The following is a 99,866-nucleotide window of genomic DNA, read 5'->3' on the forward strand; positions in this document are numbered from 1 at the left end:
CGGGGCGCGCAGGCTCCGCGACAGCTCGATGAGTTCAGGCGGCGTGGCGGCAAGCCCGGTGGCGGTGGAGACCACCATCGGGAAGAAGCAGATCAGCGTGGTGATGACGATGCGCGGCGCATCCCCGGCCCCCAGAACCACGATGATGATCGGCGCGATGGCGACGACCGGCGTGGATTGCACGATAACCAACAGCGGGTAGAGCGTGCGGTTCAGCGCCGGCGAGCGCACCAGCGCGATAGCCAGAGGAATGGCGATGGCGATGGCCAGCGCGAAGCCCAGCAGCGCGACCCGCAGCGTTGCCCAGACGTGGCCGGCCCAGCGTTCCGCGCCGATGCTGGGGAAGGTCGAGAAGATCGAGCTCGGAGCCGGCAGCAGGTAGCTGGGGATATTCAGCGAGCGCGCGGCAAGCTCCCAGAGCGCGACTGTGCCGAGGATGGTGAGGATCGCGGCGACGCCCGGCGCGGCGAGGATGCGCCGTAGATCGGGGCGTTTGCTTTCGGGCTTGGAAAAATCTGGCATCGAAAGGCTCATCAGGCGGCATCCCTTTGCAGCAGCAGGTCGCGCAGGTGGGCGGCAATCTCGGTGACCGCCGGATCCTTGATCGTCTCGCGGCCACGCGGGCGGGCAACCGGCACCGGCAGCTCGGTCAGCACCGAACCGGGGCGACCGGTCATGACCAACACGCGGTCGGCGAGGAGCGCCGCCTCGCTGACGGAATGGGTGATGAAGACCACGGTCTTCGGGCGCTCGCCGAAGATGCGCAGCAGGTCGAAGCCCATTTCCTCGCGGGTCAGCGCATCGAGCGCCGAGAAGGGCTCGTCCATCAGCAGGATATCGGGGTCCATGTGCAGCGCGCGGGCGATCCCGACGCGCTGCTGCATGCCGCCGGACAGCTCGTCTGGCAGGCGCTTGCCAAATCCCTCGAGCCCGACCATGCGCAGCAGGTCCTGCGCCCGGTCGCGGTCGTGGCGGCCCACCCGTCCACGCTTGTGGCGGACGGGGAACAGCACGTTGTCTTCAATCGTGGCCCAGGGCAGCAGCGTCGGCTTCTGGAAGACGATGCCGATGTCCTCGCGCGGGCCGGTGACCCGCCGCCCGAACACCTCGACCGTGCCCGAAGTCGGTTCGAGCAACCCGGCGATCATGCGCAGCAAGGTGGACTTGCCGCAGCCCGAGGGGCCAAGCACGGCGAGAAACTCATGCCGGGCGACCTCGAAGCTGACGTTGCGCAGGGCCTCCACCCGGCCGGAGCCGGTCTCGAAGACCTGGCCCAGCCGGTCGAAACGAATGGCGGCGGGGGTTTCCATCAGCCTTCCCCGCCGGGCAGGAAATCGCGGGTCACGAAGACCTCGGGGTTCTGTGCCGCCCCGTCCAGTCCCTGCGCCTGCGACACGCGGTTCCATGTGGCGGCAAGCCGTCCCGGCTCGAAGACGCCGAGCCCGTCGGCCTCGGTCACCTCGTTGTACACCAGCGCCAGCATGTCGTTGAGCGAGCCGAGCACGTCGCCATGCTCCAGCTCCGGCACCATGTTGACCACGGATTGCGCGGCGTCTTCCGGGTTGGTCCTGCAGAACTCGATCGACTTCTTGAAGGCGGCGACGAAGCGCGCGGCGACGTCGGGACGTTCGGCGAGGAAGGCATCGTTGGCATTCAGCGACGCGGAGTAGAGTTCCAGGCCAGCAGCCGACCAGGGCAGCGCGATGATCTCCTTGCCCGCGTCCTTGCCCTGGCCCTGATAGCGCGAGAGGTCGGTCATCCAGGCGACGATGCCGTCGACCTGCCCGGTCATCAGCATCGGCCCGAGCGCGCCGGCGTCGGCTTTGGTCAGCTCGAAGTCGGCCTCGCTCAGGCCCACGTCCTTCAGCACCAGCGGGAGGTAGACGTTGGAAGAGGTGAAGGGCGACGTGGCGATCTTCTTACCTTTTGCGTCGGCGACGCTGTCGAAGCCGCTGTCCTTGACCGTGTAGAAGGCATGCGGTCCCTTGTTGAACACCGACATCACCGAGGTCACCCCGACGCCTTCCTGTGCCTTGGCGGCCATCAGCGCGCCGATGTCGGCCATGCCGATGTCGGACGAACCCGCCGCAAGGCGCGAGATCGCATCCGACGAGCCTCGGCCCGAGGCGATGGTGACGTCGAGGCCCGCATCCGCGCAGAAGCCCTGGTCGACGCAGACGTATATGGGCGCCTTGTCGCCCCCCGGAAGCCAGTCGAGCTGGTACGTGACCGGGTCCCCGGCAAGCGCGGTGGTCGCGCTGAGCGCGAGCCCGAGGGCCGTGAGCGTGGTGGACTTGGACAACATGTGGAGGTCTCTCCCTAGTGTGCTGATTTGTTGGACAGTTGCAGGTGGTCGATCTCGGCCTTGCCGATGCCCTCGGCGCGCATCCGGTCGCGGGCACAGCGCCGCCGTTCCGGATCCGCGCACATCAGGCAGGCCCGGCATTGGTGCGTCGCGAGATCCTTTGTTTCTATTTTATCTTTTTTAGCCCGGTAGTTGCTGGTCATATCTGGCCTCGTCAGAGTCGGAACTTCTGGCGAGCAATGTCCAGGATTTGGTCCAGACCGCTTCTACTCGTGGCCTCATTTATGGAACGCGCAAACCGGGCCGATCAACGGAAATTTCGCAGTTCTCAGGCCGCATGTTTTTTGAACAATTCCTGAGGGCGCGATGCGCCACTTCCGGTGGGTCGCCGAATCTCGGAGAAAACAAGTGATTTTCCGGCAATCTCTGCATGGCGCCCGGTTCTGCCGTCTCGGAGTAAGTGCACAAATTTAGAGCGTACGCATTTTCAGAACGCTTTTGGCGACAAATTCTCCCGCCGCGGGCCAGGCGCGGCGGCCTCCCTGCGTGGGCTTGAACCTATGCACGCGGCCCGCAGGCCCGCCCTAGCCCAGGCCCAGCACCAGCAACACGAGGGGAATCGTCAGCACGCCGAGCAGGGTCTGCGCCGTCACCAGCCCGGCCATGAGCGTGCCGTCCCCGCCCATCTGCCGGGTCAGCACGTAGGCCGTCGGCGCGGTCGGGATTGCCGAGAAGACCACCAGCACCAAGGCTTCCACCGGGCCGAGGCCGACGGCCGCCGCCACCAGCGCCGCGATGCCCGGAACAAGCACCAGACGCAGCGCCGCGTTGCCCGCGAGCGCCGGCAGATCCCCGCGCAGCGATCCCGGCCGGAGGGCCGCGCCGACGCACAAGAGGCCAAGCGGCAGACTGCCGCGCGCGAGCAACTCGAGGAAGCGGTCTGCGCCGAAGGGCAGCCCCGCGCCGACAAGCGCAAGCGCGATCCCGGCAAGGCAGGCAAGGATCAGCGGATTGCGCAGCATGGTCTTCAGCAGCACCCCGCGACGGCGCAGCACCTCAGCCTCGCTCAGCGCCACGATCGACAGCACGTTGACCAGGGGAACGGCGATGGCGAGATAAACCGCCGCGCGCGAGACGCCTTCGGGGCCGGCAAGGCTCGCGGTGATCGCCAGCCCCAGGTAGGTGTTGAAGCGCACCGCCCCCTGCAGCGCGGGGCCGAAGCGCGCCGCGGGTGTCGGCCAGAGGCGGCGTGCCAGCGCCATGCCAAGCGCCACGAGGCAGATCGTGGCGACGGTCGCCCCGCCGAGCTTCAGCAATTGCGGATCATCCAGCGGCGCGCGAAGCAGGCTCGACACGAGCAGGGCCGGGAACAGGAGGAAGTAGTTCAGGCGCTCCGCGGCGGGCCAGAAGCCCGGGTCGGGAAACCCCTTGCGGGACAGGAAAAACCCCAGGCAGATGAGCCCGAACAAGGGCCAAATGGTGATGAACAGCACGCCGCGACTCCAAGTATGCCGCCGTGGCACCCGGGCCGGACGGCGCCTCTCCCCTATAGCGCGGCCGTGGTGCGAGGTCAGCGGCCTTCTGCCCCTGGTCGCCTCAGCCTTCGCGGACCTACCATTGCCCGACTTCTTAGGATAGATTTCCCCAACTTCAGCCTTGGGAAGAAATCAATGCTCGACACCTACGATCGGAAGATCCTCGCACTGCTCCAGCGCAACGCCGAGATGCCGGTCACCGAGATCGCCGCCGAGATCGGCCTCACCACCACGCCCTGCTGGCGCCGCATTCGCAAGCTCGAGGAGCGCGGCTATTTCAAGCGCCGCGTGGCGCTGCTCGACGAGGAGAAGCTCAACGTCGGGGTTTCGGTTTTCATGGCGATCCGCACCAACCAGCACAGCCGCGATTGGGCGCGCGCCTTCGTCAAGGCGGCCGAGGAGATCCCCGAGATCGTCGACATTTTCCGTCTGGCGGGCGAGGTCGACTACATGCTGCGCGTCGTGGTTCCGGATATCGCGACCTTCGACAAGGTCTACCAGCGACTGATCCAGAAGGTCGAGATCCACGACGTCTCGTCGATGTTCGCGATGGAGACCATCAAGTCGAGCACCGAGCTGCCGCTCGACTACGTCTGAAGCCCGGCTTCAGGCCGCGCTGGCCGAGAAGATCGCCCGGGCGCCGTCCACCTCGTAGCTGCCCACGTGGGCCACCGCGTCGCGCGAGAGCGTGGCGACGCTCTGCAATATGAAATCCACCTCTGCCTCGCTCATCAGCACCGACAGGTTGAGCCGTACGAAGCCGGGTTTCTCCAGTTCCTGGCCCGACAGGATCGCCGCGCGGATCCGCGCCGCGGCCTCGGTGTCAAAGCCCAGCAGGCGCAGCACGTAGGGGCCGGCGCAGGCGCAGCCGCCGCGGGCCTGGATGCCGAACCGGTCGCTCAGCATCTTCGTGGCCAGCTGCTGGTGGATGTACCCGCCACGCGGGTCGCGCAGGCGAAAAGAGAGGACGGGGAGGCGCGCGGCCCCGGTGTTGCCGAGCAGCTCGATGCCGGGCTCGGCCTGCCATGCGACGATGGCGCGCGCGGCCAGTTCGGCGTTGCGCTGCGCCATGTGATCCGCACCGATTTCTTCCTTAACGATCACCGCCAGGGCCGCGCGGATGTCGCCGACGACATTGGGCGTACCCGCCTCCTCGCGCGCCTCCAGCGCGCCGGAATAGTCATGCCCGTCGGAGGACACGAAGCGCACGGTGCCGCCGCCGACCCATGTCGGATGCTCGGCGACCACAGCATCGCGGCGCAGCACCATCACGCCCGAGGCGCCCGGCCCGCCGATGAACTTGTGCGGCGAGAAGACCAGCGCGTCGATGCCTGCGCCCTGCTGGTCCATGGCCATCGGCAGGTAGGGCCCTCCCCCGGCATAATCCCAGACCATCAGCGCACCCGCTTCCTTTGCCCGGCGGGTGAGGCCCGCGACGTCGGCGATGATCCCCGAGACGTTCGAGGCCGCCGAGAAGGCGCAGATCACCCGGTCGTAGTCCGCCTTGTCGGCGAGCGCCGCATCGAGCGCGGCAAGCTCCGGCCCGCCGCCGCCCGCCTCGGGCAATTCGACCACCTCGGCACCGCTCTCGCGCCACGGCAGAATGTTGGAGTGATGCTCGTAGGGGCCGAGGATGACTTTCACCTTGCCATGGTCCGCGCCCAGCAGATGCACCAGCCGGTTGATCCCCGCCGTCGCCCCGCTCCCCGCGAAGATCACCGCGTGTTCGGGACCGGCGCCGCAATGGTCGGCAATGGTGGCGCGCGCGGCGGCCCGCAGCCGGGTCATGAATCCGCCGCAGAAGGACGCCTCGGTGTGGCTGTTGGCATAATAGGGCAACACGCTCTCGAGCAGGAACATCTCGAGCGTCTTCAGCGCCCGGCCCGAGGCGACGTAATCGGCGTAGACCAGCGGCTTGGGCCCGAAAGGTCCATCCACCATCGCGCCCTTGCCCACGAGGTCTTCGCCCATCCGTGCCACAGGCGGCAGGGCCTGACGGAAGGAGGTCAGCAGGGCGGTGGGATCTGTGCAGGACATGGGATGCTCTTCTGGCTCGATGGGGCAGCTTTGCGCGTTCAGCGCGGTTGAAAGCAGCCTAGCATCGGCAGAGGCGCAAGAGTTTCCAAATGCGCTCTCCTGGACCGCCGAACACAGCAATCTCATTCCAAGATTATGTCCGATATGAGCATAATATATCCCTCATGCGCCTCGCCGCGCCACCTCTGCCCTCATTGTCCGCGCTCCAGCCCACCTTGGCGGCGCGTTGCCCCTTCCCCGAGGAACAGGCTTGCGCGGTGCGCGCAAAGCGCCCTTCAATGCGCCTGACACCCGGGGGAGCGCGCCATGTCCTTTACCTTGAAACAACTCCGCTATTTCGTCGCCGTGGCCGAGAAGGGCTCGGTCATCGGCGCGGCGCAGATACTGTCGATCTCCCAATCGGCGGTGACGGAGGCACTGAAGAACCTCGAGGCCGATCTTGGCGTCACCCTTTTCGAGCGCCACGCGCGCGGCCTCGACATCACCCACAGCGGCCACCAGTTCCTGCGCCACGCGACGAAGATCCTGTCGGACGTGTCGGGCGCGCGGCGGGCCTTTCAGCGCGCACCGGGCACCACGCAGGGGCGGCTCAACATCGGGGTGACCTCACTGATGGCGGGCTACGTCATGTCCGACCTGCTGTCGCGTTACCGGCGGATGAACCCTGCGGTGGAGGTCTCGGCTCTGGAGGATCAGGGCGAATACCTCGAGCACCTGCTGATCGGGGGCGAGCTCGACGTGGCGGTCATGGTGATCTCCAACCTGCGCGACCGCATGGCGCTGCAATCCGAGATCCTCGACGTGTCCTCCTTCCGGCTCTGGCTGCCGCTGGGCCACAAGCTGACGGCCCGAGAGAGCATCGGCCTCGACGACGTGGCGCGCGAACAGCTCATCATGCTCAACGTCGACGAGATGGAGGAGGAGGCGGTGAAGTTGCTCTCGGCCTTCGGACGCAAGCCGCAGATTGCCTTTCGCACGCGGTCGGTGGAGGCGGTGCGCAGCCTCGTCGCCACCGGCGCGGGCGTGGCGCTGCTGCCGGACCTCGTCTATCGGCCGTGGTCGCTCGACGGCGACCGGATCGAGAGCCGCGACGTCTCGGGCAGCCTGCCGATCGTGCAGGTGGGCATGGTCTGGCGCAAGGGGTTGCCACTCTCGGAAGCGGTGCAGGATTTCCTGTCGCTGGCGCGGATGGGACAGGCGGAAAGACCGGGGCGTTTCTGAAGGGGCGAGCTATCGGTTTTTCCGAATGCTCATTTCTGATTTATGAATTTGCGAACGCAGCGACGGCGTCACATGATTTTCGTGCGGGAGAATGGCGCGTGGCCGAACGGCCGAAAGACGCCCCCGTGCCGCGGCGCAGGTCGCCACCGGCTCTGACACCAACAGCGAATTTCGGGCCGTCGCCCGAGCCGGGGACGTGTCTCGCACGGCCACCCGTCTCCTGCGGCCTGCCCACAGGGAGAGTGCAATGACCAACCGTTTCATCACCGCCGCAGTGAGCGCGATCACCGCCGCTTCGCTGGCGACGAGCGCCGTCGCGCAGATGACCGAGATCGGCGAGGGCGAAGGTGAGCTGTCGATCGTCGCCTGGGCCGGCTACATCGAGCGCGGCGAGACCGATGCCGCCTTTGACTGGGTGACCAAGTTCGAGGAAGAAACCTCCTGCAAGGTCTCCGTGAAAACCGCCAACACCTCGGACGAGATGGTGGCGCTGATGAACGAGGGCGGGTTTGACCTCGTCACCGCCTCGGGCGACGCCTCGCTGCGGATGATCGCCGGCAAGCGGGTGCAGCCGATCAACGTGGACCTCATCCCCTCGTGGAGCAAGGTGGACGACCGCCTGAAGGACGCGCCTTGGCATACGGTAGACGGCGAGCATTACGGCACCCCCTACATGTGGGGCCCGAACGTGCTGATGTACAACACCGAGGCCTTCCCCGAGGCGCCGACCTCGTGGAACGTCGTGTTCGAGGAAACAACCCTCGCCGACGGATCGAGCAACAAGGGACGGGTGCAGGCCTATGACGGGCCGATCCACATCGCAGACGCAGCCAATTACCTGATGGCGCACCAGCCCGAACTCGGGATCACCGACCCCTATGAGTTGAACGCCGACCAATATGCCGCCGCGCTCGATCTGCTGCGCGGCCAGCGCGAGCTGGTGAGCCGCTACTGGCACGACGCCTTCATCCAGATCGACGACTTCAAGAACGAAGGCATGGTCGCCTCGGGCTCCTGGCCGTTCCAGGTCAACCTGCTGCAGGCCGACGGCGTGCCCGTCGCCTCGGTGATCCCCGAGGAAGGCGCGACCGGTTGGGCCGACACCACCATGCTGCATGCCGAGGCCGAGCATCCAAACTGCGCCTACATGTGGATGGAGCACACGCTCTCGTCCAACCTGCAGTCCGATCTCTCGGTCTGGTTCGGCGCCGTGCCTTCGGTGCCCTCCGCCTGTTCGGACGGGTCGGGCATGCAGACCCAGGAAGGCTGCGACGCCAACGGCCTCGCGCAGTTCGACAAGATCAAGTTCTGGAAGACCCCGGTGGCCAAGTGCGAAAGCCAGGACGAATGCGTGCCCTACTACCGCTGGGTGTCCGACTACATCGGCGTGATCGGCGGCCGCTGATCGCCTTCCCTGACCTTCCCCGCGCCGCCACCCTGCGGCGCGGGCACAAGAACCGGAACACTCCCATGCCAGCCGTGAGCTTCGACCACGTCTCCCGCCACTTCGGGGCGGTGAAGGCGGTGGATGACGTCATCCTCGACATTGCCGAAGGCGAGTTCTTCGCCATGCTGGGGCCCTCGGGCTCGGGCAAGACCACCTGCCTGCGCCTGATCGCCGGCTTCGAGCGCCCGACGGCGGGCGACATCCGCATCTTCGGCGCCCCCGTTGCCGATCTGCCGCCCTACAAGCGGCAGGTGAACACGGTGTTCCAGGATTACGCGCTGTTCCCGCATCTCAACGTTCGCGACAACGTCGCCTACGGGCTGATGATCGCCGGGCGTGGCAAACGCGAACGCCACGCCGAGGCCGAGGCGGCGCTCGAGATGGTGCGGCTCGGCGGCTACGGCAGCCGCAAACCGTCCGAGCTGTCGGGCGGCCAGCGCCAGCGCGTCGCTCTGGCTCGCGCGCTGGTCAACAAGCCGCGCGTGCTGCTGCTCGACGAGCCGCTCGGCGCGCTCGATCTGAAGCTGCGCGAGCAGATGCAGGAAGAGCTGAAGACCCTGCAGCGCCAGCTTGGCATCACCTTTGTCTTCGTCACCCACGACCAGGGCGAGGCGCTGTCGATGGCCGACCGCGTGGCGGTGTTCAACGACGGCAAGATCATCCAGGTCGGCAGCCCCGAGGACATCTACTTCCGACCCGAGGTGCCCTTTGTCGCTGATTTCGTCGGCTCGTCGAACGTGCTGCCCGAGGCGCTGGTCGCCCGGCTGACCGGCGAGACCTGCCCGGCCGCGATCCGCCCCGAGCGTCTGCGGCTGACCTCCGAGGGGCCGCTGAAGGCGCGTGTCACCGGGCTCAGCTTCCTCGGCCTCAGCACGCGGGTCAGCTTCGACGCGGACGGCACCCGGCTCACCGCGCTCTTGCCGCAGGACGCGCTGCGCCCCCGCGAGGGCGACGAGGTGGCGTTGAGCTGGGCACCCGAGGATCTGCACCTGATGCGGGCCAGCCAGCGGGCCGGGGCATGAGCATGGTGGATACGAGCCCAACCGCGCAGGCTGGCCCTTCCGAAGGGCTTCTGACCCGGGTCTCCGACACGCTTTGGCGGCGTCCGACGCTGCTCTTGCTGATCCTGCTGACGCCGCCGGCGCTGTGGCTCGGCATCATTTACCTCGGCTCGCTCTTCGCGCTGCTGCTGCAGAGCTTCTTCTCGATCGACCACTTCACCGGGCTGATCAACCACGAGTTCACGCTGGCGACCTACGCCGAGCTCTTCACCCCGGCCAACTTCGACATCATCCGCCGCACGGTGGGCATGGCGGCGCTGGTCACGGTGGCCTCCGCCGCGGTCGCCTTTCCCATCGCCTACTATGCCGCGCGCTACGCCAGGGGCGCGTGGCGGGCGCTCTTCTACCTCGGCATCATGATGCCGCTGTGGTCGAGCTATCTGGTGAAGGTCTACGCCTGGAAGCTGATCCTCGCCAAGGAAGGCATCCTGACCTGGATCTTCGACGGGCTCCACCTGACATGGCTGCTCGACGCCTATCTCGCGCTGCCGGTCATCGGGGGCAACTCGCTCTCGGTCAGCCCCACCGGCACCTTCCTTGTCTTCGTCTACGTCTGGCTGCCCTACATGGTGCTGCCGATCCAGGCCGCGCTGGAGCGGGTGCCGACCTCGATGCTCGAGGCCAGCGGCGATCTCGGCGCGACACCCTCGCAGACCTTCCGCCACGTGCTGCTGCCGCTGGCGCTGCCGGGGGTGGTCGCGGGCTCGATCTTCACCTTCTCGCTGACGCTCGGAGATTACATCATCCCGCAGATCATCGGCACCTCGCGGCTCTTCATCGGCCAGGCGGTCTACCAGCATCAGGGCATCGCCGGGAACATCCCGCTGGCCGCCGCCTTCGCCGTGGTGCCGATCGTGATCATGGGCGTCTACCTCTGGATCGCCAAGCGCATGGGGGCCTTCGATGCACTCTGAGCGCGCCTCTCTGAAGCTCAAGATCGCCGCTGCCGCGGGCCTGCTGTTCCTACATCTGCCGATCCTGCTCATCTTCGTCTACGCCTTCACCACGGAAGAGAAATCCTTCCAGTGGCCGCCGCCCGGCTACACGCTGAAGTGGTTCGCGGCCACCTGGGACCGGCCCGACGTCTGGGAGGCGATGGCGCTCAGCCTCAAGGTCGCGGCGATTTCGACGCTGCTCGCGATGATCCTCGGCACGCTCTGCGCCGCCGCGGTGAGCCGCACGAAGTTCTTCGGTCGCGAGAGCATCTCGCTCTTGGTGATCCTGCCCATCGCCCTGCCGGGCGTTGTGACGGGCATCGCCCTGCGCTCGGCCTTTTCCATCGCCGAGGTGCCGTTCAGCACCTGGACCATCGTGCTCGGCCACGCGACCTTCTGCGTGGTGATCGTCTACAACAACGCCGTCGCCCGATTCCGCCGCACCAGCGGCAGCCTCATCGAGGCCTCGATGGATCTGGGCGCCAACCTCTTTCAGACGCTGCGGTACGTCATCCTGCCCAATATCGCCACCGCGCTGGTGGTCGGCGGCATGCTGGCCTTCGCGCTCAGCTTCGACGAGGTCATCGTCACCACCTTCACCGCCGGGCAGCAGCAGACGCTGCCGATCTGGATGCTCGAGGAACTGGTGCGCCCGCGCGAACGCCCGGTGACCAACGTGGTCGCCATGGTGGTGGTGCTGGTCACCCTGCTGCCCATCCTGGGCGCCTATTATCTCACCCGCGGGACCGAAGCGGTCGCCGGTCAGGGCAAATAAAGAACGGAAAGTAACGGAGGACATCATGCAGACCAAGATGCTGATCGGCGGCGCTCAGGAAGCCGGGAAAGAGACCGAAGAAGCGGTGCTCAACCCGCGCACCGGCGAGCTGATCGTGAAGATGCCCGAGGCGGACATGGATCAGGTGAACCGCGCCGTGGGCGCTGCCCGCGCCGCCTTCCCCGGTTGGGCGCGCACCACCGCGGCGCACCGCTCCGGCCTCTTGCTGGCGCTGGCCGACGCCATCGAGGCGCGGGCCGAGGAGTTCGTGGCGCTGGAATCGCTCAACTGCGGCAAACCGATCGACTGCGTGCGCGGCGACGAGGTGCCTGCGGTGGCCGACTGCTTCCGTTTCTTCGCCGGCGCCGTGCGCAACATGCACGGGCCCTTGGCGGGTGAATACATGGAGGGCCACACCTCGATGATCCGCCGCGATCCCATCGGCGTCGTCGCCTCGATCGCGCCTTGGAACTACCCGATGATGATGATGGCCTGGAAGCTGGCCCCGGCGCTCGCGGGCGGCAACACGGTGGTGATGAAGCCCTCGGAGCAGACGCCGCTGACCGCGCTTCTGATGGCCGAGATCATCGCCGGGATCTTCCCCGCAGGCGTGGTCAACGTGATCGTCGGCCAAGGCGCCACGGTCGGTAACGCGCTGATCAACCACCCGCAGGTCGACATGGTCTCGATCACCGGCGATGTGGCGACCGGGCGCAAAGTCCTGCAGGCGGCCTCGAAGTCGGTCAAGCGGACGCATCTGGAGCTGGGCGGCAAGGCCCCGGTCATCGTCATGGACGACGCCGATCTCGGTCGCGTCGTCGAGGGGCTGCGCGCCTTCGGCTATTACAACGCCGGGCAGGATTGCACCGCCGCCTGCCGCATCTACGCAGGCGCGAAGGTCTATGACAATCTGGTGGCGGATCTCTCCTCGGCCGTGTCCTCGATCACCTTCGACGATGCCGACGACACCAAGAACGAGATCCCGCCGCTCATCTCCCTGCGCCAGCGCGACCGGGTGGCAAGCTTCGTGCAGCGCGCCTCGGAGCTCAAACACATCGAGGTGACCACCGGCGGCGCCCTGCACGAGGGCTCGGGCTTCTACTACCGCCCCACGGTCATCGCGGGCGCCCTGCAGGAGGACGAGATCGTCCAGCGCGAGGTCTTCGGCCCCGTCGTCTCGATCACCCGCTTCGACGATGCCGACACCGCCGTGGCCTGGGCCAACGACAGCCAGTACGGGCTTGCCTCGTCGGTCTGGACCGAGAACATCGGCCGGGCGCTCGATATGTCGGCACGGCTGCAATACGGCTGCACCTGGGTGAACACCCACTTCATGCTGGTCAACGAAATGCCGCACGGCGGGCTCAAGCAGTCGGGCTACGGCAAGGACATGTCGATGTATGCGCTCGAGGATTACACCGTGGCGCGGCACGTGATGATTGCCCACTAGACATGCGCTGGGGCGGCCCCGCCGCCCCACGCCTCAGAGCGGGACGAAGCGGTATCCATCCTCCGCCCGCTCCACGTGGCCCATGCCGCCTTGCGACAGGTGGAAGCCGATGACCGGCATCTGTTCCTGCACCAGCCGGTCCATCAGCGCCACGCGGGTCTTCGCGCCCAGCTCCGGGTCCTGGTCAGAGTTCGCCTCCCATCCCGGTCGGGCAAACGCCACGTGGTCGTTGCCGATGGCATCACCAACGATCAGCGCCGCCGCCTGTCCTTGCCGCAGTTCGAACGCCATATGGCCGGGCGTGTGCCCCGGCGTGAGGATCGCCGCGAGGCCGGGCAGGATTTCATCGCCATCCTCGAAGCGCTCGATCCGATCCTCGATCACCTCCATCCTCCGCCGCGCGCCGATAGCGAAGATTTGGCGTTCGGCGCCGATGGACTCCACGGTCGCCGGATCCCACCAGTAGTCCCATTCCGCGCGGCCCATGAGGTAGCGGGCCTCTGGAAACGCGGGCTCGTCGAATTCGTCGAGAAGCCCCCAGATGTGGTCGGGATGCGCATGGGTGAACACCACTGCCGTCACCTGCTCGGGGGTGATCCCGGTGGCCTCGAGGTTGCCTTGCAGCGCCCCGGCGCTCTGCATGAAATCAGGCCCCGCGCCGACGTCGAAGAGCACGGTCTGCTCGCCATCCTGCCAGAGGGTCACGTTGCATTCGGGTGTCAGTCGCTGGCGGTCGATGTGCCGCGCGGCAAGGATCGACGCCAGCTCGGGCTCGGGCATGCCGTCGAAGACGAAGTCGCCGGGCAGCACGAGGTTGCCGTCGCTTACGGTGAGCAGCCGGCCCGTGCCGAGCTGGGTCTCGGCGATCAGCCTACGGGGCAGCAGCGGCGCGAGGCCGGCGGCCGCGGCGGTTTGCAGCAGGTGTCTGCGGGTAAGTGGCATGGTCTCTCCTCCCATTCACACATTCGCATTCTATGATGCAAATCGTGGGACGGGAAGAGCTGAATGCGTCGCTACTCTGCGGGCGCGAAACCGACGATAAGCTGGCGTAGCCCGATCGCCGCCCCCGCGAAGATCGACAGCAGCGCGACGGGGGCGCTGAACGACAGCAGGGAGAAAGCGCTCAGCCCCTGCCCGACGCTGCAGCCCGCGGCCAGAACCGCCCCCGGGCCCATCAGCGCCGCGCCGAGGATCTGCCGTTTCAACTCGCGCGGGTCCTCGCAGGCCTCCCACCGGAAGTGCCCCTTGCGCAGCGAGCCGAGGAAGGCGCCGATCAGAACGCCACCCACTGAGCCCACGGCAAAGCCGGGCGCCGCCGCCGAGGCCGTCATCAGCCACAGAAGGGTCTCGCCAAGCGGGCGCGCGAAGGAATGGCTCTCGACCGAGGTTGCGCCGAAGCTCTGCGTCGCGGCCATCTGCGTGCCGACCCAGCCCGAGGTTACCGCGAGTCCAACCACCACGCCCCAGAAGATGTGCCGCCCGGCGCGCGCCATGCCGCCGCCCGACAGCGAGAGTGCGACCAGCGCCCCGCCCACCACCAGCCCGGTCAGCAGCGGTGCGCCGGTGACCTGCGACAACGCTTGCGGCGACGTGGCCGGTGCGTCGGGAAAGACGGTGATCCGCAGCAGCGCCAGCGGGCCGGAGAGGGTGACATAGGCGGTCAGCCCCATAACGACGACGATCACCAGCGAGCGCAGGTCTCCGCCGCCAAGACGCGCCAAAGCGCCGTAGCCGCAGTTGCCCGAGAGCGCCATGCCGTAGCCGAAGAGCAGCCCGCCGAGCGCGGTGCCGGGCAGCGACCATTGCCGCGAGAGATAGAAAGTCTCGCCGGCGTCGAGCCATCCCGCGGAAATCGCGGCCTGCGTGGCGATCACCGCCGTGCCGATCGCAAGCCCCCACATCCTCAGACGCCGGGTGTCCGAGGAATAGAGCGCGTCCTCGATCGCGCCGAGCGTGCAGAAACGCCCGAGCCGGGCGGCAAGGCCAAGTGCGATGCCTCCAAGAAATCCCACGAGCGCCGCCAGCGCGGCGCCGTCACCAAAATCGAACATTCCGACTGTCGCTCCCTTCCGACCGCCAGCATGCGCCGCCGGTCACTCCTCCCGACAGAACAGGTCGTAGATGACTTCCATGATCTTCTTCGGACGGTCATCCGTCAACGAGTAGTAGATCGTCTTGCCGTCCCGCCGCGGGGTGACCAGCCCCTCGAGCCGCAGCCGAGAGAGCTGCTGCGAGACCGCCGACTGCCGCGCCGAGAGCAGATCCTCGAGTTCGGTGACCGATTTTTCGCCCGAGGCAAGGTGGCACAGGATCATCATCCGCCCGCCGTGGCTCATCGCCTTGAGCAGGTTCGACGCCTCTTCGGCTTTTTCCATGAACCGGTCCATTTCCGGCTCGCTCATACCCTCGTCAAAGACGGGGAGGTGGGCTGCGTTCGACATCGGCGTCATCCGTTTATCTGCGCGGGAGGTGGCGCGGGCGAGGCGGAAACCTCTTCGATCAGGCGGGCAAGCAGTGCCCAGAAAAAGTCTTGTCCAGGATAGCCTTCGATTCGTCCGGTTTCCATCCCGTCCGTCACCAGAATGAACGTTGGCGTAAAGGCAACGGGCCGCGCGAGGTCAATATCTTGCGGCAAGTCACGAATGTCGGCCCGGCGCAGCGGCGCGGCCTGCCCCTCTGCGGTCTTGGGATAGATCGGCGCGATTTCTTTGTCCCAGGCCTCGCAATAGCGGCAACCAGCCTGCTCGGCCATGAGCAGCAGGGTCTCGGCCCGCAGAGGCAGGGGCAGGATCAGAAGGAAGAGGAGAAGAAGTCGCATCTAGGGTGTTCCACAGTGGATTGACCAAGAGCCTATCACATACGTAACGTTATATGCGAATATGTATTGAAGTAGGAGCGTCGCAAGCATGTTTGATGTCACTTTCTTAGGCGCTTTCCTTGCCGGACTGCTGTCTTTCCTGTCACCCTGCATTCTGCCGATCGTGCCCTTCTACCTGTCCTATCTTGCCGGACAGGGGGTGCATGTGGTCGCCGAGACCGGCGTCGTGCCGCCCGGGCTGCGCCGCCGCGCGGTGACCGGAGCGGTGCTTTTCGCGCTCGGGGTGATCACCGTCTTCATCGGACTGGGCGCCACGGCCACCGTTTTCGGCCAGATGGTCCGCGAATGGTTCGGTGTGCTTCGTTGGTTTGCTGCTGCAATCATCATTTTGATGGGGCTGCATTTTCTCGGCGTGCTGCGCATTCCCCTGCTCTACCGGCAAGTCCGATCCGAGGCCCGGGGCGCAACCGGTTTCGTAGGCGCCTACGTCATCGGGCTGGCCTTTGCCTTCGGCTGGACCCCCTGCGTAGGTCCGGTGCTGGCGGCAATTCTCTTCACCGCCGCCGGGCAGGACACCGCGCAGCACGGCGCGCTGCTGCTGCTCACCTATGGCATCGGGATGACCCTGCCCTTCGTGCTGGCTGCCGCCTTCATCGGCCCTTTCCTGCGCTTCATGGCCCGCTTCCGCCGCCACCTCGGGCGGGTGGAAAAGGCGATGGGAGTGCTGCTCATCCTGTTCGGCGCTCTGATCGCGACCAACAGCGTCAACCTGATCGCCGCCTGGCTCATCGACACCATCCCATGGTTCAGCCGCATCGGCTGACCTTGCCCACTCCAAAGGAGGAGAGTGATGACACGACTGTTCCCCGCGCTGGCCTCGGCGGCGTTGATCGCGCTGGCCACCGCCCTGCCCGCGCCCGCCGCCCAACTCGGCGACGACGGGCTGCACAAGGCGCCCTGGATGCACGACACCTTCAAGGATCTTCGCGAGGACCTGGCCGAGGCCAATGCTGCCGGTCAGCGCCTGCTGATTCTCATCGAGCAGCGCGGCTGCATCTACTGCACCAAGATGCACGAGGAGGTGTACCCGCAGCCGGACATCGAGAGGATGCTCTCCGAAGATTTCTTCGTCATCCAGATCAACATGTTCGGCGATGTGGAGGTCACCGACCTCGATGGCACGGTGCTGCCCGAGAAGGACATGGTGCGGCGCTGGGGAATGCTTTTCACCCCCACGATGATCTTCCTGCCAGAGGAGCTGAAGGAGGTGCCCGCGCCGCAGGCTGCGGTGGCCGTCATGCCCGGCGCCTTCGAGAAGAGCACCACCCGCCACATGCTGCAATGGGTGCTGGAGAAGGGCTACGATGGCGACGAGCCGTTCCAGAAGTACCACGCTCGGAAACTTGAAGAGGGCCGCGCAAAGAACTGACAACGCTCGACAGTTACAGGCCAAAGCACAGGCGGCGCCTTGGTTGAGAGGTCCCGAAGGACGGCGCTGTCGGATGGCGTACATATCTTTAAATTCACGGCTATGAATTTGTTGTTGCAAAAACCTTGATGTGTGCCGTAGCATTCAAGTCATGGAAGGGGAGGAGACATGAAAACAACGGTCGCACTTGCGTCCGTCATCGGGATCGTTGCGTCTGCCGTGCTGGCAGACACGACAGCTCCAGATGACGTCAGCTTCACCGAATACGGCGAGGTAGAGGCCTCGCTGTCCGGCACCGCGGGCGATCCCGCGAAGGGTGCCGAAATCATGACCACCAGGTCGAAGGGCAACTGCGTGGCCTGCCATGCGGTCACCGCGCTGGCCGACGCGCCGTTCCACGGCGAGGTAGGCCCAACGCTCGACGGCGTCGGCGGATATCGCTCCGAGGCCGAGCTGCGCGGCATCGTCGCCAACGCCAAGAAGATGTTCGACGGCACGGTGATGCCCGCCTTCTACAAGACCAGCGGCTTCATCCGGCCCGGCGACGGCTACACCGGAAAAGCCGCGCCCGATGACCTGCCGCCGATCCTCTCCGCCCAAGAGGTGGAGGACGTGGTGGCCTTCCTGATGACCCTTCAGGACAGCTGAGAGAGGAGACGGCATGAGCCTGACCAGACGAGATACCTTTGGGCTTGCCCTTGGCGCCATGGCGCTGACGGTCCTGCCCTTCCGCGCCAACGCCTCGGTCGACGACCTGATCTCCGAGTTCACCGGCGGTGCCGACATCGGCGACAGCGGCGTCGAGCTGACCGCGCCGGAGATCGCCGAGAATGGCAACACCGTGCCGATCAGCGTGGATGCGCCCGGCGCGTCCGAGATCCTGGTGCTTGCCGCTGGCAACCCAACCCCCGCCGTCGCCACTTTTTCCTTCGGCCCGCTGGCCGGCTCGCGCATGGCCTCGACCCGCATCAGGCTTGCCGGCACGCAGGACGTGATCGCGGTGGCGAAGCTCGAGGACGGCAGTTTCGCGCGCACCGCCAAGACCGTGAAGGTCACCATCGGCGGCTGCGGCGGCTAAGAGGAGACAAGACAGATGGCATCCGGAGTGAAACCCCGCGTCAAGGTTCCCAAGTCCGCGTCCGCGGGCGAGGTGATCACCCTCAAGACACTGATCAGCCACCCGATGGAAAGCGGCCAGCGCAAGGACAAGGAGGGAAACCTTATCCCGCGCTCGATCATCAACCGCTTCACCTGCGACTTCAACGGCCAGAACGTCATCGACGTGAAGATGGAGCCGGCGATTTCGACCAATCCCTACTTCGAGTTCGAGGCGCTGGTGCCCGAGGCCGGGGAATTCACCTTCACTTGGTACGACGACGACGGCTCGACCTACACGGACACCAAGCCGATCGAGATCGCCTGATACACGGCGGGACGCCCGGAGAGGAGCCGGGCGCCCGATACCGTCTTGCCCGTCCCCATGCCGGCCGGGCCAACTTGAGGGAGGAGACACATGACACGCAAGGCGATTGCGCTCACCGCGCTCGCCCTGCTGGCCGCACCGCTGGTGGTGCAGGCTGGCGGGCCGGATGACGACGAGCTCGTCATCAACGGCGAGATCGAGATCACCACAAAGGCCCCCGCCCCGGCGTTCCTGTCGGAGGTGATGGACGAGGTCATCTCGGGCTGGCACTTCCGCTCGGACGAGACCCAGGAACTGGAGCTCGACGACTTCGACAACCCCGGAATGATCTTCGTCGATCAGGCCCGCGAGCAATGGGATATGGTCGACGGTACCGAGGGCGAGAGCTGCGCCTCCTGCCACGGCGCACCCGAGGAGATGGCCGGGGTCAAGGCCAGCTATCCCAAGTGGAACGACGCGGCCGAGGAAGTCCGAACCCTGCAGATGCAGGTCAACGGCTGCCGCACCGAGCGCATGGGGGCCGAGCCCTGGAAATACGACAGCGCCGACGCGATCAACATGGAGGCGCTCTTGGCCTCGGTGTCGCGCGGGATGCCGGTCGACGTGGCCATCGACGGCCCGGTCGAGGCGGTCTGGGAGCAGGGCAAGGAACTCTACTACACCCGCACCGGCCAGCTCGAGCTTTCCTGCGCCAACTGCCACGAGCAGAACTACGGAAACTACATCCGCGCAGACCATCTCAGCCAGGGCCAGATCAATGGATTCCCGACCTACCGGCTGAAGAACGCGGCCCTCAACGGGGTGCAGTCGCGCTTCAAGGGCTGCGTGCGCGACACCCGCGCCGAGACCTATTCGCCGGGCAGCCCCGAGTTCATCGCGCTCGAACTCTACGTCGCCTCTCGCGGCAACGGCCTGTCGGTCGAAGGCCCCTCCGTCCGCAACTGAAGCCAGCCCCGCGCGAGCTGCTCGCGCGGGGTTTCTCTTCCCAAACGAATTCACGCATTTGAATGCGTACGAGGATACCCCGATGATCTCCCGACGTGATTTCCTCCAGGTCTCCATGGCTGCCGCGGCGGCCTATGGCGGCTCCGGCTTCGGCAACTGGGCACGGCTCGCGGCGCAACAGCGCCTGACGCAGGACGACCTGCTGGCCATGCCAGCCTTCGGGAATGTCTCGCTGATCCACATCACCGACATCCACGCGCAGCTGAAGCCGATCTATTTCCGCGAGCCTTCCGTCAACATCGGCGTCGGCGGCAACCACGGCGAGGTCCCCCACCTCACCGGTGCCGAGTTCCGCAAGATGTACGGCATCGAGGACGGTTCCCCCTCCCACTACGCCCTCTCCTCGGGAGATTTTACCGCCCTCGCCCGCGGCTATGGCCGTGTCGGCGGCATGGACCGGGTGGCGACCGTGGTGAAACAGATCCGCTCCGAGCGCCCGGACGCGCTGCTGCTCGATGGCGGCGACACCTGGCACGGCAGCTATACCTGCTACCAGACCGCCGGGCAGGACTGCGTCAACGTGATGAACCTGCTGAAGCCCGACGCGATGACCTTCCACTGGGAGTTCACCCTCGGCTCGGACCGCGTGCGCGAGATCGTCGAGGGGCTGCCCTTCGCCGCGCTCGGCCAGAACATCTTTGATGCCGAGTGGGACGAGCCCGCCGAGCTGTTCCAGCCCTACAAGTTTTTCGACCGTGGCGGCGTGAAGATCGCCGTCATCGGCCAGGCGTTCCCCTACCTGCCGATCGCCAACCCATCTTGGATGTTCCCCGAGTATTCCTTCGGCATCCGCGACGCGCGCATGCAGGAGATGGTCGACGAGGTCCGCGCGGCCGGCGCCGAGCTGGTCGTGGTGCTCAGCCACAACGGCTTCGACGTCGACAAGAAGATGGCCGAGAGGGTCACCGGCATAGACGTGCTGCTCTCGGGCCATACGCACGACGCGTTGCCCGAGCCGGTGCTCGTGGGCGAGACGATCCTGATCGCCTCGGGCTCCAACGGCAAGTTCGTCTCCCGCGTCGATCTCGACGTGCGCGATGGCCGGATGATGGGGTTCCGCCACAAGCTGATCCCGATTTTCTCGGATGTGATTGCCGCCGACCCCGAGATGACTGCGCTCATCGACGCGCAGCGCGCGCCCTATGCCGAGCAGCTGTCCGAGGTCATCGGCCATACCGACACCACGCTCTACCGCCGGGGCAATTTCAACGGCACCTGGGACGACCTGATCTGTGACGCGTTGCTGACCCAGCGCGACGCGCAGATCGCCCTTTCTCCCGGCGTGCGCTGGGGACCATCGCTGCTCGAGGGCGACCCGATCACCCGCGAGGACCTGTGGAACGTCACCTCGATGAGCTACCCCGAGGCCTACCGCTCTGAGATGACCGGCGCGTTCCTGAAGACCGTGCTGGAAGACGTCGCCGACAACATTTTCAACCCCGATCCCTACTACCAGCAGGGCGGCGACATGGTCCGCGTCGGCGGGCTCGGCTACCGCATCGACGTGAGCGCCCCGGTAGGACAGCGCATCTCGGACATGACGCTGCTGGGGACCGGCGAGGCGATCGACCCCGCGAAGAGCTACACCGTCGCCGGCTGGGCCAGCGTCAACGAGGGCACCGAGGGCCCGCCGATCTGGGACGTCGTGGAAAGCCACATCCGCAGTTTGGGCCGCGTGCAGCTGGACGAGAACACCTCGGTCGAGGTGGTTGGCGCATGACGCAGGACCCCAAAAGAACAAAGGAGGACAGAATGAGCGAGCCGAAGACATCGCGCCGTGCCTTCCTGCAGGGGGCCGCCACCGTGGCCGTGACCGCAGGGGCCGCGCGGGCCGCAGAACCCGATCCGCTGATCACCGAGGTGCAGCCCTGGGCGCAGGGCCTCGGCGACGGCGTCGATGCCACCCCCTACGGGCTGCCGATCCGCTTCGAGGACGACGTGGTGCGCCGCAACGTCCCCTGGCTGACTGCCGACCCGATCAGCTCGATCAACTTCACCCCGATCCACGCGCTCGATGGCACGATCACACCGCAGGGCTGCGCCTTCGAGCGGCACCACTCGGGCGCGATCGAGCTCAGCAAGAGCGATTACCGCCTGATGATCAACGGGCTGGTCGATAGACCGCTCATCTTCACCTACGAAGATCTCGAGCGCTTCCCGCGCGAGAACCACGTCTACTTCTGCGAGTGCGCCGCGAACACCGGCATGGAATGGGCGGGCGCGCAGCTCAACGGCGCGCAGTTCACACACGGCATGATCCACAACATGGAATACACCGGTGTGCCGCTGCGCACCCTGCTGCGCGAGGCAGGCCTGCCCGCGACCACCGACAAATGGGTCTATGTCGAGGGCGCAGATGCGTCCTCCAACGGCCGCTCGATCCCGATGGACAAGGCGCTCGACGACGTGCTCGTCGCCTTCAAGGCCAACGGCGAGGCCCTGCGCAAGGAACACGGCTACCCGGTGCGCCTCGTGGTGCCCGGCTGGGAAGGCAACATGTGGGTGAAATGGCTGCGCCGCATCGAGGTACTGGACGGCCCCGTCGAGAGCCGCGAGGAGACCTCCAAGTACACGGACACGCTGGCTGACGGCACCTCGCGCAAGTGGACCTGGGTGATGGACGCGAAATCCGTGGTCACTTCGCCCAGTCCGCAGGCGCCCATCAAGCACGGCCACGGCCCGCTGGTGATCACCGGCCTCGCCTGGTCCGGCCACGGCAGGATCACCCGCGTCGACGTCTCGATCGATGGCGGCAAGAGCTGGCAGACCGCGCGGCTCGCCCGCGAGGGTGAGACCAAGGCGCTCACCCGCTTCTATCTCGACACCGAGTGGAATGGCGAAGAGATGTTCCTGCAGTCCCGCGCCATGGACGAGACCGGCTACGTGCAGCCCACCAAGACGCAGCTGCGCGAGGTGCGCGGCGAGAACTCGGTCTATCACAACAACTGCATACAGACCTGGTGGGTCAAACCAAACGGGGAGGCCGAAAATGTCGAAGTCTCTTAAACTCTACGCCAGCGTCTTCGGCGGCATCGCGGTCACCCTGACCCTCGCGGTCAACTTGGCCGACCGTTTCGTGGCTCAGGCGCCAGCAGACCTGCGGAGCCTGACCCCGCTTGAGTTCGCCGCGCCCGCTGTCCCAGCGGGCGGCCTCGTCGCCGCCGCCGAGGCAGGCGAAGCGCCCAAAGACGGCCCGCTCGGCATCGGCCGCGAAGCCCTGCCCGAAGAGATCGCCGCCTGGAACCTCGACGTCTCGCCCGACGGCACCGGCCTGCCGCCCGGCAGCGGCTCGGTCGAGGATGGCGAGATGCTCTTTTCCGAGAACTGCGCCTCCTGCCACGGCGAGTTCGCCGAAGGGTCCGGCAACTGGCCGAAGTTGGCAGGTGGCGAGGACACGCTGGCCAACAAGGACCCGGTGAAGACCGTGGGCAGCTACTGGCCACACCTGTCGACCGCCTGGGACTACGTGCACCGCTCGATGCCCTTCGGCAACGCGCAGTCGCTGGAGCCGGACGAGGTCTATGCCATCGTCGCCTACATCCTCTATTCGAACTTCATCGTCGACGAGGATTTCACCCTCTCGAACGAGACCTTCTCCGAGGTGGTCATGCCCAACGCGGGCGGCTTCATCATCGATGACCGGCCCGAGACCGAATACCCGCAATGGACCGGCGAGCCCTGCATGACGGATTGCAAGGACAGCGTCGAGATCACCATGCGCGCCACGGTGCTCGACGTGACCCCGGACCATGGCAACGACGAGGCCGCGGCTGAACCTTCTGCAGAGGCCCCCGGCGAAGAAGTTGAACTGGCCTCTGCCGACATTGGCACCGAGGCCACGGGGATCGCAACGGATGCCGCAGCCGAGCCCGCGCCCCCCCCTGCTGCCGCCGACCCCGAGTTGATCGCCGCCGGAGAGAAGGTGTTCAAGAAGTGCATGTCCTGCCACGCTGTGGGCGACGGGGCGAGGAACAAGTCTGGCCCCGAGCTCAACGGCATCGTCGGGCGCGGCATCGGCTCGATCGAGGGCTTCCGCTACTCCAAGCCCTTTGAGGAGGCGCACGGCGCCGGCGAGACCTGGACCCTCGAGCGGCTGCACGCCTTCCTCGAAAAGCCAAAGGAAGCGATGAAGGGCACCAAGATGTCTTTCCCCGGACTGCGCAAGCCCGAGGATATCGACGCGGTCATCGCCTATCTCTCGACCTTCGCCGAATGACAGACAGCCCGGCCGCGGAACTCCGCGGCCGGGTCTTTCACCACGGAGACCCGCCATGCTCAGAACGCTTGCCCTGCTGATCACCCTGCCGGCCGCCGCCACGGCGCAGGAGGTCATCACCCACGCCTATGACGGCAGCTTCGAGGAAGCGACTTTCGCGCTCGAGAATGCGATCATCGGCGAGGGGCTGGTGGTCGATCACATCAGCCATGTCGGCGAGATGCTGGCCCGGACCGGCGCCGACATCGGCGCCGAGACCCATCTTTTCGATGCCGCCGACGTGTATCTCTTTTGCTCCGCCACCACCTCGCGCGAGGTGATGCAGGCGGATCCGGAAAACCTTGCGTTCTGCCCCTATGCGATGTTCGTCGAGAGCCGGGGCGCCGAGACCAAGATCGGCTACCGCAGCTTTGCACGCGAAAGCATGGCGCCGGTCAACGCGCTGCTCGCCCGCATTGCCGCCGCCGCCACGGAGTTCTGAGCATGTATGATGCATTGTTCCGCACCCAGCTCGACAGGCTCAAGGCCGACGGCAACTACCGCCATTTTGCCGAACTGCAACGTCTACGGGGGGCCTTTCCCGCTGCCACCCACCACGGCGCGCACCGCGAGGTGACCATCTGGTGCTCGAACGACTATCTCGGCATGGGCCAGCACCCGGCGGTGCTTGAGGCGATGCACACCGCGCTCGACACTTGCGGCGCTGGCGCGGGCGGCACCCGAAACATCTCTGGCACCACCCACGAGCACGTGCTGCTCGAGGCGGACCTGGCCGAGCTGCACGGCAAGCAGGCGGCGCTGCTCTTCACTTCCGGCTATGTGTCGAACTGGGCCAGCCTCGGTACGCTCGGCGCGCGCATTCCGGGTCTGGTTATCCTGTCTGACGCGCTCAACCATGCCTCGATGATCGAGGGCATCCGGCAGTCCAAGGCAGAGCGGATCATATGGAGGCACAACGATCTGGCCGATCTGGAACGCCACCTCGCCACCCTGCCTCTCGACCGGCCCAAGCTGATCGCCTTCGAAAGCGTGTACTCGATGGATGGCGACATCGCTCCGATCGCTGGGATCTGCGCGCTGGCCGAGCGCTACAACGCGATGACCTATCTCGACGAGGTCCATGCCGTCGGCCTTTACGGACCGCGCGGCGGCGGCATCGCCGAGCGCGAAGGCCTGATGGACCGCATCGACGTGATCCAGGGCACGCTGGGCAAGGCCTATGGTGTGGCCGGTGGTTATATCGCCGCGTCGGCGACGCTCTGCGACTTCATCCGCAGCTTCGCCTCTGGCTTCATCTTCACCACCGCGCTGCCGCCCGCCGTCGCCGCAGGAGCCCGCGCCGCCGTGGCGCACCTGAAGCGCTCGCAGCGCGAGCGCGCCGCGCAGCGCCGGGCGGTGGCCAGCGTGCGCGAGGGGCTCGACCGGATCGGCGTGCCGCATCTGCCGAACCCCAGCCACATCATCCCGGTGATGGTCGGCTGCCCGCAGAAATGTCGCTACATCTCGGACCGGCTGCTCGACGAGCACGGCATCTACATCCAGCCGATCAACCATCCCACGGTGCCGCGCGGCACCGAGCGGCTGCGCATCACCCCCGCGCCGGTCCATTCCGCCGAAGACATCCGGCGGCTTCTTTTGGCGCTGGAGTCGCTTTGGGCCGAATGCCAGCTGGCGCGGAGACCTATTGCGGCGCAGTAAGGCCGAACGGTTTCCGACAAGAGCGCCGCGTGCCGCGCAGCGCTCTATTTTGACATGAATGCTTCACTTTAAATGCACTTTAGAATTGCGGGAATTCGTTGACGAATCGCACATTGGGCCCGCAGCTTTCCTGAGGTCCACCCGGAGGAACTCCGTCAGCAGGCGGAGTGTGGAGGGCTGATTTAGGGAGAAAACTATGAAAGCCAATCATTTCGTTTCAAGTCTTCTATTTTCCACCATCCTGACGACGCCGGTCCTTGCGCAGGACAATATGGACAAGCTGTCCAACATGCAGCGGACCGATGCCGCCTTCACCTTCATCGACCAGGAGGGCGAACGCGCCGACGCGCTGAAGGAAATCCTGCCGCATATCAACGTCCCCGACGGCTTCGAGGTCAGCCTCTATGCCGTGGTGCCGGATGCCCGCTCGATGGCTGTCGCGCCGCAGGGCACCGTCGTTTTTGCAGGGACCCGCAAGGACAAGGTCTGGTCGATCGTCGACCGCGACCGCAACCGCGTGGCGGATGAGGTGAAGGACTTCGCGCCCTCGGTCACCTTCGACGTGCCGAACGGGCCGTGTTTCTCGCCCGACGGTTTCCTCTATATCGCCGAGCGCAACCGGGTGCTGACCTTCCCGGCGGCGGAGTTCTTCTTCGAGGGGCCGGACCCCGCGGTGGGCGAAGTGATCGCCAAGGGCGAGCTGATCCCCGCCGAGGAAGAGAGCTTCAACCACACCGCCCGCGTTTGCCGCGTCGGACCGGATGGCAAGCTCTACATCTCGCTCGGCCAGCCGCACAACATCCAGCCCAAGGACAAGCTGGAGATGTACGACAAGATGGGCATCGGCGGCATCATCCGGGTCAACACGGACGGTACCGGGCGCGAGGTCTATACCCGCGGGATCCGCAACTCGGTCGGCCATGACTTCAACCCTGCCGACGGCTCGCTGTGGTTCACCGACAACCAGGTGGATGGCATGGGCGACGATATCCCGCCGGGCGAGCTGAACCGCCAGACCGAAGCCGGGCAACACTTCGGCTTCCCCTGGACCAACGGCGGCACCGAGATCCCCGACTACAAGGACGTGGAGCGTCCCGAGGGCGTCGAATTCGTCGAGCCGCAGGTCAACATGCAAGCGCATGCGGCCGATCTGGGAATGCGCTTCTACACCGGTGGCTCGTTCCCCGACAAATACAAGGGCGGGATCTTCTCGGCACAGCACGGCTCGTGGAACCGCACCGAGCCGGTCGGCGCGCGGGTGATGTTCACTTCGCTCGACGAGGAGGGCAACGCCGCCAACACCGAGGTCTTCGCCGACGGCTGGCTCGACGAAGAGACCGGTGAATATCGCGGACGCCCGATGGACATCGCCTTCCTGCGCGATGGCTCGATGCTGGTGTCGGACGATTTCGCCGGGGCCATCTGGCGCATCGCCTTCGCTCCCAAGGCGGCCGAATGAGGGCTGTCGCCTCGATGATCCTCGGCGGGCTGATGCTCGCCGGGGGCACCCCGCTCTCTGCCGGTGATCCGGCGGCGGGCCGGAAGGTCGCCAACATGTGCCGCACCTGCCACGGCATTGATGGCATGGCACAAATCCCCATCGCGCCGAACATCGGCGGCGAGCCCGAGACCTATCTCGAGAGCCAGCTCATGGCGTTCAAGAGCGGCGCGCGCGAGCACGAGATGATGTCGGTCGTCGCGGCGGGCCTCACGGCGCAGCAGATCGCCGATGTGGCCGCTTGGTACGGATCGCATAGCGCCAGCGCCAGCCTGCCCGAGGGGGTGAGCGAGGCAGATGCACCCGAGGCCTGCATCTCGTGTCATGGGGCAGACGGCATCGCCCTGCTGCCCGAGGCGCCGAACCTCGCGGGCGAGGTCAACATCTACATCGACACCCAGCTCAAGGCGTTCAGGACCGGCAAGCGCAAGCATGACATCATGTCCTCCATCGCCGCCGAGATGACCGACGAGGACATCCGCGCAGTGGCCGACTGGTACGCGGCGGTGAAGCTGGAGATCGACGGGCCGGAGTGATCCGCTGCAAGACCCGGTCGCTCGGGAGGGCCGCGGCCGGTGCCTGCGCGGCACCGACGCGGCCCCGGAAAGCCCCTTGCCTCAAGGCGCCGCCAATACGCCTTGAGGCACCGCAATCGCATGCCTCTCGCTATCCCCTCTGGACATTCGGCGCCCGATCCGTTTCCTGAAGGGCGCAGATCGGCTCCGCGCGCCCTGACCCAAGCGCAGGACGTGCCCCGCCTCCGCGCCCCGAGCCTCCGGGCTCTCCCCGGCCTCGACCGCTCCGGCGGGCGCGCCCATCCTTGTTCCGAGCGGAGGCCGCATGGCCCGTCCCACCCACTCCCGCCTGCTGGCGTGGCTCGCAGTCTTCCTGCTCTCGGCGGTCCTGGGCGCCGGGCTCGAGCTGCTGCATGTCCCCGCGGCGCTGCTTCTTGGACCAATGATCGCCGCCATCGCGCTGGCCGCGAGCGGGCTGGCGTCGGGCCCGCGCGCGATCGCAACGCCGCGCCCGCTCTTCGAACTGGCTCAGGCAGCCGTGGGCACGATGATCGCCGGGCAAATCCCCGCCTCAGTGCTGCCGGAGATTGCGCAGGACTGGCCGATCTTCGCGCTCGGGGTGGTTTTCGTGATCGCGGCAGCGGCGCTTCTTGGCTACGTGCTGGCGCTCAAGCAGGTGCTGCCGGGCAACACCGCGGTCTGGGGCGCGTCGCCCGGCGCGGCACAGGCGATGGTCTTCCTCGCCGAGGCGCATGGCGCCGACATTCGGCTTGTCGCCGTGATGCAATACCTGCGGGTGGTCATGGTCGCCGCGGGCGCATCGCTGGTGGCGCGTGTCTTCGTCGGCGCGCCGGAGATGGCCAGCGACCCGGCCCCCTTGTTCGCGGTCCCGGACCGCGGCCTGCGCGACGCGCTGATCGTCATGGCGCTTGGCATCGTGCTGACCCGGATCACCCGCATGCCGGCAGGCACCTTCCTGATCCCGCTGCTTCTGGGCGCGGCGGCGAACGGGCTCGGGTGGCTCGCGCCGGTGACGCCGGGCTGGATGATGGCGCTGGCCTACGCGGTTGTCGGCTGGACGATCGGGCTGCGCTTCAGCCGTGACATCCTCCGCCATACCGCGCGCGCCCTGCCGAGGCTGGTGATCTCGGTGCTGTTGCTGATGGCACTCTGCGGGCTGATGGCGGCGGCACTGGTGGTCTTCGCCGGGGTGGACCCGTTGACCGCCTACCTCGCGACCAGCCCCGGCGGCGCCGATTCCGTTGCCGTGATCGCCGCCGCCAGCAACGTCGACATGGCCTTTGTCATGGCCATGCAGACGCTGCGCTTCATCATCGTGCTCGCCACCGGGCCGATGATCGCGCGCTTCGTCGCCGCGCGGGTCGAAGCCAGGCTCCCTGCCCTGAGGCGAGACGCCTAGGCGCTCAATGCGAAAGTCGCCTCCGCGACGTCGCGGCCGTTGACCTGCACGATCACCGCATGGGGACCGGGATGCAGCCGAAAGGTGGTGGCATCGCCCTTCATCCGGTGGTGCTTGTCCAGCCGCAGCGGTGTGCCGGGCACGAGCCTGGCCGACTTCAGCTTGAACACTTTCTCGGCGCTGCCGCCCGGACGGTGGAAGCGCAGGCGGTAGTCCACCAGCACAGGCCCGCCCTCGGGCGAAACCAACTCGACCGCAAAGCCCAGCCTGTCGCCAATCTTCACATCCGTGGAGGAAAGCGTCACCCGCGCCGCCACCGGCAGATCCGGGCGATAGCCGAGCAATGCCAGCGCCTCGGGCTCGCCACGCTTCACCGCGGTGCGCAGGGCGTGGCGGGTGATCCAGTCCATCTCCCTGGGTGCCTGCCGCGCCTCCTCCTGCCAACGCCCGAGGCGGGTGAGCACCTCGCCTGGTGCAATCTTCGACAGATCGTTGAGGTGGTTGGCCACCGAGCGCGTGACAAAGCGCGTCTTGTCCGCATGCAGCGCGTCGAGGTAGCGCAGCGGCACCAGCGGATCGAGGCTGATCCCCATGCCCCAGGGCAGCTTGGGCCGGGTGCCCTCGGAGACCAGCCTCCGCACGTGGTAATTCGGATCCGCGACCCAGTTGTCGAGCCGCGCCAGCACGTCGGCCGGCCAGCGGTTGAGGAAGGGTCGCAGCGCAAATTCCATCGAAAAGCGCTGCGTGGCCGCATGGATCAGGTCCAGCGCCCGCTCGGGATGCGCCATGCCATGCTTGACCGCCAGAACGCCCGGCACCGCATGGATGAACCGCCCGAAATCATCGTCGCCGAGCGTGGGATCGAGCGGCTCCGGCAGGGCTGCCTCGACCTGCTCCGCCATTTCGGGAAATCCCGAAGGAAGCTGCGCGGCCAGCGCCTCGGCCAGCACCTCGAGCCGTGCGTGCACCCCGAGGCCGGCGAGCCGGGACAAGGCGGTCTCGACGAAACGTTCCGCGTCGAAGCCGGGCAGCACCGAGAAATCGCGCCCCAGATCGGTCAGAGACTGGCGGTTAAACAACTGGTCGGCGAGCGAGAATCCCGCTCCGCCGCCCTGCCCGTCGGGTCCTCGTGCCATGGCTCTTCGCTCAGATCGTCGCCAGGGTCTCGCCGCCGTCGAGCACGATGTTCTGCCCGACGATGAACCGTGCATGGACCGAGCAGAGATAGGCGCACATACGCCCGAAATCCGCGGCCTGCCCGTATTCCCGCGTGGGGATGCCCGCCGCCCGCTCGGCGCTGATCTCGGCGATGGGGCGGCCGGTTTTCTCGGCGTCGTGCTTGTCCATCTGCACGATGCGCGCGGTCTCATGCACGCCCGGCAGCAGATTGTTGATCGTCACGCCCTTTTCGGCCACCTGGCGCGAGGTGCCGGCCACAAAGCCCGTGAGCCCCGCCCGCGCCGAGTTCGACAGGCCGAGCTGCAGGATCGGCGCCTTGACCGAGCGCGAGGTGATGTTGACGACCCGGCCCCAGCCGCGCTCCATCATCCCCGGCAGCAGCGACTGCATCAGGGCGATCGGGGTGAGCATGTTGCCGTCAAGCGCCTTGAGAAAATCGGTGCGGTCCCAGTCGCTCCATATGCCCGGAGGCGGACCGCCCGCGTTGGTCACCAGGATGTCGGCGCCGCGCGCCACCTCGAGCACCTGCGCCCGTCCATCCTCCGAGACGATGTCGGCCGCTACGGTGGCCACCTCGACCCCATAGGTGGCGCGGATCTCGGCGGCAGTGGCCTCGAGCGTCTCGGCGCCACGCGCGTTCATGACAAGGTTGCAGCCAGCTTCGGCCAGCGCCTCGGCACAGCCACGCCCCAGCCCCTTCGACGAGGCGCAGACCAGCGCCGTTTTCCCCGCGATCCCGAGATCCATCTTCTTCTCCCTGTGCACTCCGCCGGCAAAACGCCGGGTCCGGGGCCATATGATGACACATTCCCCTGAGAGACAATGGCGTGTAGGCTGAGAGCGCCTCGGGGGACCGCATCGCCCGGGGCAATGTAGGAGTGGGCGGAGGCATTTCGGGAAACCCCGAAAGACCCGCGCGCAGGTAGAGACGAGTGATGGCAGAGGCCCTTTCCAGTGTGATGCCCGGCGCCGCCCGCCCGGCGCACAGCGTGACGGTATACCGCGGCAGAGATCTGCGCGTGGTCAGCGGCGCCAACCTCGGCGATGCGCTGAGCTTTGCCGAAGAGCTGCAACCCGACGATGTCTACGCGCTCTCGCCCCTTGCCCGCCCGGCGCGGCTGACCCTCTTGCCCGCCGCCGCCTCACCCTTCGAGATCGCCCTCGGCAGCGAACTGGGTCGGCGCGGCGCCGATCTGCACCTCGACGCCTGCCTAACCTTCATGAGCCGCGACGGCGCCATCACCGAGGCGCTGGCACTGGTCGAAACCTGCGCCGACGGGCTGGTGACCGAAGTCTACCTGATGCCCCTCGCGGGGATGCAGCCGCGCAAGGATTACGCGCTGATCGGGGTCAACCGCGACACGGCGCTGGCCCGCTTCGCCCAGCTTGCCTGCGTGTCTTTCACCGCCGGCACGTTGATCACCCTCGCGTCCGGCGCGCAGTGCGCCGTGGAGGACCTCCGGGTCGGCGACCGGGTGCTGACCCGCGACGACGGCGCGCAGGAGATCCGCTGGATCGGCCAGCAGACGCTGCGTGCGGTCGGTGCCTTCGCGCCAATCCTGATCCGCGCCGGCACGCTCAACGCCGCCCGAGACCTATTGGTCAGCCCCGACCACCGGCTTTTTGTCTACCAGCGCCGCGACCGGCTCGGCGCCGGCCGTTCCGAGCTGCTGCTGCGCGCCCGCCACCTGATCAACGGCGAGACAATCCTGCGCCGGGAAGGCGGCTTCGTGGACTACTACCAGATGCTCTTCGACCATCACCAGATCATCTACGCCGAGGGCATCGCGGCGGAATCCATGCTGGTCGACACCCGCACGCGCGCCGTGCTGCCAGCCGAGCTGTCGGAGCAGGTGAGCGCGCTGCTGCCGCGGCACAGCGCCTCGGATCAGCCGGAGCTGGAGGTGCAGGAAACGCTCCTGCAGCGGCCCGACGCGGCGGAGATCCTGCGGCAATCGTCGGCGGGGTGAGCTGACCCATCTGCCCCGTCGCGCGGCGGGGGGCTCCCCGGAGCTATCTTTGCCCAGAAGGCTGCGCGCCGGGCCGCCGTCGGACTTTTGCTCTTAGCAAATGCACCCGCCTAAGCGGCCTACATGCTCAGATCCTAGTGGGAACGCAGGGCGTCGATCAGTTCGGCCTTTGTCATCTTCGAGCGCCCGTCTATGCCGATCTCCTGAGCGCGCTCGTAAAGCTCCGCCTTGGTCCAGTCCTCGTAGGGGGGCGCCTTGCCGCCCTTTTCGGACGGGTGCATGTCGGGATTGGCCTTGGCGTTGGAAATGCGCGCCGCTTTCTCCTCCGAGTAGCCCTTGTCGCGCAGCGTCTCATAGAGGTCGGGGTCCTTGATCGACGGGGCGTGGTCCTTGGTCATCCGGGGTCTCCTTTTGAAGCCTCAACCGCCATCGGCGCGACGCGGTTCCCCATAGACAAAACCCCCGCCCACACCTATACGCGCGCTCATGCTGGACACCGCTTCGAACCGCCCCACCCTGCCGCCCGAGATAGCGCGGCGCCGCACCTTCGCGATCATCTCGCACCCGGATGCGGGCAAGACCACGCTGACCGAAAAGTTCCTGCTTTTCGGCGGGGCGATTCAGATGGCCGGACAGGTCCGCGCCAAGGGCGAAGCGCGGCGCACGCGCTCGGACTTCATGAAGATGGAGCAGGAGCGCGGCATCTCGGTTTCCGCCTCGGCAATGTCCTTCGAGTATGGCAACTTCCGCTACAACCTCGTCGACACGCCCGGCCACTCGGACTTCTCGGAAGACACCTACCGCACGCTGACGGCGGTGGATGCGGCGATCATGGTCATCGACGGCGCCAAGGGCGTGGAAAGTCAGACCCGCAAGCTCTTCGAGGTCTGCCGCCTGCGCGACCTGCCGATCCTGACCTTCTGCAACAAGATGGACCGCGAGGCGCGGGATACCTTCGAGATCATCGACGAGATCCAGGAAAACCTTGCCATCGACGTGACGCCCGCCAGCTGGCCGATCGGCATGGGCCGCGATTTCGTCGGCTGCTACGACATGATCCACGACCGTCTTGAACTGATGGATCCCGCCGACCGCAACCGGGTGGCGGAATCGATCAAGATCAGCGGCCTCGACGACCCGAAGCTCGCCGAACATGTGCCTGCCGACCTGCTCGAGCAGCTGCGCGAAGAGGTCGAAATGGCGCGCGAACTGCTGCCCGCGCTCGACCCGCAATCGGTGCTCGAGGGGCATATGACCCCGATCTGGTTCGGCTCGGCGATCAACTCCTTCGGCGTCAAGGAATTGATGGACGGCATCGGCGAGCTCGCCCCCGAGCCGCAGCCGACCTCGGCCGATCCGCGGCAGATTGCCCCCGACGAGAAGAAGGTCGCCGGTTTCGTCTTCAAGGTGCAGGCCAACATGGACCCCAAGCACCGCGACCGCGTCGCCTTCGTGCGCCTGTCGTCGGGCCATTTCGAGCGCGGCATGAAGCTGACCCATGTGCGCACCAAGAAGCCGATGGCGATCTCCAACCCGGTGCTCTTCCTCGCCGCCGACCGCGAGTTGGCGGACGAAGCTTGGGCGGGCGACATCATCGGCATTCCCAACCATGGACAGCTGCGCATCGGTGACACGTTGACCGAGGGCGAGACGCTGAAAGTCACCGGCATTCCGTCGTTTGCTCCGGAACTGCTGCAAAGCGTGCGCGCGGGCGATCCGATGAAGGCCAAGCATCTGGAAAAGGCGCTCTACCAGTTCGCCGAGGAAGGCGCCGCCAAGGTCTTCAAGCCGTCGATCGGTTCGGGCTACATCGTCGGCGTCGTCGGCGCGCTGCAATTCGAGGTGCTGGGCGCGCGGATCGAGCAGGAATACTCGCTTCCGGTGCGCTTCGAGCCCTCGCAGTTCACCTCGGCGCGCTGGGTGCACGGCGAGAAGGCGTCGGTCGAGAAGTTCGTCAACGCCAACAAGCAGCACATCGCCCACGACAACGACGGCGATATCGTCTACCTCACGCGCATGCAGTGGGACATCGACCGGGTCGAGCGCGACTATCCGGGTGTCACCCTCTCGGCCACCAAGGAGATGATGGTCTGAGCCGGCTGTTGCAGCGCTGCACAGGTTAAGCTGCTGACCCAAGGTCACTTTCCATTTTCTGACGCCGCGAAATCAGAATTTCGCGGCGTCTTTCTCTTTCGCGGGACAAACCCGGGGCCGCTCCGGCTATACTGGCGCAGCAGAGGGCGCGAAGCCCCGGGCAGTTCACGATAAATAAACCAAAAGAAACGCATAGAGGCAGCATGTCCCAAGACTCCCTGACCATCCGGCCGCTCGAGGCCGGGGACGAGGCCGCGTGGCGCGCGCTCTGGACCGGCTATCTCACCTTCTACGAGTCCTCCGTGCCCGAGGAAGTCTATGCCAGCACCTTCGCGCGGCTCTTGGGGGACGATCCGCAGGATTTCCACGGGCTGCTCGCGCTGGTGGACTGCGTGCCTGTTGGGTTGGTGCATTACGTCTTTCATCGCCATTGCTGGCGGATCGAGAATGTCTGCTACCTGCAGGACCTCTACGCCGCGCCCGAGGCGCGCGGGATGGGCGTCGGCAGGGCGCTGATCGAGGCGGTCTATGCCGCCGCCGATGCGGAAGGCGCACCTTCCGTCTACTGGATGACGCAGGAATTCAACGCCACCGCACGGCAGCTCTACGACCGGATCGGCACCGTCACCCCCTTCGTCAAATACCAGCGGCGCTGAGCGATGCGGCGGCTGGTTCTCTTCCTCGGCCTGCTGATCGGTGCCTGCGCGCCGATGGCGCCCGAGAGCGTCAGCCGTGCCGCTGGCCCTGCCACCGTGGCACCCGAGGTGAGCCCGCCGCTCGCCAGCCGCTTCGGCGCGCCCAACCCGGTGCCCCCGCAGGCCGGCAACACGCAGATCGCGCGGGACATCCTCGATCTCGCCTTCTCGCTGGAATCGGGGCGCGCGCTGCCGGTCTTCAGCCGCTTCGAGGGACCGGTGACCCTGCGGGTGGCAGGCACGGCGCCGGCAAGCCTTGCGCCCGATCTCGACCGGCTGCTGCGCCGACTGCGCGAGGAGGCCGGGATCGACATCACCGAGGTGAAGCGCGGAGAGGCCAACATCACGCTGGTCCCGGTGCCGCGCGAGAAGATCCGCAAGCAGCTGCCGCAGGCAGCCTGTTTCGTCATTCCCGGTGTCAGCTCCTGGAGCGAGTATCGCCGCGCGCAGAACGCCGGCGAGGCGAGCTGGACCGAGGTGCGCGAACGCGAGACCGCCGCCGTCTTCCTGCCCTCCGACGCCGCGCCGCAGGAAATCCGCGACTGCCTGCACGAGGAAATCGCGCAGGCGCTCGGCCCGCTCAATGACCTCTACCGGCTCGGCGAGAGCGTCTTCAACGATGACAACGTGCATACCGTGCTCTCGGGCTACGACATGCTGGTGCTGCGCGCCTTCTACGACCCGGCGCTGCGCTCGGGGATGGCGCGCGCCGAGGTGGCCGCCGCCCTGCCCGCGATCCTCGCAAGGCTCAACCCGGCGGGGCAGGACGTGCCCGACCGTCGCCTCGCGCCCACGCCGCGCGCCTGGGTCGAGGCGATCCAGACCACGCTCGGGACCTCCGAACCGCTGCCGCGGCGCCGCGCCGCCGCCGAGCAGGCGCTGCGCCTCGCCCGCGCCGAGGGCTGGACCGATCACCGTCTCGGCTTCACGCATTTCGCCCTCGGCCGGCTGCTGGTCAGCGACGAACCGGCGCAGGCCGAAACGCAGTTCCGCGCCGCGCTGCGCATCTTCTCGACCCTGCCTGACGCCCGGCTTCACGAGGCCTATGCCGCCGCCCAATTGGCCGCGCTGGCGCTCAGGAGCGGCCGCCCCGAGGAAGCACTGACGCTGACCGCCCCGCAGGAAGCCGTGGCCCGCCGGCACGAGAACGCCGCGCTTCTGGCCAGCCTTATGACCCTGCGCGCCGAGGCGCTTGATGGGCTTGGGCGCAGCGCCGAGGCCGCCGCGCTGCGGCTGGACTCTCTGGGGTGGGCGCGCTACGGCTTCGGCCCGGATTGGGACGGCGGTGCGCAGATGCGCAGGCGGGCCGCCCTCGACCCGGTGCAAGGGAGCTGAGGAACCACATGATCGTCATCGCGGGAGCCATTCTTGGCGCCATCATCGGCGGGATGACCGCCGCGCGCCGCAAGGGCAACAAGGCGGACATCGCGCAATTCGTCGCGGTCTATGGCATCGCCTTCTCGCTGGTCGCGCTGATCCTGACGATCTTCGTGGAAAAGCTGGCGTTCTAAGCCCGGCGACTGGTCTTTGGGGCTCATCTCTCGACGTATTTTGCAAGAGAAGAAGACCCGGGTTGAGGCTCCCTGCAACGCGCGGCATCATCCCGCGCGGAGGTGGCCGATGTTCCTGCGATTTTTCGAAACCCTGAGAGCGGCGCAGGTGCCGGTCTCCTTGCGCGAGTTCCTGAGCTTCCTCGAGGCGCTGAAGGCCGGACTGGCGCTGTACGACGTGACCGGCTTCTACTACCTCGCGCGCAGCGTGCTGGTGAAGGACGAGCGCCATCTCGACCGTTTTGACCGCGCCTTTGCCGAGGCCTTCCGGGGGCTCGAGGCGGTATCGCTCGATGACATGCTCGAGGCGCTCGACCTGCCCGACGATTGGCTGCGCAAGATGGCCGAGAAACACCTCACGCCCGAGGAGCGCGCCGAGATAGAGGCCCTGGGCGGCTTCGACAAGCTTATGGAAACCCTCAAGGAGCGGCTGCGCGACCAGCAGGGTCGGCACCAGGGCGGCAACAAGTGGATCGGCACCGCCGGCACCTCGCCCTTTGGGGCCCATGGCTACAATCCCGAAGGCGTGCGCATCGGCCAGGAAGAAAGCCGCCACCAGCGGGCCGTGAAGGTCTGGGACAAGCGGGAGTTCCGCAATCTCGACGACCAGGTCGAGCTGGGCACGCGCAACATCAAGGTGGCGCTAAAGCGGCTGCGGGCTTGGGCGCGGGACGGGGCGGCCGAGGAGCTCGACCTCGACGGCACCATCCGTGCCACCGCCGAGCACGGCTATCTCGACGTGAAGACCCGCCCCGAGCGACGCAACGCGGTGAAGGTGCTGCTGTTTCTCGACGTTGGCGGCTCGATGGATCCGCACGTGAAGGTGGTCGAGGAACTCTTCTCGGCGGCGCGGGCGGAGTTCAAGCACCTCGAGCAGTACTACTTCCACAACTGCCTCTATGAGGGCCTCTGGCGCGACAACCGACGGCGCTGGGATGCCCAGATACCAACCTGGGAGGTGCTGAACACCTACGGCCCGGATTACAAGTGCATCTTCGTCGGCGACGCCTCGATGAGCCCCTACGAGATCGCCGTGCCGGGCGGGGCCAACGAGCATTGGAACAAGGAGGCGGGCGAGGTCTGGCTGCGCCGGGCGCGAGCGCAATGGCCCGATCACCTGTGGATAAACCCGGTGCCCGAGAAACACTGGGGCTACACTCGGTCCATCGACATGATCCGCGAGATCTTCGAGGAGCGCATGGTGCCCATGACGCTGGAGGGGATCGCGCGCGGAATCCGCAAACTCGCGCGCTAGAATTCGACCTCGAGTTCGACGATCTCGTCAGGCTCGGCCAGCGCGCCTTCGGTCCATTCCTTCATCGGCGCCCAGTCGAGAATTGTCTCCATGTAGGGCTGGAGACGATCCTCAAGCTGCACCGCGTAGGTCCGGAAGCGGGTGCAGACGGGCGCGTACATCGCATCGGCCACCGAGGGCTTCGCGCCGAAGAGGAACGGTCCGCCATAGGCATCGAGGCATTCGTGCCAGATCACCTTGATCCGCTCGACGTCGGGCCGCGCGCCAGAGAAGATCTTGAAGCTCTGGTGCCGTGCCTTGAGGTTCATCGGCAGCGCCGAGCGCAGGTTGTAAAAGCCCGAGTGCATCTCGCCCGAGATCGAGCGGCAATGCGAGCGCGCAGCGATATCCTCGGGGTAGAGACCGGCATCGGGAAAAATCTCGTTCAGGTACTGAGCAATGGCCAGCGTGTCCCAGACTTGCACCCGCCCGTGGATCAGCCGCGGCACCCGCACCGTAGGCGAAAGCAGCAGCAGTTCCTGCCGGGCGGTGGCGTCGGAGGTATCGACCATCTCCTCGGTGAAATCGAGCCTCGCCATGCGGCAGAGCAGCCAGCCGCGCAGCGACCAGGACGAGTAATTCTTCGATGAAATGGTGAGCGTTGCTTCCGCCATGACTGCCCCTCGGTGCTGCCTCTCGACGCGAGACCTCATTTTCTTGTCGCATCGGGCGCATCGAACTGGCTAGCCTTTTCGCGAGGCAGGGAAGGGAAAACGACGTGCTCTACGCCGGATACCAGGGACTTGATGATTTTATCGCCCCTTTCCGCATGGCGGCGATGCAGGGCCTCAATTTCATGCCGCGCCTCAACGGCCCTTTTGCCCAACTGACCCGCCACAACGCCGCGGCGCTGGAGATGATCTCGCGATTCCGGCTGAGCCACGACCGCCCGGCCTTCGGCCTCTCAACAGTGAGGGTCGACAATCGCGATGTGCCGGTGGTCGAGGAGGTCGCGCTCGACCTGCCCTTTGGCACACTGCTGCATTTCCGCAAGGACATGGACACGCCGCAGCCGAAGGTGCTGGTGACCGCGCCGCTCTCGGGCCATTTCGCCACGCTGCTGGCGGGCACGGTGAAGGTGTTGCTGCGTGACCATGACGTCTTTATCACCGACTGGAAGAACGCCCGAGATGTGCCTCTTTCCGAAGGGGATTTCGGTGTCGAGGATTATATCTCCTACGTTATCCGTTTTCTCGAGGAGATCGGCCCCGGGGCGCATATCCTCGCGGTCTGCCAACCTTGCGTGCAGGCGCTGGCGGCGGTCGCCGTCATGTCCGAGGACCGCAACCCGGCAACGCCGCTCTCGATGACGCTGATGGCCGGGCCGGTGGACGTGCGCGAGAGCCCCACGACGGTCAACGATCTGGCCAACCAGAGACCCATCGAGTGGTTCGAGCGCAATGTGATCGCCCGGGTGCCCTGGCGCTATGCCGGCGCCGGGCGCAAGGTCTACCCGGGCTTCGTACAGCTCACGGCTTTCATGTCGATGAACATGGACCGGCACCGCGCGACGCATCGGAAGCTTTACGATCACATCCTTGCCGGGGAGACCGAGAAGGCACACAAGATCAAGGAGTTCTACGACGAGTATTTCGCCGTGCTCGACCTGACCGAGGCGTTCTACATCGAGACCATCGAGCGCATCTTCCAGAGGGCCGAACTGGCCACGGGCGCGCTGAGCTACCGCGGCCGCAAGGTCGACCCTGGCAAGATCCGCCACACCGCGCTGCTCACCGTCGAGGGCGGCCGCGACGACATCTGCGGGCTCGGACAGACCGCGGCCGCGCATGACCTCTGCGCGTCGCTGCGCCCGCATCTCAAGCGCCATCACCTGCAGGCCAACGTCGGACACTACGGCGTGTTCAACGGCCGCAGGTGGGAGACCGAGATCTACCCGGTGGTGCGCAACATGATCCTCGCCATGGAGTGACCCCGCCGGGCCGTGGCGGAAAGGCGACGCTGGCCATCCATGCGCCGGCGCGCGGCTGCGGGAGATTGCCTGTGCCGTAAGATGGCGCCAGTCTCCGCGCCATGAGCGGAGAGAAGTCACCCCCCTATCCCGGCGGCATCGAGGCCATTCTCACCCAGATGGAGGGGCGCCGGGACGCGCTCGATTTCGCGCCGGGCGAAGCGCTGCCACCGATGGACACGCCGCTCGCCGGGCTTGCTGCGCAGATCGTCCCCGAGCCAGATGCAGATCCCGCCGAGGCGCCGCCCTTCCGTTCGAACCATCACCGGAAGCGCCACGCGCTGCGGCGCGAGCTGACCGGGCGGTCGGAGCTGGTATTTCTCAACGCGCTGCTCATCGCGCACCTGCGCAAGCGCGTGTTCCCCGCCCACGCCCCGGGGCTTTTCCAGCGGCTCTGGGCCGAAGAGGCCCCGGCGCTTTTGCAGCAGCTCGACCCGCGCTGGCTGGTGTCCTCGGTGACCACCTTCGGCGATCATGGGCTGAGCGCCGTGCAGCGCTCCGTGGGGCTGGCGCTGAGCACGCTTTTCGGCACGATGAAGCTCTACGAGAGCGAACGGCTTTATTCGGGGCATATGGCCCACCGCCCCTTTGCGCTCGACGGCAAGGCACAGGGCCCGTTGCCGCTTGAGATGGACGGCTACGCGCTGCCGAGCGGCGGGCTCGACGTCAACATGATCGGGCGGCTCTGGCGTGAGGCCGAGGGCGACCGGGTGATCCAGCCGCTCGCCCATCGCTTGCTCGAGATGCTAATCGCCGACGACCGGACGGTGTTCTCCCGGCTGAAGACCATGCGCCAACGGCAGGCCCGGCGCGATGGGGCAAAGACAGGCGGCGCGCCCGCTCCAGTGCCTGCCAGCCATCGGGGAGTCACGTCAGAGACGCTGCGCTGGGGGCTGACCTCGACCATCCGCGCGCCGCTGCCCGAGATCGCCCGCTTTGCCGCGCATCACCTCGAACTGGGGGCCGCGGCGCTGCACATCCACCTCGATGCGCCCGATCCCGAGGCCGCGGCCTTCCTCACGCGCCACCCCGCGATCCGCGTCACCCAGTGCGATGCGATCTACTGGCAGGCCAGCGGCCGCGCCCGACCCGAAGCGCATCAGGTCCGGCAGGCCTATAATGCGACGCAAAGCCTGCGGGACGGGCTGGGGGTGCATTGGCTTGGTCACATCGACGTCGATGAGGTCCTGCTGCCGCAGCGGCCGCTGGCCGAGCTGCTCTGCGAAGTCCCGCTTTCCGCCGCCGTCGCGCGCGTCGCTCCCGCCGAGGCGCTGGCAAGCGAGGATGGCCTGCCGCATCGCTTCAAGCTCACCCACAAGCACGCCGGCAAGCCCAAGGCGGTGCTGCAAGAGATCTACCCGACATTCGGCGCACATCTCTACGGCGGATTCCTCAGCCATACCTCGGGCAAGGTCTTTGCCCGCACCGGCATAGAGGACACGAGGCTCGGCATCCACACGCTGAAATACCGCGGCACCGAGGCCAGCAACCGCCACCGGCTGGACGAGGTCTGGCTGGGCCACCTGCACGCGCGCAGCTGGGCGCAGTTCCGCGCCGACTTGGGCTTTCGCCGCACCCTCGGCTCCTACCGGAAAAGCTCGGAGCGTCCGGAGATGGGACATGCCGAGCTGATCGGCTATCTCATGGAGGAAGAGGGCGAAGCCGGGCTGCGGGCACTCTTCGACGAAGTCTGCGCCGACACGCCCGCGCTGCGCGACCGGCTTGCTGCGCATGGCATGCTGCTGGAGCACCCCTTCGACCCCGATGCCGCCGTGATCCGCATCTTCGGAGCCCTGCCGTGATCCGCTGGGGCACCGTCACCACCACGAATGCGCCCCTGCCCCGCATCCTCGATTTCGCCGCCTGGCACCTCGAGCAGGGCGCGCAGCGGCTCTATATCTACCTCGATGACGCCGACCCCGCGGCGGCGGCGGCGCTGTCGGCCCACCCCAAGGTGCGCGTCGTCACCACCGATGCCGCCTGGTGGGCCAAGCGCGGCAAGCGCCCCGAGACGCACCAGGTCCGGCAGACCCGAAACGCGCGGCACGCGAACAACCGCAAGCCCGAGCTGGACTGGCTGGCGCATGTCGACGTCGACGAATTCCTTTTGCCCGCCCGCCCCCTGGCCGAGCAACTGGCGGATCTGCCCCGCGACTGCCTCTGCGCCCGCGTCCGCCCGGTCGAAGCCCTCGCCGCCGCGCCGGACCAGGCCGAGACCCTGTTCAAGGCCTTCCCCTTAGACCAGGCGGCCCGCCAGCGCGCTGCCGAAGCGTGCTTTCCCACCTGGGGTCGACATCTCTCGGGCGGCTTCCTGAGCCATGTGGCGGGCAAGCTCTTCTTCCGGCCCGGCACCGAGGGGCTCGACATCCGCATCCACAACGTGAGGCTCGGCGATCAGCTGAATCCCGGCGAGCACCCGCTGCCAGACACCGAACTCGGGCACTTCCACGCGGCGGACTGGGCGCATTTCCTCTCGGCCTACCGCTTCCGGCTGGACAGGGGCTCCTACCGCGCCGAGCTGAAGCCGCAGGCGCGCGGCGAGGGTGCGGTCAGCCTCAACACGCTCTTTGCAACGATCGAGAAGGAAGGCGGCGAAACGGCCCTGCGCAGCTTCTACAACGAGGTCTGCACAGCCACGCCCGAGCTCATCAAGAGGCTCTCGGACCACGGCCTTCTGCGCCGCCGCACCCTGAACCTGCCCGCCTTGCGCGCCAGCCATTTTCCCGGCGCCCCCCAGATCTGATGCCCGCCTGACCCACGGCGCCGCAGCCCCCCAACGCGGGCGCCCCGAACGAGACCTCCCATGCTCACCATCCTCACCCATGATATCCTGCCGGTTTTCGCGCTGCTGGCGCTCGGCTTCCTCCTCGGACGCCGCGGGGTCTTCGGTCGGCAGGATGCAGCCTCGGCCAACCGCGTGGCGCTGATGGTGATGCAGCCGGGGCTGATCTTCTTGGTGATCGCGACGGTGCCCTTCGCCGACTTCGAGCTGCGCACGCTGCTGACTTACGGCGCCTGCGAGGCGCTGGCCTTCGGCGCCTCCTACGCGCTCGCCCGTCGCGCCTTTGGCTGCGAGACGCTCGAGGCCTGGCTGCTGGCGATGAGCGTGGTCTTCGTCAACTCGCTGCTCTACATCCGGCCGATCGCGCTGCTGCTTTACGGCGAGGACGGAGCGCTGCCAGTGACCGCCGTGGTCGCCTGGGACACGGCCGTCGCCTTTGCCTTCTTCATCATCAGCGCGGACCTCATCGCCCGCCCCTCGGCCGGGCCGCTGCCGGCGCTGAGGCGGCTCGCGGTGAACCCCACGCTGAGCGCCATCCTGCTCGGCGTCGCGGTCAACCTCGCAGGCCTGACGCTGCCCGAGCCGATCCTCACCGCCTGCCGCTTCGCCGGGGCGGCGACCGCGCCGCTGGTGCTCTTTGCGCTCGGCGTGCTGCTGTCAGGGCAGAGTCTGCGGCCCTCGGCGGTGGTGACAACTTACGCGGCCTTGAAGCTGGTCGGCTTCCCTCTGCTGGTTGCGCTGGCGGTCTGGCTCGCCGGGGCGAGCGATCTGTGGCAGGCGCAGGTGTCGCTGCTGGCAGCCGGGCCGTCGGGTGCCATGGCCTTTGCGCTGGCGCTGCTGCACAGCATCCGCACCGACCGGATCGCGGCGGTCACGATCTGGACAAGCGCGCTGTCGCTGCTCTCGCTGGCGGCGCTGGCCTGAGGGTCAGTCCCGGGCCGGGAAGACGAAGCAGCGGTCGCGGCGCACGGTCAGCCAGAGTGGCGTGCCGGGTTTCGGCAGGAAGACATTGGGCACCGTCGCGCGGATCGTGCCGCCGTCGAAATCCATACGGAATTCAACGAGGCTCTCCGAGCCCATGAAGCGCGCCCGCTCCACCACGCCGCGCGCCGGGGTGCCGGCCATCTGCGTCGGATTGGGGCCGCGCCCTCCGCGGTCGAAGTCGATGCCGACGTGCTGCGGGCGGAAAACGATGTCGACCTCGCCCCCGTCGGGCACGCCGGGCGCGAGGAAGGGACCAAAGGGCGTCTCCGCCAGCGCCCCCTGAACCTTTCCACGCAGAGAGTTGATATCACTGAAGAATGCCACAGAGGCCTTGTCGGCCGGGGCGTTATATATATTGTAGGGCGCGCCGCGCTGGACGATCTTGCCGTCGCGCATCAAGGCAATCTCGTCGGCCATGCGCATGGCTTCTTCGGGCTCGTGGGTGACAAGCAGGACCGAGGTGCCCTCTTCCTTCAGCACCGCCAGCGTCTCGTCGCGGATACCGTCACGCAGGCGGTTGTCGAGGCCGGAGAAGGGCTCGTCCATCAGCATGATGCGTGGCTTGGGCGCCAGCGCGCGGGCCAACGCCACGCGCTGCTGCTCGCCGCCCGAGAGCTGGTGCGGGTATTCGTCGACGAAATGCGCCAGCCCCACCCGATCGAGCAGTTCCACCGCGCGGCCCTTCTTGGCGCTGGCGGCGCCCTTGAGACCGAAGGCGACATTCTCGCCCACCGAAAGGTGCGGAAAGAGCGCGAAATCCTGGAACATCAGGCCGATGGCGCGGCGCTCGGGGGGGACGCGGAACACCGTGTCGCAGATCAGCTTGCCGTCGACGAAGATCGCGCCGCTGTCCTGCATGTCGACCCCGGCGATCATCCGCAGCGTCGTCGACTTGCCGCAGCCCGAGGGTCCCAGAAGGCAGGTCACATGTCCCGGCTCGATGGTCAGCGAGACGTCATCGACGACGGCGCGCCCCTCGAACCGCCGCACGAGGTTCCGGATCTCCAAACGGGGGTGCGCCACTGCTGCCTGCCTCGCGTTGTTCCCGAAGTAAAAGCGTCGGGGATTGAGCTTACACGTCCGACTAGCAGCCCGAAAAGCGCCAGACAAGGAGAAGGGCCCCGAGGACCGGGCCGGGTGACGGTCTCAGCCGATGCCGCGCAGGGCACATGCGGCTCGGCGGCAGGGTCCAAGGCAGAAAACCGGCCCGGAAACCACCGGAGTGGGCGCGCGCCCGGCTGCGTCAAATACGCACATAGCCTAATATACCCTAGGTTGTTCGCGCACCCGCCGATCTACCTAAAGGACTTCACGCCTATAGTAACCCCAAGTAACAATCGCAATACTTGGCTCGAATATTTCGACCTGACATTACCGTTAGAATTCGGCTAACTTTCCTGAAATTAACGTCAGAATGGCTGTTTTCGGGTTGTGATATGGTGTGAAATCGGCTGCCTTCTCTCGACGCCGCCAACGACGATCAGGGAGTTCCATGTCACTTTTCATCATTGCGCTCCTTCCCTTCCTCGGAGCCCTGCTGCCCGGCCTGATGATTCAGGCCGGTCGACGCGCCTGCGGGATGACGACTCTCTTCGTCACCCTCGCCGCGCTGCTGGGGCTGGTCACCCACCTGCCCGCGATCTGGGCCGGCGAGACGGTCACCGCCTCGGTGGACTGGCTGCCCGCGATCGGGCTGAACGTGACGCTCTTCCTCGACGGGTTGGGGATGATGTTCGCCGCGCTGATCCTCGGGATCGGGGCGCTGGTGATCATCTACGCGCGCTATTACCTGACGCGCGATGACAACATGGGCGAGTTTTACACCTACCTGCTGCTCTTCCAGGGCGCGATGGTTGGCATCGTCCTGTCGAACAACATCCTCCTGCTGCTGATCTTCTGGGAGCTGACCTCGCTGTCGTCCTTCCTGCTGATTGGCTTCTGGAAGCACCTGCCCGAGGGCCGCCAGGGCGCGCGCATGGCGCTCACCGTGACCGGCATGGGCGGTCTGGCGCTGATCGGGGGCATGCTGCTGCTGGGCTCCGCGGCCGGCACCTACGAGATCACCGAGATCCTCGCGCGGCGCGACGTGATCCAGGCCTCGCCCTATTATGTCCCGGCGTTGCTGCTGATCCTGCTCGGCTGCTTCACCAAGTCGGCGCAGTTCCCCTTCCACTTCTGGTTGCCGCACGCCATGGCGGCCCCCACGCCCGTCTCGTCCTACCTGCACTCGGCAACCATGGTGAAGGCGGGCATCTTCCTGATGGCGCGGCTCTGGCCGGCGCTCTCGGGCACGCAGGAGTGGTTCTGGATCGTCACCTCGGCGGGTCTGATCACCATGGTCCTTGGCGCCGTGATCGGTCTTTTCAAGCATGACCTCAAGGCTTTGCTGGCCTTCTCGACGGTCTCGCACCTAGGCCTCATCACCATGCTTCTCGGCACAGGCACGGCCTACGGCGCAATGGCAGCGGTGTTCCACATCCTCAACCATGCGGCCTTCAAATGCTCGCTCTTCATGAGCGCGGGCATTGTCGACCACGAGGCGCACACCCGAGACATCCGCCGCCTAGGCGGGCTGCGCCACCTGATGCCGATGACCGCGACCATCGCCATCGTCGGCGCATTGGCCATGGCGGGCATCCCTCTGTTCAATGGCTTCCTGTCCAAGGAGATGTTCCTCGAGGAAGCCTCGCACACCGTTCTTTTCGGCTCGCACTGGCTGGTGCCTGTGCTGGCGACCCTTGGGGCGATCTTCTCGGCCGCCTACAGCTTCCGCTTCATCGCGCATGCCTTCCTCGGCAAGACCCGTGACGACTATCCGCACACGCCGCACGACCCGAACTTCGGCATGTGGGGGCCGCCTGCCTTTCTCGGGCTGATCGTGGTCGTCGTGGGCTGTCTGCCCTTCCTCGCGGAACCGGTGGTCAAATTGGTGACCGCCGCGGTGATCGGAGACGTCGCCGAGGTTCCCGGCGCGCATCTCGCGCTCTGGCACGGCGTCACCCCGGCGCTGATCATGTCGATCATCGCCACCGTCGGCGGCCTGATCCTGCTTGCGCTCTTCACCCCGCTGCTCAGGGGCTGGGACGCCGCGCCGCGCCCCGAGGCAAAGCAGATCTTCGACGCCCTCATTGGCCTCTGTGCCCGCGGCGCGGAGCGCCTCACGGGCGGGCTGAACAACGGCAGCTTCTCGCGCTACGCATCGGTCTTCACCGTGACCGTGCTGGTGGTGGCCGCCCACGCCTGGTTCACCGGCACGCTGGGGCCGGTAACGCGCGAGATGCTGCCGATCCAGCCGCTGCCGCTGGCGGGCTGGATCCTCATCGTCAGCGCCACCGGGCTCATCGTGGTCTTCCACCGCAACCGCCTTACGGCGCTGATCCTGATGGGAGTCATCGGCACCATGGTGTCGATCGCCTTCAACTACCTTTCCGCGCCGGATCTTGCGCTGACGCAGATCTCGGTCGAGGTGGTGACGATCATCCTGCTTTTGCTGGCGCTGAACTTCCTGCCCAACACCACGCCCATCGAGTCTCCGGTCTCGCGCCGGATGCGCGATGGGATCCTCGCGGCCGTGGCCGGCCTCGGCACCGCGGGGCTCACCTACGCCATCCTGCGCCGCGATTTTGCGATGGGGACGATCTCGGACTACATGCTCGACAACTCCTACGACGGCGGCGGCGGGACCAACGTGGTCAACGTGATCCTCGTGGACTTCCGGGGCTATGACACCTTCGGCGAAATCATCGTGCTCGGCATCGCCGCGCTGGTGATCTACGCGGTGACCGAAGCGCTGCTGACCGGGCCGGTGCGCGCGCGCCTGCTCAACCGCGTGCCGGACCAAGAACAGGCCGGAGACGCCCACCCGCTGATGATGGTGGTGGTCACCCGGCTGATCCTGCCCGTGGTGCTGATGGTCGGCGCCTATATCTTCCTGCGCGGTCACAACGAACCGGGCGGCGGCTTCGTCGCGGGTCTCGTGGTGTCGATCGCCGTGGTCATGCAGTACATGGCCTCGGGCTTCGCATGGGCCAACGAGCGCCAGCGCTACCCCTACCACGGGGTGATCGGCGCGGGCGTGCTGATCGCCGGGCTCACCGGCATCGGCGCGTGGCTCTTCGGAAAACCCTTCCTGACTTCGACCTTCGGCTACGTGACGCTGCCGGGGCTGGAGAAGTTCGAGCTTGCCTCGGCCATGGCCTTCGATCTCGGGGTCTTCCTCGCGGTGGTCGGCGCCGTACTGCTGTCGCTCGAGAGCTTCTCGCGGATGGCACGTCGCTCCGGCGACGAGCCCAGCGAGCATGCGATGGACATCGACCCCTCGCGCGATATCGAAAACGAGGGGGCCTGATCCATGGAATTTCTCATCGCGACCACCATCGGCGTGCTGACCGCCGCGGGCATCTACATGGTGATGCGGCTGCGCACCTTCCCCGTGATCATCGGCACCTCGCTGCTGACCTACGCCGTGAACCTCTTCCTCTTCGCCTCTGGCCGGTTGGTGATCAACCAGCCGCCGATCCTGCGCGACGACGTGACGAGCTACACCGACCCGCTGCCGCAGGCGCTGGTGCTGACGGCCATCGTGATCTCCTTCGGCATGACCGCCGTGGTGGTGATGATCGCGCTGGCCTCCTACCTCAACGCCAATGATGACCACGTGGACGAGGCGCGGGAGCTTGCCCGCGAGCGCCGCGCCGGAGAAGACCCTGACGCAAGACAGGGCGACGAGAAGGAGTCCCGCGCATGATGCACTGGATTATCGCCCCCGTGCTGCTGCCGGCCATGATGGCCGCCATCATCGTGCTTGCCGCGCGCTTCCACGAAACCCTGCAGCGGATCTTCTCGGTCGCCTCACTGGTGGCCACGCTTGCCATCGCCATCGGTCTTTACATACAGGCCAGCGATGGCACGGTGACGATCTACCAGCTCGGCAACTGGCAGGCGCCCTTTGGCATCGTGCTGGTGGCGGACCGGCTGGCGACGACCATGGTGCTGCTGACGGCGGTGCTGGCGCTGCCGGTGCTGATCTATGCGATCGGCTCGGGGTGGGACCGCCGCGGACAGCATTTTCACGCGCTCTTCCAGTTCCAGATCATGGGCATCATGGGCGCCTTCCTCACCGGCGATGCCTTCAACCTCTTTGTCTTTTTCGAGGTGCTGCTGATTGCCTCCTACGGGCTCATGGTCCATTCGGGCGGCGCGACGCGGACCCGGGCGGGCGTGCAGTACATGCTCTACAACCTGCTGGGCTCGACGCTCTTCCTCTTCGCGCTCGGCACGCTCTACGCGCAGGCCGGCACGCTCAACATGGCGGATTTGGCGCAGCGCGTGGCGGCGGCGGACGTGGAGAACTCTGCCGGGCTGCGCGTCGCAGCCGTGCTGCTGCTGCTGGTCTTCGCGATCAAGGCGGCGCTTCTGCCGCTGCACTTCTGGCTGCCCTCGAGCTATGCCGAGGCCCCGGCCCCCGTCGCCGCGCTCTTTGCCATCATGACCAAGGTGGGTGCCTATGGCATCATCCGCGTCTACACGATGATCTTCCCGCCCTCGTTGCCTCTTATGTCGGGCGCACACGAGGAATGGCTGCTGCCGCTGGCGCTGATCACCCTCGCGATTGGCATGATCGGGGTGCTCGGCACGCGCGAGATCGGGCGGCTCGTCGCCTTTTCGGTGATCGGCTCGATGGGGATGCTGCTGGCCTCGGTGGCGCAGTTCACCCCGGCGGGTATCTCGGCGGCGCTTTACTACGCGTTGCATTCGACGCTGGCGACGGCGGCGCTCTTTCTCGTCGTCGATGTGATCCGCGAGCGCCGCGGCAGCGTCGCAGGAGAGCTCACCGCAGCGCTGCCCATGGCTGGGGGCGCATTGGTGGCGGGGCTCTTCTTCATCGCCTCCATCGCCATGACGGGCCTGCCGCCGCTCTCGGGCTTCCTCGGCAAGCTGCTGATCCTCGAGGCGGCCGAGGGCGGCGCGCTGATGGGCTGGGTCTGGGCGGTGGTGCTGGGCTCGTCGCTGGTGGCCGTGGTGGGCTTTTCCCGCGCGGGCTCGACGATCTTCTGGAAGCCGCACCAGCTCGCGGTCGAGCAATGCGGCTCGGTGGACGATCCCGAGGACGCACAGGGCGCGCGTGAGATCCACGATCCCACGGGCGGCAACCAGCCGCTGCCGATGCTGGCCATCGGACTGCTGGTGAGCCTGCTGGTGGCGCTGACCGTCTTCGCCGGTCCGGTGACCCGGCAACTCGACGCCACCGCCGCGCAACTCTTTGCGCCGCAGCCCTATATCTCCACCGTGCTCGAGACGCCGGGCAAGGCGATCGAGAAGCACGGCGACGACCACGCCGATCCCCATGAGACCAACGCCGGCGGCCACGAACTGCCCGCCGACGAGTCCCATGAGCCCGGCACCGAGGCAACCACCGACGACGCATTGGGAGGACAGTGATGGCCGCGCGTTTCATGCAAAGGCTCTTTCCGCACCCGCTGCTGTCGGTTGCGCTGGTGATCATCTGGCAGTTGCTGGCGAACGAGCCCTCGATCAACAGCCTTGTATTCGGGGTCATCCTCGGCGTGCTGCTGCCCTTCGCCACAGCCGCGTACTGGCCGAACCGGCCGCAGGTGACCCGGCCGTGGAGGCTCATCCCCTATGGGCTGATCGTCGCCTGGGACATCATCACGGCCAATGTCACCGTGGCGCTGATCGTGCTCTTCAAACCCAATCGCAACATCCGCTCGGCCTGGGTGAACATCCCGCTCGACATCCGCACCCCCGAGGCGATCACCGCGCTCGCGGGGACCATCACCCTGACGCCAGGCACGGTCTCGGTCGACCTCTCGGACGAGGGCCACGCGCTGCTGGTGCACGCCCTGCATGCCGAGGACCCCGAGAAGGTCGCCCGCAAGATCAAATCCCGCTACGAACGCCGCCTGAAGGAGATTTTCGAATGATTGTCACCTATGCGCTCATCTTCGCCTTTGCCGCCGTGAGCCTGTCGTTGCTGCTGACGATGATCCGGCTGGTGAAAGGCCCCCGGAGCGGCGACCGCATCCTCGCGCTCGACACGCTGTCGATCAACGCCGTGGCGCTGATCATCCTCGTGGGCATCGCCGGGGCAACGCAGATCTACTTCGAGGCCGCTATGATCATCGCCATGCTCGGCTTCATTTCGACCGTCGCCGTGGCGCGCTTCGTGCTGAGAGGAGACATCATCGAATGAGCCACGACATCCTCGATATCGTCATTGCCGCGGCGCTGGTCATCGGCGGGCTGTTCACCTTGGTGGGCTCGATCGGCCTGCTGAAACTGCAGGCGCCCATGGCCCGGCTGCATGCGCCGACCAAGGCTTCGACGCTGGGAGTGGGTTCGATCCTACTGGCCTCGGTGCTCTTTGCCTTTGCCTCCGGCGCGCCGTCCTACCACGAGCTGCTGATCATTGCCTTCCTGTTCATGACGGCACCGGTCTCGGCTTATTTCATCGGGAAAGTGCACATCCACCTCGGCCAGAACCGCAAGCCGCTGCCGACGCCGGCGCGCGATCGGATCTGGTCCACAAAGGCCAAGCGCGAAGAAGATACGCCGAACGTGCCGGAGATGAAGGCCGACGCGTAAGCGCTCAGCCGGCGGCTTCGAGCGCCTTGCCGAGCCGCGGCAGCCGCGCCTTTTTCAGAAGCCCGCGCAGGGTCCAGTCCTCGCCCGAGAGCCGCCGCGCCTCGGCGAGGACCGCCTCGCAGGCATCTTTGACCTTGCCCGGGTTCGCCTCGCAGAGACCGCGCAGGAAGCCGTCGGCATCGACACGCGAGAGGCCCTCCTCGGCGAGGATGTTGCGCGGGAAATCCTTGGCGTTCTCGGTGACGATGAGGTCGGCGCTTGCCGAGATGGCCGCCGCCAGCACATGCAGGTCCGCCGGGTCGGGCAGCCAGAGCCGGTCTTCAAGGGCGGGCTGGTAGCGCACCTCCGCCCCCGGCCAGGCGGCGCGCACCTGGGCGATCTCACCGCGCGCCTGCATCTCGCCCATCGGGCCGAGCTTGCGCGCCGCGAGCGCCCATTCTTCCAGGATGCGCGCGGACCACAGCGGCTGGAAGAGCCCCTGCGCCGCGACGCCAAGGAGCACCTCGCGCATCACCGTGGGGTAGATGACGCAGGTGTCCAGAAGCACCTTCACAGGCGGAACACCAACGCCTTCAAGTAGCCCGATTCCGCCAGCTGCGGCAGCAGCGGGTGATCCGGCCCGGCAAAGCCGGTGTGCAAGAGCTGCGCCCGGCGCCCGGCCCGGCCGATGCCGCGCAGGCAGGCGCCGGTGAAGCTCGAGAGATCCGCCGCGTGCGAGCACGAGCAGAGCACCAGGTAGCCGCCCTCTTCGACCAGCGGCGCCGAGAGCCGCGCGACCTTCTCATAGGCGCGCAGACCTGCTTCCAGCGCGGGTTTGGCCGGGGCGAAGGCGGGAGGGTCGCAGACCACGAGGCCGAAGCGCTCGCCCTCGGTCCCCAATGCCTCGAGCGTGTCGAACGCGTCGCCCTGACGTGTGGCGAAGCGCTCTGCCGCGCCCATGCGCCTCGCGCCTTCCTCGGCCAATGCCAGCGCCGAAGCCGATCCGTCGACCGAAAGCGCACTCGCCGCGCCGCCCGCCAGCGCCGCCAGGGCGAAGCCTCCGACGTGGGAGAAGACGTCGAGCATCCTTTGCCCGCTCGCCAGCCGCGCGGCGAAGCCGTGGTTCGGGCGCTGATCGTAGAAAAGGCCGGTCTTCTGGCCGCCGGTGAGATCGGCCATGTAGGTCGCGCCGTTCATCTCGACCGGCAGCGGCGCCTCGGGCGCCTGGCCCAGCAGCACCGCATCCTGATCGTCGAGCCCCTCCAGCTGGCGGCCCCGGCCGCCGGCGTTCTTGAGGATGTTCGTGACGCCAGAGACCTCGGCGAGCGCCTCGGCCAGCTCGGGCAACAAGAGCTCGGCCCAGGCGGCATTCGGCTGGATCACCGCGGTGTCGCCGAAACGGTCGATGATCACGCCGGGCAGCCCGTCAGCCTCGGCGTGGACCAGCCGGTAGTAGGGCGCCGGGAACAGCCGCTCGCGCAGTTCCAGCGCACGGGTCAGCTTGGCGGCGAGCCAGGCCTTGTCGATCGTGGCTTCGGGGTCGCGGTCGAGCATCCGGCAGATGATCTTCGAGCTGGGTGTCACGCCCACCAGCCCGAGCAGCTTGCGGTCGTTGTCCTCGAGCCGCGCAACGGTGCCGGCGGCAAGGTTCCGGGTCCGGCGGTCGACCACCAACTCGTTTGCATAGACCCACGGGTAACCACGGCGCAGCGCCTGCGGTTTGGCCTTGGGAAGGAGACGGACGGTGGGGAGATCGGGCTGTGTCATCTTGCCCCTTTAGCGCCGCGCGGGTGCCTTGGAAAGCATCTTCGCAGCCGCGCGTTGCAGCCCTGCCATGCAAGAGGGGTCAAGAAGACTTGCCACACAGGCCGCAAGGCCCGAGAATCGTCCAACCGATCCGAGAAGAGGGCCGCCATGAGACTGACGCTCTATTCCCATCCGCTTGCCTCTTATTGCCACAAGGTCCTGATCGCGCTCTACGAAACAGGGACCGACTTGGAGACCGTCACGGTGGATCTCGGCGATCCGGCCCAGCACGCCCGACTCCACGGTCTCTGGCCGGTCGGCAAGCTTCCCGTGCTGCATGACGCCGAGCGGAACCTGATCCTGCCCGAGGCGACGATCATCATCGACTACCTGGAGCGGGTCTGCCCCGGGCCGCAACGGTTGCTCCCCGCCGATCCCGACGCCTGCCTGCAGGCGCGGCTGTGGGACCGGTTCTTCGACCTCTACGTGCAGGGGCCGATGCAGAAGATCGTCTTCGACAGTTTCCGTGCCGAGGATCAGAAGGATCACCTGGGAGTCGCAGAGGCCAAAGAGCAGCTGCGTCAGGCCTACGTGATAATCGAGCAGCACATGACGGGGCGGCTCTGGGCCGCCGGGGACGACTTCTCGCTCGCCGAATGTTCCGCCGCGCCCGCGCTCTTCTTTGCCCGCATCCTGCAGCCCTTCGAGCCCGGGCAGACCGCGCTCGACGGCTATTTCGAACGCCTCCTCCTGCGCCCTTCTTTCTGCCGGGTGCTGATCGAGGCGCAGCCCTGGTTCGAGAGCTTCCCGTTCCACGACCGCATGGACGCGCGCTTTCAATCCCCCGTCCCGAACTGAGACTGGCGCAGGCGCCGCACCGACCGCCCCGATAACGTCGCGCGAGGGGAACGCGGCCCGTTCTTGTCCACTGCCGCGACGCGCTGCTCCAATTTCACGCGTTCCCCTCTGCGCGGCCGTCCGCCCAACCCTAGCATCTTTACTGATAGCGCTAACTGAGCTACATGCTGCGCAAGGACGCCAGACCGGGCCGACCCCGGACAGCGAAAGGAGCCCCTCTCATGTCGCTCAACGCCACCATCGCCAAGGTCACCGCCGAGATCGAGGCGCGCTCGGAAAACCTCCGAGGCACCTATCTCGACAGGATGCGCCGCGCCGCCGAGGAAGGTCCGCGCCGCGCCCATCTCACCTGCGGCAACCAGGCCCACGCCTATGCCGCCACCGGGCAGGACCAGCAGGCCCTGGCGACGGGCCGGGCGCCGAACCTCGGCATCGTCACCGCCTACAACGACATGCTTTCGGCCCACCAGCCCTACGAGCGCTACCCAGAGCTGCTGCGCACCGCGGCGCGCTCGGTCGGCGGCACGGCGCAGGTGGCGGGCGGCGTTCCGGCCATGTGCGACGGGGTCACGCAGGGCCAGGTCGGGATGGAGCTCTCGCTCTTCTCGCGCGACGTGATCGCGCTGGCCGCCGGGGTTTCGCTCTCGCACAACACCTATGACGCCGCCGTCTACCTCGGTGTCTGCGACAAGATCGTGCCCGGGCTCGTCATCGCCGCGGCCACCTTCGGCTATATCCCCGGCCTCTTCCTGCCCGCCGGGCCGATGACCAGCGGCCTGCCCAACGACGAGAAGGCCAAGGTCCGCCAGCAATACGCCACCGGCGAGGTCGGCCGCGACAAGCTGATGGAAGCCGAGATGAAGAGCTACCACGGCCCCGGCACCTGCACCTTCTACGGCACCGCAAACTCCAACCAGATGCTGATGGAGTTCATGGGTCTGCACCTGCCCGGCAGCTCCTTCATCAACCCCAACACCCCGCTGCGCGACGCGCTGACCGAGGCCGGGGCGAAACGCGCGCTGTCGATCACCGCGCTCGGCAATGAGTACCGCCCGGTCTGCGACGTTCTCGACGCCAAGGCCTTCGTCAACGGCATCGTCGGCCTCATGGCCACGGGCGGGTCGACCAACCTCGTGCTGCACCTGCCGGCCATGGCGCGCGCCGCGGGCGTGGCGCTCGAGCTGTCGGACTTCGACCAGATCTCGCAAGCGGTGCCGCTGATGGCCAAGGTCTATCCCAACGGGCTTGCGGACGTGAACCACTTCCACGCCGCGGGCGGGCTGCAGTACATGATCGGCGAGCTGCTCGACGCGGGCCTCATGCACGAGGACGTCAAGACGGTCGCGGGCGACGGCATGCACCTCTACACGCAGGAACCGAAGCTCAAGGATGGCGCCATCGTCTACGAGGACACCCCGCGCAAGAGCCAGAACGACAAGATCCTCCGGCCCGCCTCGGACCCTTTCCAGAAGTCGGGCGGGCTCAAGCAGATGATCGGCAACCTCGGCCACGGCATCATGAAGATCTCGGCGGTGAAGCCCGAGCATCACGTCGTCGAGGCGCCGGTGCGCATCTTCCACGACCAGGCGCAGGTGAAGCAGGCCTTCAAGGCCGGCGAGTTCACCACGGACACCATCGTCGTGGTGCGCTTCCAGGGGCCGAAGTCGAACGGCATGCCCGAGCTGCACAGCCTGACGCCGACCCTCGCCGTGCTGCAGGACCGCGGCCTGAAGGTGGCGCTGGTCACCGACGGGCGGATGTCGGGCGCGTCCGGCAAGGTGCCCTCGGCGATCCACGTCTGCCCCGAAGCCGCAGACGGCGGCCCGCTTGCCAAGCTGCGCGATGGCGACATCGTCCGGCTCGATGCCACCACCGGCACGCTGCAATGCCTGACCGAGGGCTTCGAGGACCGCGAGGCGGTCACCGCCGACCTCACGGGCAACGGCCATGGCGTCGGCCGCGAGCTCTTCGAGGCCTTCCGCCGGAACGTTGGGCTGGCCTCGAATGGCGCGGCGGTCGTCGTCTGACCGCCTGCCGCGCTTGCCCTTTCGGCATTTCGAAAATAACCCTGACGCGACCGCTCCGGTCCCAATGACACCCAGACAAAGGCCCCGCCCATGACCCCCCAGGATGCCAGCCGCGCCAACGAAGCCCTCTGCAAGCTCGCCCCGGTGATCCCGGTTCTGGTGATCGACGATCTCGCCCATGCCCGCCCGCTGGCCGAGGCGCTGGTCGCAGGCGGACTGCCAGTCTTGGAGGTAACCCTGCGCACCCCTGTGGCGCTCGACGCGATCCGCGAGATGGCGCAGGTCGAGGGCGGCGTCGTCGGAGCGGGCACGCTGCTCACCCCTGCGGATGTCGAGGCCGCGGTCGCGGCGGGCGCCAAGTTCGGCGTCTCGCCGGGCGCCACGGACCGGCTGCTCGACGCCTGCGAGGCCGCCGAGCTGCCACTGCTGCCCGGCGCCGCCACCGCCTCCGAGGCGATGGCCCTGCTCGAGCGCGGCTACACGGTGCAGAAATTCTTCCCCGCCGAGGCCAATGGCGGCGCCCCGGCTCTGAAGGCGATCGGCGCGCCAATTCCCCAGGTGCGCTTCTGCCCCACCGGCGGCGTCAGCATGAAGAACATCGGCGACTACCTCAATCTCAAGAACGTGCTCTGCTGCGGCGGGTCGTGGGTGGCCCCGAAAGAGCTGATGCAGGCCGGGGACTGGGACGGCATCGTCGCGCTGGCGCGCGAAGCGGCGGCGCTGCCGCGCTGAGCGCGGCGCTGTAAGGGGGGGGCGCTGCCCCCGACTGCGGCTGCTTCTCTTTCCAGATACGCGCGCCTCAGGCGCTCCCGGGACCCCTGCGCTCAGGACCGCCGTGCCGCGCGGCCTCCGCGGCGGCGCGGCAAAGCAACTGCGCGGCCCTCGGTCATGACCTGCGTCATCGGGTGCCCCGGCGTGCCATGGCGGGCCAGCAGCGTGTCGAGCGCGGCCCGCGGATCAGCCCCCTCGGGCAGCGACAGTGCCCAGTCCAGGAAGATCGAGCGGCACTCTTCGAGGCTGATGCCCTCGATCCGGTAGGCCTCGGCGATCAGCGCCTTGGGATCGAGCGCGTCGCCCTTCATTCCGCCGGCACCGGTAGGGCGGCACTGATGATCTCGGCGGCGCGGCTGGCCATCTCGTCCAGTTTCGCGCGCAGGGCCTCCGGTCCGTCGACCCCGGCGAGGCTGGTGAGGAAGCTGCAGCCGCCCGCGCCCAGTTGGCCGGGGTCGAGCCGACCCTGGGTGATCAGCCGCGCGCCGATCTGCAGCGCCCAGCAGAGGCGATAGGTGGCGGCGAGGTGGTCGGCCTCGGCGCGGCTCAGCCAGCCCTCCTGCGCTGCCGCCGCAAGGCCGCGAGCGGTGCGCCGCGGTGCCTGCCCCGAGAGCAGCGCACCGGCCTGACCGACCAGCTCGATATCCTGCATCCGCCCCTGCCCGAGCTTCGGATCCCAAGGATCGCCGCTGCCCTTTGCGGCGGCAATACGCGCGCGCATCTTCGACAGCTCTCCCAGCACCTTGCCCCGGTCGTGCGGTCCGGCCAGCAGCTCATGCCGCCGCGCCTCGACCTCGGCCGCGAGATCCGCCGGACCTGCCACAACCCGTGCGCGGGTCAGCGCCAGGTGCTCCCAGACCCAGGCGCCCGTGCGCTGGTACTCGGTGAAGGCGGCGAGCGAGGTCGCCACCGGCCCCTGATTGCCCGATGGGCGCAAGCGCATGTCGATCTCGTAGAGCTTTCCCTCGGCCATGGGCGCCGTCATCGCGGTGATCAGCGCCTGCGTCAGCCGGGCGTAATAGGTGCGCGACGGAAGCGGCCGCTTGCCTTCGGAGGCATCGACCCCATCCGCGTCGTAGATCACGATAAGGTCGAGGTCGGAATGCGCGTGCAGCCGCCCCGCCCCAAGACTGCCCATGCCCACCACCACCGCACCACGGCCCGGGGCGTCGCCGTGCTTGCGGGCGAATTCGGCCTGCACGACCGGAGCCAGCGCGGCGAGCGTCGCCTCGGCCAGCTCGGCGTAATGCTTGCCCGCCTCCTGCGGCTCCGAGATTCCGCGCAGCAAGTGCACGCCGATGCGGAAGTGCCACTCGTGCTGCCAGCGCCGCGCCAAATCAAGCTGGCGCTCGTAGTCCTCTTCGCGCGAGAGCACCTCCGAGAGATCGACGGTCAGCGCCGTCACCCCCGGCCAGGGGGCAAAGAAATCGCCGCCGATCACCGCGTCGAAGACCTGGGCGTTGCGCGACAGGTGCAGCGCCAGCTCGGGCGAGACCGAGACGATGTCGACCAGCAGATCGACGAGCTGCGGGTTGGCCTCGAAAAGCGAGAAGAGTTGCACCCCTGCTGGCAGCCCGGCCAGAAAGCCGTCGAAGGCGGTCAGCGCCTCCTCGGGGCGGGCTGCGCGGGCGAGGCGATTGAGGATCTCGGGGCGCAGGCGGTTGAAGATCTCCACCGCGCGGTTCGAACGCAGCGCCGGGTAGCTTGGCCAGCGCGCCACCAGTGGGCTGTCCTCCAGCGGCGAGGCGGCGACGGGCTCGCCACGGCTTTCGGGGGCAAAGAAGCCCTCGGTCAGCTCGTGCACCTCCTCGAGCCGTGCTTCCAGGTCGGATTTCAGCTCGGCCAGATCGCGCCCGCAGAGGGCGGCGAGCCGGGCAAACCCTTCCTCGCTACCGGGCAGCGCGTGGGTCTGGGCGTCCTGCACCATCTGGATGCGGTGCTCGATCTCGCGGTGCGCGCGGTAGTGCTCCGTCAGCGTCTCGGTGACCGGCTGCGGCACCCAGCCGGTCTCGGCCAGCACCTGCAGCCCCGGCACCGTGCCGCGCACCCTGAGGCGCGGATCCCGGCCCCCGGCGATGATCTGGCGGGTCTGGGTGAAGAACTCGATCTCGCGGATGCCGCCGCGGCCCAGCTTCATGTTGTGCCCTGGCAGGGTGATCGGCCCCGAGAGCCCCTTGGTCTCGCGATAGCGCAAGCGCATGTCATGGGCGTCCTTGATCGCGGCGAAGTCGAGGTGCTTGCGCCACACGAATGGCCGCAGCGACTCGAGAAAACGCGCGCCAGCCTCCGGGTCCCCGGCGCAGGGCCGGGCCTTGATCCAGGCGGCGCGCTCCCAGGCGCGGCCAAGGCTCTCGTAATAGCGCTCGGCGGCCTCCATTGCCATGCAGACCGGGGTGACTGCGGGATCGGGGCGCAGCCGTAGGTCGGTGCGGAAGACGTAGCCCTCGCCGGTCAGGTCGTTGAGCGTGGCACTCATGCGTTTCGTGGCGCGGATGAAGGACGCGCGGGCCTCGTGGAAATCGTCACGCTCGAAGCGGGTTTCGTCGAAGAGACATATGAGATCGATGTCGGAGCTGTAGTTGAGTTCCCCCGCGCCCATCTTGCCCATGGCAAAGACCACCATGCCGCCGGCGGCGGCGACGTCGTCCTCGGTGGCGCCGGGCAGTTTGCCGCGCTTCACCTCGCGGGCGATCGCGTCACGCAGGGCGATCTGCGTCGCGAGGTCGGCGAAGTCGGTCAGCGTGCCGGTGACCTGCTCCAGCGGCCAGGCGCCGCCAAGGTCCGCAAGCCCGACCAGCAGCGCAACCCGGCGCTTGGCCTCGCGCAGCGGCACGCGGGGGTCGCCCTCGGTGCCGCGCAGCGCCGCGAAGAGCGCCACGAGCGCGTCCTGCGGGGCATCTACTGCGCCCTCGAGCCAGGTGCTTTCCTTGCGGATGAGGCCCGCGAGATAGGGGCTGGAGCCGCCCGCCCCCTCGATCAGCTCGGCGATGGGGTCCGAGGCCCAGGGCACGGCGGCGCGGGCCTCTTCTCCGAGGGTGGGCTCGAAAGGGCGGGGCAGTCGGGTGATCGCATCGGCAAGGTTCATGGCGGCAGATGGCCACGGTTGCGCGCTTTGTGCAATGCCAACTGGCATGCGGTGGCTTGCCGCGCCGCCGCGCGGGCGGCTATGCCTCGGAGCGACAGAGACGGGAGACGATCATGAGCAAGAGCCTGAAACGGGTGCGCGCGGCGCTGGAAGAGGCCGGGCTGCCGGTGGAGATCCTCGAGGTGGAAAACGCCCGCACCGCGCAGGAGGCGGCCGACTCGGTGGGCTGCGCGCTCGACCAGATCGCCAAGTCGATCATCTTCCGCGCCGAGCAGAGCGGCGCGGCGGTGTTGTTCCTGACCGCGGGCGGCAACCGGGTCTGCGCCGAGAAAGCCTCGGCCTTGGCGGGCGAGCCGCTGGGCAAGGCGGATGCGGCGCTGATCCGCGGGCAGACCGGGTTTGCCATCGGGGGCGTTTCGCCGGTCGGGCACCTCACGCCGATCCGGGCCTGGATCGACCCGCGGCTGCTGGAGTTTGCGCAGGTCTGGGCGGCGGCGGGCACACCGCGGCACCTTTTCGCGCTCGACGCCCACGTGCTGCCGGGGCTCACCGGCGCGGTGGCGGCGGAGTTCACCGAGTGACCGGGATGGATTTCCTGATCGACGGCGATGGGCCTGACCGCCCGACCCTGCTGCTCGCCCATGGCGCCGGCGCGGCGATGGACAGCGATTTCATGGCGCGGATGGCGGCGCTTCTGGCTCGCGAGGGGCTGCGGGTCGCGCGCTTCGAGTTCGGCTACATGGCGCAGCGCCGCACGGGCGGCTCCAAGCGCCCGCCGCCCAAGATCGAGCTGCTTCAGCAGGAATACCGCGCGGCGATCGAGGCCCTGGCCTGCGATGGTCCGCTCTTCATCGGCGGCAAGTCCATGGGCGGGCGGGTCGCGAGCCTCATTGCCGACGACCTCTTCAAGGCGGGCAGGATTGCCGGGCTGGTTTGCCTTGGCTACCCGTTCCACCCCACCGGCAAGCCCGAGAGGCTGCGCACGGAACACCTCGCGGCGCTGCGCACGCCCGCGCTGATCTGCCAGGGCACCCGCGATCCCTTCGGCACGCGCGAAGAGGTGGCGGGCTATGCGCTGTCGGAGAGCATCGCCCTGGACTGGCTCGACGACGGCAATCATGACCTCAAGCCGCGCAAGAGCGTGAGCGGGCAGAGCCACGAGGACAATCTCGCGCGCGCCGCGGCGGCGGTTTCGGACTGGGTGGCACGGACCGTCTAGGCTCCAAGGCCCTTCGCGGCGGACAACGCGTCAAACCGCCCGGCGCGGAAAATGTAAAAACCTTTCACATCACCCCTTGAAGGGGGCCGGGCGAATACCGATCTTCGGTAATGTGAAGACCATTCACATCACACCGAACCGAAAGGACACGACCCATGACCGCCGCCTCGCAGCACTACACCCAGCCCGCCAACCCCGGCTGGCTGCGCCGTGCCGAGTTCTGGCTCGACCAGCGGGGCAAACCCGCGTGGATCGTCGCCATGATCCTCGGTTTCATGATTTTCTGGCCCATCGGCCTCGCCCTTCTTGCCTATATGATCTGGAGCAAACGCATGTTCGGAAAGTCTTGCCGCAATCGTCACAGCAACCGTCACGCCGCGTTCCAGCAGGGCTTCAACGCCATGCGCCCGAGCGGCAACGCCGCCTTCGATGCCTACAAGGCTGACACGCTGCGCCGCCTCGAAGACGAGCAGAAGAGCTTCGAGGACTTCCTGCAGCGCCTGCGCGAGGCACGTGACAAGGCCGAGTTCGACCAGTTCATGGACGACCGCGACCGCAAGGCCCGCGAAGAGCGCGAAACGGGCGAGATCGAAAACGCCTGATCACCAGGATCACACATCGCCATGGCCCAGCACGGGCCATGGCACCGACACCCCACCGGGCTCTGCCCTCTGGATTTCTTCCGGCATCGTCCCCACCTGCCCTGTAACCCCGAAACTGCACCCGCCCGAGACGGACAGCCCGAGCGAGAGAGACATGTACCCCAACGCGACTTATTCCCATCTACCCGACCCGGTGCACCAGCGTGCCTTCTACGAGAGTGTCGCGCTCAAGCGCGGCATGGCCTGGGTCATCGACACGATGATCGTTGCGGTGCTGGTGTTCATCGCCCTTCTGTTCACTGCTTTCCTTGGCGTGTTCATTTTCTTCGCCATCTGGCTGGTGGTCAGCTTCGGCTACCGGGTGGCGACCCTGACCACCGGCTCGGCGACCTGGGGCATGCGCCTCATGGCGATCGAGTTCCGCGATTGGCAGGGGCAGCGCTTTGGCCTGCCTCAGGCGCTGCTGCACACGCTGGGATACACGGTTTCCGTGTCCTTTGCGCCGCTGCAGATTGTCTCGATCGTCTGCATGCTGGCGACAGAGCGCGGTCAGGGTCTGACCGACCTCGCCCTCGGCACCGTGGCGCTGAACCGACGCGCCGCCTGACACCGGGACAGCTCAAGACGCAAGGGGGGCCTCGGCCCCCTTTTCTTTGTCGGAGGCGTGGGGACGGTGCCTTGCGTGCCCCTTCAAGAGCGCCCGGCATCCACGCGACGGCGCGCCCGTTGGCGATCTTTCGCGCGCACCCTTTCCCAAGATCGTGATAGCTGCATATGTAAGATGAGGTGGGGTTGGCGACCAGCCCTTTCGTTGTTACGTTTTTCTTTCAAACAGCCCGGACGGTTCCGAAATGCGCCACTCGCTGCCCCTTGCGCCGCAATTCTACGTCACGGCGCCGCAACCCTGCCCCTACCTGCCGGGCCGGATGGAGCGTAAACTGTTCACCGCGCTGCAGGGGGACAGTGCCGAGAAGCTCAATGACAGCCTCTCCAAGCAGGGATTCCGGCGCTCGCAGAACGTGCTGTACCGCCCGTCCTGTTCCGAGTGTTCGGCCTGTCTTTCGGCGCGGATCGACGTGCGCCGCTTCGCCCCGTCCAAGAGCCAGCGCCGGTCGCTGAAGCGCAACGCCCATCTGCACCGCCGGGCGTCGAGCCCCTGGGCCACCGAGGACCAGTTCGAGCTCTTCCGCCGCTACCTCGACGCGCGCCATGCCGATGGCGGCATGGCCGACATGGATATCTTCGAGTTTGCCGCGATGGTCGAGGAGACACCGATCCGCAGCCGCATCGTCGAATACACCGACGGCGCGCGCGGCGACCTCGCCGCAGTCTGTCTGACCGACGTGCTCGATGACGGGCTGTCGATGGTCTATTCCTTCTACGATCCCGATCTGCCCAAGTCCGGGCTCGGCACCTGGATGATCCTCGATCACATCGACATCGCCCGCGAGGCGGGGCTGCCTTACGTCTACTTGGGCTACTGGGTACCCGGCTCGCCCAAGATGGGCTACAAGGCGCAATTTTCGGCGCTCGAGATCTACCGCCGCGGTCGCTGGGAGCCGATGCGCGGAGACGACGATTACGCCTCCGAGACCCATCCGCTGAGCACCGACCCGATCGCCGAGCAGGTCGCGAACATCTCGCTGCCCGACAGCCGGGGCTGAAGGCAAGAGCCTCGAGGTCCGGAGGATCGCGGCGCGATCCTGCCTCCGGCACGGATATTTTCCCCCGAGACACAACGCCGGGCGTGGCGCCCGGTCTTCCTGCCGGGTCACGATCACCCGTGGCGGGCGTCGGGTGCTTCCCTCGGGCCGAATGTTCTGGCAATGTTCTCACTCTGCCACCCCGTATCGACTCTGCTGCACCTGACCCCATGCGTTCCCTGCCCGCCAGCGCGCCTCTTGCCGAGGCCGATCCCCTCGCCCTCTGCCCCGCCCGGGTGCATGAGGCCGAAGGGCGTGCGCGGCGCGGCTTCGCGCTTTTCCAGGCGGCGCGCCACGACGGGCCGCTGATCTGGATCCTGCCACGCCACGCGCCGCAGACCCCGCTGCTGCGCGGCCTGCCCGAGGGCCTGGGCGCGCGGCTGCTCTTGGTGCGCACGCAAAGCGAGACCGATCTGCTGTGGACCGCCGAGGAGGCGCTGCGCTGCCCCGCCGTGGGGCTGGTGGTGGCTGAGCCTGGCGAGCTGCTTTCTCTCACCGCAGGGCGGCGGCTGCAGCTGGCGGCGGAGGCCGGGCGGACCACCGGGCTGATGCTGATCCAGAGCGGCCAGGGCAGCAATGCCGCCGAGACACGCTGGGCCTGCGAACAGCTTCCTTCCCCCGCGCCGGACTCGACTCTGCAGCAATGGGACCTTATAAAGAACAAAAAGGGAACACTGAAACTTTGGACCGTGGATTGGCGTGGCGAGACGTCTGCTTTCCATCTGGTTTCCGCGGCTGGCGAGCGACACGAGCCTGCGGAAACGCCCCGTTGAGGGGCCCTTTGCCCTGACCCTGCGGTCGGGCAATTCCGATCATCTGCACTGCGTCTCGCCGCTGGCGCAGGCGCACGGGCTGGCGCGCGGCATGGCGCTGGCCGACGCCCGCGCCATCTGCCCCGATCTGGCCACCCGCCCCGCCGAGCTGGCGCGCGAGGCGGCGGCGCTGGCGGGGCTGCGTCGCTGGGCCGGGCGCTACGCGCCTCTGGTGGCGCGCGACGGCGCCGACGGGCTGATCGCCGACATCACCGGGGTGCCGCATCTCTTCGGCGGCGAGCCGGCCTTGCGCGCCGATCTGCATGACCGGCTGGAGCGCACGGGGCTGGCGGCGCAGAGCGCCATCGCCGGCACCCGGGGCGCGGCGCACGCGCTGGCCCGCCACGGCGGCGGGGTGCTGCCCGAGGGCGCGCTGGCCGAGGGGCTGGGACCGCTGCCGGTCTCGGCCCTGCGCATCGACCACGAGACCGCCGCCACGCTTTGCCGCGTCGGGCTGACCCGCATCGCCGATCTCGTCCACCTGCCCCGCGCGCCGCTGGCCAAGCGCTTCGGCCCGGCGCTGATCACCCGGCTCGATCAGGCGCTCGGCACCCAGCCCGAGCCGGTGGACGCCGAACGCGAGGCGCCGCATTTCGGCGTGCGCATGACCCTGCCCGAGCCCATCGGCCTGCAGGAGGACGTGATGGCCGGCCTCGCGCGATTGCTCGAGCGGCTCTGCGCCCAGCTCACCCACCACCAGCACGGCGCGCGGCGGGTGCTGCTAGAGCTGCGCCGCGTCGACCGCGAGACCGCCCATGTGCGGGTCGGCCTCGCCCGCCCCATGCGCGACCCCGCCCGCATCGCCGCGCTCTTCGAGAAGGGCGTGGGCGAGGTCGAGGCCGGCTTCGGCATCGACGCGCTGCGGCTCTGCGCCGAGGTGACGGAAAAGCTGCCGCCCGAGCAGCTGGGCCATGGCAGCACTCCGGGCCGCCCGAAGCTGCGCAGCGAGGATGCGCTGGCGGATCTCGTCTCGCGGCTCGGCAACCGGCTCGGCTTCGACGCCGTGCAGCGCATGCTGCCCGCCGACAGCACCATCCCCGAGCGCAGCTTCCTCATCGCCCCCGCTGCCTACAGCACCGCAGAAGAGGCGCCGCCCCGGCGTGGCCCGCCGCGACCGCAGATCCTCTTTCCGCCCGAGATGGTCAGCGGTGCGCGCGGCGCGCAGCCCGGCCATCCCCCCGCGCAGTTCCGCTGGCGCAACATGCGTTTTTCCACCCTGCGCGCCACCGGGCCGGAACGCATCGCCCCTGAGTGGTGGTTCGACGATCCCGCATGGCGCGCAGGGATCCGGGACTACTGGCGGATCGAAACCCGCGAAGGGCCGCGGCTCTGGCTGTTCCACACCCCGCAGGTGGCGGGCTGGAACGCGGGCGGCGCGCAGGACTGGTTCGTGCAGGGGGAGTTTGCATGACCCCCTATGCCGAGCTTTGCGTGACCAGCAACTTCACCTTCCTCACCGGGGCCTCGCACCCCGAGGAGCTGGTCACCCGTGCCGCCGAGCTGGGACTCGAGGCGATCGCCATCACCGACCGCAACTCGGTGGCCGGGGTGGTGCGCGCCTTTTCGGCGCTGAAGGAACTGGAGCGGCTGCAGGGCGAGGCGCGCGAGGCCGCGGAGGCGGCGGCGCGCGAGGCCCCGGCGATCCGCTCGCAATCGCTGACCGATCCGTCGAGCCGCCAGCGCGTGGCGCAGGTGCCGCCGGGGGCCGCGCCGCTGCTGCCCCCGGACCAGCCGCTGCCCCGGCTCATCGCGGGCGCGCGGCTGGTGCTGACCGACAGCGCGCTGCACTGGCTCGCCCTGCCCTGCGACATCGCCGCCTGGGCGCGGCTGACGCGGCTCTTGTCGCTGGGCAAGCGGCGGGCGGAGAAAGGCGCGTGCCACCTCACCCGCGCCGACCTGCACGCCGCCTGCGAAGGGATGATCCTCATCGCCCTGCCGCCAGACCCGCTGGAGCCCGACGCTCCCCGTGCAAACCCCGACGCCGAGCTGCGCGAGATGCTACGCCGCTGCCCCGGGCGTAGCTTCCTCGGGGCCGCGCCGGTCTACGACGGGCGCGATCAGATCCGGCTCGACCGGCTGGCGCAGCTCTCGCAGCAGACCGGCCTGCCGCTGGTGGCGGTGGGCGATGCGCTCATGCACCGCTCGGCCCGCCGCCCGCTGGCCGACGTGCTGACCTGCCTGCGCGAGGGCTGCACCATCGACAATATCGGCACCCGGCGGCTGACCAACGGCGAGCGGCGGCTGAAGTCCGGCGACGAGATGGCCCGGCTCTTCCACCGCTACCCCGCCGCGCTACGCCGCACGGTCGAAATCGCCGATCGCTGCGCCTTCCGCCTCGACGAGCTGCGCTACCAGTACCCGGACGAGGCGCAAAACGGCGAGCCGGCGCAGGACCGGCTCGCCCGGCTCTCGCGTGAAGGGTTGCACTGGCGTTACCCTTCGGGTCCGCCGCCGAAGATCGTGCACCGGGTGGAAAAGGAACTGCGGCTGATCGGCGAGATGGGCTACGCCTCGTATTTCCTGACGGTGCACGACATCGTCGCCTTCGCCCGCTCGCGCGGCATCCTGTGCCAGGGGCGCGGCTCGGCGGCCAACTCTGTCGTGTGCTACCTGCTCGGCGTCACAGAAGTGCCCCCCGAGAGCATCACGCTGATCTTCGAGCGCTTCATCTCGAAGGAACGCGGCGAGCCGCCCGATATCGACGTCGATTTCGAGCATGAGCGGCGCGAGGAGGTGATCCAGTGGATCTACGAGCGCTACGGGCGCGAGCGCGCCGGGCTGACCGCCACGGTGATCCACTTCCGCTCGCGCGCGGCGATCCGCGAGGTCGGCAAGGTGATGGGGCTGAGCCAAGACGTGATCGCCCGGCTCTCGGGGCAGATCTGGGGTTGGTCGTCGAGCGCCCCGGACGAGGACCGCATGCGCGACGCCGGGATCGATCCCACCGATGACCGGGTGCTGATGACCGCCAAGCTGATCGAGGAGATCATCGGCTTCCCCCGGCACCTCTCGCAGCACGTCGGCGGCTTCGTCATCACCCACGGGCGGCTCGACGAGCTCTGCCCGATCGAGAACGCGGCGATGGACGACCGCACGGTGATCGAATGGGACAAGGACGACATCGACGCGCTGGGGCTTTTGAAGGTCGACATCCTCGCGCTGGGGATGCTGACCTGCATCCGCAAGGCCTTTGGCCTTCTGGTGGAGCACCGCGGCCAGCGCTGGACGCTGGCCAATGTCCCTGCCGAGGACGGCACGGTCTACGACATGCTCTGCCGCGCCGATGCCATCGGGGTATTCCAAGTGGAAAGCCGGGCGCAGCTCAACTTCCTGCCCCGGATGCTGCCCCAGTGCTTCTACGATCTGGTGTGCGAAGTGGCCATCGTGCGCCCCGGCCCTATCCAGGGCGGCATGGTGCATCCCTTCATCAACCGCCGCCAGGGCAAGGAGCCGGTCGAGGATCTGGGCCCCGCGATGATGGAGGTGCTGGGCCGCACCTACGGCGTGCCGCTCTTTCAGGAACAGGCGATGCAGATCGCCGTGGTCGCCGCCGGCTTCACCCCCGCCGAGGCCGACCGGCTGCGCCGCAGCCTCGCCACCTTTAAGCGCATGGGCACCATCGGCGCCTTTCGCGACAGGTTCGTGTCGGGGATGCTGGCCCGGGGCTACGACGGGGCCTTCGCCGAGCGCTGCTTTGCCCAGATCGAGGGCTTCGGCAGCTACGGCTTTCCCGAAAGCCACGCCGCCAGCTTCGCGCGGCTGGTCTATATCTCGGCCTGGCTGAAGAAGCACCATCAGGCGATCTTCACCTGTGCGCTGCTCAACTCGCAGCCCATGGGGTTCTACGCCCCCGCCCAGCTGGTGCGCGACGCGCGTGAACATGGCGTCGAGGTGCGGCCGGTCTCGGTGAACCATTCCGAGTGGGACAACACGCTCGAACGCCGCCCCGATGGCAGCCTCGCGCTGCGGCTCGGGCTGCGCCAGATCAAGGGGCTGCGCGAGGAGGACGCGGCGTGGATCGTCGCGGCACGGGCCAACGGCTATCCGGATGTCGAAAGCCTCTGGCGCCGCGCCGGGGTGAAACCCGCCACGCTCGAGCGGCTGGCCGAGGGCGACGGCTTTGCTGCGCTCGGCCTCACCCGGCGCGACGCGCTCTGGGCCGCCAAGGCGCTGCAGGCGCCGAAACCGCTGCCGCTCTTCGGCGGAGATGGCGAGGGCGGCATTGAACCCGACGTGATCCTTCCCGCGATGACGCTCGGGCAGGAGGTGGTCGAGGATTACCTCTCGCTGCGCCTGTCGCTGCGCGCCCATCCGATGGAGCTGCTGCGCCCGCGCCTGCCGGAAAGCCTGCCGCACAGCGCCTTCGACAAGGTGCCCCACCGCCACCGCATCACCGTCACCGGGCTGGTGATCACCCGCCAGCGCCCCGGCACCGCCTCAGGGGTGATCTTCCTGACGCTGGAGGATGAAACCGGCACCTCGAACGTGGTGGTCTGGACGAAGATCTACGAGACCTTCCGCAAGGCGGTAATCGCGGGACGGCTGCTGCGCGTCACCGGGCGGCTCGAGCGCGAGGGCGTGGTGACCCATCTCATCGCCGAGACGGTCGAGGACCTGTCGGAGTTGCTCTTCGATCTCGGCGGGGCGGTGCCCGTGCTCGGCCCGATCCAGAGCAACGACGGCCGCGCCGATGAGACCCGTCGACCGGCAGGCGGCAGCCGCCGCGGCAGCGCCGCACATCATCCCCGCGAGCAGGCCAAGAAGCTCTTCCCCAGCCGCGACTTCCACTGACGCGCGCAGGGGCACAGAGGACCCGGGCAGACGGCCACATCAACGACCAGAATTAACCGTTGCCACAAGTTCAGAATTGCACATGTGGTGCAGGGTCCGATAAATTAGCGATCCGAAATGTTAACAAAACGTAAATCTGCCCCAGCCCGGATCGCGCGATGATTCAAGCCAAAAGCACCCTTGAAACCGCGGCCCTCACCACGGTGATGGGCTATCTCGCGCAGCGCACCACGGTCTGTGCCACGGTCCTCAGCCGCGACGGCGAGGTGCTCGCCGTCCACGGACGCGGGCTCGAGTTGCTCAACACAGACGCGAAGGCCATCTGCGGACAGGTCTGGACCGAATTCTGGCAGGGCGCGGAACGCGAAAAGGCCGCGGCAGCCCTGGCCAACGCCCTCGACGGCAAGCCCGCCAGCTTCACCGGGACCTTCAGCCAAGAGCGCGGGGGCGAGAGCACCTGGGACGTGGAGATCGTGCCGCTCGACCGGGAGGACGGCCATGTCACCCGCGTGCTTGCCCTGTCCTCGTTCATATCGGGGACCACGCACGACGGCGCGCGCGCCGACCGGGACTTCGGGGATCGCAAGATGGTCGGCTCGCTCGACGAGCTCTTTCACACGCTGAGCAATCTCACCGCCGTCTCGACCAGTGCCGCCAACATCCTGCGCCGCGGCGTGGATCAGGATCGCGCCGATGCGCTGGCCGAAGCGCTGAGCGAGGCCGGGTTCCAGGCCGCGCAGGCGCTGGAGAGCCTGCGGCGACAGATCAACGACATCGCAAGCGACGGCGCGGCGGCCTGAGCCGCGCCGCTTGCCAGTCTGCGCGCCGGTCTGCTAGCCCTCTGCCCGACCGATGAGCCGACCGACTGCCTTGGACAGCGTCTCGATGGTGAAGGGCTTGCTGGTCATCGGCGCGCTGGGAAAGCGCGACAGCCAATCGGACTGCCCCGCATAGCCGCTTGCCAGAACGAAGGGCACATCTCGCCGCGCTAGCATCTCGGCGACGGGCAGACTGGTTTCGGACCCGAGGTTCACGTCGAGCACCGCCACCGAGATCGGATGCGCGTCGATGATCCGCAGCGCCTCGGCCACCGAGGAGGCGGTGAGCACCGTCCCGGCGCCGAGGTCCGACAGGATGTCGGCCGCGTCCATGGCGATGATCATGTTGTCCTCGACCACCAGCGCGACGCCCGTCAGGCCTTCGGCTTCCCGCGCCGCAACCTTCGGCTCCGGCACGCTGGCCGGCGCCTGTTCGGGGGCGTCGCTCACGTAGCGCTCGGGCAGCAGGAACTCGGCGCGTAGACCGGTCACTTCGAAATGCACCTCGGCACTGCCCTTCAGCTCGAAGGGGATGGATTTCTCGATGATCGTGGTGCCGAAGCCGCGCCGCTCGGGCGCGCGCACCACCGGGCCACCACTTTCCGCCCAGCCGATCCGCACCAGCCCGTCGGGCAGCCGCTCGACGGCCACGTCGACGCGACCCACGGGCACCGACAGCGCGCCGTATTTGACCGAGTTGGTGACCAGCTCGTGCAGCACCAGCGCCATCGTCGAGAAGGCGTCGGGCGCCAGCAGCACCGGCGTGCCAGTGACCGACACCCGGTGCTCTTCGCCCGAGATATAGGCGCCAAGCTCGACCGCCAACAGCTCGCGCAGTGCCACCGGCTGCCACTGTGTCGAGGTCAGTTGGTCATGCGCCTGCGCCAGCGCGTGGATGCGCCCGTCGACCGCGGCGGTGAATTCCTCGATCGTATGCGCCGACTGCCGCGACTGGCCGACCAGCGAGCGGATCAGCCCCAGCACGTTGCGCACCCGGTGATTGAGCTCGGCGATCAGCAGTTCCTGCTGGTCCTGCGCCCGCTTGCGCTCGGCGTTGACCTCGTCCGAGAGTTTCAGCACCACCTCGAGCAATGTCACCCGGATCGCCTCGGCGGCCTTCAGCACGGTCGGTGACCAGCTCTCGGAGCGGCCCGCCACGTCTTCCTTCCAGAGTTCGAAGCTCTTGCGTGGGGTGAGGCGCGCGCCCAGCGGTCCGACCTCGACTGGCTTGTTGGGATTGCCCGCCCATTTCACCTGCCGCACCACCTCGGAGCGGAAGAGCACGAGGTAGTCGCGCGGCGTGCGTGAGACCGGAATGGCGAGGATGCCCGCGCACTCTTCCGTCAGCGCCGCCATGGAGGGCAGCCGCGCACCGAGGCTGTCGGTGGCATAGACCCGGCTGGCGGCGGCGGTGTTGAGGAACCGCGCAATGGTTTGGAACTCTTCTTTCGAAGGCGCACTGCCCTGCATGACGTAGGCCCCGTCGGAATAGAGCGCGATGCCGTCATGCGGGATCACCTTGCCGATTTCATGGGCGATGCTGGGAAAGCTCGCCACCAGGCCCGCTCCCGAGCTGATCTGCATCATCAGCCGGTCGTGCAGCCGCTGTGCCCGGCCGACGGTTTCGCTCGCCGCCTTGGCCTCCTGACGTTCCAGCTCGTAGGCAAAGAACTGCGCCAAGAGTTCCACGGCGGTGCGGCGCTCGTAGTCCACGTGCAGCGGCGCGCGGTGATGGCAGGCAAAGAGGCCCCAGAGCTCTCCGCGGATGACGATGGACACCGACATCGACGCGCGCACGCTCATGTTGCGCAGGTATTCAAGATGGATCGGCGAAACCGCCCGCGACATGGCCAGCGACAGGTCCAGCGGCTGCCCCTCGGGGCTCTGCGGCGGCACGATGGGAGAAACCTCGTCGTCAACGTCGGCGATCAGCCGAAGCAGGCTGCGCTTGTAGAGCGCCCGCGCCTGCCGGGGGATGTCCGACGCCGGGAAATGCAGGCCGAGGTAGGATTCGGAGTCGTTGCCATCCTTGGCCTCGGCGATCACCGTGCCGTCACCCTCGGGGCCGAACTGATAGACCATCACGCGGTCGAAACCGGTGAGCGCACGGAGCTGCCGCGCGGCCTCCTCCGAGGCACCCGCAAGGTCGCCCTGCGCCGACAGCCGCCGCAGCATGGGGGTCACCTGCGCCAGCTCGTCATGCGCGCCCTCGCGGAGCTTGGGTTCGAACTCGAAGATGAAGCTCGACCCGGACTGATGCGCGCTGACATCGAAGAGCCGCCCGTCGCCGAAGACGTCGAATCCAAAGAGCCGGGCCACGGAATTCTCGTGGCTGGTGCCGCCGAGCTTCTCGCGCAGCTTCGCGACGGTCTCGCGCGGCAGCAGGTCCGAGAAGACCCGGCCGGTGATCTCCTCGGCGTCGAGCCCGAGCAGCGCCCCGGCGTTGCGCGAGACGTGCTGCACGATCCAATCCGCCGAGATCGCGACCAGCGCCGCAAAGCTTTGCACGTTGCCCAGAAGATGGATCGGCTCGCGATCACAGTTGGTCAGGTCAACGGGTGTATCGGTCGAGATGAAGGAATCGTTCATAGTGCTCCGTCGGCAGGCGCCGAAAGGAGCGCGCGTGCTTCGTGTTCGAAGATGGAAAAGGCGCGGATGGCGTCGCGCAGCACGCGCTGCGCCTCGGGGCCATCGACCGGTTGCGTGGCAAGCCGCTGGCAGAAGGCCCGCCAGGCGCCGCGATCGCCAGTCAGCGCGAAGAAGCCGCGATGGGGCGGTTCAGGCAAGCGGCGGCGCAGCACCGCCGTGCCGAGCTGCGAGCCAAGCATCAGATAGGCCACCGCGTCGCGGTGAAGCGGCAGGTCTAGGCCCGGTCCCGACGCGGGCGCCGAGCCGAGATCGTCGTCGAGCGCCTCGAGCGTGTCGCGCAATGCGGTGGTCGCCTCGGCGGCATCCCAGCCGCAGGCCTCGGCCAGACGCGAAAAACCGCGCCTCTGCACCATGCAGAATGCCCGGCGGTCCTGGTCGTCTGTCAGGTCCAGACGGGAAAGCTCCACGTCCAAACGCTGGTGCGGGCCGGAGGTGGCGTTGCGCAGCGCATCCCTCAGGTTGCTGTCCCGGAGCACCTCCCGGTCGTCTACAATATCCTTCACCCGGCCTGACCTACTGTCTCTGTTCTGTCCCGATGCCGTATAACGCCCGGCGAGCGGGTTGGTTCCGTGGCGCGTAGAATTTTCCGGTTGCGCCCCAGAGCGTCCTGCTGTCGCCTGCGACAGACACAGTGCTGCCGGAGAACACCATGCTAAAGACCATAGACCCGCTGATGACCGGCGAGCTTCTCGCCATCCTGAGCGACATGGGCCACGGCGACGAGATCGTCCTGGTCGACGCCAATTTCCCCGCCGCGCGGGCCGCGCAGCGGCTGGTGCGCCTGCCCGGGATCGGCATCGACCGCGCCGCAGAGGCGATCCTGTCGCTCTTCCCGCTCGACGATTTCGTCGCGGCCCCCGCCGCGGTCATGGCCTGCCCCGACGGGCGGCCCGAGATCTTCGACGACTTCGACCGCCTCCTTGCAGCGGCCGAGGGCAAGCCGGTGACGGTTGCGCAGATCGACCGCTTCGACTTCTACGATCGCGCAGAGCAGGCCTATGCGGTCGTCGCCACAGGAGAAAGGCGGCTCTACGCCAACCTCATCCTCAAGAAAGGCGTGCTGCGGGCCTAGCGGCCCGCAAGCCCCTCGATCCGCGTGACGACGAGGTCGTGGTCCGAAAGTGGTGTGCCGTCCGGCCCGAGCGAAGAACGGATCTCCACCGGGCCAAGGCGGAGGTCCCGCGCAAGGAACCAGTCGAGCTTCATCGCCCTTTCCGGCCAGCGGGTGATCAGGCTCGGGCGGGTGGTCGTCTGGTCCTCCGGCCCGCCGTGCACGCTGTAGCCCGCGGCGCGGGCGACGTCGAAGAGCCCCTCCGCGCGCCAGTCGCCGCCCGCGTGGTTGCCGGTGTTGAGATCGCCGCCGATCAGCACCGGAAGACCGGGGAACGCGGCATCCAGCGCCGTGATCAGCCCCGCCACCTGCGCTTCGCGGTGCGCGGGGCCGCAGGCACTTTCGAGATGGGTCGAGACGGCGAGGAACGGCCCCTCGGCGGTCTCGATCCGGGCGCCCATCGCGATGCGCTCGCCGAGCCGCGGCTGTTCGTCATCGAAGAACCATTGCCGCCTGCCCCAGAGCCGCAGCGCGAAGGGCGCGTGCAGCACGCCGCGCGCCAAGAGCCCGTTGCCGTGGTAGCCAAGCGCGTTGTGCGCGTCGTCGCAGAACTGGCGCTCGATGGGCGAGCCGAGCCCCAGCTCGAGGAACTCCACCGCGTAGGCATAGGCCATGCCCCGCGCCGCCGCCATGACGGCAGTCGTGTTGCGCTGCTTGGTGCGCGCCATGCCATGGTCCATCTCGGACAGCAGCAGAAGGTCACAGTCGCCGGCATGGGCCGCCGAGGCCTCGGGGAAGAGGCAGCGCTCGAGGTTCCAGGCGCCGACGGTGAGCGGCAGCGCGAGGGGGGTGTCCGGCGCCGCCCCCCCGACCTCGATCAGACCCATACCGGGCACCGTGGCCATATGCGCATCGTGCACCGCGACCTCACGCGGCAATGCGTCGATGGCCAGGTCGTCGGGCCCGGGCACCGGCAGCGCGACAGTGGTTTCGCGGATCATTGCGCAGGCTCGGCGATGAGCTCCAGCCGCTTGTCCATCCGGCGCCCGGTGCGCGCGTCGAAGAGATGCAGCTTCGAGGGATCGACCGCGATCCGCACCTCCGGGCCGAGCGGCGCGTCATGCGCGTCGGTGACCGCCAGCGCCTGATCACCGACCATGCCGTGGATGACGCGCTGCGCGCCGAGTTCCTCGACGTAGTCCACCCGCATCGGCAGGCCGGCCGCGGCGATGCGCAGATCCTCTGCGCGCAGGCCAAGCGTGACCGGTCCCGGCGCATTGCCGAGCGTCGCTAGCGCCTGCCCCTCGAGCAGCAGTCGACCGCCCTCGATGCAGGCGTCGAGAAGGCTCATGGCGGGCGCGCCGATGAAGGAGGCGACAAAGGTCGAGGCGGGCTTGCGGTAGACCTCGAGCGGCGCGCCGATCTGCTCGACGCGACCCCCGTTCAGCACCACCAAACGATCGGCCAGCGTCATCGCTTCGAGTTGGTCGTGGGTCACGTAGAGCGAGGTCGTCCCGAGCCGTTGCTGCAGCTTGCGGATCTCCATCCGCATCGACACCCGCAGCTTGGCGTCGAGGTTCGACAGCGGCTCGTCGAAGAGAAAGGCCGCGGGCTGGCGCACGATGGCGCGGCCCATGGCCACTCGCTGCCGCTGCCCGCCCGAGAGCGCGCGCGGCTTGCGGTCGAGGTACTGGCCAAGCTCGAGCATCCGCGCCGCCTCGGCGACGCGCTCCTCGATGACCGCCTTGCTCTCGCCGCGGTTCTTGAGCCCGTAGGCCATGTTGTCGCGCACGCTCATGTGCGGGTAGAGGGCATAGTTCTGGAACACCATGGCGATGTCGCGCTCGGCAGGGTCGAGGTCATTGACCCGCCGACCCCCGATATGCACGTCGCCGCGGGTGACCGTCTCGAGCCCTGCGACCATGCGCAGCAGCGTGGACTTGCCGCAGCCCGACGGGCCGACCAGAACGATGAATTCGCCGTCCGCGATGTCGATGGTCACGTCCGAGACCGCATCGACGCCGCCGGTGTAGGTCTTGCCGACCGACCTGAGAGTAAGTTCAGCCATTATTTGTCGCTTTCCGTCAGGCCCTTGATGAACATGCGCTGGAAGATCACCACCACCGCTACCGGGGGGATCATGGCCAGCACCGCGAGGGCAAAGGCTTCGTTGTAATCGGGGATCTGGCTGCCGACCCAGACCTGCAGGATCGACTTGATGCCGCGCATGAGCGTGTAGAAGCTCTCGTCTGTGGTCATCAGCAGCGGCCAGAGGTACTGGTTCCAGCCGTAGATGAACATGATGATGAAGATCGCCGCCATCATGGTCTTCGACAGCGGCACCAGCACGTCGATGAAGAACTTCACCGGCCCTGCCCCGTCGATCCGCGCCGCCTCCAAGAGCTCATCCGGCACCGAGCGGAAGAACTGCCGGAAAAAGAAGGTGCCCGTGGCCGAGGCCAGCAGCGGCACGATGAGTCCGGTGTAGGTGTTGAGCAGGTGCAATTCGGACATCACCTGATAGGAGGGCATGATCCGCACTTCCAGCGGCAGCAGCAGCGTCGCGAAGATGGCCCAGAAGAGCAGCGTCGCGAAACGGAAGCGAAAGTAGACCAGCGCGTAGGCGGCCATCATCGACAGCGCGATCTTTCCCACCGCGAAGCCGAGCCCCATGATCAGCGAGTTGCGCAGCATCAAAAGGCCGGTGACGTCGCCGGTGAAGCCGCCCTTGTGGGTCAGCACCTTGGTGTAGGTCTCTACACCATTGCCGCCGGGCAGCAGCGACAGGCCGTTGGAGTGGATGTCGATCGCCGCATGGGTCGAGGACATCAGCGCCATCACCACCGGTGCGCAGAGAAACAGCACGCCAAGAATGAGGATCAGGTGGTCGAAGGGTTTTATCTTCTGCATGGGGTCATCCGTAGTGCACGCGGCGTTCGAGGAAGCGGAACTGCAGCACGGTCAGCAGCGCCACGACGCCCATCAGGATCACCGACTGCGCCGAGCTGCCGCCGATGTCATTGCCTTTGAACCCGTCGAGATAAACCTTGTAGACCAGCGTCATCGGGTTGTTGGCGGGCTTGTCCTTCACGATGACGTCGATGATCGGGAAGGTGTCGAACATCGTGTAGGTGATGTTGATCACCAGCAGGAAGAAGGCGGTGGGTGCCAGAAGCGGCAGGGTGATGTCCCAGAACCGCCGCCAGCCCGACTGCGCGTCGATCAGCGCCGCCTCGCGCACCGAGACAGGCACCGACTGCAGCCCCGACAGGAAGAAGATGAAGTTGTAGGGGATCTGCTTCCACACGGCGATCACGATGAGCGCCGTGGCGGTGTCCCAGTAGTTGATGCCGACCTTCAGGTCGTAGCCGAACCAGGCCGCGAGATCCTTCAGCGGCCCCATGTGCATGTCGAAGAACATCATGCCGATGAGCCCGGCGACCGGCGGCGCGATGGCATAGACCGAGATCAGCAGCGTCTTGTAGCTCTCGGCGCCGCGGATCACCTTGTCGGCCTTGACCGCGAGCAAGAGGCCGATGCTCAGCGCCAGCGCGGTGACGACCACGCAGAAAAAGGCCGTGAAGGCGGCTGTGCCAAGGTATTCCGAGCTGTTCAGCGCGTCGGTGTAATTCTCCATCCCAACGAAGGTCGAGCCGAAGCCAAAAGGGTCTTCGAGATAGAAGGAGGAGGTCACCGCCTGCACTGAAGGCCAGTAGAAGAAGATCACCACCACCGCGAGCTGCGGCAGCAGGAAGAGCCAGGGGGTGAGCGGGCGGTCGAACTGCACGCGCTTGGCGGGATTGGCGGTCTCGCCGGACCACCAGGCGCGGAGGCGCATGACCAGCGTCTGGTCGGCCTCCACCATGTTGAGCGGGGTATCGGTCACGGGTTGTGTCCTGATCGGGAAAGGCGCCGCCGCGCGGCGCGGCAATGGCATCGGGGCCCCGGGCGGACGCCCGGGACCCCGGAACTCGGCGGGGCCGGTCCTTAGTTGGCGGTCTTGGCGAAGCGCGCGAGCAGCGCGTTGCCTTCGGTCTGGATGGTGTCGAAGGCCGCCTTCACCTCGGTCTCGCCCGAGAAGATGCGGTTGAACTCGCGTTCCATCACGGTGCGGATCTGCGGGTAGAAGCCCAGGCGGTAGCCCTTCGACCACTCACCGCCCTCCAGCATCAGCTGCTGGATGCCGACCTCGGCCACCGGCTGCTCGTCGTAGTAGCCCTCGCCCTTGGCCATCTCGTAGGCGGCCTCGGTGATCGGCACGTAGCCGGTGTTCTTGTGCCAGTAGACCTGCGTTTCCGGCGAGGTCAGGAAGGAGAAGAACTCAGCCGTGCAGGTGTTCTGCTCTTCCGGCTTGCCGGCCATGGCGAAGAGCGCCGCGCCGCCGATGAAGCTCTGGGTGCCGGCGCCCTCAATGCTGTCCCAATAGGGCATGAAGACCGCACCGAAGTCGAAATCCGCCGACTTCTGCAGGCCGCCGAAGCTGCCCGAGGAGCCGATCCACATCGCCGCCTCACCCTCTTCGAAGGGCTTGAGGTTGTCGGCCCAGCCGGCGCCGTAGAAGCCGTAAAGCCCCTCGTCGGCCCATGCCTTGAGCTTTTCGAACATCATCACCTGGTTCTCGTCGTTGACGATGATCTCGGTGCCTTGCGCGGAGTCGTAGCCGTTGTTGTTCGTGGCGAACTGCTGGTTGTTCCGCGACTTGAAGTTCTCGACCATCATCCAGGTCAGCTGCGAGGCGGTCATCGGCAGGTAGCCGGCTTCCTTCAGCTTGGGTGCGACCTGCTCGAACTCTTCCCAGGTCTTCGGCGGCTGCACGCCGGCTTTTTCGAAGGCGGCCTTGTTGAAATACATGATCGGCGCCGAGGAGTTGAACGGCATGCCGATAAACTTGCCCTCGCTGTCGGCGTAGAAGTTGCGGACGCCGGCGATGAAGTGCTCGCGGTTGAACTCCTGTCCCGCGCCCTTGATCAGGTCTTCGGCGGGGATCGTCGCGCCCTTGGCGGCGATGATCGTCGCGGCGCCGGCATCGAACACCTGGAGGATGTTCGGCTGCTCGCCAGAGCGGAACGCGGCGATGCCCGAAGAAAGCGCCTCTTCGTAGGTGCCCTTCGAGATCGGGGTGAGGTGGCACTGGTCCTGCGCGGCGTTGAACTGCTGCGAGATCTCGTTGATGACCTCGCCGTTGCGGCCGCCCATGCCGTGCCACCAGGTGATGTCGGTGGCGGCGAAGGCGGTCGAGGCGAGAAGCATCGAGCCGATCGCGACTCCGGTTGTCTTGAACATGTGGTGTCCCCCGTTCTTGTTCGGCGTCGGGGTAAGCGCAATCTGTGACGGTCGTGATACCGCCCGATGACGTTTGCATGACGTTCCGCCCGGTGCGAGCTGCCAACGCACCGAGCGGCAGCGCCTACGCCCCGATCACCAGCGCGTCCGCGGGATTGAGCGCCAGCGAGACAATCTCGCCAACCTTCGGCGGCGCCTGCCGCGTGGTGTTGAAGAGATCCACCGCCAGCGGCTGCCCGCCCAGATCGATGCGCAGCCGGATGACCGAGCCAAGGAAGTCGAGCTCGGTGATCCTTCCGGTGAGCGCCGCCTCGCCCGGATGCGCGCCTAGGCGCAGCATCTCGGGGCGCAGGCCCAGCAGCGCCTCGCCCGGCGGGATTGCGCGGCCCAAGGTCATCTCGTTCTCACCCAGTTTCACCCGGCCGATCGAGGGGTCGAGCACCTTGGCATCGAGCGTGTTGAGCGTGCCGACAAAGCCGGCGACGAAGCGGGTGGCGGGCGTGTTGTAGACCTCGAAGGGGGATCCCACCTGCTCGGCCACGCCCTGGTGCATCACCACGATGCGGTCGGACATCGACAGCGCCTCTTCCTGGTCGTGGGTGACGAAGATGGTGGTGATACCAAGCTCGCGCTGGATCGTCCTGATCTCGTTGCGCAGGCTGACCCGCACCTTGGCGTCGAGCGCCGAGAGCGGCTCGTCGAGCAGCAGCACCTGCGGCTTGGGAGCGAGCGCGCGCGCCAGCGCCACGCGCTGCTGCTGCCCGCCCGAAAGCTGGAACGGGTAGCGACTGCCCAGCTCCGGCAGGCCGATCAGCGCCAGCATTTCCTCGACCCGTGCGGCGATCTCGCGCGCGGGCGCGCCCTTGACCCGCATGCCGAAGCCGACGTTCTGTGCGACGGTGAGGTTGGGGAAGAGCGCATAGGCCTGGAACACCATGCCGATGTTGCGCTGGTTGGGCTTGAGGCTGGACACCTCGCGCCCCTCGATAGTGATGTTCCCGGCGCTCGGGGTCTCGAAGCCCGCCACCATGCGCAGCACCGTGGTCTTGCCGCAGCCCGACGGCCCGAGCAGCGAGATGAACTCGCCCTTCTCGACCTCGAGGTTGAAGTCCTTCACGACGCGGGTGACGCCGAAGCTCTTTTCCAGGTGGGAAATCGTCAGGAAGCTCATCGGCCCGCCTTGTCGTGCTTGGTGAATCTGGTGACCAGCTGGATCAGCCCCATGCAGGCCCAGGTGATGATGAAGGCGATGGTGGCGAGCGCAAAAGGCTCATAGGCCTTGTTGGCCCCCATCAGCTGCAGGTAGGGCCCAAAGGCCGGACGATTGAGCAGCGCCGCCATGGTGAACTCGCCCATGACGATGGCGAAGGTCACGAAGGAGCCCGAGAGCACGGCGACCAGCACGTTCGGCAGGATCAGCTTGACGATGATGGTGACCCAGCCCGCCCCGAGGCTCTGCGCCGCCTCGGTCAGCGTGGCGACGTCGATGGTGCGCAGCCCGGTGTCCACGGCGCGGTACATGTAGGGCAACGACAGCATGGCGTAGCCGAACATCAGCAGCAGGTTGGTGCCGAAGATCGAACCGGTGAGGGGCAGCCAGCTCGAGGTGTTGTAGAGCCGGATGTAACCGAAGACGGTGACGATGGCCGGGATGACCAGCGGCAACAAGGTGACGAACTCGACCAGCGGCCGCAGGCGCGGCAGTTTCAGCCGCACCCAAAAGGCGGTCGGAACCACCAGCAGGATGCCGAAGGCGATGGTCAGCAGCGCCATCACCACCGAATAGGAGAAGGTCTCGCGGAACTGCGGGTCGGCCAGCACGGCGGCATAGGCGTCGAAGCTGTATTCGCCCCGTCGCATCGACAGCGAGAATTCGACCATGCCGACGAGCGGCAGGATGAAATAGGTCAGGCCCAGAAGCAGGATGGCCCAGGACGCGGCTTTGGTCATTTCAGCCACCTCTCGGAGCGGATGCGCAGCACGATGTAGACGACGTTGGCGAGGCCCGTGACGAGGATCATCCCGAAGGCCATGGCGTAGCCGAGGTGCGGGTTGCCCAGCACGTCGCCGCGGATCTGCGCGAACAGCATGATCGGCACGATGTTGAGCGAGCTGCCGGTGAGCGCGATGGCGGTCGCCACGGCGCCGAAGGCGTTCGCAAACAGCAGCGCGAAGGTGCCGAGGATGGTCGGGAAGAGGATCGGCAGCGCCACGATGCGCCAGTATTGCGCGCCGCTGGCGCCAAGGCAGGACGCCGCCTCGCGCCATTCGCGCTTCAGCCCGTCGAGCGCCGGTGTGATGATCAGGATCATCAGCGGGATCTGGAAGAAGAGGTAGGTGATCGTCAGCCCCCAGAAGCTGAGGATGTTGAACCCCATGGCCCGCAGGTTGATGCCGAACTCGGTGCGCAGGAAAACGGTCACCAGCCCCAGCGGTCCAAGCGTCGCGAGGAAGGCGAAGGCCAGCGGCACCCCGGCAAAGTTGGACGCCACCCCCGAGAAGGTCATCAGCGGCGAGCGAATGCCCCGCGGCAACCCGCCCAGAACCATGCCCGCCGCCATCAGGAAACCGATCAGGCAGCCGAAGGCCGAGGAGGCGACGGAGATCTTGATCGAGATCCAGTAGGACGAGAGGATCGACGGCGTGAAGAGCCCGGCGATGTTCTCGAAGGTGAAGCTGCCGTCGGCGCGCTGGAAGGCCCCGAGAACGATCTTCATCGTCGGCATCACGAGAAACAGCAGGATGAACAGCGCGAAGGGCAGCAGGCCCAGCCATGTCAGGCTCGGGCGCCAGCGGCGCTTCGGCGGGGGGGAAGTCACATCAGTCACATGGGGTCCGGACATGGGCAAAACTGGGAACGACGATCCCGTCCCGGCTCGCCCGCAGGCGCCGGGACAGCACAAGGGCCCGCGAAGGGCCCCTGACGCAGGGGTTTACTGGACGTTCGCGCCCACGACGGCATCCCAGCCGCCGACAACCGCTTCCTTGTTGCCCGCCTGCTCGTCGAGCGTCGGGAAGTAGGCGGCCTCGTAGCTCTCTGCCGGCGGCAGCGCCTCGAGCAGCTCGGCCGGGATCTTGTCGGCCGCGGCCATGGCGTTGAAGCGCGCCGGGTGGCAGTAGCCCTTGAGCCACAGGCTCTGGCCTTCGTCGGAGTAGAGATACTCCATCCACAGCTTGGCGGCGTTGGGGTGCGGCGCATGGGCCGAGATGCCCTGCACATAGACGCCCGCGAGGACACCCGACTTCGGCACCACCACGTCGACCGGCGGGTTGCCGTTCAGCGTGTCGCGGGCCGCGAGCGCGTTGTAGTCCCACATGATGGTGATCGGGGTCGCGCCCTGCGCCAGCGTGCCGGCCTTGCCGATCACCGGCACGAAGTTGCCTGCCTCGTTCATCTTCTTGAAGAATTCGAGCCCCTTCGAGCCTGCGTCCTTGCCGGCGGCACCGCCTTCGGCCATGCCCGCGGCGAGCACCGCGAGAATCGCTTGGTTCGAGGCGCGCGGATCGCCCGCCAGCGCCACCGAGCCGGCGTATTCAGGCTTCAGCAGGTCCGACCAGTCCTCGGGGGTGGTGTCGATCAGGTCCTTGTTCACCATGAAGGACATCACGCCGTAATAGTCGCCGTACCAGTAGCCGTCCGCGTCCTTGACCGCGTCGGGGATCTCATCCCAGGTAGAGACCTTGTAGGGCTGCAGCAGCCCTTCTTCCTTGGCTTGCGGGCCGAAGGAGAGGCCCACATCCAGAACGTCGGGCGCCTGCGGGCCGGTGTTGCCCTTGTTGGCGCGTACCGCTTCCAACTCGTCGGCAGACCCCGCGTCGGGGTTGAGCTCGTTGACCTCGATCTCGGGGTATTTCGCCTTGAAGCCGGCGATCACGTCGCCGTAGCCGCACCAGCTGTGCGGCAGGGCGATGGTGGTCAGCATGCCCTCTTCCTTTGCAGCCGCCTCGAGCGCGGCCAGGTCCTGCGCCTGTACCATCGACGTGGTGGCCATCAGCGCCGCGACACCCGCGAGCCAAATCTTTGTATTCGTTTTCACAATCGTATCTCCCCGTTTCCCGGTCCCGGCCGTAGCGGCCGTGACGCGCGTGTAGAATTTGTTTTTGACAGGTTCATGACAGCCAAAATTCAGGCTTACTCCGCGGCGCGAGGGTTGACCGAAAATTGACGTCGCGCAAGCCATGCTTCTCTCGATCCGCAAAGCTTCTCAGGAACGTCTCAGAGGTTTCCGCGCGGAGCGCTCATTTTTGTGCATATTTTCGCACATTTGCGGGCTACGCAGCGAGGCGGCCCGCGTTGCCGCCGCCCCTCCCTGACATGGCTCCTCCGCACCGTTCGCCTTCCCGAGCCGAGATCGGGCCAGTGTCAAATCGCGGACGGCTCGGCGAAACTGGTCAGCGCTTTTCCTGCCTCGGGTCGCTCAAGCCCAGAGCCGGCGGGGCGGGAGTGGCCGGATCCTTCCGACGGCGGGGCGACGCGAACCCGAGAGCGGCTCGACCAGCTGGGACTGGCGATTGCCGCCGACGCCTGCGACCTCGTCCCGGGCCGGCTCGAGCGCGTCGAGGGCGCAGGTGCCTGCTCGCGCCTCAGGTCTGCCCGCAGAGCGGCCCCTGCCCGGCCCGCGCCGCGCGGCGGGCGGTGATCCACTCGTGCGATTGAACGATGATCATCCCCGCCAGCACGAGCGCCCCTCCCAGAAGGAATTCGGAGCTCAGCGCCTCGCCGAGCAGCAGCGCCCCGCTGGCCACACCGAAAACCGGGGTCATGAAGCTCAGCACCCCGAGCCGCGACGAGCGGTAGATCTGCAGCATGCGGAACCAGACGAGGAAGCTGAGGCTGCAGACGATCAGCGTCTGAAACGACAGGCTGGCCAGCACCGGCGTCGTGGGCTCGAACGACAGCCGCCCGGTCAGCGCGCAAAAGCCGAGGGCTGCCGCGCCGGCGATGGCCAACTGGTAGAAGAGCGTCTGGGCCGGCGGCGCCTCGGAGATGCGGGTGGTTCGGATCACCACAGTGGTCATCCCCCAGCACAGGCCCGCCCCCAGACCCAGCAGGTCGCCGAGCAGCATCCCGGCGCTTGGTGCCGTGCCCGGCCTGCGCAACTCAGGCAGCACGAAGATCGCGGCGACACCGAAGAAGGTGATCGCCACACCGACCCATTGCACCGCCGCCATGCGCTCGTCCGGCTGCGCCACATGCAGACCGATCGCAGCAAAGATCGGCGCGGTATAGAGAAAGACTGCCATATGCGAGGCGGTGGTCCAGCGCAGCCCCTCGGCGACCAGCAGGAACTCGAGCGCAAAAAGCACCCCCACAAGCAGGCCCGGCCCGAGGAACAGCCCGCGATGCCAGCGGTCGCGCAGGAACACCCGGCTCAGCCCCAGGACGATCACCGCGGCCAAACCCGAGCGCAGGCCGATCTGCAGCATCGGATCGACCGAGCCGGCGACAATCTTCATGGCACTCTGCTGCAGGCCCCAGATCAGGCACAGCAGGACCATCACGGCGAAAGCGGTGGTATCAATGGATCGTTTCATGGGGGCACCTGGGCAGGCAAATCATGACCCCTATCTACTCTGGCGGATGGCATATATATAGCTCAGATACGCCAAACGATCGCGACAGACCGCCAGCCATGACACCCGCCCAGAGCCCGCCTCACCTGCGCCATCCGCCATTTCACGATCAGCTGCCCGCTCCGATCTACTTCCGGCTCGAGAGCATGCCCGACAATGCCACCTATCCGGTGATGCAGCACCCGTGGGGGGAATTCGTCTATTCCTTCAGCGGGATTACCGAGCTTCGTCTCGCGGGCGTGCACCTGCTCGCACCGCCGCACATGGGCTTCTGGATCCCGCCCCGCGTGGAGCATGTCGGCTTCAATCGACGCGCCGCGGTGCATTTCTCGGCCTATATCAGCGAGGACCTTTGCGCGCCCATGCCGCAGCGCACCTGCTCGCTCCTGGTGACGCCGCTCTTGCGCGCCATCCTCGACAGCCTCGCGGAAACGCGGTTCACCAATACCGAGGCGCAGTCGCGCCTGCTGCGCGTCATGGTCGACGAGATCGCGGCCTGTTCCATGGCCGACAGCTTTGTCCCGGAAACCACCGATGCGCGGCTCGCCCCCGTGCTGGAGGCATTGCGCGACGCGCCGGCCGATCCGCGCAGCACCGCCGAGTTGGCCCGGGCTTTCGGGATGAGCGAGCGGACGCTGGTGCGCCGCTGCACACAGGAACTCGGCATGTCTCTCAGCGAATGGCGCCAGCGCGTGCGCGTGGTCCGCGGCATCTCGCTTCTGCAGGACGGGGCCAGCGTCGAAAGTGTGGCGCTCGACCTTGGCTACGGCACGGCCTCGGCCTTCATCGCGATGTTTCGGCGCATCACCGGCAGCAGCCCGGCGCGGTTCATCGGACGCTAGCGCGGTCATTTCTCCCAGAGATCCGGCATCGCGCAAGTTTGCGCCTCATGCGAAACTCCAGGTGTATGTGTCCCCCTGTCGAGCTTCGCCGCGGCTCGCTGCCCGAAGCGAAGCCTCGACGCGGGCAGTCCCATCCTTCCGCGCCGAGAGCGACGCGGTTCAGCTCGAATGGCACGGTCGCCTCGCCAGCGCGGGCTGCGACGTGACCGCGGTGATTGACCGGCAGCATTTCAAGGCGTTCTATTTGAGCGAATCCGGCGGCGTGCTCTTCGCCTGCGCCACCGCCCCGCCCGGTCTTGCCGCGGACGAACCGCCCGAGCGCGCGGTTACGACCGTGACACCGATCGCGAACCTGCCGACGGCGGACCGCAGACCGCGCGGATCAACATCCAGAGCCAGGAACCCGCCGGATCGGAGGCGGGTCATGCCATCAACTTGGCAACGACATCCACCATTGCCTCCGGGCCTATCGCCGCACAGCCGCCATCACCAGCTTTGCAATCGCCGCCACGAAAACGCGCACGATGCCCTGCCCCAACAAGGACGATGCACCGGTGGCAAAAACCACCTTTCCACTGAATTCCGTCACTTGAAGTCCCTCCAGCCCGATGTTTTCGCGAAGTCTTCGGGATGGCGTACGGACTTTCGGCAAGCGGAGGAGATCGCCCCGTCACGAATGGCCGTCGAACAAACCCTCGGGTAGCTCCAGAGCAACGAGGTGTCGAGCGCCTGCGCCGCGCACAGCGCGACGCTGTCCAGTCGGCAATGGCGAATGGTGATTGGACGGCTGGCCGCCCCTTCGATCCCGCGCTCGCAATGTGCGACGAAGATGTCGCTGACCAGCGCCCGCGCGCGCTCCGGGTCGCCGCCGTCGGCAAGCAGTTGCCCGCTTGCGGCGCGCCCAGCGGCGCGTGATCTGTCGAATGCCGAGCGCAGGCGACTCGAAAATGCGGATTTATGAATCTTGCCAGTCGACCGTGCCAAGCACTCCTGACCTAGCCTCAAAGCAATTTCGACCCTGACCGGACCTTTGACGCCCGATAGGCGAGGGCCCACTATGCAGGACTTTGCTGCCGTTCGCTGCGGCTAGCACGCATGTCCGTGATGCGCAGTTGCCGTCGCGCAGAAAAAACAGAAGGCAGCGCCTTGCGCTCCGAAAGGAACGCCAGGCGCCGCCCCCATTGGTGGGGGGCATAGTTGCAATGCCGCAGCCTCGTCCGACAGTCCCCCGATCGACATGATCGGAGCTCCCGAGACAAGCGCTTGCGCGCGGTTTGGTCAGGAGTCCCGGAGCGCCCCACATGCGAGAAGTGCAATGCCGCGCAAAAGGGTAGGCTTGGCTGGCCGGTGCGTCTTGGGAGGTCATGGACCAAGTGCCGGCGCGCGCACCGCCCGTCGCGCCCGCGCTTCGGCCCTGGGTCAGCGCAACATCTCGGTCACCGCGTAGCTGCCCCCGGCGCCCGGCAGATAGCAGGTCGCCGCCGACAGCGGGTAGAATTGCGACAGCACGGGCCGGGTCGCATAGGCTGCCGGGCATTTCGGGATCGTCGCCAACTTGTAGCCCCTGCCCGAGAGGCACTGCGCTTCCGCCCTAGCGCGCAGACTCTCGTTGGCGTCGTAGGAATAGGTTTCCCCGCCATAGATCTCGCCGCCGGTGGTCGTGCAGGTGACGGTGTTGCCCTTGGTCACGCATTGGGTCTCGGTCGGGCTCGAGCGGGTCGGCGTGGTGGTCGTCAGGATTTGTGGCGGCACCCTCTGAGCCGCTTCGATCTGGCAATCGGTCGTATCGTTCTGCAGCCGCGCCGCGGTCACCCCTGACGTAACGGGATAGACGATATCGATCGGCTTGCCCTGCGTGACCAATTGCGCTGTCGTAGGCTCGCATGCGGCGAGGACAGAAAGGGCGCATGCCCCCGCAAGGACTCTTGAAAACACCATGTCACCATTCCCCAACAGTGGTTCGAACAAGCCGTAGCGGGAGGCAGGAAATCTGCCTAACGAAAAACACAATTCCCCGAAATGCAGCACGCCCTGTGACCACACTACACCTGCGTCAGGCGTTTCGGCCCCGGTGCCCTGCGGCGCAAAAGCCGCGCTCCGGACCTTACGTCAGCTGCCCTGCTTGCGGAAATGGCCAAGCTCGGCGAGGCTGATCCTCCGAGCCCAAGATCCGAGGCCACAATGTTCCGGTTCCTTAGCGCCTTCTTCCTTTGCGTCTTTCTGGCGAGCTGCAGCAGCCAGCTCCCCGAGGGTCCGCGCACCACGAGCGCCGCGCTGTCCGCACCGGCCTCTGCCCCGCTCTCGCAGATCACCCGCATGTGGCAGGGCCGCACCGACGGCACGTCCGGCGTGCATATCATCAGCAATGGCATCGACGCGCTGGCGCTGCGGCTGGGCCTTGCCGAGCAGGCGGTGACCAGCATCGACGCCCAATATTACCTGCTGCACAACGACGAGGCGGGCCGGCTCTTTACGGATGCGCTGCTGCGCGCCGCAGACCGCGGCGTGCGGGTGCGGCTGCTGCTCGACGACATGGACACCCGCGGCTACGACGAGGCCACCCATGCGCTCGAAACGCACCCAAACATCGAGATACGGCTGTTCAATCCCTTCGCCCGCTCGCATGGCAAGGCGCTGTCGGCGCTGCTCGAATTCCGCCGGATCAACCGTCGCATGCACAACAAGTCGATGACCTTCGACGGCCGGGTGACCATCGTCGGCGGGCGCAACATTGGCGACGAGTATTTCTCGGCGCGCGAGGAATCGAACTACGACGATCTGGACCTGCTGGCCGCCGGCCCCGTGGTGGACGACGTTGGGCGCACCTTCGACAGCTACTGGAACAGCCGCTACGCCGTCCCGGCATCGCAGGTGATCACGCCGAAAGAAGACGGGGCCGACCTTGAAACGGTGCGCACGGCGCTGGCGCGGCACAGGCAGCGGATCGCGCTGACCCCCTACGGCGGCGCGCTGCTCGATCACATCGCGTCTCTGAAGCGCCAGCCGCTGCAGCTCACCGCCGCGCGGGCGACACTTCTCGCGGATCCGCCGGAGAAGGCCGCGGGCGAGTTGCCTGCCTCCGAGACCTTTGCCGCCTCGATGCTGCCCTACGTGAACGGGCTTGAAAGCGAGTTCCTCGTTGTCTCGGCCTATTTCGTTCCTCGCGACAGCGGCACGGCGCTGCTCCGCGCGCTCGAGGAGCGCGGAGTCGATGTGACCGTGCTGACCAATTCGCTCGACGCAACCGATGTGCCAGCGGTCTACGCGCATTATGCCCACTCGCGCCGCGACCTGCTCGAGGCGGGCGTCGACCTTTGGGAGCTGCGGGCCGAGAAGGAGCGGCCGGACCGTACGTTGTCGGGGCTCGGCCTGTCACGCTCGGCGCTACACGCCAAGGCCTTCGTTCTGGACCGCAAGTTGCTCTTCATCGGCTCATTCAACTGGGACCCGCGCTCGGTGCGGATCAATTCCGAGATGGGGATCCTCGTGGACTCCCCTGCCCTCGCCACGCAGGCCGCGGTGAATTTCAAGAAGCTGCTGCCCGAGGCCGCCTTCCACGTGCAACTGGGCGAGGACGGCCGGATGCAATGGCTCGAACATGACGCGGGCAACCGTTGGCGGCTCTACCGCTCCGAGCCGATCCTGTCGCAAATGCGCGCCACCACCGCTTGGCTGACGGGTCTGTTACCAATCGGCGGGCAGCTCTGAGCCTGTCCGCGTTGACTTCCCCGCCCGCATCGTCCCCACTCCGGCGACACCCGCCCGGAGGATGACATGGTGCCGATGAGGGATACGCCGTTCCAGACGCTCGTGCTGTCCACGATCTTCGTGCTGGCAGCCGGGACGCTTCTGGTGCTCGGCCGATCCATCCTGCTGCCGATCGTCACGGCGACGATCCTCGTCTACCTGCTGGAGTCGGTGGCCGGCGCCCTGCGCCGACTGCCGGTGCTTGGGTATCTGCCACTCGGCGCGCTGCGACTGCTTCTGCTGGCATTCGCGGCCACCGTGGTCTTCGTTCTGGCGGCGGTCTTCTCGGCCACCGTGCGCGAGATCATGGCGGTCGCCCCGACCTACGAGGACAACCTTCGCGCCATGGTCGACGGGGTCGCGGGGTACTTCCATTTCGAGAATGACGAGCTCTGGGAGCGCGTCACCGCCGAGACCGTCGGGCGGATCGACCTGCGGCGCTTTTCACTGGCGGTGCTGGGCGGTTTCACCAACCTTGGCTCGGTGGTGCTGATGGTGATCATCTACGCCGCTTTCATCACCGCCGAGCGCCGTTCCTTCCAGCGCCGCCTGACCGCCGGGCTGCGCTCGCCCGAGCAAAGCGCGCGCGTGCTCGCCGTGGTCGGCGCGATCAACGAGAAGATCAGCCGCTACCTTGCCTTCAAGACGCTGATCAACATCGTGCTGGGCACGATTTCCTATGCAATCCTCTGGGCTTTCAACGTGGACTTCGCGCTGTTCTGGGCGGTGGTCATCGGCGTGCTCAACTACATCCCCTACCTCGGCTCCCTGCTGGCCGTCGCCTTCCCGGTGGCGCTCTCGCTGGCACAATTCGGCTCGATCGGTCTCACCGTCGGGCTTGGCGCGGCGCTGACTGCGGTTCAGGTGACGCTGGGCAATATCATCGAGCCGCGTCTGATCGGCCGGCAGCTCAATCTCAGCCCGTTCGTCGTGCTGCTCGCTCTGGCGCTCTGGACGACGCTTTGGGGCATTCCCGGCGCGATCCTCGCGGTGCCGCTGACCTCGATCCTCGCCATCGTGCTGGCCAGCTTCGACAAGACCCGCTGGCTCGCCTTGCTTCTGGCCGAGCGCGTCGATGTGCCGTCTGCCCCCGAACCCACACCCCGGCACGGCGAACTTCCCGAACGTTAACGGGAGGTTGACAGAGCCCCGGGGAGGGGCGCACCTTCGAGGCACCGGCCGCGTGCCGGGTGTATTGAGGGAATTTGGAAATGCAGCATTGGCTTATGTGGATCATTCTCGGTATCGCAAGCATCCTCGGCGGGCTGTTCGCGCTTTTTAACCCCTTCGCCGCCTCGATCGCGGCGCAGACCATTGTCGCCTGGTTCTTCCTGATCATCGGCGTGGTGCAGGCCATCAGCATCTTCCGCGTGACCGGCATGAAGGAGCGCCTGCTGGCCATTCTGCTGACGATCATCTACCTCTGGCTGGGCATCAGCTTCCTGGCCAACCCGCTCGAAGGGCTGATCTCGCTGACGCTTGTCGCGGCGATCATGTTCCTTGTCGGCGGCGTCGCCAAGGTGATCTACGGCTTCTCGGTCGCAGAGGGGCGCTACAAGCTGGCGCTGCTGATCAGCGGCGCGATCTCGGTGATTTTGGCACTCATGATCTTCACCAATTTCCCGTCCTCGGCGGCGGTGGTGCTGGGCGTGCTTCTCTCGGTCGAACTGCTCTCGACTGGCGTGGCGCTGGTCGCCTTCGGGATGGTGCTTAAGCAGCACCCGGAGCTGCGCAAGCGTGCGGCCTGAGCGACAACCCACTTCGAGACCGCATCCGGCCCCGCGGGGCCGGATCTACCCCTGCGGAGGCGTTTGGGCTGCGACCTCCGCCGGGAACCGCCGACGGCACTCGGCCTGCCCGGCTGCCGCATCCCGTCCGAGCTGTGGCAGCGCCGCCCCGATCTCGTCGAGCCGACGGTGCAACTCGTAGGGACGCACCGGAACGCGGCGAGTCACCGGCTCGGTGTCCGTCCGCCAGCAATAATGCGGGTGCTCGTGATAGATTCCACAGAGTTGCCAGCGCCGGCGGGTCTCCCATTCGGTCACATAGGTGAAGCCGCGCGCCAGATCTCGCGAGATGCGGCTCTGCTCCTGCAGCGCATCGGCATAGAACCGCGCCGCCTCGCGGTTGCAGCGCTCATAGGGCGTGCCGCAGGCCGCCAGGGCGAGACAGGATATGAGCAGAAACCGGTGCATGCGGAAAAGCCTAGCTGCGAACGCCGCGCCGGTCGAGAGCGACTTTTGCGGCCGATCGGCGCTGGACTGCACGTTGCCGTGACCTACCTGCCAGCGTAAGGAAAGCAAGGAGACACACGATGTTGGGACGGATTGGGATCGCGCTCGGACTCTGCGCGGGCATTGCCGGCTGCAGCGAAACCGAGAGCGCCGCCTCCAGTGGCGAAGACAGCTGCGGCGCCTCGGCCTATCAGAGCCAGATCGGCCACGCCGTCGGCGACCTCGAGCTCACCCCCGGCGCCAAGCTGCGCATTCTCGGACCCGGTCAGGCGATGACCATGGACTACCGCGCGGACCGGATGAACATCGAGACCGACAGCGCCGGACAGATCCTTCGGGTGTTCTGCGGCTGATCCGAAAATCCGCCAAAACGCTCCGCGCAACACATTGGTTCCGAAGAATATTTCTGGAACCATCAAGCCGCCCTCACGGTTCCTTTACCGAAACACCACGGCGCCCAAAGCGCCGGATCAAACCGGAAGGGAACTGAACATGCGTACCGGATCCATCGTTGCCCTCGTTGCCGCCGCCGCTGTCGTGATCGGCGTCGGCGCATACATGATCGATTTTGATGTCACGAAAGAGGGCAGCCTGCCCGACGTTGACGTCTCGGTTGACGGCGGCGAGCTGCCCGAGGTCGATGCCGAGGTCGGCTCGGTCGAAGTTGGCACCAAGACCGAAGAAGTGACCGTCCCGGACGTCGACGTCGAGGTCGACACCAAGGAAGCCGAAGTCACCCTGCCCGACATCGATGTGACCCCGCCGGACGAGAAGAACGACGGCTGATCGCTCACGCGATCACACGGCGAAAACAAGAGCCCCTCTCCACCCACCGTGGAGAGGGGCTTTTTCATGCCGGGGGATGGTGGCCTAGCGCTTGCGACGCTTGACGTTGCCGCCGCGCTGGCCTGGACGGCCGGCCGTCGAGCGCCCCTTCGATTTCACCGCAGCCTCCGACGCCGCCTCGACCGCCGATTGCCGCGCAAGCGGGTCGTCGTGGATCGCCAGATCGACAGCCTCGAGCCGCTTGACCTCGTCGCGCAGGCGCGCGGCCTCTTCGAACTCGAGGTTCTCCGCCGCCTTGCGCATGCCGGCGCGCAGCCCCTCCAGCACCGCCTCAAGGTTCGAGCCCTGCTGCTTGGCGTCGATCGACGCGGTCACGCGGTTCATGTCGACGTCGCCCTGATAGAGACCGGCAAGGATGTCGTCGACGTTCTTCTTGACCGTCGCCGGGGTGATGCCGTGTTCTTCGTTGTAGGCCATCTGCTTCTCACGGCGGCGCTCGGTTTCGGCCAGCGCCCGCTCCATCGAGCCGGTAACGCGGTCGGCATACATGATCACCCGGCCGTCGGCATTCCGCGCGGCACGGCCGATGGTCTGGATCAGCGAGGTTTCGGAGCGCAGGAAGCCCTCCTTGTCCGCATCGAGAATTGCCACGAGCCCGCATTCGGGGATGTCGAGGCCCTCGCGCAGCAGGTTGATGCCGATCAGCACGTCGAAGGCGCCAAGCCGCAGGTCGCGCAGGATCTCGATCCGCTCGATGGTGTCGATATCCGAGTGCATGTAGCGCACCTTGATGCCCTGCTCATGCAGGTACTCGGTCAGATCCTCGGCCATGCGCTTGGTCAGCACGGTGCAGAGTGTCCGGTAGCCATCTGCCGTCACCTTGCGGATCTCGTCGAGCAGATCGTCCACCTGCATCTTCACCGGGCGGATCTCGACCTGCGGATCGAGAAGTCCCGTGGGGCGGATCACCTGCTCGGCAAAGACGCCGCCCGCCTGCTCAAGCTCCCAGTTCGCAGGGGTCGCCGAGACGAAGACCGACTGCGGCCGCATGGCGTCCCATTCCTCGAACTTGAGGGGCCGGTTGTCCATGCAGGACGGCAGCCGGAAACCGTGCTCGGCGAGGGTGAACTTGCGCCGGTAGTCGCCCTTGTACATCGCGCCGATCTGCGGAACCGAGACGTGGCTCTCGTCGGCGAAGACGATGGCGTGGTCCGGAATGAACTCAAACAGCGTGGGCGGCGGCTCGCCCGGCGCGCGGCCCGTCAGGTAGCGCGAGTAGTTCTCGATGCCGTTGCAGACCCCTGTGGCCTCGAGCATCTCGATGTCGAAGTTGGTGCGCTGCTCAAGCCGCTGCGCCTCCAGGAGCTTGCCCTCTGCGACAAGCTGGTCGAGCCGCTGGCGCAGCTCCTTCTTGATCTGGATAACCGCCTGCTGCATCGTCGGCTTCGGCGTCACGTAGTGCGAATTCGCATAGACGCGGATGCGGTCGAAACTGCCGGTCTTCTCGCCGGTGAGCGGGTCGAACTCGGTGATGCTCTCCAGCTCCTCGCCGAAGAACGAGAGCTTCCACGCCCGGTCTTCAAGGTGGGCGGGCCAGATCTCGAGGCTGTCCCCCCTCACACGGAAGGCCCCGCGAGAGAAGCCCGCATCGTTGCGCCGATATTGCTGCGCCACCAGATCGGCGATGATCTTGCGCTGGTCGTATTCGCTGCCCGCGTGCAAGTCCTGGGTCATCGCGCCATAGGTCTCAACCGAGCCGATGCCATAGATGCAGGAGACCGAGGCGACGATGATCACGTCATCGCGCTCGAGCAGCGCCCGGGTGGCCGAGTGGCGCATCCGGTCGATCTGCTCGTTGATCTGGCTTTCCTTCTCGATATAGGTGTCCGAGCGGGCCACGTAGGCCTCGGGCTGGTAGTAGTCGTAGTAGGACACGAAATACTCGACCGCGTTGTCCGGGAAGAACCCCTTGAACTCGCCATAGAGCTGTGCCGCCAGCGTCTTGTTGGGCGCGAGGATGATCGCCGGGCGCTGGGTCTCCTCGATGATCTTGGCCATGGTGAAGGTCTTGCCGGTGCCCGTCGCGCCAAGCAGCACTTGGCTGCGCTCGCCATCGCGCACCCCCTGCGCAAGTTCGGCGATCGCTGTCGGCTGGTCGCCCGCCGGCGAGAACTCGGTCTGCATGCGGAAGCTGATGCCGCCCTCGAGCTTCTCCCGCGTCCGGACATCCGGCGCGGGGGCGTGCATCATGGGCATCGACTTGTCGGAATGGGCATAGGGCATGTGGTCATCTCCGGGCGCCTGCAAGACGTGTCGCGCCGCACGGCAATTTCAAGGGGTTTCGGGCTCGGTTGGCTGGGAGACTCGCTCGCGGGCGCAGGGTATTTTCACGGAATGTTCCTTTTCTGCGGGCAAGACGCAAGGGTTCGGGAAGATTTGCCGCACCGCCGCGCCGCGATCTCTTGCCCCGGCACTATAAATTCTCGATAACGCCAATGAATGTCAGGAGGGATTCCATGCGTGCACGGATTTACCAGCCGTCTCGGACGGCAATGTCGTCGGGACAAGCCAAGACCAGGGACTGGATTCTCGAGTTTTTCCCCGCCTCCCCGCGCGAGGTCGACCCGCTGATGGGCTGGACCTCCTCGTCTGACACCCAGAGCCAGGTCCGCCTGAAGTTCGACAGCAAGGAGGCGGCCCTCGCCTATGCCGCCGAGCACGGCATCGAGGCGCAGGTGAACGAGCCCAACAAGCGCAAGCCCAACCTGCGCGCCCGCGGCTATGCCGAAAACTTCGCGGTGGATCGCCGGAGCGCCTGGACGCACTGAGTGTGTAAGAGACACCTGAGTTTTTCCCATGGAAGGCTGAGTTTTTCCCGGGATCTACATGTAGGGCGCCCACTGGGCGCCCTTTCCATATCTAGCACATGCTTGCAAAGCGCGCGTCTGGGCGCATGATCCCGCCCAAGGATGCGTCACCAGAGGAGGACCCCGATGGCAGGCAAGGCTCTAAACAAGAAAAACCTCCTTGAGCTGGGTGCCGACACGCTGGCCGACCTGCTGCTCGAGGCGGTGAAAGGCGACGCGGCACGCCAGCGCCGGGTGCGCATGGCGCTTTCCGCCGATCTGGGCCCCGAGGCGATCACCGCCGACGTGCGCAAACGTTTCGCCTCCATCCGCCGCAGCCGTACCTTCATCTCCCGCAAGGCGCAGAGGAAGCTGGCGCAGGAACTGGCGGAACTGACGACGCTCATCGAGACCCGCATCGCACCTGATGCACCGGACGCGGCCTTCGATCTGCTCTGGGCTCAGCTGCAGCTTGCTGCCGGCATTCATGAGCGTACCGACGACAGCTGGGGCACCATCGGCGATGTCATGCGCCAGGCGATGGCGGTCATCGGACGGCTTGGGCCGAGGCTGGGCAAGGCTCCCGAAGCTCTGGCCGACAGCGTCTTTGAGGCGATTTCGAATGATGGCTACGGCGCCTTCGACCACGCCATACCTGCGCTGGCCGAGGCGCTCGGCAGCACCGGTTTGGCCCGCCTCAAAGCACTCGCCGAAGCGGCCTGCGAATCGCCGCTAACCGATGCCGACCTCGCCCGCTACGATTTCATCTCCGACCGTGATGCCCGCGCCGAGCGCGCCCTTGCCGGGCGCAACCGCACGGCGGAGATGATCCTGCAGGACGTGGCCGATGCCGAGGGCGACGTGGACAGCTGGCTTGCGCAATACAGCCCCGAGCAGCTGACCTACTCGACCATCGCTCCCTCCGCCGCGACCCGGCTGCTGGCGGCGGGCCGCCCCACGGACGCTCTGCGGCTGATCGAGGCCGCCTTGCCCGGCGAAAGCGGCGATCCGTGGTTCGACACGCCCGAACTGGACGAGGCCCATTTCGCCTGCCTTGAGGCGCTCGGCCGCAAGGACGATCTGAAGGCCGCGCTCTGGCACCGCTTCGAGCGCCGGCTCTGCCCCGACGCCCTGCGCCGCCATATCAAGCTGCTGCCCGACTTCGAGGACATCGAGGCCGAGGACGCCGCGCGCCGGATCGTCCTCACCTACAAACCGGTCGAGAAGGCGCTGGCCTACTGCCTGCAGGCCCCCGACCTGCCGCTGGCGGCTGAGTTGATCGAAGCCCGCAGCAAGGAGATCGACGGCGATGCCTATGAGGTCCTCACCCCGCTCGCCGACGCCCTCGCCCCCGGCCACCCGCTCGCCGCCGTGCTGCTGTGGCGCGCCATGATCGACTTCGCGCTGGGTAGGGCCCGCTCAGGGCGCTACGGCCACGCCGCCCGGCACCTGATGGACTGTGCCGCCGCGGATGCCGAGATCCTCGACTACGGCATGCACCTATCGCACGCGGACTATCTTGAAGCGCTGCGCGAGACTCACGCGAGGAAATCAGCGTTTTGGGAGCGTTTGCGGGGAGGGTAGCCCCCGCGGGTTATCACGTGGACGACAGAAGACCCTCATCGTCCCTCAGCACGCGATCGCGTGGAGGCGCCATTTCGAGCGCCCTTGACTATGATCGACTGTCCGCGGCTTTGAGGCTTGCAGGGCATCCAGCACTATCGCCGCGACGATGCATGAGGGGCCTGAGCTCAAGACTGCCAGTTGATCGAGGCCGACACCCGACTGAGCACTGGAGCGTGCGGCCCAGAAGACGTATTTCTTGGATGACACCTTTGCGCACGAAGCGGACTTGGCTCAGCTTTGCTCAGGCCCCGGAAGCTGCCGTCTTCGCGGAGCGTGCCGACCGGCCCCCTCGAGCCCAGACTCACAGATGTCGCAAGGCGTTCGAATGGCCGCTTCAGGTTTGGCCAACCTGTTGTGCCGACCAAACCAAGTTCTGCGATCAGGCGACCACGTTGTGCTCAGGGCCAAAAGGAAAGCCGGTGATGTTCTCATTGCCGTCTTCGGTAATGATCAGGATATCATGTTCCCGATACCCCCCGGCGCCTGATTGCCCTTCCGGGATGGTCAGCATCGGTTCCATTGAGATCACCATGCCAGGCGCGAGTACCGTGTCGATATCCTCCCGCAATTCAAGTCCCGCCTCGCGACCGTAGTAGTGGCTTAGTATTCCGAAGGAATGACCGTAACCGAAGGTCCGGTATTTCAATAGGTCACGCTCTGCAAAGAAGTCATTGATCGCATGAGTAACTTCGGCACAAGAGACGCCAGGCTTCAAGAGGCTCATGCCGTATTGATGAGCTGCAACGTTCGCCTCCCAAACATTCAGGCTGGCCTCGTCGACTGTTTCGACAAAGAGCGTGCGCTCCAGCGCTGTGTAATATCCCGAGATCATCGGGAAGGTGTTGAGGCTGAGAATGTCACCGCTCTGCAAGTGCCGAGAAGTGACCGGATTGTGTGCGCCATCGGTGTTGATCCCGGACTGGAACCATACCCAAGTGTCCCGGTACTCGGCATCCGGGAAGCGACGGGCGATCTCCAGCTCCATGGCATCTCGACCGGCCATCGCAACGTCTATCTCTCGCACGCCTGCCTTGATCGCATCGCGGATCGCGTAACCGCCCACGTCGGCGACCGCTGCACCCGCGCGGATCAGCTCCAGCTCTGCAGGCGATTTATGGAACCGCTGCGTCATTGTCACAGGTGCGATGTCGACCGTGCTCGACGGAGCAAGGAAGACATCCAGAAGCGCTTTCTGCGCGATGGAAATGTGGTCCCCCTCATACCCTACGACCCTACCTGGCCCAGTCACGGACAGGATGGCTCGCCAATAATTGTTCCGCTGCCAATCCGTATAGGTGATGTTGTCGCCATAACACCGCCGCCAAGGCTGCGCCGCATCTATCCCTGCACTGACGGTGACGGTCTCTGTAGCGGTGACGACCTGCGCGTAGGGACGCCCAAACGCGCAATAGAGAAAGCCGGAATAGTATGCCACGTTGTGCATCGAGGTCAGCACAACGGCACCGATGCCTTGGTCCGCCATAGTGGCGCGAAGCCCAGCCAGCCGCGCCTCGTACTCTGTATCTGAGAAGGACAGCACCTTTTCGCCCTGGTGGAAACGGTAGAAATCGGGGCGCGCAAGTCCGGTCGTGTTGGAAGTTCCGTCCATCGGTTCACTCCTGTTAGGGCCGATTGACCGCATGGGGAGTGCGCCTTATCGCTCAGGTCACCTCCCTCACCGCAATACGGCGAAGCAAGATCCCGGCGTTCAGGATGGCTTGATTTAGAGTTCCGACATCGGATCGTCGGTGGCGACGCCATCGCCTTTCTCAATGTTGTATGTAGTGCAAAGAATCCGATTCGATCAATAGTCGCGAAAGAACGCCGACTTTGAGCGCAACAGACTCTGTGTCCGCTCCTCGATCGCTCCAGGCTCTCGGGCCGAAGGTCCACTACACCGTGCGGGGCACCTCAAGGCGAATGGCTGGTTCGGGCTTATTCCGTTGAAAACCTCGGCTCGGGGATCGCGTTGACCCTCGCCCAGAATTTGCGGCGCCTGAGCATATCCTTTCTCAAAAGGCGACCGGTGGCATCGGAACGAGCTTTGCGAGCTGCCGGAGGTTCTGAGCGGTGGCTGCGAGGTGGAATTCGTCTCGTGCGCCGCTCGGGCCTCGCAATCGGAGACGGTTGAGGCCCAAGATGCGCTTCAAATGCGCGAAGAGCATCTCCACCTTCTTCCGGAGCTTGCAAGAGATCGCGTAGTCGGTCGTCTGGGCGATCGCACGCGCCCGATCCCGGGAGGGCTCGAAGATTGATCGCGTTACCTTTCGACACGGCGCCTTGGGACAGCAGCGCGCCTTCAGGTTGCAAGCATCGCAATCGGCCTTGCCGGCCCGGTCGCGAAGCATGCCATCTTCATCGGGTTTTTTCTCCCGGGGTTTCGTGAAGGTCCGGCGGCTTTGCTTCAACTCCTTGCCGCCCGGGCAGGTGTAGACATCCCTCTCGGTATCATAGTTGAAGTCGGCGCGCTCGAATGTCCCATCCCTACGCGCTGACTTGTCCCTCTCGGCAGATTGCTTCGCAATCGTCTGCTCTCGGCAATCGCCGCCCTCGACACCGACATCAAGCATCTCATGCGCCAATCGAAAGCCTGCCGACGGCTCATGGCCGTTCCCGGAGTGAGGCCGCTCACCGCGCTGGCCTTCACCGCCGCCGTTGACGATCCAGGACGGTTCCGACGATCCCGTGACCTCGGTGCGTATCGCGGCCTTGTCCCGCGCCGATATCAATCCGGTGAAGTCGACGACACCGGGCACATATCGAAGACCGGGGACCGGCGCTCTACGAGGCGGCGAACGTAATGCTGACCCGCGACAAGGGAACGCTGAAGCCGAAGGAATGGGGGCTGGCGATCGCGCGCAAATCGAACATGCGCAAAGCCCGGATCGCCCTGGCGCGTCGATTGGCAGTCATCATGCACGCAATGCTCAAGAGCGACACCGATTTCCACCCGGCCAGAGACTGGCCGGCGCTCCTTAACCCGGTCGACGAGAAAGGAGACCGCCCCGAGTTCCCGAGCGCGGAGCATCGCCCGAGGGAGGGAGCAGATGATGGCGCCGAGTCTGTGGCACGCGGCCGACCCCGGCTGACTGCGGTTTCAACCTCGCCACTCTCGGCCCCGGCTTACCCCATAAAGTGCCAAGCATGAGCACGCCGAGAACGAGGGCACCCGAAAGGCACCAACCGCTCAGGACCGAGCACCCAGACCTTGCCCCACTAGAGAACGGAATAGGCTGCAAGCGGCCATGCGACCCGAGTCCATCGAGCCCGCGAGGTCAGCTACGCGCAGGAAGCCGACGTCGCACCGCTGGGCTTATTTTTCGGAAGCTGCCGTTCAGGCTGAACGCAGCGATCGGCCCTTTCGAGCCCGAAGCGGAAGTGCCAGTTTCTCGCGGCGCGCGTTCGCAGCGGAACGATTGCTGTGAGGCGGTGGAAATTTACGCGGCACGGCAGCGAAGACTTCGGAAACTCATGCTTGGCGCAGCTGGAGTCTGAAGCAAAAGCCGGGAAGAACCCAGATTGCCTCTGATGTCGATAGAGGAGTTCTCGAGGCGGGTCCCGGCCCTGATCTGGCACGCCTCGCGCCAGCGCACGCAAAACGGTGGCCTGGAAATGCCAATGCCGGTAACGTGTTGGTGAAGAGCCTTTTCAACACCGATCTCGCTTTCATGACCGGAGCCCTATTGATGATTGTGCGCCCCATGTTTCCCTTGGCCTGTACCGTGGCAGTGGGGTTGTTCTCGGCAACCGCCACGTCATCCGCCGCGCAAGACACAGGGACAGTCGGCGCCGATCAGCTCGGCTTCTCGGTCCGCAACATGGACCCGAGCGTCGACCCGGCGGAAGACTTCTACCGCTACGCCGCCGGGGGCTGGCTCGAGCGCATCGACCGGCCGGAGAAACATCC

At 66.8% G+C, this 99,866-nt stretch carries 95 protein-coding genes and 2 pseudogenes (1 of these 97 only partly in view); 60 read left to right on the top strand and 37 right to left on the bottom strand.

Annotated elements, in window-relative coordinates:
• The 5 genes from G0Q01_RS24005 to G0Q01_RS24025 all read right to left on the bottom strand — a co-directional run.
• Nucleotides 1-534 carry the 5' portion of an ABC transporter permease gene (locus G0Q01_RS24005; RefSeq protein WP_203595155.1) on the bottom strand. Its footprint begins 285 nt before the window's first position, so 534 of the gene's 819 nt are visible here — the first part of the coding sequence; its start codon is at nucleotides 532-534; its stop codon lies beyond the left edge, outside the window.
• Nucleotides 534-1,310 carry an ABC transporter ATP-binding protein gene (locus tag G0Q01_RS24010; RefSeq protein ID WP_108969016.1) on the bottom strand — a complete coding sequence of 259 codons (777 nt, stop codon included), beginning with the start codon at nucleotides 1,308-1,310 and terminating at the stop codon, nucleotides 534-536. The genes G0Q01_RS24005 and G0Q01_RS24010 overlap by 1 nt, the downstream gene beginning before the upstream one ends.
• Nucleotides 1,310-2,305, bottom strand: coding sequence for an ABC transporter substrate-binding protein (locus G0Q01_RS24015; protein ID WP_164189250.1), 996 nt, complete (start codon nucleotides 2,303-2,305; stop codon nucleotides 1,310-1,312). Before G0Q01_RS24015 ends, G0Q01_RS24010 begins: the two co-directional genes overlap by 1 nt.
• A gap of 14 nt (nucleotides 2,306-2,319) precedes the next feature.
• Nucleotides 2,320-2,508, bottom strand: a complete 189-nt coding sequence (locus tag G0Q01_RS24020; RefSeq protein WP_164189252.1) for a hypothetical protein — start codon at nucleotides 2,506-2,508, stop codon at nucleotides 2,320-2,322.
• A 381-nt stretch (nucleotides 2,509-2,889) separates the two neighbouring features.
• Nucleotides 2,890-3,798 (bottom strand): AEC family transporter, encoded by a 909-nt coding sequence (locus tag G0Q01_RS24025; protein ID WP_164213925.1) that lies wholly within the window; start codon nucleotides 3,796-3,798, stop codon nucleotides 2,890-2,892.
• Between the two features lie 177 nt (nucleotides 3,799-3,975).
• Here G0Q01_RS24025 and G0Q01_RS24030 point away from each other — a divergent pair, with 177 nt between their 5' ends.
• Nucleotides 3,976-4,437: an Lrp/AsnC family transcriptional regulator gene (locus G0Q01_RS24030; RefSeq protein WP_108969012.1), complete on the top strand. Its 462-nt coding sequence runs from the start codon at nucleotides 3,976-3,978 to the stop codon at nucleotides 4,435-4,437.
• 9 nt (nucleotides 4,438-4,446) lie between these two features.
• Here the strand turns inward: G0Q01_RS24030 and G0Q01_RS24035 are convergent, their stop codons facing one another.
• The gene (locus G0Q01_RS24035) at nucleotides 4,447-5,877 is read right to left on the bottom strand and encodes an aminotransferase class V-fold PLP-dependent enzyme (protein ID WP_164189256.1); all 1,431 of its coding nucleotides are present in this window, start codon (nucleotides 5,875-5,877) and stop codon (nucleotides 4,447-4,449) included.
• 306 nt (nucleotides 5,878-6,183) lie between these two features.
• Between G0Q01_RS24035 and G0Q01_RS24040 the strand changes: the two genes are divergently transcribed.
• From G0Q01_RS24040 to G0Q01_RS24065, 6 genes are all read left to right on the top strand, one after another.
• The gene (locus G0Q01_RS24040; protein ID WP_164189258.1) at nucleotides 6,184-7,098 is read left to right on the top strand and encodes a LysR family transcriptional regulator; all 915 of its coding nucleotides are present in this window, start codon (nucleotides 6,184-6,186) and stop codon (nucleotides 7,096-7,098) included.
• Between the two features lie 247 nt (nucleotides 7,099-7,345).
• On the top strand, nucleotides 7,346-8,503 hold the full coding sequence (locus G0Q01_RS24045) for an ABC transporter substrate-binding protein (RefSeq protein ID WP_164189260.1): 1,158 nt from the start codon (nucleotides 7,346-7,348) through the stop codon (nucleotides 8,501-8,503).
• Nucleotides 8,504-8,568: 65 nt separating this feature from the next.
• A complete protein-coding gene (locus tag G0Q01_RS24050; protein WP_164189262.1) occupies nucleotides 8,569-9,567 on the top strand; it encodes an ABC transporter ATP-binding protein in 999 nt (332 codons plus the stop codon).
• A gap of 2 nt (nucleotides 9,568-9,569) precedes the next feature.
• Nucleotides 9,570-10,520 carry an ABC transporter permease gene (locus G0Q01_RS24055; protein WP_164189264.1) on the top strand — a complete coding sequence of 317 codons (951 nt, stop codon included), beginning with the start codon at nucleotides 9,570-9,572 and terminating at the stop codon, nucleotides 10,518-10,520.
• Entirely contained in the window at nucleotides 10,510-11,316 is an 807-nt protein-coding gene (locus tag G0Q01_RS24060) for an ABC transporter permease (RefSeq protein ID WP_164189266.1), read from the top strand. The genes G0Q01_RS24055 and G0Q01_RS24060 overlap by 11 nt, the downstream gene beginning before the upstream one ends.
• 25 nt (nucleotides 11,317-11,341) lie before the next feature.
• Nucleotides 11,342-12,766, top strand: a complete 1,425-nt coding sequence (locus G0Q01_RS24065) for a gamma-aminobutyraldehyde dehydrogenase (protein WP_164189268.1) — start codon at nucleotides 11,342-11,344, stop codon at nucleotides 12,764-12,766.
• Nucleotides 12,767-12,799: 33 nt separating this feature from the next.
• Here the strand turns inward: G0Q01_RS24065 and G0Q01_RS24070 are convergent, their stop codons facing one another.
• The 4 genes from G0Q01_RS24070 to G0Q01_RS24085 form a co-directional block, all read right to left on the bottom strand.
• Nucleotides 12,800-13,708: an MBL fold metallo-hydrolase gene (locus G0Q01_RS24070; protein WP_164189269.1), complete on the bottom strand. Its 909-nt coding sequence runs from the start codon at nucleotides 13,706-13,708 to the stop codon at nucleotides 12,800-12,802.
• Between the two features lie 71 nt (nucleotides 13,709-13,779).
• The gene (locus G0Q01_RS24075; RefSeq protein ID WP_164189272.1) at nucleotides 13,780-14,817 is read right to left on the bottom strand and encodes a YeeE/YedE family protein; all 1,038 of its coding nucleotides are present in this window, start codon (nucleotides 14,815-14,817) and stop codon (nucleotides 13,780-13,782) included.
• Between the two features lie 42 nt (nucleotides 14,818-14,859).
• Nucleotides 14,860-15,207 carry a helix-turn-helix transcriptional regulator gene (locus G0Q01_RS24080; RefSeq protein ID WP_235940372.1) on the bottom strand — a complete coding sequence of 116 codons (348 nt, stop codon included), beginning with the start codon at nucleotides 15,205-15,207 and terminating at the stop codon, nucleotides 14,860-14,862.
• A 5-nt stretch (nucleotides 15,208-15,212) separates the two neighbouring features.
• Nucleotides 15,213-15,584, bottom strand: coding sequence for a hypothetical protein (locus G0Q01_RS24085; RefSeq protein ID WP_164189274.1), 372 nt, complete (start codon nucleotides 15,582-15,584; stop codon nucleotides 15,213-15,215).
• Nucleotides 15,585-15,672: 88 nt separating this feature from the next.
• Here G0Q01_RS24085 and G0Q01_RS24090 point away from each other — a divergent pair, with 88 nt between their 5' ends.
• From G0Q01_RS24090 to G0Q01_RS24155, 14 genes are all read left to right on the top strand, one after another.
• Nucleotides 15,673-16,407 (top strand): cytochrome c biogenesis CcdA family protein, encoded by a 735-nt coding sequence (locus G0Q01_RS24090; protein WP_164189276.1) that lies wholly within the window; start codon nucleotides 15,673-15,675, stop codon nucleotides 16,405-16,407.
• Between the two features lie 27 nt (nucleotides 16,408-16,434).
• Nucleotides 16,435-17,013 carry a thioredoxin family protein gene (locus G0Q01_RS24095; protein ID WP_164189278.1) on the top strand — a complete coding sequence of 193 codons (579 nt, stop codon included), beginning with the start codon at nucleotides 16,435-16,437 and terminating at the stop codon, nucleotides 17,011-17,013.
• A 168-nt stretch (nucleotides 17,014-17,181) separates the two neighbouring features.
• The gene (gene soxX / locus G0Q01_RS24100) at nucleotides 17,182-17,661 is read left to right on the top strand and encodes a sulfur oxidation c-type cytochrome SoxX (RefSeq protein ID WP_164213926.1); all 480 of its coding nucleotides are present in this window, start codon (nucleotides 17,182-17,184) and stop codon (nucleotides 17,659-17,661) included.
• Nucleotides 17,662-17,674: 13 nt separating this feature from the next.
• On the top strand, nucleotides 17,675-18,091 hold the full coding sequence (gene soxY / locus G0Q01_RS24105; RefSeq protein ID WP_164189282.1) for a thiosulfate oxidation carrier protein SoxY: 417 nt from the start codon (nucleotides 17,675-17,677) through the stop codon (nucleotides 18,089-18,091).
• Nucleotides 18,092-18,106: 15 nt separating this feature from the next.
• Complete coding sequence (soxZ, locus tag G0Q01_RS24110; protein ID WP_108968982.1) at nucleotides 18,107-18,436, top strand: thiosulfate oxidation carrier complex protein SoxZ; 330 nt, start codon at nucleotides 18,107-18,109, stop codon at nucleotides 18,434-18,436.
• A 90-nt stretch (nucleotides 18,437-18,526) separates the two neighbouring features.
• Entirely contained in the window at nucleotides 18,527-19,381 is an 855-nt protein-coding gene (gene soxA / locus G0Q01_RS24115; protein ID WP_164189284.1) for a sulfur oxidation c-type cytochrome SoxA, read from the top strand.
• An 82-nt stretch (nucleotides 19,382-19,463) separates the two neighbouring features.
• Complete coding sequence (gene soxB / locus G0Q01_RS24120; RefSeq protein ID WP_164189286.1) at nucleotides 19,464-21,161, top strand: thiosulfohydrolase SoxB; 1,698 nt, start codon at nucleotides 19,464-19,466, stop codon at nucleotides 21,159-21,161.
• 32 nt (nucleotides 21,162-21,193) lie between these two features.
• A complete protein-coding gene (gene soxC, locus G0Q01_RS24125; protein ID WP_164189289.1) occupies nucleotides 21,194-22,447 on the top strand; it encodes a sulfite dehydrogenase in 1,254 nt (417 codons plus the stop codon).
• Nucleotides 22,431-23,657 carry a c-type cytochrome gene (locus G0Q01_RS24130; RefSeq protein WP_164189291.1) on the top strand — a complete coding sequence of 409 codons (1,227 nt, stop codon included), beginning with the start codon at nucleotides 22,431-22,433 and terminating at the stop codon, nucleotides 23,655-23,657. Before soxC ends, G0Q01_RS24130 begins: the two co-directional genes overlap by 17 nt.
• A gap of 55 nt (nucleotides 23,658-23,712) precedes the next feature.
• Nucleotides 23,713-24,138: a DUF302 domain-containing protein gene (locus tag G0Q01_RS24135; RefSeq protein ID WP_164213927.1), complete on the top strand. Its 426-nt coding sequence runs from the start codon at nucleotides 23,713-23,715 to the stop codon at nucleotides 24,136-24,138.
• A gap of 2 nt (nucleotides 24,139-24,140) precedes the next feature.
• Entirely contained in the window at nucleotides 24,141-25,355 is a 1,215-nt protein-coding gene (gene hemA, locus G0Q01_RS24140; protein WP_164189295.1) for a 5-aminolevulinate synthase, read from the top strand.
• A gap of 196 nt (nucleotides 25,356-25,551) precedes the next feature.
• Nucleotides 25,552-26,814 carry a sorbosone dehydrogenase family protein gene (locus G0Q01_RS24145; RefSeq protein ID WP_164189297.1) on the top strand — a complete coding sequence of 421 codons (1,263 nt, stop codon included), beginning with the start codon at nucleotides 25,552-25,554 and terminating at the stop codon, nucleotides 26,812-26,814.
• Complete coding sequence (locus tag G0Q01_RS24150) at nucleotides 26,811-27,389, top strand: cytochrome c (protein ID WP_164213928.1); 579 nt, start codon at nucleotides 26,811-26,813, stop codon at nucleotides 27,387-27,389. The genes G0Q01_RS24145 and G0Q01_RS24150 overlap by 4 nt, the downstream gene beginning before the upstream one ends.
• A 304-nt stretch (nucleotides 27,390-27,693) precedes the next feature.
• Nucleotides 27,694-28,788 (top strand): AbrB family transcriptional regulator, encoded by a 1,095-nt coding sequence (locus G0Q01_RS24155; RefSeq protein WP_164189301.1) that lies wholly within the window; start codon nucleotides 27,694-27,696, stop codon nucleotides 28,786-28,788.
• Here G0Q01_RS24155 and G0Q01_RS24160 read toward each other — a convergent pair.
• Nucleotides 28,785-29,924: a hypothetical protein gene (locus tag G0Q01_RS24160; RefSeq protein ID WP_164189303.1), complete on the bottom strand. Its 1,140-nt coding sequence runs from the start codon at nucleotides 29,922-29,924 to the stop codon at nucleotides 28,785-28,787. The two genes, G0Q01_RS24155 and G0Q01_RS24160, sit on opposite strands and share 4 nt — an antisense overlap.
• A 10-nt stretch (nucleotides 29,925-29,934) precedes the next feature.
• The gene (locus tag G0Q01_RS24165; RefSeq protein WP_164189304.1) at nucleotides 29,935-30,714 is read right to left on the bottom strand and encodes an SDR family oxidoreductase; all 780 of its coding nucleotides are present in this window, start codon (nucleotides 30,712-30,714) and stop codon (nucleotides 29,935-29,937) included.
• A 188-nt stretch (nucleotides 30,715-30,902) separates the two neighbouring features.
• Here G0Q01_RS24165 and G0Q01_RS24170 point away from each other — a divergent pair, with 188 nt between their 5' ends.
• The gene (locus tag G0Q01_RS24170; RefSeq protein ID WP_235940373.1) at nucleotides 30,903-31,937 is read left to right on the top strand and encodes a Hint domain-containing protein; all 1,035 of its coding nucleotides are present in this window, start codon (nucleotides 30,903-30,905) and stop codon (nucleotides 31,935-31,937) included.
• A gap of 134 nt (nucleotides 31,938-32,071) precedes the next feature.
• On the opposite strand, the gene G0Q01_RS24175 is transcribed toward G0Q01_RS24170, so the two are convergent.
• Nucleotides 32,072-32,335, bottom strand: a complete 264-nt coding sequence (locus tag G0Q01_RS24175) for a Rho termination factor N-terminal domain-containing protein (RefSeq protein ID WP_164189306.1) — start codon at nucleotides 32,333-32,335, stop codon at nucleotides 32,072-32,074.
• Nucleotides 32,336-32,423: 88 nt separating this feature from the next.
• On the opposite strand from G0Q01_RS24175, the gene G0Q01_RS24180 reads away from it, so the two are divergent.
• The 5 genes from G0Q01_RS24180 (at nucleotide 32,424) to G0Q01_RS24200 (ending at nucleotide 37,531) form a co-directional block, all read left to right on the top strand.
• Entirely contained in the window at nucleotides 32,424-34,031 is a 1,608-nt protein-coding gene (locus G0Q01_RS24180; protein WP_164189308.1) for a peptide chain release factor 3, read from the top strand.
• Between the two features lie 203 nt (nucleotides 34,032-34,234).
• Nucleotides 34,235-34,687, top strand: a complete 453-nt coding sequence (locus tag G0Q01_RS24185) for a GNAT family N-acetyltransferase (protein WP_164189310.1) — start codon at nucleotides 34,235-34,237, stop codon at nucleotides 34,685-34,687.
• 3 nt (nucleotides 34,688-34,690) lie between these two features.
• Nucleotides 34,691-36,061 (top strand): DUF2927 domain-containing protein, encoded by a 1,371-nt coding sequence (locus G0Q01_RS24190; protein ID WP_164213929.1) that lies wholly within the window; start codon nucleotides 34,691-34,693, stop codon nucleotides 36,059-36,061.
• An 8-nt stretch (nucleotides 36,062-36,069) separates the two neighbouring features.
• Complete coding sequence (locus tag G0Q01_RS24195; RefSeq protein ID WP_108968953.1) at nucleotides 36,070-36,237, top strand: apolipoprotein acyltransferase; 168 nt, start codon at nucleotides 36,070-36,072, stop codon at nucleotides 36,235-36,237.
• A 109-nt stretch (nucleotides 36,238-36,346) separates the two neighbouring features.
• Complete coding sequence (locus G0Q01_RS24200) at nucleotides 36,347-37,531, top strand: VWA domain-containing protein (protein ID WP_164189314.1); 1,185 nt, start codon at nucleotides 36,347-36,349, stop codon at nucleotides 37,529-37,531.
• On the opposite strand, the gene G0Q01_RS24205 is transcribed toward G0Q01_RS24200, so the two are convergent.
• The gene (locus G0Q01_RS24205; RefSeq protein ID WP_164189316.1) at nucleotides 37,528-38,184 is read right to left on the bottom strand and encodes a glutathione S-transferase family protein; all 657 of its coding nucleotides are present in this window, start codon (nucleotides 38,182-38,184) and stop codon (nucleotides 37,528-37,530) included. The genes G0Q01_RS24200 and G0Q01_RS24205 overlap by 4 nt on opposite strands.
• 104 nt (nucleotides 38,185-38,288) lie before the next feature.
• Between G0Q01_RS24205 and G0Q01_RS24210 the strand changes: the two genes are divergently transcribed.
• The 4 genes from G0Q01_RS24210 to G0Q01_RS24225 all read left to right on the top strand — a co-directional run bounded on the left by G0Q01_RS24210 (nucleotide 38,289) and on the right by G0Q01_RS24225 (nucleotide 43,245).
• A complete protein-coding gene (locus tag G0Q01_RS24210) occupies nucleotides 38,289-39,500 on the top strand; it encodes a polyhydroxyalkanoate depolymerase (protein ID WP_370457143.1) in 1,212 nt (403 codons plus the stop codon).
• Nucleotides 39,501-39,601: 101 nt separating this feature from the next.
• Complete coding sequence (locus tag G0Q01_RS24215; protein WP_164189318.1) at nucleotides 39,602-41,341, top strand: glycosyltransferase family 2 protein; 1,740 nt, start codon at nucleotides 39,602-39,604, stop codon at nucleotides 41,339-41,341.
• Nucleotides 41,338-42,282 carry a glycosyltransferase family 2 protein gene (locus tag G0Q01_RS24220; protein WP_164189320.1) on the top strand — a complete coding sequence of 315 codons (945 nt, stop codon included), beginning with the start codon at nucleotides 41,338-41,340 and terminating at the stop codon, nucleotides 42,280-42,282. The genes G0Q01_RS24215 and G0Q01_RS24220 overlap by 4 nt, the downstream gene beginning before the upstream one ends.
• Nucleotides 42,283-42,342: 60 nt before the next feature.
• Complete coding sequence (locus G0Q01_RS24225) at nucleotides 42,343-43,245, top strand: AEC family transporter (RefSeq protein WP_164213930.1); 903 nt, start codon at nucleotides 42,343-42,345, stop codon at nucleotides 43,243-43,245.
• A 3-nt stretch (nucleotides 43,246-43,248) separates the two neighbouring features.
• On the opposite strand, the gene G0Q01_RS24230 is transcribed toward G0Q01_RS24225, so the two are convergent.
• Nucleotides 43,249-44,328 (bottom strand): ABC transporter ATP-binding protein, encoded by a 1,080-nt coding sequence (locus G0Q01_RS24230; protein WP_164189324.1) that lies wholly within the window; start codon nucleotides 44,326-44,328, stop codon nucleotides 43,249-43,251.
• Nucleotides 44,329-44,797: 469 nt separating this feature from the next.
• Between G0Q01_RS24230 and G0Q01_RS24235 the strand changes: the two genes are divergently transcribed.
• Genes G0Q01_RS24235 through G0Q01_RS24260 form a run of 6 tightly spaced genes read left to right on the top strand, consistent with a single transcriptional unit; the run spans nucleotide 44,798 to nucleotide 50,910 of the window.
• Complete coding sequence (locus G0Q01_RS24235) at nucleotides 44,798-47,653, top strand: monovalent cation/H+ antiporter subunit A (protein ID WP_164189326.1); 2,856 nt, start codon at nucleotides 44,798-44,800, stop codon at nucleotides 47,651-47,653.
• A gap of 3 nt (nucleotides 47,654-47,656) precedes the next feature.
• The gene (locus G0Q01_RS24240; protein WP_164189328.1) at nucleotides 47,657-48,052 is read left to right on the top strand and encodes a Na+/H+ antiporter subunit C; all 396 of its coding nucleotides are present in this window, start codon (nucleotides 47,657-47,659) and stop codon (nucleotides 48,050-48,052) included.
• A complete protein-coding gene (locus G0Q01_RS24245) occupies nucleotides 48,049-49,746 on the top strand; it encodes a monovalent cation/H+ antiporter subunit D (protein WP_164189331.1) in 1,698 nt (565 codons plus the stop codon). Before G0Q01_RS24240 ends, G0Q01_RS24245 begins: the two co-directional genes overlap by 4 nt.
• Nucleotides 49,746-50,249, top strand: coding sequence for a Na+/H+ antiporter subunit E (locus G0Q01_RS24250; RefSeq protein ID WP_164189333.1), 504 nt, complete (start codon nucleotides 49,746-49,748; stop codon nucleotides 50,247-50,249). Before G0Q01_RS24245 ends, G0Q01_RS24250 begins: the two co-directional genes overlap by 1 nt.
• The gene (locus G0Q01_RS24255; RefSeq protein WP_203595158.1) at nucleotides 50,246-50,518 is read left to right on the top strand and encodes a K+/H+ antiporter subunit F; all 273 of its coding nucleotides are present in this window, start codon (nucleotides 50,246-50,248) and stop codon (nucleotides 50,516-50,518) included. The genes G0Q01_RS24250 and G0Q01_RS24255 overlap by 4 nt, the downstream gene beginning before the upstream one ends.
• Nucleotides 50,515-50,910 (top strand): Na+/H+ antiporter subunit G, encoded by a 396-nt coding sequence (locus G0Q01_RS24260; protein ID WP_108968931.1) that lies wholly within the window; start codon nucleotides 50,515-50,517, stop codon nucleotides 50,908-50,910. The genes G0Q01_RS24255 and G0Q01_RS24260 overlap by 4 nt, the downstream gene beginning before the upstream one ends.
• A 4-nt stretch (nucleotides 50,911-50,914) precedes the next feature.
• Here G0Q01_RS24260 and G0Q01_RS24265 read toward each other — a convergent pair whose 3' ends face one another.
• Both G0Q01_RS24265 and G0Q01_RS24270 read right to left on the bottom strand, forming a co-directional pair.
• On the bottom strand, nucleotides 50,915-51,463 hold the full coding sequence (locus G0Q01_RS24265) for an RSP_2648 family PIN domain-containing protein (protein WP_108968929.1): 549 nt from the start codon (nucleotides 51,461-51,463) through the stop codon (nucleotides 50,915-50,917).
• Entirely contained in the window at nucleotides 51,460-52,656 is a 1,197-nt protein-coding gene (locus G0Q01_RS24270) for an RSP_2647 family RNA methyltransferase (RefSeq protein WP_164189335.1), read from the bottom strand. Before G0Q01_RS24270 ends, G0Q01_RS24265 begins: the two co-directional genes overlap by 4 nt.
• A gap of 147 nt (nucleotides 52,657-52,803) precedes the next feature.
• On the opposite strand from G0Q01_RS24270, the gene G0Q01_RS24275 reads away from it, so the two are divergent.
• The 3 genes from G0Q01_RS24275 to G0Q01_RS24285 all read left to right on the top strand — a co-directional run bounded on the left by G0Q01_RS24275 (nucleotide 52,804) and on the right by G0Q01_RS24285 (nucleotide 56,252).
• Nucleotides 52,804-53,493: a glutathione S-transferase family protein gene (locus tag G0Q01_RS24275; RefSeq protein WP_164189337.1), complete on the top strand. Its 690-nt coding sequence runs from the start codon at nucleotides 52,804-52,806 to the stop codon at nucleotides 53,491-53,493.
• Nucleotides 53,494-53,714: 221 nt separating this feature from the next.
• Nucleotides 53,715-55,520 carry a phosphogluconate dehydratase gene (gene edd, locus G0Q01_RS24280; protein WP_164189339.1) on the top strand — a complete coding sequence of 602 codons (1,806 nt, stop codon included), beginning with the start codon at nucleotides 53,715-53,717 and terminating at the stop codon, nucleotides 55,518-55,520.
• A gap of 90 nt (nucleotides 55,521-55,610) precedes the next feature.
• Nucleotides 55,611-56,252 carry a bifunctional 4-hydroxy-2-oxoglutarate aldolase/2-dehydro-3-deoxy-phosphogluconate aldolase gene (locus G0Q01_RS24285; protein ID WP_164189341.1) on the top strand — a complete coding sequence of 214 codons (642 nt, stop codon included), beginning with the start codon at nucleotides 55,611-55,613 and terminating at the stop codon, nucleotides 56,250-56,252.
• A gap of 92 nt (nucleotides 56,253-56,344) precedes the next feature.
• Here G0Q01_RS24285 and G0Q01_RS24290 read toward each other — a convergent pair whose 3' ends face one another.
• Both G0Q01_RS24290 and G0Q01_RS24295 read right to left on the bottom strand, forming a co-directional pair.
• On the bottom strand, nucleotides 56,345-56,602 hold the full coding sequence (locus G0Q01_RS24290) for a hypothetical protein (protein ID WP_164189343.1): 258 nt from the start codon (nucleotides 56,600-56,602) through the stop codon (nucleotides 56,345-56,347).
• Nucleotides 56,599-59,376, bottom strand: a complete 2,778-nt coding sequence (locus G0Q01_RS24295; RefSeq protein ID WP_164213931.1) for a glutamine-synthetase adenylyltransferase — start codon at nucleotides 59,374-59,376, stop codon at nucleotides 56,599-56,601. Before G0Q01_RS24295 ends, G0Q01_RS24290 begins: the two co-directional genes overlap by 4 nt.
• A gap of 113 nt (nucleotides 59,377-59,489) precedes the next feature.
• On the opposite strand from G0Q01_RS24295, the gene G0Q01_RS24300 reads away from it, so the two are divergent.
• The 9 genes from G0Q01_RS24300 (at nucleotide 59,490) to G0Q01_RS24340 (ending at nucleotide 69,303) form a co-directional block, all read left to right on the top strand.
• Complete coding sequence (locus tag G0Q01_RS24300; RefSeq protein WP_164189347.1) at nucleotides 59,490-59,957, top strand: YbaK/EbsC family protein; 468 nt, start codon at nucleotides 59,490-59,492, stop codon at nucleotides 59,955-59,957.
• 5 nt (nucleotides 59,958-59,962) lie between these two features.
• Complete coding sequence (locus G0Q01_RS24305) at nucleotides 59,963-60,595, top strand: alpha/beta family hydrolase (RefSeq protein WP_164189370.1); 633 nt, start codon at nucleotides 59,963-59,965, stop codon at nucleotides 60,593-60,595.
• Between the two features lie 155 nt (nucleotides 60,596-60,750).
• Nucleotides 60,751-61,197, top strand: coding sequence for a DUF2852 domain-containing protein (locus G0Q01_RS24310; RefSeq protein ID WP_108968912.1), 447 nt, complete (start codon nucleotides 60,751-60,753; stop codon nucleotides 61,195-61,197).
• Nucleotides 61,198-61,351: 154 nt separating this feature from the next.
• On the top strand, nucleotides 61,352-61,804 hold the full coding sequence (locus tag G0Q01_RS24315; RefSeq protein ID WP_108968910.1) for an RDD family protein: 453 nt from the start codon (nucleotides 61,352-61,354) through the stop codon (nucleotides 61,802-61,804).
• 244 nt (nucleotides 61,805-62,048) lie between these two features.
• The gene (locus tag G0Q01_RS24320; RefSeq protein WP_164189349.1) at nucleotides 62,049-62,861 is read left to right on the top strand and encodes an arginyltransferase; all 813 of its coding nucleotides are present in this window, start codon (nucleotides 62,049-62,051) and stop codon (nucleotides 62,859-62,861) included.
• 209 nt (nucleotides 62,862-63,070) lie between these two features.
• A complete protein-coding gene (locus G0Q01_RS24325; protein WP_235940375.1) occupies nucleotides 63,071-63,673 on the top strand; it encodes an ImuA family protein in 603 nt (200 codons plus the stop codon).
• Nucleotides 63,600-65,123 (top strand): DNA polymerase Y family protein, encoded by a 1,524-nt coding sequence (locus G0Q01_RS24330; RefSeq protein ID WP_164213932.1) that lies wholly within the window; start codon nucleotides 63,600-63,602, stop codon nucleotides 65,121-65,123. Before G0Q01_RS24325 ends, G0Q01_RS24330 begins: the two co-directional genes overlap by 74 nt.
• Nucleotides 65,120-68,503 carry an error-prone DNA polymerase gene (locus tag G0Q01_RS24335; protein ID WP_164197140.1) on the top strand — a complete coding sequence of 1,128 codons (3,384 nt, stop codon included), beginning with the start codon at nucleotides 65,120-65,122 and terminating at the stop codon, nucleotides 68,501-68,503. Before G0Q01_RS24330 ends, G0Q01_RS24335 begins: the two co-directional genes overlap by 4 nt.
• Before the next feature lie 158 nt (nucleotides 68,504-68,661).
• The gene (locus G0Q01_RS24340; protein WP_164197141.1) at nucleotides 68,662-69,303 is read left to right on the top strand and encodes a PAS domain-containing protein; all 642 of its coding nucleotides are present in this window, start codon (nucleotides 68,662-68,664) and stop codon (nucleotides 69,301-69,303) included.
• Nucleotides 69,304-69,336: 33 nt separating this feature from the next.
• On the opposite strand, the gene G0Q01_RS24345 is transcribed toward G0Q01_RS24340, so the two are convergent.
• Nucleotides 69,337-71,910 carry an HWE histidine kinase domain-containing protein gene (locus tag G0Q01_RS24345; RefSeq protein ID WP_164197142.1) on the bottom strand — a complete coding sequence of 858 codons (2,574 nt, stop codon included), beginning with the start codon at nucleotides 71,908-71,910 and terminating at the stop codon, nucleotides 69,337-69,339.
• On the bottom strand, nucleotides 71,907-72,473 hold the full coding sequence (locus G0Q01_RS24350) for a biliverdin-producing heme oxygenase (RefSeq protein ID WP_164197143.1): 567 nt from the start codon (nucleotides 72,471-72,473) through the stop codon (nucleotides 71,907-71,909). Before G0Q01_RS24350 ends, G0Q01_RS24345 begins: the two co-directional genes overlap by 4 nt.
• 146 nt (nucleotides 72,474-72,619) lie before the next feature.
• On the opposite strand from G0Q01_RS24350, the gene G0Q01_RS24355 reads away from it, so the two are divergent.
• Nucleotides 72,620-73,042, top strand: coding sequence for an RbsD/FucU family protein (locus G0Q01_RS24355; protein ID WP_164197144.1), 423 nt, complete (start codon nucleotides 72,620-72,622; stop codon nucleotides 73,040-73,042).
• Here the strand turns inward: G0Q01_RS24355 and G0Q01_RS24360 are convergent.
• The 10 genes from G0Q01_RS24360 to G0Q01_RS24405 form a co-directional block, all read right to left on the bottom strand.
• Complete coding sequence (locus G0Q01_RS24360) at nucleotides 73,039-74,022, bottom strand: endonuclease (RefSeq protein WP_164197145.1); 984 nt, start codon at nucleotides 74,020-74,022, stop codon at nucleotides 73,039-73,041. The genes G0Q01_RS24355 and G0Q01_RS24360 overlap by 4 nt on opposite strands.
• The gene (locus G0Q01_RS24365; protein WP_164197146.1) at nucleotides 74,019-75,089 is read right to left on the bottom strand and encodes a sn-glycerol-3-phosphate import ATP-binding protein UgpC; all 1,071 of its coding nucleotides are present in this window, start codon (nucleotides 75,087-75,089) and stop codon (nucleotides 74,019-74,021) included. The genes G0Q01_RS24360 and G0Q01_RS24365 overlap by 4 nt, the downstream gene beginning before the upstream one ends.
• Nucleotides 75,089-75,931: a sn-glycerol-3-phosphate ABC transporter permease UgpE gene (ugpE, locus tag G0Q01_RS24370; protein ID WP_164197147.1), complete on the bottom strand. Its 843-nt coding sequence runs from the start codon at nucleotides 75,929-75,931 to the stop codon at nucleotides 75,089-75,091. The genes G0Q01_RS24365 and ugpE overlap by 1 nt, the downstream gene beginning before the upstream one ends.
• Before the next feature lie 4 nt (nucleotides 75,932-75,935).
• Complete coding sequence (locus tag G0Q01_RS24375) at nucleotides 75,936-76,907, bottom strand: ABC transporter permease subunit (RefSeq protein ID WP_108968892.1); 972 nt, start codon at nucleotides 76,905-76,907, stop codon at nucleotides 75,936-75,938.
• Nucleotides 76,908-77,008: 101 nt separating this feature from the next.
• Complete coding sequence (locus G0Q01_RS24380) at nucleotides 77,009-78,304, bottom strand: extracellular solute-binding protein (protein ID WP_164197148.1); 1,296 nt, start codon at nucleotides 78,302-78,304, stop codon at nucleotides 77,009-77,011.
• A 124-nt stretch (nucleotides 78,305-78,428) separates the two neighbouring features.
• A complete protein-coding gene (locus tag G0Q01_RS24385) occupies nucleotides 78,429-79,475 on the bottom strand; it encodes an ABC transporter ATP-binding protein (RefSeq protein WP_164197149.1) in 1,047 nt (348 codons plus the stop codon).
• Nucleotides 79,472-80,254, bottom strand: coding sequence for an ABC transporter permease (locus G0Q01_RS24390; RefSeq protein ID WP_164197150.1), 783 nt, complete (start codon nucleotides 80,252-80,254; stop codon nucleotides 79,472-79,474). The genes G0Q01_RS24385 and G0Q01_RS24390 overlap by 4 nt, the downstream gene beginning before the upstream one ends.
• A complete protein-coding gene (locus tag G0Q01_RS24395) occupies nucleotides 80,251-81,132 on the bottom strand; it encodes an ABC transporter permease subunit (RefSeq protein ID WP_164197151.1) in 882 nt (293 codons plus the stop codon). Before G0Q01_RS24395 ends, G0Q01_RS24390 begins: the two co-directional genes overlap by 4 nt.
• 105 nt (nucleotides 81,133-81,237) lie before the next feature.
• The gene (locus tag G0Q01_RS24400) at nucleotides 81,238-82,296 is read right to left on the bottom strand and encodes an ABC transporter substrate-binding protein (RefSeq protein ID WP_164197155.1); all 1,059 of its coding nucleotides are present in this window, start codon (nucleotides 82,294-82,296) and stop codon (nucleotides 81,238-81,240) included.
• 592 nt (nucleotides 82,297-82,888) lie between these two features.
• On the bottom strand, nucleotides 82,889-83,839 hold the full coding sequence (locus tag G0Q01_RS24405) for a DMT family transporter (RefSeq protein WP_164197152.1): 951 nt from the start codon (nucleotides 83,837-83,839) through the stop codon (nucleotides 82,889-82,891).
• Nucleotides 83,840-83,937: 98 nt separating this feature from the next.
• Here G0Q01_RS24405 and G0Q01_RS24410 point away from each other — a divergent pair, with 98 nt between their 5' ends.
• On the top strand, nucleotides 83,938-84,720 hold the full coding sequence (locus G0Q01_RS24410; protein ID WP_164197153.1) for a helix-turn-helix domain-containing protein: 783 nt from the start codon (nucleotides 83,938-83,940) through the stop codon (nucleotides 84,718-84,720).
• Nucleotides 84,721-85,305: 585 nt separating this feature from the next.
• Here G0Q01_RS24410 and G0Q01_RS24415 read toward each other — a convergent pair.
• Both G0Q01_RS24415 and G0Q01_RS24420 read right to left on the bottom strand, forming a co-directional pair.
• Complete coding sequence (locus tag G0Q01_RS24415; protein WP_164197154.1) at nucleotides 85,306-85,704, bottom strand: hypothetical protein; 399 nt, start codon at nucleotides 85,702-85,704, stop codon at nucleotides 85,306-85,308.
• A gap of 435 nt (nucleotides 85,705-86,139) precedes the next feature.
• On the bottom strand, nucleotides 86,140-86,583 hold the full coding sequence (locus G0Q01_RS24420) for a hypothetical protein (protein ID WP_108968878.1): 444 nt from the start codon (nucleotides 86,581-86,583) through the stop codon (nucleotides 86,140-86,142).
• A 318-nt stretch (nucleotides 86,584-86,901) separates the two neighbouring features.
• Here G0Q01_RS24420 and G0Q01_RS24425 point away from each other — a divergent pair, with 318 nt between their 5' ends.
• The 3 genes from G0Q01_RS24425 to G0Q01_RS24435 all read left to right on the top strand — a co-directional run bounded on the left by G0Q01_RS24425 (nucleotide 86,902) and on the right by G0Q01_RS24435 (nucleotide 90,215).
• Nucleotides 86,902-88,428 (top strand): phospholipase D family protein, encoded by a 1,527-nt coding sequence (locus G0Q01_RS24425; protein WP_164197764.1) that lies wholly within the window; start codon nucleotides 86,902-86,904, stop codon nucleotides 88,426-88,428.
• A gap of 66 nt (nucleotides 88,429-88,494) precedes the next feature.
• On the top strand, nucleotides 88,495-89,598 hold the full coding sequence (locus G0Q01_RS24430; protein ID WP_164197763.1) for an AI-2E family transporter: 1,104 nt from the start codon (nucleotides 88,495-88,497) through the stop codon (nucleotides 89,596-89,598).
• Between the two features lie 80 nt (nucleotides 89,599-89,678).
• Entirely contained in the window at nucleotides 89,679-90,215 is a 537-nt protein-coding gene (locus G0Q01_RS24435; RefSeq protein WP_164197762.1) for an HdeD family acid-resistance protein, read from the top strand.
• Nucleotides 90,216-90,260: 45 nt separating this feature from the next.
• Here G0Q01_RS24435 and G0Q01_RS24440 read toward each other — a convergent pair whose 3' ends face one another.
• A complete protein-coding gene (locus G0Q01_RS24440) occupies nucleotides 90,261-90,662 on the bottom strand; it encodes an excinuclease ABC subunit B (protein WP_164197761.1) in 402 nt (133 codons plus the stop codon).
• 119 nt (nucleotides 90,663-90,781) lie between these two features.
• Between G0Q01_RS24440 and G0Q01_RS24445 the strand changes: the two genes are divergently transcribed.
• Both G0Q01_RS24445 and G0Q01_RS24450 read left to right on the top strand, forming a co-directional pair.
• Entirely contained in the window at nucleotides 90,782-91,054 is a 273-nt protein-coding gene (locus G0Q01_RS24445) for an I78 family peptidase inhibitor (protein ID WP_164197760.1), read from the top strand.
• Between the two features lie 139 nt (nucleotides 91,055-91,193).
• Complete coding sequence (locus tag G0Q01_RS24450; protein ID WP_164197759.1) at nucleotides 91,194-91,487, top strand: hypothetical protein; 294 nt, start codon at nucleotides 91,194-91,196, stop codon at nucleotides 91,485-91,487.
• Between the two features lie 84 nt (nucleotides 91,488-91,571).
• Here G0Q01_RS24450 and uvrB read toward each other — a convergent pair whose 3' ends face one another.
• A complete protein-coding gene (gene uvrB, locus G0Q01_RS24455; RefSeq protein WP_164197758.1) occupies nucleotides 91,572-93,770 on the bottom strand; it encodes an excinuclease ABC subunit UvrB in 2,199 nt (732 codons plus the stop codon).
• A gap of 233 nt (nucleotides 93,771-94,003) precedes the next feature.
• On the opposite strand from uvrB, the gene G0Q01_RS24460 reads away from it, so the two are divergent.
• Together G0Q01_RS24460 and G0Q01_RS24465 are read left to right on the top strand one after the other, a co-directional pair.
• Complete coding sequence (locus G0Q01_RS24460; protein WP_095881673.1) at nucleotides 94,004-94,315, top strand: ETC complex I subunit; 312 nt, start codon at nucleotides 94,004-94,006, stop codon at nucleotides 94,313-94,315.
• Nucleotides 94,316-94,480: 165 nt separating this feature from the next.
• Complete coding sequence (locus G0Q01_RS24465; protein WP_164197757.1) at nucleotides 94,481-95,917, top strand: DUF6880 family protein; 1,437 nt, start codon at nucleotides 94,481-94,483, stop codon at nucleotides 95,915-95,917.
• 421 nt (nucleotides 95,918-96,338) lie between these two features.
• On the opposite strand, the gene G0Q01_RS24470 is transcribed toward G0Q01_RS24465, so the two are convergent.
• Both G0Q01_RS24470 and G0Q01_RS24475 read right to left on the bottom strand, forming a co-directional pair.
• Entirely contained in the window at nucleotides 96,339-97,568 is a 1,230-nt protein-coding gene (locus G0Q01_RS24470) for a M24 family metallopeptidase (protein WP_164198515.1), read from the bottom strand.
• A 403-nt stretch (nucleotides 97,569-97,971) separates the two neighbouring features.
• A pseudogene (locus tag G0Q01_RS24475) lies at nucleotides 97,972-98,460 on the bottom strand (transposase); the annotation flags it as partial.
• An 18-nt stretch (nucleotides 98,461-98,478) separates the two neighbouring features.
• On the opposite strand from G0Q01_RS24475, the pseudogene G0Q01_RS24480 reads away from it, so the two are divergent.
• Nucleotides 98,479-98,915 (top strand): annotated as a pseudogene (locus G0Q01_RS24480) (transposase); the annotation flags it as partial.
• Nucleotides 98,916-99,645: 730 nt separating this feature from the next.
• Nucleotides 99,646-99,866: hypothetical protein (locus tag G0Q01_RS26655; RefSeq protein WP_203595160.1), on the top strand; the 221-nt coding region annotated here is incomplete at its 3' end.

It is taken from the genome of Salipiger sp. PrR007, from assembly GCF_010499845.1.
Classification (GTDB): Bacteria; Pseudomonadota; Alphaproteobacteria; order Rhodobacterales; family Rhodobacteraceae; genus Salipiger; species Salipiger pacificus_A.

What these genes read in the sequence shown, in the direction of transcription:
- G0Q01_RS24010 (WP_108969016.1), bottom strand. Translation starts at nt 1,310, where the DNA reads ATGGAAACCCCCGCCGCCATTCGTTTCGACCGGCTGGGCCAGGTCTTC.
- G0Q01_RS24015 (WP_164189250.1), bottom strand. Translation starts at nt 2,305, where the DNA reads ATGTTGTCCAAGTCCACCACGCTCACGGCCCTCGGGCTCGCGCTCAGC.
- G0Q01_RS24020 (WP_164189252.1), bottom strand. Translation starts at nt 2,508, where the DNA reads ATGACCAGCAACTACCGGGCTAAAAAAGATAAAATAGAAACAAAGGAT.
- G0Q01_RS24030 (WP_108969012.1), top strand. Translation starts at nt 3,976, where the DNA reads ATGCTCGACACCTACGATCGGAAGATCCTCGCACTGCTCCAGCGCAAC.
- G0Q01_RS24035 (WP_164189256.1), bottom strand. Translation starts at nt 5,877, where the DNA reads ATGTCCTGCACAGATCCCACCGCCCTGCTGACCTCCTTCCGTCAGGCC.
- G0Q01_RS24040 (WP_164189258.1), top strand. Translation starts at nt 6,184, where the DNA reads ATGTCCTTTACCTTGAAACAACTCCGCTATTTCGTCGCCGTGGCCGAG.
- G0Q01_RS24045 (WP_164189260.1), top strand. Translation starts at nt 7,346, where the DNA reads ATGACCAACCGTTTCATCACCGCCGCAGTGAGCGCGATCACCGCCGCT.
- G0Q01_RS24050 (WP_164189262.1), top strand. Translation starts at nt 8,569, where the DNA reads ATGCCAGCCGTGAGCTTCGACCACGTCTCCCGCCACTTCGGGGCGGTG.
- G0Q01_RS24055 (WP_164189264.1), top strand. Translation starts at nt 9,570, where the DNA reads ATGGTGGATACGAGCCCAACCGCGCAGGCTGGCCCTTCCGAAGGGCTT.
- G0Q01_RS24060 (WP_164189266.1), top strand. Translation starts at nt 10,510, where the DNA reads ATGCACTCTGAGCGCGCCTCTCTGAAGCTCAAGATCGCCGCTGCCGCG.
- G0Q01_RS24065 (WP_164189268.1), top strand. Translation starts at nt 11,342, where the DNA reads ATGCAGACCAAGATGCTGATCGGCGGCGCTCAGGAAGCCGGGAAAGAG.
- G0Q01_RS24070 (WP_164189269.1), bottom strand. Translation starts at nt 13,708, where the DNA reads ATGCCACTTACCCGCAGACACCTGCTGCAAACCGCCGCGGCCGCCGGC.
- G0Q01_RS24075 (WP_164189272.1), bottom strand. Translation starts at nt 14,817, where the DNA reads ATGTTCGATTTTGGTGACGGCGCCGCGCTGGCGGCGCTCGTGGGATTT.
- G0Q01_RS24080 (WP_235940372.1), bottom strand. Translation starts at nt 15,207, where the DNA reads ATGTCGAACGCAGCCCACCTCCCCGTCTTTGACGAGGGTATGAGCGAG.
- G0Q01_RS24085 (WP_164189274.1), bottom strand. Translation starts at nt 15,584, where the DNA reads ATGCGACTTCTTCTCCTCTTCCTTCTGATCCTGCCCCTGCCTCTGCGG.
- G0Q01_RS24090 (WP_164189276.1), top strand. Translation starts at nt 15,673, where the DNA reads ATGTTTGATGTCACTTTCTTAGGCGCTTTCCTTGCCGGACTGCTGTCT.
- G0Q01_RS24095 (WP_164189278.1), top strand. Translation starts at nt 16,435, where the DNA reads ATGACACGACTGTTCCCCGCGCTGGCCTCGGCGGCGTTGATCGCGCTG.
- soxX (WP_164213926.1), top strand. Translation starts at nt 17,182, where the DNA reads ATGAAAACAACGGTCGCACTTGCGTCCGTCATCGGGATCGTTGCGTCT.
- soxY (WP_164189282.1), top strand. Translation starts at nt 17,675, where the DNA reads ATGAGCCTGACCAGACGAGATACCTTTGGGCTTGCCCTTGGCGCCATG.
- soxZ (WP_108968982.1), top strand. Translation starts at nt 18,107, where the DNA reads ATGGCATCCGGAGTGAAACCCCGCGTCAAGGTTCCCAAGTCCGCGTCC.
- soxA (WP_164189284.1), top strand. Translation starts at nt 18,527, where the DNA reads ATGACACGCAAGGCGATTGCGCTCACCGCGCTCGCCCTGCTGGCCGCA.
- soxB (WP_164189286.1), top strand. Translation starts at nt 19,464, where the DNA reads ATGATCTCCCGACGTGATTTCCTCCAGGTCTCCATGGCTGCCGCGGCG.
- soxC (WP_164189289.1), top strand. Translation starts at nt 21,194, where the DNA reads ATGAGCGAGCCGAAGACATCGCGCCGTGCCTTCCTGCAGGGGGCCGCC.
- G0Q01_RS24130 (WP_164189291.1), top strand. Translation starts at nt 22,431, where the DNA reads ATGTCGAAGTCTCTTAAACTCTACGCCAGCGTCTTCGGCGGCATCGCG.
- G0Q01_RS24135 (WP_164213927.1), top strand. Translation starts at nt 23,713, where the DNA reads ATGCTCAGAACGCTTGCCCTGCTGATCACCCTGCCGGCCGCCGCCACG.
- hemA (WP_164189295.1), top strand. Translation starts at nt 24,141, where the DNA reads ATGTATGATGCATTGTTCCGCACCCAGCTCGACAGGCTCAAGGCCGAC.
- G0Q01_RS24145 (WP_164189297.1), top strand. Translation starts at nt 25,552, where the DNA reads ATGAAAGCCAATCATTTCGTTTCAAGTCTTCTATTTTCCACCATCCTG.
- G0Q01_RS24150 (WP_164213928.1), top strand. Translation starts at nt 26,811, where the DNA reads ATGAGGGCTGTCGCCTCGATGATCCTCGGCGGGCTGATGCTCGCCGGG.
- G0Q01_RS24155 (WP_164189301.1), top strand. Translation starts at nt 27,694, where the DNA reads ATGGCCCGTCCCACCCACTCCCGCCTGCTGGCGTGGCTCGCAGTCTTC.
- G0Q01_RS24160 (WP_164189303.1), bottom strand. Translation starts at nt 29,924, where the DNA reads ATGGCACGAGGACCCGACGGGCAGGGCGGCGGAGCGGGATTCTCGCTC.
- G0Q01_RS24165 (WP_164189304.1), bottom strand. Translation starts at nt 30,714, where the DNA reads ATGGATCTCGGGATCGCGGGGAAAACGGCGCTGGTCTGCGCCTCGTCG.
- G0Q01_RS24170 (WP_235940373.1), top strand. Translation starts at nt 30,903, where the DNA reads ATGGCAGAGGCCCTTTCCAGTGTGATGCCCGGCGCCGCCCGCCCGGCG.
- G0Q01_RS24175 (WP_164189306.1), bottom strand. Translation starts at nt 32,335, where the DNA reads ATGACCAAGGACCACGCCCCGTCGATCAAGGACCCCGACCTCTATGAG.
- G0Q01_RS24180 (WP_164189308.1), top strand. Translation starts at nt 32,424, where the DNA reads ATGCTGGACACCGCTTCGAACCGCCCCACCCTGCCGCCCGAGATAGCG.
- G0Q01_RS24185 (WP_164189310.1), top strand. Translation starts at nt 34,235, where the DNA reads ATGTCCCAAGACTCCCTGACCATCCGGCCGCTCGAGGCCGGGGACGAG.
- G0Q01_RS24190 (WP_164213929.1), top strand. Translation starts at nt 34,691, where the DNA reads ATGCGGCGGCTGGTTCTCTTCCTCGGCCTGCTGATCGGTGCCTGCGCG.
- G0Q01_RS24195 (WP_108968953.1), top strand. Translation starts at nt 36,070, where the DNA reads ATGATCGTCATCGCGGGAGCCATTCTTGGCGCCATCATCGGCGGGATG.
- G0Q01_RS24200 (WP_164189314.1), top strand. Translation starts at nt 36,347, where the DNA reads ATGTTCCTGCGATTTTTCGAAACCCTGAGAGCGGCGCAGGTGCCGGTC.
- G0Q01_RS24205 (WP_164189316.1), bottom strand. Translation starts at nt 38,184, where the DNA reads ATGGCGGAAGCAACGCTCACCATTTCATCGAAGAATTACTCGTCCTGG.
- G0Q01_RS24215 (WP_164189318.1), top strand. Translation starts at nt 39,602, where the DNA reads ATGAGCGGAGAGAAGTCACCCCCCTATCCCGGCGGCATCGAGGCCATT.
- G0Q01_RS24225 (WP_164213930.1), top strand. Translation starts at nt 42,343, where the DNA reads ATGCTCACCATCCTCACCCATGATATCCTGCCGGTTTTCGCGCTGCTG.
- G0Q01_RS24235 (WP_164189326.1), top strand. Translation starts at nt 44,798, where the DNA reads ATGTCACTTTTCATCATTGCGCTCCTTCCCTTCCTCGGAGCCCTGCTG.
- G0Q01_RS24240 (WP_164189328.1), top strand. Translation starts at nt 47,657, where the DNA reads ATGGAATTTCTCATCGCGACCACCATCGGCGTGCTGACCGCCGCGGGC.
- G0Q01_RS24245 (WP_164189331.1), top strand. Translation starts at nt 48,049, where the DNA reads ATGATGCACTGGATTATCGCCCCCGTGCTGCTGCCGGCCATGATGGCC.
- G0Q01_RS24250 (WP_164189333.1), top strand. Translation starts at nt 49,746, where the DNA reads ATGGCCGCGCGTTTCATGCAAAGGCTCTTTCCGCACCCGCTGCTGTCG.
- G0Q01_RS24255 (WP_203595158.1), top strand. Translation starts at nt 50,246, where the DNA reads ATGATTGTCACCTATGCGCTCATCTTCGCCTTTGCCGCCGTGAGCCTG.
- G0Q01_RS24260 (WP_108968931.1), top strand. Translation starts at nt 50,515, where the DNA reads ATGAGCCACGACATCCTCGATATCGTCATTGCCGCGGCGCTGGTCATC.
- G0Q01_RS24270 (WP_164189335.1), bottom strand. Translation starts at nt 52,656, where the DNA reads ATGACACAGCCCGATCTCCCCACCGTCCGTCTCCTTCCCAAGGCCAAA.
- G0Q01_RS24275 (WP_164189337.1), top strand. Translation starts at nt 52,804, where the DNA reads ATGAGACTGACGCTCTATTCCCATCCGCTTGCCTCTTATTGCCACAAG.
- edd (WP_164189339.1), top strand. Translation starts at nt 53,715, where the DNA reads ATGTCGCTCAACGCCACCATCGCCAAGGTCACCGCCGAGATCGAGGCG.
- G0Q01_RS24285 (WP_164189341.1), top strand. Translation starts at nt 55,611, where the DNA reads ATGACCCCCCAGGATGCCAGCCGCGCCAACGAAGCCCTCTGCAAGCTC.
- G0Q01_RS24290 (WP_164189343.1), bottom strand. Translation starts at nt 56,602, where the DNA reads ATGAAGGGCGACGCGCTCGATCCCAAGGCGCTGATCGCCGAGGCCTAC.
- G0Q01_RS24295 (WP_164213931.1), bottom strand. Translation starts at nt 59,376, where the DNA reads ATGAACCTTGCCGATGCGATCACCCGACTGCCCCGCCCTTTCGAGCCC.
- G0Q01_RS24300 (WP_164189347.1), top strand. Translation starts at nt 59,490, where the DNA reads ATGAGCAAGAGCCTGAAACGGGTGCGCGCGGCGCTGGAAGAGGCCGGG.
- G0Q01_RS24305 (WP_164189370.1), top strand. Translation starts at nt 59,963, where the DNA reads ATGGATTTCCTGATCGACGGCGATGGGCCTGACCGCCCGACCCTGCTG.
- G0Q01_RS24310 (WP_108968912.1), top strand. Translation starts at nt 60,751, where the DNA reads ATGACCGCCGCCTCGCAGCACTACACCCAGCCCGCCAACCCCGGCTGG.
- G0Q01_RS24315 (WP_108968910.1), top strand. Translation starts at nt 61,352, where the DNA reads ATGTACCCCAACGCGACTTATTCCCATCTACCCGACCCGGTGCACCAG.
- G0Q01_RS24320 (WP_164189349.1), top strand. Translation starts at nt 62,049, where the DNA reads ATGCGCCACTCGCTGCCCCTTGCGCCGCAATTCTACGTCACGGCGCCG.
- G0Q01_RS24325 (WP_235940375.1), top strand. Translation starts at nt 63,071, where the DNA reads ATGCGTTCCCTGCCCGCCAGCGCGCCTCTTGCCGAGGCCGATCCCCTC.
- G0Q01_RS24335 (WP_164197140.1), top strand. Translation starts at nt 65,120, where the DNA reads ATGACCCCCTATGCCGAGCTTTGCGTGACCAGCAACTTCACCTTCCTC.
- G0Q01_RS24340 (WP_164197141.1), top strand. Translation starts at nt 68,662, where the DNA reads ATGATTCAAGCCAAAAGCACCCTTGAAACCGCGGCCCTCACCACGGTG.
- G0Q01_RS24345 (WP_164197142.1), bottom strand. Translation starts at nt 71,910, where the DNA reads ATGAACGATTCCTTCATCTCGACCGATACACCCGTTGACCTGACCAAC.
- G0Q01_RS24355 (WP_164197144.1), top strand. Translation starts at nt 72,620, where the DNA reads ATGCTAAAGACCATAGACCCGCTGATGACCGGCGAGCTTCTCGCCATC.
- G0Q01_RS24360 (WP_164197145.1), bottom strand. Translation starts at nt 74,022, where the DNA reads ATGATCCGCGAAACCACTGTCGCGCTGCCGGTGCCCGGGCCCGACGAC.
- G0Q01_RS24365 (WP_164197146.1), bottom strand. Translation starts at nt 75,089, where the DNA reads ATGGCTGAACTTACTCTCAGGTCGGTCGGCAAGACCTACACCGGCGGC.
- ugpE (WP_164197147.1), bottom strand. Translation starts at nt 75,931, where the DNA reads ATGCAGAAGATAAAACCCTTCGACCACCTGATCCTCATTCTTGGCGTG.
- G0Q01_RS24380 (WP_164197148.1), bottom strand. Translation starts at nt 78,304, where the DNA reads ATGTTCAAGACAACCGGAGTCGCGATCGGCTCGATGCTTCTCGCCTCG.
- G0Q01_RS24385 (WP_164197149.1), bottom strand. Translation starts at nt 79,475, where the DNA reads ATGAGCTTCCTGACGATTTCCCACCTGGAAAAGAGCTTCGGCGTCACC.
- G0Q01_RS24390 (WP_164197150.1), bottom strand. Translation starts at nt 80,254, where the DNA reads ATGACCAAAGCCGCGTCCTGGGCCATCCTGCTTCTGGGCCTGACCTAT.
- G0Q01_RS24400 (WP_164197155.1), bottom strand. Translation starts at nt 82,296, where the DNA reads ATGGCCACCACGTCGATGGTACAGGCGCAGGACCTGGCCGCGCTCGAG.
- G0Q01_RS24405 (WP_164197152.1), bottom strand. Translation starts at nt 83,839, where the DNA reads ATGAAACGATCCATTGATACCACCGCTTTCGCCGTGATGGTCCTGCTG.
- G0Q01_RS24410 (WP_164197153.1), top strand. Translation starts at nt 83,938, where the DNA reads ATGACACCCGCCCAGAGCCCGCCTCACCTGCGCCATCCGCCATTTCAC.
- G0Q01_RS24425 (WP_164197764.1), top strand. Translation starts at nt 86,902, where the DNA reads ATGTTCCGGTTCCTTAGCGCCTTCTTCCTTTGCGTCTTTCTGGCGAGC.
- G0Q01_RS24430 (WP_164197763.1), top strand. Translation starts at nt 88,495, where the DNA reads ATGGTGCCGATGAGGGATACGCCGTTCCAGACGCTCGTGCTGTCCACG.
- G0Q01_RS24435 (WP_164197762.1), top strand. Translation starts at nt 89,679, where the DNA reads ATGCAGCATTGGCTTATGTGGATCATTCTCGGTATCGCAAGCATCCTC.
- G0Q01_RS24440 (WP_164197761.1), bottom strand. Translation starts at nt 90,662, where the DNA reads ATGCACCGGTTTCTGCTCATATCCTGTCTCGCCCTGGCGGCCTGCGGC.
- G0Q01_RS24445 (WP_164197760.1), top strand. Translation starts at nt 90,782, where the DNA reads ATGTTGGGACGGATTGGGATCGCGCTCGGACTCTGCGCGGGCATTGCC.
- G0Q01_RS24450 (WP_164197759.1), top strand. Translation starts at nt 91,194, where the DNA reads ATGCGTACCGGATCCATCGTTGCCCTCGTTGCCGCCGCCGCTGTCGTG.
- uvrB (WP_164197758.1), bottom strand. Translation starts at nt 93,770, where the DNA reads ATGCCCTATGCCCATTCCGACAAGTCGATGCCCATGATGCACGCCCCC.
- G0Q01_RS24460 (WP_095881673.1), top strand. Translation starts at nt 94,004, where the DNA reads ATGCGTGCACGGATTTACCAGCCGTCTCGGACGGCAATGTCGTCGGGA.
- G0Q01_RS24465 (WP_164197757.1), top strand. Translation starts at nt 94,481, where the DNA reads ATGGCAGGCAAGGCTCTAAACAAGAAAAACCTCCTTGAGCTGGGTGCC.
- G0Q01_RS24470 (WP_164198515.1), bottom strand. Translation starts at nt 97,568, where the DNA reads ATGGACGGAACTTCCAACACGACCGGACTTGCGCGCCCCGATTTCTAC.